Annotated in this window: 98 protein-coding genes and 1 pseudogene (2 of these 99 only partly in view); 47 read left to right on the forward strand and 52 right to left on the reverse strand. The window is 72.8% G+C overall.

The features are described 5' to 3' along the window. The 3 genes from egtC to dapB form a co-directional block, all read left to right on the forward strand. A protein-coding gene (egtC, locus tag G011_RS0101135; protein WP_019606848.1) for an ergothioneine biosynthesis protein EgtC crosses the window boundary here: on the forward strand, positions 1 to 615 show its 3' portion. 129 nt of this gene lie to the left of the window's left edge; 615 of the gene's 744 nt are visible here — the last part of the coding sequence; its start codon lies beyond the left edge, outside the window; its stop codon occupies positions 613 to 615. A gap of 65 nt (positions 616 to 680) precedes the next feature. Then, a complete protein-coding gene (egtD, locus tag G011_RS0101140) occupies positions 681 to 1,655 on the forward strand; it encodes an L-histidine N(alpha)-methyltransferase (protein WP_019606849.1) in 975 nt (324 codons plus the stop codon). 144 nt (positions 1,656 to 1,799) lie between these two features. Further along, the gene (gene dapB, locus G011_RS0101145; protein ID WP_081642907.1) at positions 1,800 to 2,543 is read left to right on the forward strand and encodes a 4-hydroxy-tetrahydrodipicolinate reductase; all 744 of its coding nucleotides are present in this window, start codon (positions 1,800 to 1,802) and stop codon (positions 2,541 to 2,543) included. Between the two features lie 175 nt (positions 2,544 to 2,718). On the opposite strand, the gene G011_RS0101150 is transcribed toward dapB, so the two are convergent. The 3 genes from G011_RS0101150 to G011_RS0101160 all read right to left on the reverse strand — a co-directional run bounded on the left by G011_RS0101150 (position 2,719) and on the right by G011_RS0101160 (position 5,350). Continuing rightward, complete coding sequence (locus tag G011_RS0101150) at positions 2,719 to 3,402, reverse strand: class I SAM-dependent methyltransferase (protein ID WP_019606851.1); 684 nt, start codon at positions 3,400 to 3,402, stop codon at positions 2,719 to 2,721. A 399-nt stretch (positions 3,403 to 3,801) separates the two neighbouring features. After that, entirely contained in the window at positions 3,802 to 4,674 is an 873-nt protein-coding gene (locus G011_RS0101155) for a 1,4-dihydroxy-2-naphthoate polyprenyltransferase (protein ID WP_026337898.1), read from the reverse strand. Between the two features lie 121 nt (positions 4,675 to 4,795). Next, positions 4,796 to 5,350, reverse strand: a complete 555-nt coding sequence (locus G011_RS0101160) for a GNAT family N-acetyltransferase (protein ID WP_019606853.1) — start codon at positions 5,348 to 5,350, stop codon at positions 4,796 to 4,798. Positions 5,351 to 5,446: 96 nt separating this feature from the next. Between G011_RS0101160 and G011_RS0101165 the strand changes: the two genes are divergently transcribed. The 9 genes from G011_RS0101165 to G011_RS0101205 all read left to right on the forward strand — a co-directional run bounded on the left by G011_RS0101165 (position 5,447) and on the right by G011_RS0101205 (position 16,374). Then, positions 5,447 to 5,827, forward strand: a complete 381-nt coding sequence (locus G011_RS0101165; protein WP_081642908.1) for a phage holin family protein — start codon at positions 5,447 to 5,449, stop codon at positions 5,825 to 5,827. A 352-nt stretch (positions 5,828 to 6,179) separates the two neighbouring features. Beyond that, entirely contained in the window at positions 6,180 to 7,151 is a 972-nt protein-coding gene (gene dapA, locus G011_RS0101170) for a 4-hydroxy-tetrahydrodipicolinate synthase (protein WP_013151699.1), read from the forward strand. Beyond that, positions 7,148 to 8,833, forward strand: coding sequence for a ribonuclease J (locus G011_RS0101175; RefSeq protein ID WP_019606855.1), 1,686 nt, complete (start codon positions 7,148 to 7,150; stop codon positions 8,831 to 8,833). Before dapA ends, G011_RS0101175 begins: the two co-directional genes overlap by 4 nt. Positions 8,834 to 9,098: 265 nt before the next feature. After that, the gene (locus G011_RS0101180) at positions 9,099 to 11,621 is read left to right on the forward strand and encodes a DNA translocase FtsK (RefSeq protein ID WP_019606856.1); all 2,523 of its coding nucleotides are present in this window, start codon (positions 9,099 to 9,101) and stop codon (positions 11,619 to 11,621) included. 233 nt (positions 11,622 to 11,854) lie between these two features. Further along, complete coding sequence (locus G011_RS0101185) at positions 11,855 to 13,093, forward strand: RodZ domain-containing protein (protein ID WP_019606857.1); 1,239 nt, start codon at positions 11,855 to 11,857, stop codon at positions 13,091 to 13,093. 172 nt (positions 13,094 to 13,265) lie between these two features. Next, complete coding sequence (gene rimO / locus G011_RS0101190; protein ID WP_019606858.1) at positions 13,266 to 14,708, forward strand: 30S ribosomal protein S12 methylthiotransferase RimO; 1,443 nt, start codon at positions 13,266 to 13,268, stop codon at positions 14,706 to 14,708. After that, a complete protein-coding gene (pgsA, locus tag G011_RS0101195; protein ID WP_019606859.1) occupies positions 14,705 to 15,310 on the forward strand; it encodes a CDP-diacylglycerol--glycerol-3-phosphate 3-phosphatidyltransferase in 606 nt (201 codons plus the stop codon). The genes rimO and pgsA overlap by 4 nt, the downstream gene beginning before the upstream one ends. Further along, entirely contained in the window at positions 15,307 to 15,858 is a 552-nt protein-coding gene (locus tag G011_RS0101200) for a CinA family protein (protein WP_019606860.1), read from the forward strand. The genes pgsA and G011_RS0101200 overlap by 4 nt, the downstream gene beginning before the upstream one ends. Positions 15,859 to 16,017: 159 nt before the next feature. Beyond that, on the forward strand, positions 16,018 to 16,374 hold the full coding sequence (locus G011_RS0101205; protein ID WP_013151706.1) for a helix-turn-helix domain-containing protein: 357 nt from the start codon (positions 16,018 to 16,020) through the stop codon (positions 16,372 to 16,374). 105 nt (positions 16,375 to 16,479) lie between these two features. On the opposite strand, the gene G011_RS0101210 is transcribed toward G011_RS0101205, so the two are convergent. The 5 genes from G011_RS0101210 to G011_RS0101230 form a co-directional block, all read right to left on the reverse strand. Continuing rightward, positions 16,480 to 16,944 (reverse strand): Rrf2 family transcriptional regulator, encoded by a 465-nt coding sequence (locus tag G011_RS0101210; protein ID WP_013151707.1) that lies wholly within the window; start codon positions 16,942 to 16,944, stop codon positions 16,480 to 16,482. Positions 16,945 to 17,181: 237 nt separating this feature from the next. After that, a complete protein-coding gene (locus tag G011_RS0101215; protein WP_019606862.1) occupies positions 17,182 to 18,654 on the reverse strand; it encodes a glycoside hydrolase family 3 protein in 1,473 nt (490 codons plus the stop codon). Positions 18,655 to 18,787: 133 nt separating this feature from the next. Beyond that, on the reverse strand, positions 18,788 to 19,756 hold the full coding sequence (locus G011_RS0101220; RefSeq protein ID WP_013151709.1) for a carbohydrate ABC transporter permease: 969 nt from the start codon (positions 19,754 to 19,756) through the stop codon (positions 18,788 to 18,790). Beyond that, entirely contained in the window at positions 19,753 to 20,748 is a 996-nt protein-coding gene (locus G011_RS0101225) for a carbohydrate ABC transporter permease (RefSeq protein WP_013151710.1), read from the reverse strand. Before G011_RS0101225 ends, G011_RS0101220 begins: the two co-directional genes overlap by 4 nt. 90 nt (positions 20,749 to 20,838) lie before the next feature. Next, entirely contained in the window at positions 20,839 to 22,116 is a 1,278-nt protein-coding gene (locus tag G011_RS0101230; protein ID WP_019606864.1) for an extracellular solute-binding protein, read from the reverse strand. A gap of 274 nt (positions 22,117 to 22,390) precedes the next feature. Here G011_RS0101230 and G011_RS0101235 point away from each other — a divergent pair, with 274 nt between their 5' ends. Then, the gene (locus tag G011_RS0101235) at positions 22,391 to 23,605 is read left to right on the forward strand and encodes an ROK family transcriptional regulator (RefSeq protein ID WP_026337899.1); all 1,215 of its coding nucleotides are present in this window, start codon (positions 22,391 to 22,393) and stop codon (positions 23,603 to 23,605) included. Between the two features lie 242 nt (positions 23,606 to 23,847). Here G011_RS0101235 and G011_RS0101240 read toward each other — a convergent pair whose 3' ends face one another. Then, the gene (locus tag G011_RS0101240) at positions 23,848 to 24,399 is read right to left on the reverse strand and encodes a GNAT family N-acetyltransferase (RefSeq protein WP_026337900.1); all 552 of its coding nucleotides are present in this window, start codon (positions 24,397 to 24,399) and stop codon (positions 23,848 to 23,850) included. A gap of 432 nt (positions 24,400 to 24,831) precedes the next feature. After that, positions 24,832 to 25,239: pseudogene (locus tag G011_RS32925) on the reverse strand (carboxymuconolactone decarboxylase family protein); the annotation flags it as partial. Between G011_RS32925 and sigJ the strand changes: the two are divergent. After that, positions 25,238 to 26,125, forward strand: a complete 888-nt coding sequence (gene sigJ, locus G011_RS0101245) for an RNA polymerase sigma factor SigJ (protein WP_013151715.1) — start codon at positions 25,238 to 25,240, stop codon at positions 26,123 to 26,125. The pseudogene G011_RS32925 and the gene sigJ overlap by 2 nt on opposite strands. Positions 26,126 to 26,231: 106 nt before the next feature. Here sigJ and G011_RS0101250 read toward each other — a convergent pair whose 3' ends face one another. Continuing rightward, a complete protein-coding gene (locus G011_RS0101250) occupies positions 26,232 to 30,764 on the reverse strand; it encodes an ATP-dependent helicase (protein ID WP_019606866.1) in 4,533 nt (1,510 codons plus the stop codon). Between the two features lie 75 nt (positions 30,765 to 30,839). Here G011_RS0101250 and G011_RS30845 point away from each other — a divergent pair, with 75 nt between their 5' ends. The 3 genes from G011_RS30845 (at position 30,840) to recX (ending at position 32,923) form a co-directional block, all read left to right on the forward strand. Next, on the forward strand, positions 30,840 to 31,034 hold the full coding sequence (locus G011_RS30845) for a DUF3046 domain-containing protein (protein WP_013151717.1): 195 nt from the start codon (positions 30,840 to 30,842) through the stop codon (positions 31,032 to 31,034). Positions 31,035 to 31,209: 175 nt separating this feature from the next. After that, positions 31,210 to 32,346, forward strand: a complete 1,137-nt coding sequence (recA, locus tag G011_RS0101260) for a recombinase RecA (protein WP_019606868.1) — start codon at positions 31,210 to 31,212, stop codon at positions 32,344 to 32,346. Continuing rightward, on the forward strand, positions 32,339 to 32,923 hold the full coding sequence (recX, locus tag G011_RS0101265) for a recombination regulator RecX (protein ID WP_013151719.1): 585 nt from the start codon (positions 32,339 to 32,341) through the stop codon (positions 32,921 to 32,923). Before recA ends, recX begins: the two co-directional genes overlap by 8 nt. A 79-nt stretch (positions 32,924 to 33,002) precedes the next feature. Here recX and G011_RS0101270 read toward each other — a convergent pair whose 3' ends face one another. From G011_RS0101270 to G011_RS0101290, 5 genes are all read right to left on the reverse strand, one after another. Then, positions 33,003 to 35,162 carry a prolyl oligopeptidase family serine peptidase gene (locus tag G011_RS0101270; protein WP_026337901.1) on the reverse strand — a complete coding sequence of 720 codons (2,160 nt, stop codon included), beginning with the start codon at positions 35,160 to 35,162 and terminating at the stop codon, positions 33,003 to 33,005. 192 nt (positions 35,163 to 35,354) lie between these two features. Beyond that, entirely contained in the window at positions 35,355 to 36,497 is a 1,143-nt protein-coding gene (locus G011_RS0101275) for an amino acid ABC transporter permease (RefSeq protein WP_019606870.1), read from the reverse strand. After that, positions 36,494 to 37,168: an amino acid ABC transporter permease gene (locus G011_RS0101280; protein ID WP_013151722.1), complete on the reverse strand. Its 675-nt coding sequence runs from the start codon at positions 37,166 to 37,168 to the stop codon at positions 36,494 to 36,496. Before G011_RS0101280 ends, G011_RS0101275 begins: the two co-directional genes overlap by 4 nt. Positions 37,169 to 37,246: 78 nt before the next feature. Continuing rightward, positions 37,247 to 38,098 (reverse strand): glutamate ABC transporter substrate-binding protein, encoded by an 852-nt coding sequence (locus tag G011_RS0101285; protein ID WP_019606871.1) that lies wholly within the window; start codon positions 38,096 to 38,098, stop codon positions 37,247 to 37,249. Positions 38,099 to 38,142: 44 nt separating this feature from the next. Then, positions 38,143 to 38,886, reverse strand: coding sequence for an amino acid ABC transporter ATP-binding protein (locus G011_RS0101290; protein WP_013151724.1), 744 nt, complete (start codon positions 38,884 to 38,886; stop codon positions 38,143 to 38,145). A 313-nt stretch (positions 38,887 to 39,199) separates the two neighbouring features. On the opposite strand from G011_RS0101290, the gene miaB reads away from it, so the two are divergent. Further along, on the forward strand, positions 39,200 to 40,666 hold the full coding sequence (miaB, locus tag G011_RS0101295) for a tRNA (N6-isopentenyl adenosine(37)-C2)-methylthiotransferase MiaB (RefSeq protein WP_026337902.1): 1,467 nt from the start codon (positions 39,200 to 39,202) through the stop codon (positions 40,664 to 40,666). Between the two features lie 118 nt (positions 40,667 to 40,784). Here miaB and G011_RS0101300 read toward each other — a convergent pair whose 3' ends face one another. The 3 genes from G011_RS0101300 to miaA all read right to left on the reverse strand — a co-directional run bounded on the left by G011_RS0101300 (position 40,785) and on the right by miaA (position 44,068). Further along, the gene (locus G011_RS0101300) at positions 40,785 to 42,050 is read right to left on the reverse strand and encodes a cytochrome P450 (RefSeq protein WP_019606874.1); all 1,266 of its coding nucleotides are present in this window, start codon (positions 42,048 to 42,050) and stop codon (positions 40,785 to 40,787) included. 17 nt (positions 42,051 to 42,067) lie between these two features. Then, positions 42,068 to 42,853 carry a TetR/AcrR family transcriptional regulator gene (locus G011_RS0101305; RefSeq protein ID WP_019606875.1) on the reverse strand — a complete coding sequence of 262 codons (786 nt, stop codon included), beginning with the start codon at positions 42,851 to 42,853 and terminating at the stop codon, positions 42,068 to 42,070. A gap of 222 nt (positions 42,854 to 43,075) precedes the next feature. After that, a complete protein-coding gene (miaA, locus tag G011_RS0101310; RefSeq protein WP_019606876.1) occupies positions 43,076 to 44,068 on the reverse strand; it encodes a tRNA (adenosine(37)-N6)-dimethylallyltransferase MiaA in 993 nt (330 codons plus the stop codon). Between the two features lie 74 nt (positions 44,069 to 44,142). Between miaA and dapF the strand changes: the two genes are divergently transcribed. After that, positions 44,143 to 44,967 carry a diaminopimelate epimerase gene (gene dapF, locus G011_RS0101315; RefSeq protein ID WP_019606877.1) on the forward strand — a complete coding sequence of 275 codons (825 nt, stop codon included), beginning with the start codon at positions 44,143 to 44,145 and terminating at the stop codon, positions 44,965 to 44,967. 98 nt (positions 44,968 to 45,065) lie between these two features. Here the strand turns inward: dapF and G011_RS0101320 are convergent, their stop codons facing one another. The 6 genes from G011_RS0101320 to aceB form a co-directional block, all read right to left on the reverse strand. Next, positions 45,066 to 46,148, reverse strand: a complete 1,083-nt coding sequence (locus G011_RS0101320) for a CU044_5270 family protein (RefSeq protein WP_019606878.1) — start codon at positions 46,146 to 46,148, stop codon at positions 45,066 to 45,068. After that, a complete protein-coding gene (locus G011_RS0101325; protein ID WP_019606879.1) occupies positions 46,115 to 46,684 on the reverse strand; it encodes an RNA polymerase sigma factor in 570 nt (189 codons plus the stop codon). Before G011_RS0101325 ends, G011_RS0101320 begins: the two co-directional genes overlap by 34 nt. 115 nt (positions 46,685 to 46,799) lie before the next feature. Further along, on the reverse strand, positions 46,800 to 48,122 hold the full coding sequence (locus G011_RS0101330) for a (Fe-S)-binding protein (protein ID WP_019606880.1): 1,323 nt from the start codon (positions 48,120 to 48,122) through the stop codon (positions 46,800 to 46,802). A gap of 27 nt (positions 48,123 to 48,149) precedes the next feature. After that, positions 48,150 to 49,349, reverse strand: coding sequence for an FAD-binding oxidoreductase (locus G011_RS0101335; RefSeq protein ID WP_019606881.1), 1,200 nt, complete (start codon positions 49,347 to 49,349; stop codon positions 48,150 to 48,152). Between the two features lie 35 nt (positions 49,350 to 49,384). After that, positions 49,385 to 50,866 (reverse strand): FAD-linked oxidase C-terminal domain-containing protein, encoded by a 1,482-nt coding sequence (locus G011_RS0101340; RefSeq protein ID WP_019606882.1) that lies wholly within the window; start codon positions 50,864 to 50,866, stop codon positions 49,385 to 49,387. Positions 50,867 to 51,013: 147 nt separating this feature from the next. Next, the gene (gene aceB, locus G011_RS0101345; RefSeq protein ID WP_019606883.1) at positions 51,014 to 52,618 is read right to left on the reverse strand and encodes a malate synthase A; all 1,605 of its coding nucleotides are present in this window, start codon (positions 52,616 to 52,618) and stop codon (positions 51,014 to 51,016) included. A 330-nt stretch (positions 52,619 to 52,948) separates the two neighbouring features. Between aceB and hflX the strand changes: the two genes are divergently transcribed. Together hflX and G011_RS0101355 are read left to right on the forward strand one after the other, a co-directional pair. Next, the gene (hflX, locus tag G011_RS0101350; RefSeq protein WP_019606884.1) at positions 52,949 to 54,487 is read left to right on the forward strand and encodes a GTPase HflX; all 1,539 of its coding nucleotides are present in this window, start codon (positions 52,949 to 52,951) and stop codon (positions 54,485 to 54,487) included. Between the two features lie 454 nt (positions 54,488 to 54,941). Next, positions 54,942 to 56,150: an amidohydrolase family protein gene (locus tag G011_RS0101355; RefSeq protein WP_019606885.1), complete on the forward strand. Its 1,209-nt coding sequence runs from the start codon at positions 54,942 to 54,944 to the stop codon at positions 56,148 to 56,150. Positions 56,151 to 56,192: 42 nt separating this feature from the next. Here G011_RS0101355 and holA read toward each other — a convergent pair whose 3' ends face one another. From holA to G011_RS0101380, 5 genes are all read right to left on the reverse strand, one after another. Beyond that, a complete protein-coding gene (gene holA, locus G011_RS0101360; protein WP_019606886.1) occupies positions 56,193 to 57,155 on the reverse strand; it encodes a DNA polymerase III subunit delta in 963 nt (320 codons plus the stop codon). A gap of 176 nt (positions 57,156 to 57,331) precedes the next feature. Next, complete coding sequence (locus G011_RS0101365; protein ID WP_019606887.1) at positions 57,332 to 59,677, reverse strand: ComEC/Rec2 family competence protein; 2,346 nt, start codon at positions 59,675 to 59,677, stop codon at positions 57,332 to 57,334. Between the two features lie 6 nt (positions 59,678 to 59,683). Then, positions 59,684 to 60,643 carry a ComEA family DNA-binding protein gene (locus tag G011_RS0101370; RefSeq protein WP_019606888.1) on the reverse strand — a complete coding sequence of 320 codons (960 nt, stop codon included), beginning with the start codon at positions 60,641 to 60,643 and terminating at the stop codon, positions 59,684 to 59,686. A 939-nt stretch (positions 60,644 to 61,582) separates the two neighbouring features. Then, positions 61,583 to 61,852 (reverse strand): 30S ribosomal protein S20, encoded by a 270-nt coding sequence (rpsT, locus tag G011_RS0101375; RefSeq protein ID WP_019606889.1) that lies wholly within the window; start codon positions 61,850 to 61,852, stop codon positions 61,583 to 61,585. A gap of 337 nt (positions 61,853 to 62,189) precedes the next feature. After that, positions 62,190 to 63,164, reverse strand: coding sequence for a hypothetical protein (locus G011_RS0101380; RefSeq protein ID WP_026337904.1), 975 nt, complete (start codon positions 63,162 to 63,164; stop codon positions 62,190 to 62,192). A 293-nt stretch (positions 63,165 to 63,457) separates the two neighbouring features. Here G011_RS0101380 and lepA point away from each other — a divergent pair, with 293 nt between their 5' ends. Beyond that, the gene (gene lepA / locus G011_RS0101385; RefSeq protein ID WP_026337905.1) at positions 63,458 to 65,299 is read left to right on the forward strand and encodes a translation elongation factor 4; all 1,842 of its coding nucleotides are present in this window, start codon (positions 63,458 to 63,460) and stop codon (positions 65,297 to 65,299) included. A gap of 94 nt (positions 65,300 to 65,393) precedes the next feature. On the opposite strand, the gene G011_RS0101390 is transcribed toward lepA, so the two are convergent. The 4 genes from G011_RS0101390 to G011_RS0101410 all read right to left on the reverse strand — a co-directional run bounded on the left by G011_RS0101390 (position 65,394) and on the right by G011_RS0101410 (position 71,443). Then, complete coding sequence (locus G011_RS0101390; protein ID WP_019606892.1) at positions 65,394 to 66,299, reverse strand: sugar ABC transporter permease; 906 nt, start codon at positions 66,297 to 66,299, stop codon at positions 65,394 to 65,396. Continuing rightward, positions 66,299 to 67,906, reverse strand: a complete 1,608-nt coding sequence (locus G011_RS0101395; RefSeq protein ID WP_019606893.1) for an ABC transporter permease subunit — start codon at positions 67,904 to 67,906, stop codon at positions 66,299 to 66,301. The genes G011_RS0101390 and G011_RS0101395 overlap by 1 nt, the downstream gene beginning before the upstream one ends. 2 nt (positions 67,907 to 67,908) lie before the next feature. Further along, positions 67,909 to 69,153: a maltose ABC transporter substrate-binding protein gene (locus G011_RS0101400; protein WP_019606894.1), complete on the reverse strand. Its 1,245-nt coding sequence runs from the start codon at positions 69,151 to 69,153 to the stop codon at positions 67,909 to 67,911. Positions 69,154 to 69,841: 688 nt separating this feature from the next. Continuing rightward, positions 69,842 to 71,443, reverse strand: coding sequence for a glycoside hydrolase family 13 protein (locus G011_RS0101410; protein ID WP_019606895.1), 1,602 nt, complete (start codon positions 71,441 to 71,443; stop codon positions 69,842 to 69,844). A gap of 96 nt (positions 71,444 to 71,539) precedes the next feature. Here G011_RS0101410 and G011_RS0101415 point away from each other — a divergent pair, with 96 nt between their 5' ends. Next, the gene (locus tag G011_RS0101415; protein WP_026337906.1) at positions 71,540 to 72,613 is read left to right on the forward strand and encodes a LacI family DNA-binding transcriptional regulator; all 1,074 of its coding nucleotides are present in this window, start codon (positions 71,540 to 71,542) and stop codon (positions 72,611 to 72,613) included. A gap of 192 nt (positions 72,614 to 72,805) precedes the next feature. Beyond that, positions 72,806 to 74,038: a radical SAM family heme chaperone HemW gene (hemW, locus tag G011_RS0101420; RefSeq protein ID WP_019606897.1), complete on the forward strand. Its 1,233-nt coding sequence runs from the start codon at positions 72,806 to 72,808 to the stop codon at positions 74,036 to 74,038. Between the two features lie 78 nt (positions 74,039 to 74,116). On the opposite strand, the gene G011_RS0101425 is transcribed toward hemW, so the two are convergent. The 3 genes from G011_RS0101425 to G011_RS0101435 all read right to left on the reverse strand — a co-directional run bounded on the left by G011_RS0101425 (position 74,117) and on the right by G011_RS0101435 (position 77,076). After that, positions 74,117 to 74,752, reverse strand: coding sequence for a DUF4870 domain-containing protein (locus G011_RS0101425; RefSeq protein WP_026337907.1), 636 nt, complete (start codon positions 74,750 to 74,752; stop codon positions 74,117 to 74,119). Positions 74,753 to 74,799: 47 nt separating this feature from the next. Continuing rightward, positions 74,800 to 75,129, reverse strand: coding sequence for a DUF4870 domain-containing protein (locus tag G011_RS0101430; protein WP_036552136.1), 330 nt, complete (start codon positions 75,127 to 75,129; stop codon positions 74,800 to 74,802). Positions 75,130 to 76,236: 1,107 nt separating this feature from the next. Continuing rightward, on the reverse strand, positions 76,237 to 77,076 hold the full coding sequence (locus G011_RS0101435) for a DUF3097 domain-containing protein (protein WP_026337909.1): 840 nt from the start codon (positions 77,074 to 77,076) through the stop codon (positions 76,237 to 76,239). A 181-nt stretch (positions 77,077 to 77,257) separates the two neighbouring features. Here G011_RS0101435 and hrcA point away from each other — a divergent pair, with 181 nt between their 5' ends. Genes hrcA through G011_RS0101450 form a run of 3 tightly spaced genes read left to right on the forward strand, consistent with a single transcriptional unit; the run spans position 77,258 to position 80,149 of the window. Then, positions 77,258 to 78,271, forward strand: a complete 1,014-nt coding sequence (gene hrcA / locus G011_RS0101440; RefSeq protein ID WP_013151753.1) for a heat-inducible transcriptional repressor HrcA — start codon at positions 77,258 to 77,260, stop codon at positions 78,269 to 78,271. Positions 78,272 to 78,275: 4 nt separating this feature from the next. Further along, positions 78,276 to 79,415 carry a molecular chaperone DnaJ gene (dnaJ, locus tag G011_RS0101445; protein ID WP_013151754.1) on the forward strand — a complete coding sequence of 380 codons (1,140 nt, stop codon included), beginning with the start codon at positions 78,276 to 78,278 and terminating at the stop codon, positions 79,413 to 79,415. Next, positions 79,412 to 80,149, forward strand: a complete 738-nt coding sequence (locus G011_RS0101450; protein ID WP_019606901.1) for a 16S rRNA (uracil(1498)-N(3))-methyltransferase — start codon at positions 79,412 to 79,414, stop codon at positions 80,147 to 80,149. The genes dnaJ and G011_RS0101450 overlap by 4 nt, the downstream gene beginning before the upstream one ends. A gap of 131 nt (positions 80,150 to 80,280) precedes the next feature. Here G011_RS0101450 and G011_RS0101455 read toward each other — a convergent pair whose 3' ends face one another. Beyond that, positions 80,281 to 81,045, reverse strand: a complete 765-nt coding sequence (locus G011_RS0101455; RefSeq protein WP_019606902.1) for a hypothetical protein — start codon at positions 81,043 to 81,045, stop codon at positions 80,281 to 80,283. Continuing rightward, complete coding sequence (locus G011_RS0101460) at positions 81,042 to 81,572, reverse strand: SigE family RNA polymerase sigma factor (protein WP_013151757.1); 531 nt, start codon at positions 81,570 to 81,572, stop codon at positions 81,042 to 81,044. Before G011_RS0101460 ends, G011_RS0101455 begins: the two co-directional genes overlap by 4 nt. Before the next feature lie 324 nt (positions 81,573 to 81,896). Here G011_RS0101460 and G011_RS0101465 point away from each other — a divergent pair, with 324 nt between their 5' ends. From G011_RS0101465 to era, 6 genes are all read left to right on the forward strand, one after another. Continuing rightward, positions 81,897 to 82,247 (forward strand): histidine triad nucleotide-binding protein, encoded by a 351-nt coding sequence (locus G011_RS0101465; protein WP_019606903.1) that lies wholly within the window; start codon positions 81,897 to 81,899, stop codon positions 82,245 to 82,247. Between the two features lie 280 nt (positions 82,248 to 82,527). Next, on the forward strand, positions 82,528 to 83,637 hold the full coding sequence (locus tag G011_RS0101470) for a PhoH family protein (protein ID WP_019606904.1): 1,110 nt from the start codon (positions 82,528 to 82,530) through the stop codon (positions 83,635 to 83,637). Positions 83,638 to 83,831: 194 nt separating this feature from the next. Beyond that, positions 83,832 to 84,320, forward strand: a complete 489-nt coding sequence (ybeY, locus tag G011_RS0101475) for an rRNA maturation RNase YbeY (protein ID WP_013151760.1) — start codon at positions 83,832 to 83,834, stop codon at positions 84,318 to 84,320. Next, positions 84,317 to 85,714, forward strand: coding sequence for a hemolysin family protein (locus G011_RS0101480; RefSeq protein WP_026337910.1), 1,398 nt, complete (start codon positions 84,317 to 84,319; stop codon positions 85,712 to 85,714). The genes ybeY and G011_RS0101480 overlap by 4 nt, the downstream gene beginning before the upstream one ends. Next, on the forward strand, positions 85,711 to 86,055 hold the full coding sequence (locus G011_RS0101485; protein ID WP_013151762.1) for a hypothetical protein: 345 nt from the start codon (positions 85,711 to 85,713) through the stop codon (positions 86,053 to 86,055). Before G011_RS0101480 ends, G011_RS0101485 begins: the two co-directional genes overlap by 4 nt. A 9-nt stretch (positions 86,056 to 86,064) precedes the next feature. Further along, a complete protein-coding gene (era, locus tag G011_RS0101490) occupies positions 86,065 to 87,033 on the forward strand; it encodes a GTPase Era (RefSeq protein ID WP_019606906.1) in 969 nt (322 codons plus the stop codon). A gap of 138 nt (positions 87,034 to 87,171) precedes the next feature. Here era and G011_RS0101495 read toward each other — a convergent pair whose 3' ends face one another. Beyond that, positions 87,172 to 87,906, reverse strand: a complete 735-nt coding sequence (locus G011_RS0101495; protein ID WP_019606907.1) for an IclR family transcriptional regulator — start codon at positions 87,904 to 87,906, stop codon at positions 87,172 to 87,174. Positions 87,907 to 88,191: 285 nt separating this feature from the next. On the opposite strand from G011_RS0101495, the gene G011_RS0101500 reads away from it, so the two are divergent. After that, positions 88,192 to 89,496: a DUF6986 family protein gene (locus tag G011_RS0101500; RefSeq protein ID WP_019606908.1), complete on the forward strand. Its 1,305-nt coding sequence runs from the start codon at positions 88,192 to 88,194 to the stop codon at positions 89,494 to 89,496. A gap of 5 nt (positions 89,497 to 89,501) precedes the next feature. Next, a complete protein-coding gene (allB, locus tag G011_RS0101505; RefSeq protein WP_019606909.1) occupies positions 89,502 to 90,851 on the forward strand; it encodes an allantoinase AllB in 1,350 nt (449 codons plus the stop codon). A gap of 60 nt (positions 90,852 to 90,911) precedes the next feature. Here allB and alc read toward each other — a convergent pair whose 3' ends face one another. The 6 genes from alc to uraD form a co-directional block, all read right to left on the reverse strand. Further along, a complete protein-coding gene (gene alc / locus G011_RS0101510; protein WP_019606910.1) occupies positions 90,912 to 92,039 on the reverse strand; it encodes an allantoicase in 1,128 nt (375 codons plus the stop codon). Between the two features lie 88 nt (positions 92,040 to 92,127). Then, entirely contained in the window at positions 92,128 to 93,054 is a 927-nt protein-coding gene (locus G011_RS0101515; protein WP_019606911.1) for a LysR family transcriptional regulator, read from the reverse strand. A 109-nt stretch (positions 93,055 to 93,163) separates the two neighbouring features. Beyond that, positions 93,164 to 94,672: a nucleobase:cation symporter-2 family protein gene (locus tag G011_RS0101520; RefSeq protein WP_019606912.1), complete on the reverse strand. Its 1,509-nt coding sequence runs from the start codon at positions 94,670 to 94,672 to the stop codon at positions 93,164 to 93,166. 497 nt (positions 94,673 to 95,169) lie between these two features. After that, on the reverse strand, positions 95,170 to 96,066 hold the full coding sequence (gene pucL / locus G011_RS0101525) for a factor-independent urate hydroxylase (protein WP_026337911.1): 897 nt from the start codon (positions 96,064 to 96,066) through the stop codon (positions 95,170 to 95,172). Between the two features lie 234 nt (positions 96,067 to 96,300). Next, positions 96,301 to 96,639, reverse strand: coding sequence for a hydroxyisourate hydrolase (uraH, locus tag G011_RS0101530; RefSeq protein ID WP_019606914.1), 339 nt, complete (start codon positions 96,637 to 96,639; stop codon positions 96,301 to 96,303). Next, the gene (uraD, locus tag G011_RS0101535; RefSeq protein WP_019606915.1) at positions 96,636 to 97,184 is read right to left on the reverse strand and encodes a 2-oxo-4-hydroxy-4-carboxy-5-ureidoimidazoline decarboxylase; all 549 of its coding nucleotides are present in this window, start codon (positions 97,182 to 97,184) and stop codon (positions 96,636 to 96,638) included. Before uraD ends, uraH begins: the two co-directional genes overlap by 4 nt. A gap of 411 nt (positions 97,185 to 97,595) precedes the next feature. Here uraD and G011_RS0101540 point away from each other — a divergent pair, with 411 nt between their 5' ends. From G011_RS0101540 to leuA, 6 genes are all read left to right on the forward strand, one after another. Then, positions 97,596 to 98,393, forward strand: coding sequence for a hydroxypyruvate isomerase family protein (locus G011_RS0101540; RefSeq protein WP_019606916.1), 798 nt, complete (start codon positions 97,596 to 97,598; stop codon positions 98,391 to 98,393). Positions 98,394 to 98,461: 68 nt separating this feature from the next. Beyond that, positions 98,462 to 99,352, forward strand: a complete 891-nt coding sequence (locus G011_RS0101545; RefSeq protein WP_019606917.1) for a 2-hydroxy-3-oxopropionate reductase — start codon at positions 98,462 to 98,464, stop codon at positions 99,350 to 99,352. A gap of 224 nt (positions 99,353 to 99,576) precedes the next feature. After that, positions 99,577 to 101,292 carry a glyoxylate carboligase gene (gcl, locus tag G011_RS0101550; protein ID WP_026337912.1) on the forward strand — a complete coding sequence of 572 codons (1,716 nt, stop codon included), beginning with the start codon at positions 99,577 to 99,579 and terminating at the stop codon, positions 101,290 to 101,292. A gap of 227 nt (positions 101,293 to 101,519) precedes the next feature. Further along, entirely contained in the window at positions 101,520 to 101,870 is a 351-nt protein-coding gene (locus G011_RS0101555) for a hypothetical protein (RefSeq protein ID WP_019606919.1), read from the forward strand. Positions 101,871 to 102,206: 336 nt separating this feature from the next. After that, positions 102,207 to 103,268, forward strand: a complete 1,062-nt coding sequence (locus G011_RS0101560; RefSeq protein ID WP_019606920.1) for an alkene reductase — start codon at positions 102,207 to 102,209, stop codon at positions 103,266 to 103,268. A 442-nt stretch (positions 103,269 to 103,710) separates the two neighbouring features. Next, positions 103,711 to 105,411 carry a 2-isopropylmalate synthase gene (gene leuA / locus G011_RS0101565; RefSeq protein ID WP_026337913.1) on the forward strand — a complete coding sequence of 567 codons (1,701 nt, stop codon included), beginning with the start codon at positions 103,711 to 103,713 and terminating at the stop codon, positions 105,409 to 105,411. Positions 105,412 to 105,478: 67 nt separating this feature from the next. On the opposite strand, the gene G011_RS0101570 is transcribed toward leuA, so the two are convergent. Both G011_RS0101570 and G011_RS0101575 read right to left on the reverse strand, forming a co-directional pair. Further along, positions 105,479 to 106,189 (reverse strand): DUF2625 domain-containing protein, encoded by a 711-nt coding sequence (locus G011_RS0101570; protein WP_019606922.1) that lies wholly within the window; start codon positions 106,187 to 106,189, stop codon positions 105,479 to 105,481. A gap of 231 nt (positions 106,190 to 106,420) precedes the next feature. Then, a complete protein-coding gene (locus G011_RS0101575; RefSeq protein ID WP_019606923.1) occupies positions 106,421 to 107,188 on the reverse strand; it encodes a CAP domain-containing protein in 768 nt (255 codons plus the stop codon). A gap of 413 nt (positions 107,189 to 107,601) precedes the next feature. On the opposite strand from G011_RS0101575, the gene recO reads away from it, so the two are divergent. The 5 genes from recO to G011_RS0101600 all read left to right on the forward strand — a co-directional run bounded on the left by recO (position 107,602) and on the right by G011_RS0101600 (position 112,390). Next, positions 107,602 to 108,333 carry a DNA repair protein RecO gene (gene recO / locus G011_RS0101580; protein WP_013151781.1) on the forward strand — a complete coding sequence of 244 codons (732 nt, stop codon included), beginning with the start codon at positions 107,602 to 107,604 and terminating at the stop codon, positions 108,331 to 108,333. Continuing rightward, a complete protein-coding gene (locus G011_RS0101585) occupies positions 108,330 to 109,151 on the forward strand; it encodes an isoprenyl transferase (protein WP_013151782.1) in 822 nt (273 codons plus the stop codon). Before recO ends, G011_RS0101585 begins: the two co-directional genes overlap by 4 nt. Next, complete coding sequence (locus tag G011_RS0101590) at positions 109,151 to 109,948, forward strand: SGNH/GDSL hydrolase family protein (protein ID WP_019606924.1); 798 nt, start codon at positions 109,151 to 109,153, stop codon at positions 109,946 to 109,948. The genes G011_RS0101585 and G011_RS0101590 overlap by 1 nt, the downstream gene beginning before the upstream one ends. 95 nt (positions 109,949 to 110,043) lie before the next feature. Beyond that, a complete protein-coding gene (locus G011_RS0101595; protein ID WP_026337915.1) occupies positions 110,044 to 110,856 on the forward strand; it encodes an SGNH/GDSL hydrolase family protein in 813 nt (270 codons plus the stop codon). Positions 110,857 to 110,986: 130 nt separating this feature from the next. Beyond that, positions 110,987 to 112,390 (forward strand): hypothetical protein, encoded by a 1,404-nt coding sequence (locus G011_RS0101600; RefSeq protein WP_026337916.1) that lies wholly within the window; start codon positions 110,987 to 110,989, stop codon positions 112,388 to 112,390. Between the two features lie 12 nt (positions 112,391 to 112,402). Here G011_RS0101600 and G011_RS0101605 read toward each other — a convergent pair whose 3' ends face one another. The 4 genes from G011_RS0101605 to G011_RS0101620 form a co-directional block, all read right to left on the reverse strand. Beyond that, positions 112,403 to 112,774: a Fur family transcriptional regulator gene (locus G011_RS0101605; RefSeq protein WP_013151786.1), complete on the reverse strand. Its 372-nt coding sequence runs from the start codon at positions 112,772 to 112,774 to the stop codon at positions 112,403 to 112,405. Next, positions 112,771 to 113,673, reverse strand: a complete 903-nt coding sequence (locus G011_RS0101610) for a metal ABC transporter permease (RefSeq protein ID WP_019606926.1) — start codon at positions 113,671 to 113,673, stop codon at positions 112,771 to 112,773. The genes G011_RS0101605 and G011_RS0101610 overlap by 4 nt, the downstream gene beginning before the upstream one ends. Beyond that, entirely contained in the window at positions 113,666 to 114,499 is an 834-nt protein-coding gene (locus tag G011_RS0101615) for a metal ABC transporter ATP-binding protein (RefSeq protein ID WP_019606927.1), read from the reverse strand. The genes G011_RS0101610 and G011_RS0101615 overlap by 8 nt, the downstream gene beginning before the upstream one ends. 72 nt (positions 114,500 to 114,571) lie before the next feature. Next, complete coding sequence (locus G011_RS0101620) at positions 114,572 to 114,943, reverse strand: DUF6703 family protein (protein ID WP_026337917.1); 372 nt, start codon at positions 114,941 to 114,943, stop codon at positions 114,572 to 114,574. A 325-nt stretch (positions 114,944 to 115,268) separates the two neighbouring features. Between G011_RS0101620 and G011_RS0101625 the strand changes: the two genes are divergently transcribed. Beyond that, a protein-coding gene (locus G011_RS0101625) for a CDP-glycerol glycerophosphotransferase family protein (protein ID WP_026337918.1) crosses the window boundary here: on the forward strand, positions 115,269 to 115,343 show its 5' end (the start). It continues 3,615 nt past the right edge of the window; the window shows 75 of its 3,690 coding nt (coding positions 1-75); its start codon is at positions 115,269 to 115,271; the stop codon falls past the right edge of the window.

Genomic DNA, 115,343 nt, shown 5'->3' on the forward strand with positions numbered 1-115,343 from the left:
GGGTTCGGGGTCGGCTGGTACCTCCCGGGGGACGGCCCCGCCGAACCGCTGCGCTACCGCCGCGCCATGCCCGTCTGGGGTGACGCCTCCTTCGCCGACGCCGCCCGCGCCATCGCCTCCGGGTGCGTGGTGGCCGCCGTGCGCGACGCCACCGTCGGGTTCGGCTCGGAGGAGTCGGGCGCCCAGCCCTTCCGCGCCGACCGGCTGCTGTTCAGCCACAACGGCGCGGTGGAGGACGACGAGGCGCTCACCGCCGCGTTCGCCACGCCCCCGCCCCGCGGCGTGCTGGACGCCCGCGCCCCCCTGGACTCCGCACCGCTGTTCGCGCACACCGTGCGACTGTGGCGCGACTCCCAGAACCTGTCCGAAACCCTGGCCACCGTGGTCCGCGAGGCCCGCAAGCACTCCGGGGGCCGCTACAACCTGCTGGCCAGCGACGGCCATACCCTCGCCGCCACCGCGGCCGGGGACACCCTGTTCACCCTGCGCGAGCCGGACGGCGGGGTCTTCCTGGCCTCCGAGCCCTTCGACGACGCCCCCGGATGGCGCGAGGTCCCCCAGGACTCGGTGGTCGCGGCCACGGGGGAGCGCACCGAGGTCCGCCCGATCGACTGACCGGCTCCGCCCATTTTTCCGACACCACCTGTCCCGGGTACATCTTCGGGGACACAGGAGGCACCATGTTCCGGATTGACCGAAACCTGACCGCCGACGACCTCGACAAGGCGTTGCGCACCGACGTCGCCGAGGGTCTGACCGCGCGGCCCAAGCGGCTCCCGCCCAAGTGGTTCTACGACGAACGCGGCAGCTCCCTGTTCGAGGAGATCACCGCCCTGCCCGAGTACTACCCCACCCGCGCCGAACGCGCGATCCTGGAGCTGCGGGCCGACGAGATCGCCGCCGCGGCGGGCGCCGAGGCGCTCATCGAGCTCGGCTCCGGATCGGGGGTCAAGACCCGCCTGCTCCTGGACGCGATGCGCCGCCAGGGCCGCCTGACCCGCTTCGTGCCCGTCGACGTCAGCGGTGACTTCCTCGACTCCTCCGCCCGCCGCGTGGCCGACGACTATCCCGGCCTGGACGTGCACGCCGTGGTCGGCGACTTCGAGGAGCACCTCGGGCTGCTGCCGGTCGGCGGGGAGGGCGGGCGCCAGTTGCTGGCCGTCCTGGGCTCCACCATCGGCAACCAGGAGCCGGGGCCGCGCGCGGCCTTCCTGCGCGACGTCCGCGGCGTCCTGCGCCCTGGGGACTCGCTGCTGCTGGGCGCGGACCTGGTCAAGGACCCCGCCCGCCTGGTCGCCGCCTACGACGACGCCCGGGGGGTCACCGCGGCCTTCAACCGCAACGTCCTCGCCGTCATCAACCACCGGCTCGGCGCCGACTTCGACCCGGACGCCTTCGACCACGTGGCGCGCTGGAACGCCGAGCGCGAGTGGATCGAGATGCGGCTGCGCTCCCGGGCCGCCCAGCGCGTGCGGATCGCCGACCTCGACCTGGAGGTCGAGTTCGCCCCCGGGGAGGAGACGCGCACCGAGGTCTCCGCCAAGTTCCGCAGGGAGGGGCTGACCGCGGAGCTGGAGGGGGCGGGGTTCGCCCTCACCCACTGGTGGACCGATCCCGCGGGGGACTTCGCGCTCACCCTGGCCGACGTCCGCTGACACCGAAGGGCCAGGTCCTGCCACGGGCGTCCGGTGGCGCTGCCCGGCCGCGTCCGTCGGCGAGGCGGCCCGGTCGGGCACGTCCGCCCACGTCGCGGGCCGGGCCGCGACGACCCGCCTCCCCGCCTCCGGTACGCTCGTGCCGTGTTCAAGGTAGGAGTTTTCGGCGCCGACGGGCGCATGGGGTCAGAGGTCGTCCGAGCGGTGCGGGGCGCCGACGACATGGAACTCGTCGCGGGGGTGGACGCCGCCAGCGACAGGGAGGCGGTGCTGGGGGCCGACTGCGTCGTCGACTTCACCCACCCCGACGCGGTGATGGACAACCTGGAGTGGCTCATCGGCCACGGGATCCACGCCGTCGTCGGCACCAGCGGGTTCGACGAGGCCAGGCTGGAGCGCGTGCGCCGGATGCAGGAGGCGAAGCCGGGGGCCAAGGTGCTCATCGCCCCCAACTTCGGCATCGCCGCCGTCCTGATGATGCACTTCGCGCGCAAGGCCGCGCCGTACTTCGACTCGACCGAGATCATCGAGCTGCACCACCCGAACAAGGCCGACGCCCCCAGCGGCACCGCCTACCGGACCGCCGAGCTGGTCGCCGAGGCCCGCCGCGGGGCCGGGACCGCGCCGATGCCCGACGCCACCACCTCCGAGATCCCCGGCGCCCGGGGCGCCGACGTGGAGGGCGTGCGGGTGCACGCGCTGCGCATCGCCGGGCTCATCGCCCACCAGGAGGTCGTGTTCGGCACCGACGGGGAGACCCTCAAGATCCGGCACGACTCGATGAACCGCGCCTCGTTCATGCCGGGCGTGCTGCTGGGCGTGCGCGGGGTGGACGGTCTCGCCGACCCCCTCACCGTGGGCCTGGACGCGCTCCTCGACCTGGACTAGCGGTCCGGCCCGAACCGTCGCCGACGGCGGGACGCGCGGTCCTGACCCGCGTTGGTCCCGCACCTGTGGCCGGCGCCGGCGCCCGAACCCCGCCACGGGTTCGAGACCACGCCGACGAGGGCGCTCTCCGGTCGCCGCACGGGGGCCGCGCGCAGCGCGCGGCCCCCGCCCCGTCTCACGCGCCGCGACGGCAGGTGAGGAACAGCTGGACCTCGGGCCGGGCGCCCTCGGGCTCGTAGGAGACGACCCGCTCGTCCTCCACGATCAGCCCGGCCTCCTCCACCACCCGGCGCAGCTCCCCGTTCGGGTAGCCCGACACCCGGACGTCCGTGCCCAGGAAGGGGATCGGGTCGTCGTCCAGGTCGGCCTCCACCATGGACAGGCACAGCAGACCGCCCGGGACCAGCGAGGCACGCACGCGGCTCAGCGCCTCGGGGATGCGGGACCTGGGCAGGCACAGCAGGGAGAAGAACGCCACGATGGCGTCGTAGGAGGACTCCGCGGGGTCCAGGTCGAGGATGTCGGCCCGGACGAACGTCGCCTCCGGCACGTTGCGGCGGGCGATCTCGACCATCCGCTCGGAGATCTCGTAGCCGGTCACCCGCGCCCCCGCCGCCACCAGCTGCCGGGCGGTGGGCACACCCGTCCCCGAGCCCAGGTCGAGCACGTGCGCGCCGGGCGGCAGCAGGTCCAGCAGCCGGCGCACCCGGTCCTCCTGGCCCTCCTTGCGGGGGAAGGCCTCGTCGTAGCGCTCGCCGATCGCGTCGAACGCCGCGGCCTGGAGGGCCGAGCGCCGCGCCCACTCCTCCGGATCCGGAACGTGGTCGAGGGGGTCGGGGGCGGTGTTCTCGCTTGGCACGGTGTCGTCTCTCCCTGCCGTGTCGTACGCGCGTGTCTGGGGTGCGCGCATCCTAACCCGTCCCCGCCGGACCGGGGCCCGGCGCCGTCTCCCGGCGCCCGGCGTGTCGTCTCAGGGTCCGTCCGCCACCGGCGGGTCCAGGACCTCCACGGGGATCTCCGGGTCCAGGCCGGTCGGCGGGGGACCCCCTCCGGCGGGTCGGTCCCGTGGTCGAGGGGGCCTCGGCCGGGTCGCCTCCGGAGCAGGCGGACGCGATCAGCGTCAGCGCGGCGGCGATGAGCGCCACCGCGGTCGTGCGGTGGCCGCCATGCCCCGGAAGGCCGGGACACGTGGGTCCCCTGGCGGCCAGGGGCGCGTCCGGATCCGCTCACGAAGGGTCGGCCGCGTGCGGCCACCGCCTCACCCCAGGAGCAGGGCGACCGAGAACAGCACGCCGAACGCCATCTGGAGCCTTCCCGTCTCACCCAGGCCCAGCACCAGGTCGCGGCCGGTCTGGCCTCCCAGCACGCGCCGCAGCGGCGGCACCGCCAGCGGCGCCGACACCAGCACCAGCGGCGTCCACCAGAACACCGGGGTCAGCGCCAGCGCCACCAGGTAGGACAGCGCGATCGCGCCCCCGTACAGGCGGCGGGTGCCGGCGTCGCCCAGCCGCACGGCCAGCGTGACCTTGCCGGTCTCGCGGTCGGTCGGGATGTCGCGCAGGTTGTTGATCACCAGCACCGAGCAGGACAGCAGGCCCACCGGCACCGACGCCACCCAGGCCTGCCAGGGCGCGGAGCCCGACTGCACGAAGACCGTGCCCACCACGGCCACGACGCCGAAGAACACGAACACCGAGACCTCGCCCAGGCCCCGGTAGCCGTAGGGGCTGCGGCCCCCCGTGTAGTACCAGGCCGCCGCGATCGCCACGGCGCCCACCAGCAGCAGCCACCACGAGGACGTGGCCACCAGCACCAGGCCCACCACCCCCGCGAACGCGAAGCTGGCCAGGGCCGCCGCCAGTACCTGCCGCGGGGCGGCCAGACCGGTCGCGGTCAGCCGGGTCGGCCCCGTCCGCGCCTCGGTGTCGGTGCCCTTGACGCCGTCGCTGTAGTCGTTGGCGAAGTTCACGCCGACCTGGAGCGCCATGGACACCACCAGGGCCAGCAGCGCCTTCCACCAGACGAACCCGTCCAGGGCGAAGGCCAGGGCCGTGCCGACCGCCACCGGAACGATCGAATTCGGAAGCGTACGGGGGCGCAGCCCCGAGACCCATTCACTGACCGTGGCCACGCTCCGGCCCTCCCCGCTCACCACCGGCGCACCCGTGCGCGCCGCGACAACCACCCCACGTTAGACCCTGTCGGCGGCGCTCCCGCCCGCGCCCCGGCTCCGGGGCGCGGGCCGGGCCCCGCTACTGGGAGATGGCCGCGTGCAGGCGCACCATCGGCAGCAGCCGCCCCATGTCGATCTCGCGGCGGGCGCCGTCCGCGCGCCAGCCCGAGGCCTCGAAGAACGACCGCAGCGCGTTGTCGGCCTCGGGCACCCACACGTGCAGGGTGGCGAAGCCGTCCTCGACCAGGTGGTCCACGCACGCGTTCACCAGGCGGCTGCCGTGCCCCTGACGCGCCCGCCCGGGGTCCACGTGCAGGGCGAACACCTCCGCGTCCTTGGCGGGCCACAGGTCCGGGTCCCCGGCGGGGCCGAACGCGGCGAAGCCCGCGACCGTGCGCACCCCCTCCACCTCGTCGGTGGCCACCACCAGCCGGTGCCGGGAGGTCGGCGGCGACTCCAGGGCCGCCGTCCACTGCTCGCGGAACCGTTCCCTGGCCTCCTCGCCGCCCAGGTCCCCGGACACCTCCTCGGGCAGCAGCGACCCGTACACCGCCCGCCACGACGCCACCTGGATGTCGACGACCGCGTCCACGTCGGCGGTACGGGCGGGACGGACGAACCGGGCACTGGACACGGGGAACTCTCCTTCGGGGGTGGGCGACACGCCTGGCGACAAGATCACCTACGCCGGAGTTTCCGGACCTTGCCACAGCATGGGAACATCTACGTTGTGAGCCTCATTATCAGAGTTATCGTGAACGCGCTCGCCCTTTGGGCGGCTGTCCTCCTGATCGACGGCATCGAAGTCACCGCGCAGGACACGGTCGGCCAGATCCTGGTCTACCTCGCCGTCGGCGCCATCTTCGGCGTGGTCAACGCGGTCATCAAACCGATCGTCAAAACGGTCGGATGCCTGTTCTACGCTCTGACCCTGGGGCTGATCGGCCTCCTGGTGAACGCGCTGCTGCTCATGCTCACCGACTGGATCTCGGGCCTGTTCGACCTGGCCTTCCACATCGACGGGTTCTGGCCCGCCTTCTGGGGCGCGATCGTCATCACCATCGTCAGCTGGCTGCTCAGCATGTTCCTGCCCGACGGCAGCGACGACTAGCCTCCTGCCACAGACCCCGTCCGCCCCGACCTGCGGGCGGACCCCGGGCCCGGCCGGATGGCACGGGCCCGGGACGGGTAGGTTCGTCTTGCCGGGACCACTCAACCTCGACCCACGAGGACGGTGGACCGGACGGGGCCCTGCCCCTCGCCCCCGACACGGGGCAGCACAGATCTTTCCCGCGACCGTCGCGCATCCGCCGGTCGCGGTGGCGCGCACGCAGCGCCGACCACCCGTGCCCGAGGCACACCCGCACGGGAGACCACAACTGTTTCGGAGTACACCGAGAGGAGGAGGGGCAACCACGGACCCCACCGCCCGAGGGCGGCGGTCCGCACGCCTTTCACACACGATGATGGACACCAAGAACCGCCCGTTCGGCAAGATGTTGACCGCGATGGTCACTCCGATGCTGGAGGACGGGGAACTCGACTACGAGGGCGCGGCCCGACTGGCCACCTACCTCGTCGACGAACAGCACAACGACGGCCTCGTCATCAGCGGCACCACCGGCGAGTCGCCCACCACCAGCGACGACGAGAAGGACCGGCTGCTCCGGACCGTCCTGGAGGCGGTCGGCGACCGCGCCACGATCGTGGCCGGGGTCGGCACCAACGACACCCGCCACAGCATCCGGCTGGCCCAGGCGGCCGAGAAGGCGGGGGCGCACGGTCTGCTGACCGTCACCCCGTACTACAACAAGCCGCCGCAGGAAGGCCTCATCCGGCACTTCACGTCGATCGCCGACTCCACCGACCTGCCGGTGATGCTCTACGACATCCCGCACCGCACCGGGACGCCGATCGCCTCCGAGACCCTGGTCCGCCTGGCCGAGCACCCGCGCATCGTCGCCAACAAGGACGCCAAGGACAACGTCGGCGCCAGCTCCTGGGTCATGGAGCGCACCGACCTGGCCTTCTACTGCGGCACCGACATCCTCAACCTGCCGCTGCTGTCCGTCGGCGCGGCCGGGTTCGTCAGCGTCGTCGGCCACATCGTGGGCGCCGACCTGTGCGACATGATCGACGCCTTCGAGAAGGGCGAGGTCGGCCAGGCCCTGGCCATCCACCGCCGCCTCACGCCGGTCTACACGGGCATGTTCCGCACCCAGGGCGTCATCACGACCAAGGCCGTCCTCAACCTGTTCGGCCTGCCCTCCGGGCCGGTCCGCACCCCGCTCGCCGACGCCTCCGCCGAGCTCCAGGCACTCCTGCGCGAGGACCTGGCCGCCGCGGGCGTCAAGGGCCCGATCGGGCTCGCCCCGCACCAGGCCGTTCCGGCCAGCGCCGTCGCCGTCGAGCGCCTCACGGAGGGATCCGTATGAGCCACCCGCATCCCGAACTGGGCTCGCCGCCGCCCCTGGGCAAGGGCGTGCTGCGCATCGTCCCGCTGGGCGGCCTCGGCGAGATCGGCCGCAACATGACGGTCTTCGAGTACGGCGGGCGCCTGCTCATCGTGGACTGCGGCGTGCTCTTCCCGGAGGAGGAGCAGCCCGGCGTCGACCTGATCCTGCCGGACTTCGACTACATCCGGGACCGGCTCGACGACATCGAGGCGGTCGTGCTCACCCACGGGCACGAGGACCACATCGGCGGCGTGCCGTTCCTGCTGCGTGAGCGGGCCGACATCCCGATCGTCGGCTCCAAGCTCACCCTGGCGCTGATCACCGCCAAGCTCGGCGAGCACCGCATCAAGCCCGAGACCGTGCTGGTGGAGGAGGGCGAGCGACACGACTTCGGCCCCTTCGACCTGGAGTTCTTCGCGGTCAACCACTCCATTCCGGACGCTCTGGCCGTGGGTATCCGCACCCCGGGCGGGTCGGTGCTGCACACCGGCGACTTCAAGATGGACCAGCTGCCGCTGGACGGGCGCCTGACCGACCTGGCCGGGTTCGCCCGGTTCGGCGACGAGGGCGTGGACCTGCTGCTGTCGGACTCCACCAACGCCGAGCAGCCCGGCTTCATCGTCAACGAGCGCAACCTGACCGAGGCCATCGACAAGGTGTTCCGGCAGTCCCAGAAGCGCATCGTGGTGGCCTGCTTCGCCTCGCACGTGCACCGCGTCCAGCAGGTCATCGACGCGGCCGTCGAGCACGGGCGCAAGATCGCCTTCGTGGGCCGCTCCATGGTCCGCAACATGAACATCGCGCGCGACCTGGGCTACCTGAGCATCCCCGGCGACACGGTCGTCGACGTCAAGCAGCTCGACCATCTGCGTCCGGACGAGGTGCTCCTGGTGTGCACGGGCTCGCAGGGCGAGCCGATGGCCGCGCTCAGCCGCATGGCCAACCGGGACCACCAGATCCGCATCGAGGAGGGCGACACCATCCTGCTCGCCTCGTCGCTGATCCCGGGCAACGAGAACTCGGTCAACCGGGTGATCAACGGCCTGACCCGCTGGGGGGCCAAGGTCGTGCACAAGGGCAACGCCCTGGTGCACGTCTCCGGTCACGCGCCCGCGGGCGAGCTGATGTACGTGCTCAACATGGTCCGCCCGCGCAACTTCATGCCCGTGCACGGCGAGTGGCGGCACATGCGCGCCCACGCCGACCTGGCCAGACTGACCGGGGTCCCGAGCGACCGGATCGTCATCGCCGAGGACGGCGTGGTCGTCGACCTGCACAAGAACCGGGCCAAGATCGTCGGCGCGGTGCAGGCCGGGTACGTGTACGTGGACGGCTCCTCGGTCGGCGACGTCACCGACGCCGCGCTCAAGGACCGCCGGGTCCTCGGCGAGGAGGGGTTCATCTCCGTCGTCGTGGCGGTGGACTCCGGCTCCGGCAAGATCCTGGGCGAGCCCGAGATCCACACGCGGGGCGCGGGCATCGGCGCCGACGCCTACGACGACGTCATCGACCGCATCCAGGACGCGCTGGACAAGGCGGCCCGGGACGGGGTCAACGACCCCCACCAGCTGCGCCAGCTCATCCGCCGCAGCGCCGGCCGCTGGGTCAACGAGACCTACCGGCGGCGGCCCATGATCATCCCCGTCCTGGTCGAGGTCTGACCGGCACCCGACGACGACGAACGGCCCGACGCCGCACCGCGGCGGTACGGGCCGTTCGCGTCGCCGGGACCGAAAACCGGTACCGGGGCGGTGGCGGGACCGAGGGCCGGGGCCGGGACGGCGGTGGGACGGGGAGCACAGCGGCGCCCGTGCGACACGCCGCGCGGGATACGGGCGCCGGGGGTGGACGCCGCAGTAGGCTGCCCGCCGTGGCGGGCCGTCCTGCCCGACCGTCCTCACGACCCCGTCCCCTGGAGGTGACCCCATGGCCACGCGCGCCTCCTCCGGCGGTTCCGGACGCAAGAAGCCCGCCGCGCGCAAGCCCGCGGCGAAGAAGCGCATGCCCGACGGGCCCATCGCCTTCGCCGTCACCATGTTCGGCCAGTTCCTGCTGGTGCTGTGGAAGCTCGTCGCGCACACCGTCGGCGGCTCCGCCCGCGCGGTCGGCCGCGGCGCGCGCGGCCTCGACCCCGACCTGCGCCGCGACGGCGCCGGGCTGGTCCTGCTGGCCGCGGGCGTCCTCATCGCCGCAGCCGTGTGGTGGAACAGCGACGGGCTGCTCCTGGAGTACACCCGCACGGTCGTGGTCGGCGCCTTCGGCACGTTCTCGCCGATCCTGCCGCTGCTGTTCCTGCCGATCGCGGTCAGGCTCATGCGCACTCCCGGCGACAGCAAGGAGGGCGACGCCGGGCGGCTGCTCATCGGCTTCAGCTCGATCATGCTGGGCCTGCTCGGCCTCATCCACATCGCCCACGGCATCCCGCAGCCCTCCGAAGGCCTGGCGGCCCTCCAGGAGGCCGGCGGGCTCATCGGCTTCGTCGCCTCGGGGCCGCTCAGCGCCGTCGTCACCCCGTGGCTGACCGGCGTCCTGCTGGCCCTGGTGCTGGTCTTCGGGATCCTCGTGGTCACCGCCACACCCATCCGGCGCATCCCCGAGCGCCTCCAGGTCCTGTTCGGCGCGCTCATGGAGCGCGACACCGGCCCCGACGCGGGCATCGGCCTTCTGGGGGCGGAGAAGAAGAAGCCCGCCAAACCGCGCGGGAGCGGGCCCAGGAAGAAGAAGGCCACGGGCACGGTCGCGGGCGACCACGAGCGCCCCTACGACAGCCCGGTGCTGCCCGACGAGCCGATCGCCCCCGCCCTCACCGACGAGGAGGAGGCCGCGCGGACCGGCGCCGAGGCCCCGGAACCGGCCGCGTCCGCGGCCGCGGCGGAGGCCGCGCCCAAGGGCAGGAAGGCCGCCCGCGCCAAGCGGGAGGTCCCCGACCCCACCCCGGCACCCGCCACCACCGAGCAGCTCACCATCCCCTCCCGCGTGGTGGAGGGCGACTACGAGCTGCCCGCGCCGACCATGCTCAAGCCCGGCAGCCCGGTCAAGCCGCGCACCAAGGCCAACGACGAGGTCGTCGAAGCCCTGTCGGGGGTGCTCACCCAGTTCAACATCGACGCCGACGTCACCGGCTTCACCCGCGGGCCGACGGTGACCCGCTACGAGATCGAACTGGGCCCCGCGGTCAAGGTCGAGAAGGTCACCGCCCTGGCCAAGAACATCTCCCTGGCGGTCAAGAGCGCGGACGTGCGCATCCAGTCGCCCATCCCCGGCAAGTCCGCCATCGGCGTGGAGATCCCCAACACCGACAAGGACCTGGTGAGCCTGGGCGACGTGCTGCGCTCGCCCGCGGCGACCTCCGACGACCACCCCATGCTGGTGGGCCTGGGCAAGGACGTCGAGGGCTCCAACGTGGTCGCGAACCTGGCCAAGATGCCGCACGTCCTGGTCGCCGGTGCCACCGGCGCGGGCAAGTCCACCTGCATCAACGGGCTCATCACCTCGCTGATGATGCGCGCCACCCCCGACGAGGTGCGGATGATCCTGGTCGACCCCAAGCGGGTCGAGCTGACCATGTACGAGGGCATCCCGCACCTGATCACCCCCATCATCACCAACCCCAAGCGGGCCGCGGAGGCACTCCAGTGGGTGGTGGGGGAGATGGACCGGCGCTACGACGACCTGGCCGCCTCCGGGTACCGGCACGTGGACGACTTCAACGCCGCCGTGCGCACCGGGGAGCTGACCGCCCCGCCCGGCAGCGAGCGCCAGTACGAGCCCTACCCCTACCTGCTGGTCATCGTGGACGAGCTGGCCGACCTGATGATGGTCGCCCCCCGCGACGTGGAGGACGCCGTCGTGCGCATCACCCAGCTGGCCCGTGCCGCCGGGATCCACCTGGTGCTGGCCACCCAGCGGCCCAGCGTCGACGTCGTCACCGGTCTGATCAAGGCCAACGTGCCCTCCCGCTTGGCCTTCGCCACCTCCAGCCTCTCCGACAGCCGCGTCATCCTCGACCAGCCCGGCGCCGAGAAGCTCGTCGGCAAGGGCGACTCGCTCTTCCTCCCCATGGGCGCGGGCAAGCCCATCCGCCTCCAGAACGCCTGGGTGTCGGAGAAGGAGATCCGGGCGATCGTCGAGCACTGCAAGAAGCAGTCCGAGCCCAGCTACCGCGAGGACGTGGCCGTCCCCGACACCAAGAAGAAGGAGATCGACGAGGACATCGGCGATGACCTCGACCTGCTCCTCCAGGCCGTCGAGCTGGTGGTCACCACCCAGTTCGGGTCCACGTCCATGCTCCAGCGCAAGCTCCGGGTGGGCTTCGCCAAGGCGGGCCGCCTGATGGACCTCATGGAGAGCCGCGACGTGGTCGGCCCCAGCGAGGGCTCCAAGGCCCGCGACGTGCTCGTCCAGCCCGACGACCTGCCCGCCGTGCTGGCCGACATCCGCGGTTCCTGAGCCGCGCCGCCGCGTCCGCGCGGCGGCGCGCGGGTGCCGACCGGCATCCGGGAAGTCGGGCTTCCGACCCCGTGTTACGGCCTTTCCTGAAACTCCACTGGCATCCCTTAAAAACAGGCATGCCCGATTTGGTGGGATCTTGGAGGCTTCATGGGGCGTGGTGACCTGCGCGAAAGCGCCCCGGGCGGCAGAGTGGTCTCTTGCAGCTACACACAGTCGCGGGGGGAGTGCGCATGGCGACGATCGGTCAGACCCTGTCCGCCGCCCGGGTCGCGGCGGGGTACACGGTCGCGGACCTCAGCATCCGTACACGCATCCGGGAACCCGTCCTCACGGCCATCGAGCAGGAGGACTTCTTCTCCTGCGGCGGGGACTTCTACGCACGCGGCCACATCCGCGGCATCTGCCGCACGCTCGGCCTGGACCCGGCGCCGCTCCTGGCCGAGTACGACCGCGAGCACGCGTCCCGCGCCATACCCGCCTTCGTCCCCCCGCAGCGCCATCCGGCGTCCGTGCCCGAGGCGGCGCGCGCGGCCGCCGCCGCGCGCGCCGAGACCCGTCCCGGGGAGGACGGGGAGGCGGTGATGGCCCACCGCTTCGGCGAGGACGACTCCGGAGTCGGCGCCCAGCGCTGGGGCCACTTCGAACGCAGGCAGTTCCTGACGCGCCAGCCCGACGAGGAGCCCCAGGAGTCCCAGGAGCGTCGGGGGCCCCGCAGGCCGCGGCGGGCCGGGTGGATCCCCGGCCCCCGCGAGACCGCGGAGGGACGCCGCCCCCGTGCCCGGGCGCCCGAGGAGTGGGACCCCGAGGGCGGGGCTCCCGAGGACGGGGCCGCCGACGCGGGCCCCGCCCGGGTCGGTTCCGCGCAGGTGGGCCCCGTGCGGAGCGGACACACCGACGGCAGGCACCGCGGCGGCGGGCCCCGGAGCGCCAGGCGCCAGGGGGGCGGGACCCGGGTCGGCAGGCACGGCCGGGGCGACCCCGTCACCCGCCCCGTGGTCGTCGCCGCCCGCCCCCGGCCCGTCGACGCCGTCCGGCGCCACTGGCCCTGGGCCGTGGTCGGGGCCATCTTCCTCCTGGCGCTCTTCGTCGGGGTCCGCACCTGGCAGGACTGGGACGCGGGCAACCCGCTGCGCTCGGCCTTCGACTCCTCCGCCACCGAGAGGACCGTCGACTCCGCCGTGGGGGCGGAGGAGGCCGCGGCGGAGCAGGGGCCCGTCGAGTTCACCGTCGAACTCGGCTCCTCCGGACGCAGCTGGGTCGAGGTCACCGGGGCCGACGGCGAGGACCTCTACGTCGGCTACCTGCTGGAGGGCGACGTCAAGGAGTACGTGACCGAGGACATGCTCAACCTGTGGGTCGGCGACGCCGGGGCGGTCAGCGTGACCGTCAACGGCGAGAGCTCCGGACCCCTCGGCCTTCCGGGCGAGGTCAAGGAGATCGTCATCGGTCCGGACGGCGTGCAGCAGTGACCGGAGCGCACCCCGGCCCGGAGCGATCCGGGCCGGGGTACGGGCGGGTGAGCCGACCAAGGTAATGTGGGGGGCTGCGGGCGGCGCCGGGCTGCGCCGTGCACTGAGCACGGCCGACCGGTCCGGGACGGCCCCCCGCGCCACCCGAAGCTCTCCCACACGCTTGGAAGCCATGTCATCGCGCCGTACTGTCTCACTCGTCACCCTGGGGTGTGCGCGTAACGAGGTCGACTCCGAAGAGCTGGCCGGGCGCCTGTCCGCTGGCGGCTGGGACCTCGTCGAGGGCGACACCGAGGCCGACGTCACCATCGTCAACACCTGCGGGTTCATCGACGCGGCCAAACAGGACTCCATCGAGACCCTCCTGGAAGCGGCGGAGAACGGCGGCAGAGTCGTCGCCGCCGGGTGCATGGCCGAGCGCTACGGCTCCGAGCTGGCCCAGGCCCTGCCCGAGGCGCAGGTCATCGGATTCGACGACTACGCGGCCATCACCGACCGTCTCGACGACGTCGTGGCCGGGCGGACCCTGGTTCCGCACGACCCCCGCGACCGGCGCACGCTGCTGCCGATCAGCCCGGCCGAGCGCGACGCCTCCCAGGCCCACGTCCCCGGCCACGCCAGCTTTGCCGAATCCGCCGGGGCCGAGGGCACCGAGCTGCCCTACCGCGCCTCCATCCCGCGCCGCCGCCTCGTCGGCGGACCGGTGGCCAACCTCAAGATCGCCTCCGGCTGCGACCGGCGCTGCACCTTCTGCGCCATCCCGACCTTCCGGGGGGCCTACCTCTCCCGCCGCCCCGACGACATCGTGCGCGAGGCCGAGTGGCTGGCCTCCGAGGGCGTGCGCGAGGTGTTCCTGGTCAGTGAGAACTCCACCTCCTACGGCAAGGACCTGGGCGACGTGCGCGCCCTGGAGAAGCTCCTGCCCCGCCTGGCCGCGGTCGAGGGCCTGGAGCGGGTCCGGGTCAGCTACCTCCAGCCCGCCGAGGTCCGCCCCGGCCTGGTGGACGTGCTCACCGGGACCCCCGGCGTGGTGCCCTACTTCGACCTGTCCTTCCAGCACGCCAGCGGCACCCTGCTGCGCCGCATGCGCCGCTTCGGAGACCGCGAGCGCTTCCTGGAGCTGCTGGACACGGTCCGCAAGCGCGCGCCCGAGGCGGGCTCGCGCTCCAACTTCATCGTGGGCTTCCCCGGTGAGACCGAGGCCGAGTTCGAGGACCTGGTCTCCTTCCTCTCCGAGGCCCGGCTGGACGCCATCGGCGTGTTCGGCTACTCCGACGAGGAGGGCACCGAGGCCTTCGGCCACGAGGGCAAGCTGCCCGACGAGGTCGTCGCCGAGCGCGTGGACCGGCTCAACCGCCTCTCCGAGGAGCTGATGACCCAGCGCGCCGAGGAGCGGATCGGTTCGGAGGTCACCGTCCTGGTGGAGACGGTGCTGGAGGACGGCGCCTACGAGGGCCGCGCCGAGCACCAGGCACCCGAGGTGGACGGCAGCACGATCCTCTACGGCGAGGACCTCGCCGTCGGCGACCTGGTGCGCGCCACCGTCATCCAGTCGGCCGGGGCCGACCTCATCGCGGAGCAGGACGACACCCACGGGGAAGCCGCGGACAGATGAGCACCCCCGACCCCGCGGCCACCCCCGCCCCCCGCGTTCCCCTGTGGAACATCGCGAACATCCTCACGATGAGCCGCCTGGTCATGGTGCCGCTCTTCGTGTGGCTCATGTTCCTGGACGGCTCGTGGTGGCGGTTCGCCGCCTTCTCCGTCTTCGTGCTGGCCGCCATCACCGACCGGGTCGACGGCGAGATCGCCCGCCGCCGCAACCTGGTCACCGACTTCGGCAAGATCGTCGACCCCATCGCCGACAAGGCGCTCACCGGCTCCGCGCTGGTGGTGCTCTCCCTCCAGGGCGACCTGTGGTGGTGGGTGACCATCGCCATCCTGGTCCGCGAATGGGGCATCACGGCGCTGCGCTTCGCGGTCCTGCGCTACGTGGTCATGCCGGCCAGCCAGGGCGGCAAACTCAAGACGGTCCTCCAGATCGTCGCGATCAGCGTCTACCTCTTCCCGCTCCAGGTGCTGCCCTTCAGTGAGGTCTTCGTCTGGTTCGCGCACGTCGTGATGGCCGCCGCGCTGGCGGTCACCCTGTGGACCGGCCTGACCTACGTGTTCGACGCCGTCCGCGCGGTGCGCGCCCGCAAGGGCCCCGCCGCGTGACGGGGGAGCAGGGCCCGCCGGACGCCGGCGGTCCGGACCCGCGTGCCGGGGCGCTGGCCGCGGCCGGGGCCGCCCACCGGGCCCTGCTCGCCGCCGGCGCCACCTGCGCCACCGCCGAGTCGCTGACCGGCGGCCTCGTCGGCGCCCACCTCACCGCGATCCCCGGCGCCTCGGGCACCTACCGGGGCGGTGTCGTGGCCTACGCCACCGACGCCAAGGACAGTGTCCTGGGCGTGCCCGCGGACCTCCTGGCCGAGCACGGCGCGGTCCACCCGGAGGTGGCCGGGCACATGGCGCTCGGCGTCCGCCGCCTGCTCGGCTCCGACTACGGAGTCGCGGTCACCGGCGTGGCCGGACCCGACCCCCAGGACGGCCAGCCCGTCGGCACGGTCTTTGTGGCCGTCGCCACGCCCGATGGAGCCACACGGGGCCGCCGTTTCCGTTTCACCGGGGACCGTGCGGGTATCCGATACCGCACGGTCGAGGGGGCGCTGCTGCTCCTGGACACCGCTGTGCGCGGGAGCATGGAAGGAAACGCCCGAAGCTGAACTTTCCGGGCTGTTCTTCCTTTCCCCACCCTTGGGAACAAAACCACCCCCGGGCGGGGTTCCCCCTCCAGCGAACAGGACGGCAAGAGGTGCCCGAATCGGGCGTGGGGCAGGTACGGTGGTGTATATGAAGGTCGCTACCGGTGGGAGGGAGCGCGAATGATGGTCCTGCTTCGTCACCTACTTGGTGACGTGCTCAGGCGGCTCCGGCAGCGCCAGGGCCGCACCCTCCGTGAGGTGTCGGCCGATGCACGTGTATCCCTCGGTTACCTGTCGGAGGTCGAGCGCGGGCAGAAGGAAGCCTCTTCCGAACTGCTCTCCTCGATCTGCGGGGCGCTGGGCGTCCCGCTCTCGCAGGTACTGAGAGAGGTCTCCGACCAGCTCGCCCTCGCCGAGCTCCAGGAGGCCGCGCTGCTGGGTGACGCGGTCACTACCGACCCCGTCTCCGCCCAGGACCTCGGCATCGACCCGGTACCGGATCGCGTTCCCCAAGTCGCCGACATGGTGGGGGTCTGACCCCTCCTCGGAACTGTCCGTCCATCGTCACCGTGACCACGACGAAGGAGCCGACCAGACGGTCGGCTCCTTCGGTGTTCACGGGACCTGCGCTCGGGGCGGCGGTCAGCGGTGGGTGTGGTTCACCCAGGCCTCGGGGTCCTCGGCCAACGAGCGCACCGTCTCGGGCAGCTCGTTGGTCACCAGGTGCTGGAGGTTGACACCCTCCAGGATCGCGCGCTCGCTGGCGCGCAGGGCGATCCACACCTGCTGGAGGCTGCGGGCCGCGCCGTCGTAGTCCACGTGCTCGGGGCGCTCCCCGCGCACGTTGGCGAGCGGTCCGTCGACCGCGCGGATGATGTCGGCCAGGGAGATCTCCCCCGCCGGACGGGCCAGCCAGTAGCCGCCGACGGGGCCGCGCTGGCTGCGTACCAGACCGGCCCGGCGTAGCTGGGTGAGGATGTTCTCGAGGAATTTTCCGGGGATGGCCTGCGCGCGTGCGAGCTGTTCGGCCGTCACCGGCCCCTCGTCGGCGACGGCGAGTTCCGCCGCCGCGCGTAGCGCGTAGTCGACCCGGGCTGAAAGGCGCATGCTGTGATTATGCCGTGTGTAAGTGGGCGAATGGGGCACCGGTCGTCGACGGGAACGCCGTCGACCGGGATGCTTCAGGCCAAGGGTACTTCTCCTACCGGGTTGCGGGGACATCGGTGACGTCCCCGCTCTCGGGGTGTCCCGCCCCAGTATGTCCGCCGCGGTGACGAGCGTCACCGGAACGCGCCGACCCGGCCGGTCCGCGACCGGCCGGGTCGGGTAGCGCGGCCGGGGCGCTCAGCTCACGCCGGGGGAGGGGGCGCCCACCGGTGCCCCCAGCAGCTCCGCCGCGCTCAGCCCGTTCACGTGCGCGGCGCCGTAGGTGCTCACGTGCGCGCCGCAGTCGGGCCGCCAGATGGGCAGCCCCATCTCCACCACCACGGCGTCGGGGTGGGAGCTGAGCAGGCGGTTGACGAGCGCCTGGGCGGACGGGTAGCGGTGCGCGTCCCGCACCACCACGACCAGGTCGCGGTCCCGGGCGCTGGCGGCCAGCCGGTCGGCGTGCGCGACGTCGGGGGAGACCCGCTCGGTGCCCGGGAACCAGGGGGACAGGCCCCAGGGGACCTCGCCCACCGCCATGCCGGAGGGGGCGTCCACCTCCACCACGTAGGGGTCCGCCAGCGGCGGCAGGTCGCCGTCCACGCGCACCGCGCGACGGGCCCCGACCAGGCCCACCCCGTCGGCGGCGGGCGCGTCCGAGTGCCGGGTCTGGGCCGCGCGGATCCAGGTCCGCAGCTCGGCGTTGCGCCCGGCGGCCTCCTCCAGGCGCTCCCCGGGCAGGCGGCCCTCCCGGACCGCGTCCACCAGCGCGGCGCGGATCAGCTCGACCTGGTCGGCGTAGACGAACCGGCCCAGGCACAGCAGGTCCACCCCGGCGGCCACCGCGCGCACGCAGGCCTCGGGGATGCCGATCCGGCCGCTGACGCCCTGCATGTCCATGGCGTCGCTGACCACGGTGCCGGTGAAGCCCAGCTCGCCGCGGAGCAGGTCGTTGAGGATGCGCGGGGTGAGCGTGGCGGGGCCGTCGCCGCCCAGGCCGGGCATCTCGATGTGCGCGGTCAGGATCGACCGGACGCCAGCCTCCACGGCCGCGCGGAAGGGCAGCAGCTCGCGGCGGCGCAGGAGGTCGGCGTCGGCCTCCACGCGCGGCAGCACGTGGTGGGAGTCCTGGGAGGTGGCGCCGTGGCCGGGGAAGTGCTTGGCGCACGCGGCCACGCCCGCCTCCTGGAGGCCGAGCACGGCGGCCGCCGCGTGCCGGGCCACCAGTTCGGGGTCGGAGCCGAAGGAGCGGGTGCCGATCACCGGGTTGTCGTCGGCGACGTTGACGTCCACCGAGGGCGCCAGGTCCAGGTTGAAGCCCAGCTCGGCCAGGCGTCCGCCCAGGGAGCGCAGGGTGGCGCGGGTCAGGCCGGGGTCGTCCACCGCGCCCAGGGCCGCGTTGCCGGGGTAGTCGCTGCCCTGCGCCTGGCCGATGCGGGTGACGTCGCCGCCCTCCTCGTCCAGGGAGATCAGCGGGGTGTCGGTGACCCCGGCCAGGGTCGCGTTGAGCGCGGTCACCTGCTCGGGGCCGTCCAGGTTGTTGTGGAACAGACAGACACCGGAGATCCCGTCCGCCAGACCCTCCAGGACCCAGCGCGGGGCTTGGTAGGACTCGAAGGGCACCAGCAGCGTGGCGTTGGCCAGACGCGCCAGGGTCGGGTCGTACGGCATGACGAACTCCGTTCGGTGAGCGAAGGGGTGCCCGTGGTCGGGCAGACGAAGGGCGGGCAAACGGGGGGAGGGCGCGCCCGGGGCGGGGCCCGCGGTGTCCGTCGCGGGACCCGCCCCGGCGGGAGGGACGCGGTCAGCCCTTGACCGCGCCCATGGTCAGGCCGGAGACCATGCGCCGCTGGACGAACAGGAAGAAGATCATCACGGGGATGGTCAGCAGGGTGGAGGCGGCCATGATCGGCCCCCACTCGGTGCCGAACCGGCCGAAGTAGTAGGACAGCGTCAGCGGCAGCGTGTAGTTGTCGGTGCTGCGGCCCAGGAACGTCAGCGCGACGATGAACTCGTTCCACGCGGTGATGAAGGCGAAGATGCTCGCCGCGACCAGGCCCGGCGCCACCAGGGGCATCAGGATGCGCCAGAAGACGGTCCAGGAGCTGGCGCCGTCGATGGCCGCGGCCTCCTCCAGCTCCTTGGGCACCGCGGCCACGAAGCCCCGCAGCATCATGATGGTGATCGGCAGGGACACGGCCGTGTACACGATGAGCAGGCCGGACAGGTTGCCGAGCAGCTCCACGCCGCTGACGTCGGACAACTGCCGGAAGTTGATGAAGATGGAGATGATCATCGCCTCCATCGGCACCATCTGGATCACCAGCAGCAGGATGATGAAGGCGGTGCGCAGCCGGAAGCGGAACCGGGCCACGGCCACGGCGGCCAGCAGCGACAGGAACGCTCCCATGGCCACGGAGGCCACGGTGAGGAACAGGCTGTTGCCCAGGAACTGCCAGAAGTTCACCCCGGGGATCAGCTGGCCGTTGAGCACCCGGTCGAAGTGCTCCAGGGTTGGCGCCGTCGGGAAGATCGTCTGGTCGCGGGTGAAGATCTCGCCCACCGGCTTGAAGGCCGTGATGACCATCCAGTACACGGGGAACACCGAGAACAGGAACACCGCGAGGCCGGCCAGGTACAGCGGCAGGCGGCGCAGCCGGCGCAGCGGGCCGCGGCGGTAGACGGGCCGGGGGCCGCTCGGGCCGCCCGTCCCGGCGCCCCCGGTGGCGCGCTCGCGGACGGCGGAGGCGGAGGTCTGGTCGATCGCGGTCATCGGGTCTCCCCCTGGCGGATCATGATGCGCAGGTAGTACGCGGTGACGGCGAGGATCATCACGGTCATGACCACCGCGATCGCCGAGCCCATGCCGTAGTTGGCCGGACTGGCGCTGAAGCCCTGCTGGTAGATGTAGTACGAGAGCAGGTAGACGTCCTTGTTCTGGAAGCTGTTCGCCAGGATGTAGAGCTGGGTGAACACGCGCAGGTCCCAGATGATCTGGAGGACCAGCAGCAGGGCGAACAGCGGGCGCAGCATCGGGAACGTGACGTTCCAGAAGGCCTTCCAGCCGCCCGCGCCGTCCATCCTCGCGGCCTCGTACAGCTCGTAGGGGATGCTCTTGAGCCCGGCGAGCACGGAGACGGCCACGAAGGGGAAGGACTGCCAGACGATCACGGTGATGAGGATCGAGAACAGCGGGAGCGGTTCGAGGAACCAGTTGTACTGCAACCATCCGCTGCCCACCAGCCAGTCCGGCATCCGGTCCAGGATGACGTTGACCAGGCCCCGCTCGGGCAGGAACAGCCAGCGGAAGACCAGGGAGGCGCTCAGCGCGGGGGTGGCCCAGGCGAGCATCATGCCCAGGGCCACGAACCCCGAGAACCACTTGGGGAGTTTGTTCAGCAGCAGTCCCACGAGGGTGCCCAGCACCATCGTGATGCCGACCATCAGCACGCAGACCACGACCGTGTTGCGCAGGATCCCCCAGAACTCGGGGTCGGTCAGCAGCGTCTGGTAGTGGGCGAAGTCGTTCCAGGCCGGGCCGGGCTGGTTGGGCAGGAGGTTGCGGGTGGTGAAGCTGGTGAGCGAGTACCACACCATCTGCACGATCGGCCACAGCAGCACGACCGCGAGGAGGATCAGGGCCGGTGCGATGAGCAGGTAAGGGGTGGGGAGCGCGAGGCGGCGGCGAGGCGCGGGCTCGGAGGCGGGGGCCTTCACGGCCTCCTCCCGCTCGCGCGCGGGCGCTGGTTCGACGGTTTGTGCCATGGTCTTCTCAATCGAGGCGTGGGCCGACCGCGGCGGGCGGGGCCGTTGGACCCCGCCCGCGCACAGCTCTACTCAGTCAGGCGGGAGGGGCTACTCGACCGGCTCGTTGAGGATCGAGGTCAGCTCCTCGTTGGCCGCAGTCAGGACCTCCTCGGCGTCGCCTCCCTGCACGATCTCCAGGACGGCGCCCGGCAGGATCTTGTTGTCCTGGTCGGCCGCGGTCCAGCGCGGGGTGGTCGGGAAGAACTGGGTGTGCTGCATCTGCTCGGCGGCAGCGGCGGTGGCGGGGTCCTCCTGGTACGTCTCGCTCTCCAGCAGGTGCGGGTAGGCCGGGAAGAAGCCCGCGACGTCGGCGTAGCCCTGGCCGCCCTCCTCGTCGCCGAGGACGGTGAGCAGCTCGAAGGCCAGGTCCGGGTGCTCGGTGGTGGTGAACACCGTCAGGGCGGAACCGCCCGCGAAGGCCGGGGCGATGCCCTCGGCGCCGGGGATGGGCGCGGCGACGATGTTCTCGATGACCGCGGGGTCCTCGGCCTGCTCCTCCATGGAGCCGATCGCCCAGCCGCCGTCGATGTACATGCCCAGCTGGCTGTTGGCCATGTCGGCCAGCGCGATGAGCTCGTTCTGGCCGACGTAGTCCTGCGGCGAGATGCCGTCGGTGGTCAGGCTGGAGTAGAACTCGATGGCCTCGACGGTGGCGGGGTCGGTGAGGGTGCCCTCCCACTCCTCGCCGTTCTGCTCCGCGATCGAGCCGCCGTTGCTCCAGATGAAGCTGGCGATGCCGTTGGTGAAGTCGGTCGGCGCGGCGAAGCCGGGGACGTCGTACTCCTCCTCGATGGCCTCGGCCACCTCGACGAGCTCGTCCCAGGTCGTCGGCGGCTCGTGGCCGATCTCCTCCAGCCAATCCGCGCGGTAGTACAGGGTGCGCACGCCCGAGAACCACGGGACGCCGTACTGGACGCCCTCGTAGGTGCCGTACTCCAGGGCGTTCTCGTCGATGCCCGCGGCGGCGTCCCAGCCGTCGACCTGCTCGGTGATGTCCATCAGGGCGCCCTGCGCGGCCCAGCCCGCGACCTGGTCGTTGCCGACCTCCAGCACGTCGGGGGCGTCACCGCCGGCGAGGGCGTTGGTGATGGCCTCCTGCGCGTCGGGCCAGGGGATGAACTCGACGTTGACGGCCACGTCCGGGTTGCTCTCCTGGAAGCGCGCCTCGACGTCCTCGAAGTACTCGACGAGGGGCTCCTGGGAGGTGCCCATGACCCAGACGGTCAGGCTGTCGGCCTCGCCGCCCCCGTCACCGGAGTCGGAGCCGCCGCACGCGGAGGCGAGCAGGACCACGGCCGTGGCCGCGGCGATCTTGGGGAACCTCATCTGTATCTCTTCTCCCTTCGCACGACGCGCCGGGGTGCGACGCCTGTGCTCGAACCGACCTGGGATGATCGTGGGAATCACCCCGCGGCTCGACGTCTTGTGGGGGTTGTGCTGGGATAGCACGTTGGCCGCCCCGCCGGAGCGGGTACCGGGAGGGCCCAGCGAGTATCGGAAGGGCCCGAAGCGGGCCTTACGAGGACGTGACCTCCTGTGAGGTTGTGAGCTAAATTAACAGGAAACTTTCCTAATAAAAACAGGGTGAGGTGTCACGGTTATGTCTCAACGTCCGGGGACTCCCCGGCTGCTACGCCAGCTCAACGACCGCGCGGCACTGGAACTGCTCCTGTCCGCGGGGCCCTTGACCAGGACACAGCTGGGAACGCGTACCGGCCTTTCCAAGGTGACCGCCTCCCAGCTGCTCGCGCGGCTGGAGGAGCGGGACCTGGTGCGCGTCGTGGGCAGCCAGGCGGGCGGGCGGGGCCCCAACGCCGCGCTGTACGCGGTGGTGCCCGAGAGCGCCTACGTCGCGGCCCTGGACGTCAGCGCGCGCCGGGTGACCGCGACGATCGCCGACATCACGGGCCGGATCGTCAGCGACGTCGCGGTCGACCCCAGCGCCTCCGACGATCCCGTCGCGCTCGTCCACACCGCGGTGATGCGACTGGCCGACACCGCGGGGGTCGCGCTGGACAGGGTCCGCGCCTGCGTCATCGGCACCCCCGGCGTCGTCGATCCCCGCACCGGCGACATCCGCTTCTCCTTCGACCTGATGTCCTGGCACGAGGGCATCCTTGAGGCCCTGCGCGCCGACCTCAAGCGCTCGGTCATGATCGAGAACGACGTGAACCTGGCCGCCCTGGCCGAGCACTCCGAGGGCGCCGCCGCGGGGGTGGCCGAGTTCGTCCTCATCTGGCTCAGCGCCAACGGCGGCGTGGGGATGTCCACCATGATCGACGGCCGCATCCACCGGGGCCGCTCGGGCGGCGCGGGCGAGATCGGCTACCTGCCCGTGCCCGGGGCGCCCATGCCCACCGACGTGGGCCTGTCCGGCGGCTACGAGTCCCTGCGCGACGGAGCGAGCCGCGAGCTCCCCCACGGGTTCCAGGCGCTGGTCAAGGCGGGGCAGGTGGTCGAGCTGGCCGCCGGGTACGGCATCGAGGGCACCGACGTCACCGAGGTGGTCGGGGCGGCCTCCGCAGCGGAGACCCCGGAGGCGGACGCCTTCCTGGACGACTTCGCCGAGCGCCTGGCCCGCGGGGTGGCCGCCGTCGCGGTGATCCTGGACCCCGGCCTGGTGGTGCTCGGCGGGGACGTGGCCCGGGCGGGCGGTGTGAAGCTGGCCGAGCGGGTCCAGGCGGCCACCGCGCGCATCGCCCCGAACGCGACCGAGGTCGCGCTGGGGAAGGTGGAGGGCAGCCCGGTGGTGCGGGGCGCGCTGCTGCACGCCCTGGAAAGGGCGCGGGAGGACGTCTTCTCCTCGACGGTCTGAATCCGGCGGGCTCCGGCCCTATGGGAGCCCTCCCATGGCGGCGGGCGCGGCTCTAACCAGCGGACGCCCGCCTCCGGCGGACGCCTGTGTCCAGCGGTCCCTCGCCGACCGCTTCCGGTCGAGCCCCGCGGTCCCTGCCGGCCGCGCCCCGGTGTTCCTCACCCGGCCGGGGCGCGGCCGCCCGGCTCCCGTGAGGGCGTCGGGCGCCCGGGCGCGGGTGCCCGGGGACGGGCGCGGAGGGCTCAGGACGGCCGGACCAGCTCCCGGACCATCACCACGCGCGGCAGCACCCGGATGCCCGCCCGCTCCTCGGCCCGCCAGACCCCCTCCAGGCCCGGGCCCCACTCCGCCCGGGGGAGCACGGAGAACCCGCGGTCCGCGTACCAGGGCCCGTTCCAGGGCAGGTCGCGGAAGGTGGTGAGGGTGAGGCGGGTGTGACCGGCGGCAGCCGCCTCGGCGCACACCGCCTCCAGCAGGGCGCCGCCGATCCCGCGCCTGCCGTGGTCGGGGTGCACGGCCAGCTGCTCCAGGTGCGGGCGCCCGTCCACGGTCACCGTCGCGGCCAGGCCGACCACGGAGCCCTTCGCCGCGGGGTTCCCGACCGGGCTTCCCACGGGGTCCTCGGCCGGGACCGCGGCCGTGTCCCCAGCGGGTTCCTCGGCCACCAGGACCCGCTCCGCGTGCGCGAGCACCTCCCGCGGGTCGTCGGGGGGCAGCACCACCCCGGCGGCGGCGAACACGGTGTCCGCCGCCAGCGACACCTCCACCACGCGCGGCTCGTCCTCCGGCCGCATCGGTCGGATCCCCGGTCGCCCCACCGGCCCCCCTCGTGTTCGTGCTCTCTCCGGTGCGGACGCCATCCTGGCCGGTTCCGGCCGCCGCGGCCAGTCGTTTTCGCGTCCTGGCCCGGTGACCGGAGGGGGCCCGGGCCCGACCGTGCCCGGGGCGGGACCTCTCACCCCGGGCGGTGCGGGGTCAGTCCCGCCACTGCTCGGCGGGCGCCACACCGGGGATGGGCCTGCCGATGAGGGCGAGGGGGCGAAGAAGCAGACCTGGCCGATCGCCATGATGAGCGTGGCGAGCGCCCTGTCCTCGTAGTGGGCGGAAGCGGCGGTGTACAGGTCGTCGCCGACGCGTTCGCCGTGCGGGTTGGCGGTGAGGACGGCCTCCAGCAGCGCCAGCGCGATCCGCTCGGCGTCGGTGAAGCAGGAGGCGTCCCGCCAGGAGGCCACGGCGGTGATGCGCTCCTCGGACTCCCCGGCCCCGCGGAGGTTGCCGGTGTGCAGGACGGTCAGGTAGGTGTTCCCGAGGATCTGGCCGGCGCGCAGCTGCACCAGGCCCACGGTGGTCCGCGGGATCGAGCCGTTCCCGGTGGCCGCGAACAGCGCCTTGCTGACCTCCCCCAGCTCGGGAACGAGCACGGCGGGGTTGGGCAGTCGGGACTGGGTCTTCTCCTGGCCGGCGGTGGTGCTCATGATGCGGTGTCCTTTCGGTTCTCCGGTCGTCACGTCGTCGTGATCACAGCCATGACGAACGGGCCGCCGAGAATGTGACCGGGCGGACGCGGTCACATTCTCGGCGGCGGGATCGTCAGTGTGACGGCACCCGAGAAGGCGACGTAGAGAGGCGATCATGGACGAGAGCGACTTCCTGGCCGAGCGGTTCGAGGAGCACCGCGTCCACCTCCGGGCGGTGGCCTACCGCATGCTCGGCTCCCTGGCCGAGGCCGACGACGCCGTCCAGGAGGCCTGGCTGCGGCTCGCCCGCTCCGACACCGACGGGATCGGCAACCTCGGCGGCTGGCTGACCACGGTCGTCGGCCGGGTCTGCCTGGACATGCTGCGCTCGCGCACGCAACGCGGCGAGACCCCCCTGGAGGCCCGTCTTCCGGACCCGATCGTGAGTGAACCGGCCACCGACCCCGAGCACGTGGCGCTGATGGCCGACTCGGTCGGGCTGGCCCTGCTGGTGGTCCTGGAATCGCTCAACCCGGCCGAACGGCTGGCCTTCGTCCTGCACGACATGTTCGGCCTGCCGTTCGAGGAGATCGCCCCGATCGTCGACCGCACCCCGGCCGCGGCCCGCAAACTCGCCAGCCGCGCCCGCGTCCGCGTCCGGGGGGCCGCCCCCGAACCCGACCCGGATCCGGTCGCCCAGCGCCGCGTCGTGGACGCCTTCCTCCGAGCCGCACGCGGCGGCGACTTCGACGCCCTGGTGGCCGTTCTCGATCCCGACGTCGTGCTGCGCATCGACGGCGGGAACGCGCTGCCCGGCGGTATGAGGGTCCTGCGGGGCCGGGAGGCGGTGGCCGGTCAGGCCGCCACCTTCCACCGCATGGCCACCCTCTCGACCAGCCGTCCCGCACTGGTCAACGGAAGGGCCGGTCTGGTCAACACCGTCGACGGCGCGCTCTTCTCGGTCATGGGATTCACCGTCACGGACGGGAGGATCACCGCGATCGAGATCCTGTCCGACCCCGAACGCCTCGACGCCGTCGACCTCGCGGATCAGGGGAGCTGATCCGGCCCGCCCCGGCACCGACGCGTCGGTGCCGGGAGCGGCGGGCGGGAGGCCGGAACCCGGACGGGCCCGTCATCCCGCCCCCGCCGGAGCGGGGCCCGGGGCCTCAGGGGCGCAGGCGCAGCCCCTTCGGGGTCACGTGGAACCCCGCCGCCACCAGCGCTGCGTCCACCGGCGTCGCGAACACCTCGGCCCCGTCGGCGCGCTCCACCGTCAGCGCCCCCGCGCGTCCGTCCCACACCGCCCCGGCCAGGGCGCGGGCCGCCCGCTCCAGCAGGGCGGGCGGCGAACCGAAGGTCAGCACCGAGCGGCCGCCCCGCCCCACGTACAGGGTCAGCCGACCCCCGTCGACGACCACCAGGGAGCCCGCCGACCGGCCCGGCCTGGCCTGGGCGTCCCCGGGCCAGGGCAGGTCCGTGCCGAACGGGTTCGCCGGGTCGGTCGCCGCCAGCACCACCGGTTCCGCCGCGCCGCCGGAAACCGCGCGCAGCCGGTCCACGGCGCCGGGCAGCGCGAACTGGGCGCCGCCCAGCCCGTCCACGAAGTAGCCGCGGCGCACCCGGCCCGACTCCTCCATCGTCCGCAGCACCCGGTACTCGTCCGGGGAGATCCGCCCGCCCTGGTAGCCGCGCACCAGCACGCCCCGGCGCTCCAGCCGCGCCTCCAACCGGGCCAGGACCCGCCTGGTGGGGTCGCCCTCCCGTTCGGGCAGGGCCCACCACCGCCCCGCGGCCGTGGGCGGTCCCGACCGGGTGGGCAGCACCGGACGCGCCAGCCGCCCCGCACGCGAGGGCGCGCGACGCGGGGCGGCCCCCGAGCCCAGCACCGCGCGCAGCGGGGCCAGGGTGTCGTTGGTGGCACAGCCCGACCACACCAGCTCCCACAGCGCCGCGACCAGCTCCGCGTCCGTCACGGCAGAGCCCCCCGACGCGCCCGCCACACGGTCGGCGACGTCGCGGAAGAACAGCGCCCCGCCCCCGCGCAGCGCCTCCAGCACCGCGTGGGCCGTGGAACCCTCCCGCGGCGGCACCGGTTCGGGCAGCAGCAGGGCCGCCTCGTCGGCCGGGGCCAGGCACACCCACCCGTCCTGCCCGGGCAGCGCGCCCGCACCGGCCCACACGACCTCGCCCGCCTGCGTCAGCTCGTCCAACCGCCGGGGCGCGTAGTCCTCCACACGGGAGGGCAGCACGAGGGTCTCCAGCGCCGACGCCGCCACCGTCGCGCCGCGCAGCGACTCCACGGCCTCGAACACCGCGTCCGGTCCGCGCCACCGCTCACCCGCGACGGCGCGCTGCCACAGCGGCGCGAACGCGGCCAGGGCGGTCTGCGCGACCGGCTCCACCTCGCTGCGCAGCCTCGCCACCGACCCGCGCCGCAGCCGCCGCAGCACGTCGGCGTCGCACCACTCGGTGCCCGTCCCGCCTGGCCGGAACCCGCCCTGGTGGACGCGCCCCAGCCGGGACAGCTCCCGCAGCACGCCCTCCACCACGTCCGCGCCGAGCCCCAGCCGCGCCGCCGCCTCCCCGGCGGAGAACGGCCCGTGCGTGCGCGCGTAGCGCGAGACCAGGTCGCGGGTCGGCGCCTCCACCGGCTCCAGGAGGGCCCCGGCGACACCGGCGGGCGGCCGCGCGCCCAGCGCGTCGCGCAGCCGCGCCGCGTCCTCCACCGCGCACCAGCGCTCGGCTCCCGCCACGGCCATCCGCACCACCCGGCCCGCGGACTCCAGCTCCTCCAGCCACTCCCGCCGGGCTCCCCGGGCCCCGGCCTCCTCCGTGGTCAGCGGCCCCACCTCGCGCAGCAGGTCGGACGCGCCCTCGGCGTCCCGGGCGCCCGAGCCGGGGGCGGTCCGCTGCAACAGCGCGCCGACCTCCTCCACCACGCGCGGGTCGAGCAGCTCCCGCAGGTCCGCCTCGCCCAACAGGTCGGCCAGCAGCGAGGCGTCCAGGGTCAGCGCCTGCGCGCGCAGCTCGGCCGCGGGGGCGTCCCCCTCGTACAGGAACGCCGCCGTGTACTCCATCATCAGCGAGCGCGCGAACGGCGACGCCGCCTCGGTGCGCGCCTCCACCACCCGTGTCCGACGGGACCGGATGCCCTCCAGCGCCTCCACCAGGGCGGGCACGTCGAACACGTCCCGCAGGCACTCGCGCACCGCCTCCAGCACGATCGGGAACGACCCGTAGCGGCCCGCCACCGACAACAGGTTGGAGGCCCGCAGCCGCTGCTGCCACAGCGGCATCCGCCGGTCCGGCCGCTGGCGGGGCAGCAGCAGGGCCCGCGCCGCGCACTCGCGGAACCGCGCGGCGAACAGCGCCGACCCGGGCAGCTCCCCGGTGACCGCCTCCTCCACCTCCTCGGGGTCCAGCGCCACCAGGTCGGCCAGCTCGCCCGGCCGGTCCCAGCCCCCGGCGTCCGGCAGCCGCAGCACGATCCCGTCGTCGCCGTGCACGACCTGCGCGTCCGCGCCGAACCGGTCCCGCAGCCGCCGGGCCAGGGCCATCGCCCACGGCGCGTGCACCCGCGCGCCCAGCGGGGAGTGCACGACCGCGCGCCAGTCGCCGACCTGGTCGCGGAAGCGCTCGACGACCACGGTCCGGTCGTCGGGCACGTGCCCGGTGGCCTCCCGCTGCTCGGAGACGTACTCCACCAGGTTGCGCGCGGCCCACGCGTCCAGCCCCGCCCCCTCGGCCAGGGCCAGCGCCTGCGCCGGCTCCGCCGCGGCCAGCTCCCGGGTCAGCGCGCCCACCGCCCGGCCCAGCTCCGCGGGCCTGCCCTGCGCGTCGGCCTTCCAGAACGGCATCCGGCCCGGCCGTCCCGGCGCGGGGGTGACCAGCACCCGGTCGGCGGTGATCGCCTCGATCCGCCACGAGGTGGACCCCAGCACGAACACGTCGCCCACCCGCGACTCGTAGACCATCTCCTCGTCCAGCTCGCCGACCCGGGTGGGCGCCCGTCCCGGCGCGGGGTCCCCGTCCCGCCCGGTCAGGTGCACCCCGTACACGCCCCGGTCGGGGATGGTGCCGCCGCTGACCACCGCCAGCCGCTGCGCGCCCGGGCGCGCGCGGAGCACGTCCGCCTCCCGGTCCCACACCAGGCGGGGGCGCAGCTCGGCGAACTCGTCCGAGGGGTAGCGGCCGGAGAGCATGTCCAGGACCGACTCCAGCACCGTGTCGGCCAGGTCGGCGAAGGGCGCGGCCCGCCGGACCAGGGCGGCCAGTTCGGACACCGGCCAGTCGTCCATGGCGGCCATCGCCACGACCTGCTGGGACAGCACGTCCAGGGGGTTGCGCGGCATCTCCAGGCGCTCGATGGCGCCCGCGCGCATCTGCCCGACCACCACGGCCGTCGCCAGCAGGTCGCCCCGGAACCGGGGGAGGAACACCCCGCGCGAGGTCTCGCCCACCTGGTGCCCCGCCCGGCCGACCCGTTGCAGGCCGCTGGCCACCGACGGCGGCGAGGCCACCTGCACCACCAGGTCGACCGCGCCCATGTCCACGCCCAGCTCCAGGCTGGAGGTGGCCACCACGCAGCGCAGCCTCCCCTGCTTCAGCTCGTCCTCGATCAGGGCCCGCTCGGCCTTGGACATCGAGCCGTGGTGGGCGCGGGCGACCACCGGCGGGCCGCCGCGGCTGTGCCCGGACTGGGCGATGACCTGGGCGGGCACCTCCTCCGGCGGCAGACGCCCGCCGTGCCGCTCGGCGTGCAGGTCGTTGACGCGGGCGCACAGCTTCTCCGCGGTGCGGCGTCCGTTGGTGAACACGATGGTGGAGCGGTGGGCCTCCACGAGGTCCAGGACCCGCCGCTCCACGTGCGGCCACAGGGACCCGCCGCCGTCCGCGCCCCGGGCGTCCCCGCCGCCCTCCGCGCCGCCTGAGGGCCGGGCCGGCTCCGGGACGCCGGGCTCCTCCATGTCGGGGACGGGCACCACCACGCGCAGGTCCATGCCGGGGGAGCCGGGCGGGGCCACGACGTCCGCGCCGCCCAGGAACCGCGCCACCAGGTCGGGCGGGCGCACGGTCGCGGACAGGCCGATCCGCTGCGCCGGGCGGTCCAGCAGGGCGTCCAGCCGCTCCAGGCTCAGCGCCAGGTGCGCGCCGCGTTTGCTCCCCGCGAGCGCGTGCACCTCGTCGACGATGACCGTCTCCACCCCGGCCAGCCCCTCCCTGGCCCGCGAGGTGAGCACCAGGAACAGCGACTCGGGCGTGGTGATGAGCACGTCCGGCGGCCGGGTGGCGAGCCTGCGCCGCTCGGCGGCGGGGGTGTCGCCGGTGCGCACCCCCACGGTGACCGGGGACAGCGCGTGCCCCCCGGCCTCGGCGGCGGCCGCGATCCCGGCCAGGGGGACGCGCAGGTTGCGCTCCACGTCCGCCGCGAGGGCCTTGAGCGGGGACACGTACAGCACCCGGCAGCGGCGGGCGCGGTCCTCGGGGACGGGGGCCGAGGACAGCCGGTCCAGCGACCACAGGAAGGCCGACAGGGTCTTGCCCGAGCCGGTCGGGGCCACCACCAGGGTGTTCCTCCCGCGCTGGACCGACTCCCAGGCACCGGTCTGGGCGGGGGTGGGGCCCGCGGGAAAGGCCCGGTCGAACCAGGCCCTGGTGGCGGGTCCGAAGCGTTCGAGGGGACGGGGCGCACGGCTCATGCCGCCAGTCTGCCCGCGGGCGGCGACAAAGGGGAGGGGGCGCGGCGGACGCCGCGATCACCGATACTGGGCCCGATGAGACTCACGGTTTTCTGGCACAACATGCACGAGCAGTTCGGCGAGGCCTACGCGCAGAGTGTGGCCCGCGACCACGTCCTGGAGGGGCTCGGGTCCCGCACGGTCGAGCAGGCGCTCGCCGACGGGGTGGCGGCCAAGGAGGTGTGGCGCGCCGTGTGCGACGCCTTCGACCTGCCCGCCTCCAGACGCTGATCCGGCGACGGACCTCCCGCGAGGTCGCATCCGTTTCGTACGCCACATCGAACACAGGTTCGGGTAGGGTGGGTTATCCACAGGCGGACGTGGGACGTCGCGATTGTCGTAGCGACCGCGTAGCGTCGTGCTCACCATGAAGAAAAAGGCATCCACCCAACAACAGGGGTATCCCGTGGCATCTGGAGACCGAGACAAGGCTCTCGAAACAGCGCTCGCCCAGATCGAGCGGCAGTTCGGCAAGGGCTCCATCATGCGCCTGGGCGACGACGACCGCCCGCCGGTGGAGTCGATCCCCACCGGGGCGATCGCGCTCGACGTGGCGCTCGGCATCGGAGGCCTGCCCCGGGGCCGCGTCGTGGAGATCTACGGCCCCGAGTCCAGCGGTAAGACCACCGTCGCCCTGCACGCGGTGGCCAGCGCCCAGCGGATGGGCGGCATCGCGGCCTTCGTCGACGCCGAGCACGCGCTCGACCCCGAGTACGCCAAGAAGATCGGCGTCAACACCGACGACCTGCTGCTCTCGCAGCCGGACACCGGTGAGCAGGCGCTGGAGATCGTCGACATGCTCATCCGCTCCGGCGCGGTCTCCATCATCGTCATCGACTCCGTGGCGGCCCTGGTGCCCCGCGCGGAGATCGAGGGCGAGATGGGCGACAGCCACGTCGGACTCCAGGCCCGCCTGATGTCCCAGGCGCTGCGCAAGATCGCCGGTGCGCTCCACCAGACCAACACCACCGCGATCTTCATCAACCAGCTGCGCGAGAAGGTCGGCGTCATGTTCGGCTCGCCCGAGACGACGACCGGCGGCAAGGCGCTCAAGTTCTACGCCTCGGTGCGCCTGGACGTGCGCCGCATCGAGACGCTCAAGGACGGCACCGACGCGGTCGGCAACCGCACCCGCGTCAAGGTCGTCAAGAACAAGGTCGCGCCGCCCTTCAAGCAGGCCGAGTTCGACATCCTCTACGGGGTGGGCGTCTCGCGCGAGGGCAGCCTCATCGACTTGGGCGTGGAGCACGGGATCGTCCGCAAGTCGGGCGCCTGGTACACCTACGAGGGCACCCAGCTGGGCCAGGGCAAGGAGAACGCGCGCAACTTCCTGCGCGAGAACGCCGACATGGCCAACGAGGTCGAGAAGAAGATCAAGGAGAAGCTGGGCGTGCCCGTCAAGGGCGACGACAGCGCCTCCGGCCCGGCCGCCGAACCGGCCAAGGCCGCCGCGGACGCGGCTGCGGACCCGGCCGCCGCGGCCAAGGCACCCGCCAAGCGCGCCGCGGCCAGGACCCCCAAGGCGCCCGCGGCTGATGCGTGAGGGGAGCCGGTCCCCGGACCGGCACCACCCCGAGGACGACGGCCCCTCCCCGGGCGGGGCGGCCCCGCCCGGGAAGGACCCCGAGGCCGAGGCCCGCGCCCTGGTCCTGCGGATGCTCACCCACTCCCCGCGCACCCGCGCCCAGCTGGAGCGGGCGCTGCACCGCCGGGAGTACGAGGAGGAGGTCGTCACCTCGGTCCTGGACACGTTCGGCGAGGCCGGACTGATCGACGACGCCGCCTTCTCCCAGGCCTGGGTGTCCTCCCGCCACCACGGCAGACGGCTCTCCCGCCGCGCCCTGGCCCAGGAGCTGCGCACCCGCGGCGTGGAGGAGGACACCGTCCGGGAGGCCGTCGGCGAACTCAGCGACCAGGACGAGGAGGAGGCCGCCCGCGACCTGGCGCGCCGCCGCCTGGCCGCCACCCGGGGCAGGGACGAGGAGACGCGGATCCGCCGCGCCCTGGGTTTTCTGGCCCGCAAGGGCTACTCGGCGGGCCTGTCCTACCGGGTGGTCCGCGAGGAACTCGAACGCGAGGGCGTGGAGGCCGAACTCCACGCCCCCGACCCCGACTTCTGAACCGTTGCCGCCGACAGCGGTCGGGCCGGTGGTGCCCTCCACCGGGACCGCCCGCCCCGTCCGCTCCGTTTCCGGAGGGTCAGTCGCCGGCGGCAGTCGGACCGGCGGCGGCCTCCGCGGGACTCGGGGGCCCGCCGTCCCGCCCGGCGTCCCGCGCGAGCGCGTCGGCGGTGTCCTCCGCGCTCGGGGCGTCCCCGGTGTCACCGGACTCCCCGGCGGCCTCCGCGCCGGGCGCCCGGGAGCCCTCCGCGGCCGGTTCCGCGCCGTCCCCGACGGCCCCGGTCTCCGGCGGAGCGGTCACCAGCTCCAGCGGCGCCACGTCGGCCTCGAACCCGAACACCCGCGCGTAGAAGGCCAGCTCCGTCTCCAGGGAGCGGATCCGCGCCTCCTGCCCGGTGAACCCGTGTCCCTCGCCCTCGAACTCCACCAGCGCGTACGGCGCCCCGCGCCGCCCCAGCGCCGTCGCCATCGCCGTGGCCTGGTCCGGGGTCACGACCCTGTCCTCCAGGCCCTGCACCAGCAGCACCGGCACGTCGATCTCCCCGGCGCGGTTGACCGGAGAGCGCTCCCGGTACCGCTCCACGAACCCCGGCAGCGTCCCCACCAGGGAGTCCAGGAACCGCGACTCGAAGTCGTGCGTGGTCTGGCTGAACCCCAGCAGGTCGGTGACCCCGAAGAGGGACACCCCGCACGCGAACGTGTCCCCGGTCAGCGCCATCAGCGCCGTGTACCCGCCCGCGCTCGGACCGCGGATCGCCAACCTGCGGGGATCGGCCACCCCCTGTTCCACCAGGGCCCGGGCCGCGGCCACGCAGTCCTCCACGTCCACCACGCCCCACTCCTTGTGCAGGCGCTTGCGGTACGAGCGCCCGTACCCCGTGGAGCCGCCGTAGTTGACGTCCACCACACCGATCCCCCGGCTGGTGAAGTAGGCCTTGGCCAGGTCGAACTCCAGCGTGCTGACCGACACCGGGCCGCCGTGCGCCCACACCACGTACGGCGCGGGGCCGTTCGCGGGCGCGTCCGGATGGGTCGGCGGGTACACGTTCGCGTACACCGGCGCACCGTAGCGGCCCGGCAGCGTCTCCTGGCGGGGGACGGGCAGGTAGGCGGTGTCCGGCAGCTCCTCGGCGGCCCGGCGCAGCACCTCCACACCACCCGAGACCGGATCCAGTCGCACCAGGCACGGCGGCTCGGTCGGCGAGGAGGCCACCGCCACCACGGTGCGTCCGTCGGTGTCCAGCATCGACCACGTGGTCAGGCCGGTCGCCACCGGCGTCAGGTCCAGGGTGTCGGGGTCGTACACGCTCGGGGTCAGGTCGGCGTGCCCGTGCAGCGCCACCACCCGGCCCGAGTCCAGCACGCAGAACGACCGGTTGCCCAGACGGCCGGGGGAGGCGTGGAACTCCTCCTCGGCCGGGTACAGCGCCAGCGCCTGCCCGGTCATCCCCGCCTGGTACAGGTTCCACCAGCCCGGCCAGTCCGAGGCCACGTACAGCGTCGCGTCGTCGGCCCAGGTCGGGGAGACCACCGACTCGTCCACACCGCCCTTGAGGGTGTACTCGCCGGTCAGCCCGGTCTCTCCCAGGGCGCCCACCCGCAGTTCGCTGCCGTCCCAGGGCATCCTGGGGTGGTTCCACCGCACGTAGGCCAGGTGGGAGCCGTCCGGAGACGGGGTGGGGGAGGCGTAGAAGTCCGCCCCCGAGACCAGTTCGCGCACCGCGGAGGGGTCCTGCGCGCCCCGGCCCGACAGCGGCACCGACACGATCGAGCGGCGGACCGCCCCCTCCTCGTGCCTCTCGCGCACGCACAGCACGGCGCGCCCGTCCGCGCTCAGCGCGGGGTCGGCGTAGCGTGAGGCGCCGTCGTCGGGGGTGAGCGGCACCGGCTCCGAGGAGCCGCGTTCCAGCAGGTAGAGGCGCTGGTCGGAGGACTGGGAGAACACCACGCCCATGCGGGTGATGGCCTTGTCGTCGCGGCGCGGCACCGGCAGGTAGGCGCGCCCGCCGTACTCGTGCACCCGGGTCCCCGCGCTCCAGGGCGCTGGCAGCAGGTCGGTCACCGTTCCGTCGGCGTCGCGCCGCATGAGGGTGGTCCGCCCCTCCTCTGGGCGCCCCTCCTCCCACCAGACCTCCGCGCCCGCGACGGACGGGAACGCCATCCGCCGCACTCCTCGGGCGACGTCACCGGCGCTGATGGGCGATGGCCAGGAGCCGTGGCGGCTCGACAGTTCAGACATGTCCACCCAGGATGGGTCGTGGGTTCGATGCGATGACATGTCGACCTTAGTCCTCGTTCGCCCGCTTGTGCAGTCCCGAAGGACCCTCCGCGCGGCGTCCCCGGAACCGCCCCGCGCGGGGCCGCGACGACGACGGCCCCGTACGCGCCGAGGGGCGCGCACGGGGCCGTACCGGCCGTGGGGAAGGAGGGGTCAGTCCTTCCGGTCCGCCTTGCCGTCCGTGTCGTCGCCGTCGTCGGACTTCGCCGGGCGGGACCCGTCCAGCGCGTCGGGCAGCGGCTCCTGCACGGTGGGCTCCACCGCCACGGACCCGGCGGGGCCCTCGGCCTCGGCGCTGCCGCCTCCGGTGCCGCCCCCGGGCGCGGCCACGGGCTGGGCCGGGATGTCCCCGCCGCCGGTGGGCTTGGCGGAGGGCCGACCGCGGCGGGCGTTGCGCCGCTCCAGCCAGATCGCGACCCGGCTCAGCGAGAGGTTGATGGCGATGTAGATGGCCGCGCAGATGATCGCGGCCGGGATCACGTTGCCCTCGCGCGTGGCCAGCAGGGTGAAGCTGCGCAGCATCTCGGGGAAGGCGATGATGTAGCCCAGCGCGGAGTCCTTGAGCAGGACCACGAGCTGCGCCACGATCGCGGGCATCATCGCGGTGATCGCCTGCGGGATGAGGATCATCCGCATGTTCTGGCCCCGGGTCATCCCGATGGCCTGCGCGGCCTCGGACTGGCCCTTGGGCACCGCGAGGACGCCCGCGCGGAAGACCTCCGCCAGCACGGAGCCGTTGTACAGGGTCAGGCCCGTGACGACGGCGGCCAGCGCCGAGACCTGGAAGGTGCCCGCGGGGATGTCGAACACCTGGTAGGCCACGATGGGCAGCGCCATCGTGAAGAAGATCAGCATCAGCAGCGGGATGCCGCGGAAGAACTCCACGACGGCCCCGGCCGGAACGCGGATCCACCACTTGTCGGACAGGCGGCCGATGCCGAACACCAGGCCGAAGAGGATGGCCAGGACCGAGGCGGTCAGCGCCGCGGTCAGCGTGTTCTGCAGGCCCGGGACGACGTAGTCGGTCCAGGTGGCGGGCTGCAGGAACGGCGCCCACTTGTCCGAGGCCCACTCGCCCGCGGGGTTGACCGCCCAGGTCGCCGGGTCGCCCAGCGGCCCCCAGGTGAGCGGGTTGAACAGCGAGAACCCGGTGTCGCGCAGGGTGCCGTTGAACCCCAGGTACAGGACGGCCAGGCCGATCAGGGCCAGGAACACCGTGACGACCGTGTAGAGGGCGTTGCGCCTGCGGGCCTTGGGGCCGGGCGCGTCGAAGAGGACGGAGCTCTGCGCGCTCATCGGACCACCGCCACGCGCTTGGAGAGCCAGCCGAAGAAGTAGCCGGTCGGCAGGGTCAGGATCAGGAAGCCGATCGCGAAGCCGACGAAGGTCGGCAGGACCGGAGCGATGCCCTGGTCGAACATGAGCTTCATCTCCCTGGACGCCTCCTGAACGCCCAGCCCCGCGACGGAGGCGACGGTCGTGTTCTTGATCAGCGCGATGAGCACGCTGCCCAGCGGGCCGACGACGGTGCGCAGCGCCTGCGGGATGACGATCATCCGCAGGTTCTGGGTGAAGGTCAGGCCCAGTGAGCGGGCCGCCTCCACCTGGCCGAGGGGGATCGTGTTGATCCCCGCGCGCAGCGACTCCGAGACGAAGCAGGCGGTGTAGCCGGACAGGCCGATGACGGCCCACCAGAACACGTCCCACGCGACGCTGTCGGCCAGGGCGATCCCCAGGGCGCTGTTCAGGCCCAGGCCGCAGAAGAGCAGGACCAGGGTCAGGGGCGTGCTGCGGATGCCCTCGACGTAGGCGGTGGCCAGACCGCGCAGGAGCGGGACGGGGGAGACCCGCATGGCCGTGAGCAGGACGCCCAGGACGAAGGAGAAGAGGGCGCTGAGGAGGGTGAGCCGGACGGTCCATGAGAAACCGTCGACAACCCTGTCGATATTGCTGAGAAAGGCTTCCATGGGTCCCAGCTGGTCAAGGGCCGGGCGGCGGGGCCGGAGTCGGCCCCGCCGCGGGGCGCACGGTCGGGGAAGGGGTGCCTACTGGCAGGCGTCGACCTCGGGAGCGGTCTCCTCGTAGGCGAAGTCGGTCTCACCGAAGGCGGTCTCCAGGGCCTCGACCGCGTAGCCCTCGTCCCACATCTTCTGGATGGCGGCGTTGACCTCCTCGCACCGCTCCGTGGAGCCGGCGGGCAGGCCCACGCCGTAGCGCTCCTCACCGAAGGGGTTGTTGACCACGCGGTAGGTGCCCGGGTCCTGCGCGGCGAAGCCCGCGAGGATGGTGTTGTCGGTGGTCACCGCGTCGACGGTGCCGTTGCCCAGCAGGGACAGGCACTCGGAGTAGTTGCCCGCCTCGCGCAGCTCGGCGTCGATGCCCATGTCGTCGACGATGTTGTTGGCCGAGCGGGAGCCGGAGGCCGAGCACAGGACCTTGCCCGCCAGGTCCTCGGGGCCCTGGATGTCCTCGTTGTCGGCCTGGACCAGGATGTCCTGCTGGGCGACGTAGTACGGTCCGGCGAAGTTGACGACCTGGCGGCGCTCGTCGGTGATCGAGTAGGTGGCGATCACCATGTCGACGGTGCCCTGCTGGAGGAAGGACTCGCGGTTGGCGGAGGCGGCCTCGGTCCACTCGATCTGCTCGGGCTCGTAGCCGAGCTCACCGGCGATGTAGGTGGCCACGTCCACGTCGAAGCCGACGGGGGCGTCGCCGTCCAGCAGGCCCAGGCCGGGCTGGTCGTACTTGACGCCGATGGTGATGGTGTCGCCGCCACCCTCGCCGCCGCCGCCCTCGCCACCGCTGCCGCCGCCGACGTCGGCGGTGCCACAGGCGCTGAGGGCGAAGGCCAGGGCCGCGGTGCCGCCCAGGATGGTGCTGATGCGACGGACTCGCATGTGGGGTACCTCTTCCTTGCTTCGTGCGAAGAACGCGGGGAAACCTAGTGGGTCAGGATCTTGGACAGGAAGTCCTGGGCGCGCTCGGACCGGGGGTTGGTGAAGAACTCGTCGGGGGTGTTCTCCTCCACGATCTGTCCGTCGGCCATGAAGACGACCCGGTTGGCCGCGCGGCGCGCGAAGCCCATCTCGTGGGTGACCACGACCATCGTCATGCCCTCGGAGGCGAGGTCGGTCATGACGTCGAGGACCTCCTGGACCATCTCCGGGTCCAGTGCCGAGGTCGGCTCGTCGAAGAGGATCACCTTGGGGTTCATCGCCAGGGCGCGGGCGATCGCCACGCGCTGCTGCTGACCCCCGGAGAGCTGCGCCGGGTACTTGTTGGCCTGGTTGCCGATCCGGACGCGCTCCAGCAGTTCCATGCCCCGGGCGTCGGCCTCGGCCTTGTTCATGCGCAGGACCTTGGTGGGGCCCAGGGTCACGTTCTGGAGCACGGTCTTGTGGGCGAACAGGTTGAACGACTGGAAGACCATGCCCACGTCGCTGCGGAGCCGGGCCAGGCCGCGGCCCTCCGCGGGCAGCGGCTGTCCGTCCAGCGTGATGGTGCCGGCGTCGATCGTCTCCAGGCGGTTGATCGTGCGGCACAGCGTCGACTTGCCGGAACCGGACGGCCCGATGACGACTACCACCTCGCCGGAGTTAACCGTCAGATCGATGTCGCGGAGCACGTGCAGGTCGCCGAAGTGCTTGTTGACGTTCTCCAGCACGACGAGAGGAGTTGAGGTCATGTTCGGAACCTAATGGGTCCATGTTGCCGTGTCATCACGAAATCGCCGTCCGTCTGCGGAGTAGCAGACTTGTTACGGCGTGATCGGCGAAACTGTTATGGGTTTGGACGGTTAAGTGACCGTTTGTCGCTCCCTGTTGTGGTTCCGTTCTCCAGCGTCTCACATCGGCCACTTCCGGACGCGCTCCGCCTCCCCGTCCGCCGCGGGGTCCCGGGGAAAGCTCCAGGTGGGGGTGGTGAGCCCCTTCCGCGGTCTCCGCGCGGTCCACGGCACCGGATAGCCTGGTCCCGTGAGCCAGAGTCGTACCTACCAAGTGCGGACCTACGGCTGCCAGATGAACGTCCACGACTCCGAGCGCCTCTCCGGTCTGCTGGAGGACGCTGGGTACGCGCGCGCAGCCGAGGACACCACCGCAGACATCGTCGTCTTCAACACCTGTGCGGTCCGGGAGAACGCCGACAACCGCCTGTACGGCAACCTCGGGCACCTGCGCCCGGTCAAGGACGCCAACCCGGGGATGCAGATCGCCGTCGGGGGCTGCCTGGCGCAGAAGGACCGCGGCGAGATCGTGCGCCGAGCGCCCTGGGTCGACGTCGTGTTCGGCACCCACAACATCGGCTCCCTGCCCGCCCTGCTGGAGCGCTCCCGCGTCCAGCGGGAGGCGCAGGTGGAGATCGCCGAGTCCCTGGAGCACTTCCCCTCCACACTGCCCAGCCGCCGCGAGTCCGCGTACGCGGCGTGGGTGTCGGTCTCCGTGGGCTGCAACAACACCTGCACCTTCTGCATCGTGCCCGCGCTGCGCGGCAAGGAGCAGGACCGCCGCCCCGGCGACGTGCTCGCCGAGGTGCGCGCCCTGGTCGACGAGGGCGTCAGCGAGATCACCCTGCTCGGCCAGAACGTCAATGCCTACGGCAGCGGCTTCGGCGACCGGCAGGCCTTCTCCAAGCTGCTGCGCGCCTGCGGCGAGATCGAGGGACTGGAGCGGGTGCGCTTCACCTCCCCGCACCCGCGCGACTTCACCGATGACGTCATCGAGGCCATGGCCGAGACCCCCAACGTCATGCCGCAGCTGCACATGCCGCTCCAGTCGGGGTCGAGCCGGGTCCTCAAGGCCATGCGCCGCTCCTACCGCCAGGAGCGCTTCCTGGGCATCGTGGAGAAGGTGCGCGCCGCCATGCCGCACGCCGCGATCACCACCGACATCATCGTGGGCTTCCCCGGCGAGACCGAGGAGGACTTCCAGGAGACGCTGCACGTGGTCCGCGAGGCGCGGTTCTCGATGGCGTTCACCTTCCAGTACTCCAAGCGCCCCGGGACCCCGGCCGCGACCATGGAGGACCAGGTTCCGCCTGAGGTGGTCAAGGACCGCTACCAGCGCCTGGTCGACCTCCAGGACCAGATCTCCTGGGAGGAGAACCAGAAGCTGGTCGGCCGCGAGGTCGAGCTGCTGGTCGCCGAGGGCGAGGGCAGGAAGGACGGCGAGCACCGCCGCCTGTCCGGCCGCGCCCCCGACAACCGCCTCGTGCACTTCGCGGTCGGTGACGGCGACGACCCGCGCCCCGGCGACACGGTGACCGTGGAGGTCACCTACGCCGCCCCGCACCACCTGGTGGCCGACTCCGGCGTGCGCGCCCTGCGGCGCACCCGCGCGGGCGACGCCTGGGCGGCCCGCAACGGCCAGCCGGTCCAGGAGAGCAAGCCGCAGGTTCTCCTGGGCATGCCCCGGATCGGTGTTCCGGCCGAGGAGCCCGCCCCGGCGGGCGGCTGCTGCGAGATCTGACCCCGCGAAGCGGTCGCGGCCCCCGGCGCCTTCGCGCCGGGGGCCGCTGCTTTCCGCGCGGATCCCGCCGGTGGCGGATCCGCGCGGACCGGGACGGGACGGCCGTGCGGGCGCGGCCTCAGAGCCGGACCGGCAGGCTGTCCAACCGCATCGCGCCCGGAACCCTCCCGGGCAGGGGCTCACGACCGGGGACCAGGGACAGGCCGGGGTAGGCGGTCAGCAGGGAACCGACCGCCACCTCGCCCTCCTGGCGGGCCAGGGCCGCGCCCAGGCAGTAGTGGATGCCGTGGCCGAACCCCACGTGCGCCTCGCCGGGGCTGCCCTGGTGGCGGGTGATGTCGAACCGGTGCGGGTCCGGGTGGACCCTCGGGTCGCGGTTGGCGCCCGCCAGGACCGCGATCGCCCGCTCGCCCGCGGCCAGGCGGCCGCACCTGAGTTCGACGTCCTCGGCCGCGTACCTCGCCTTGGAGATCACGGCGGTGCCCCCGTAGCGGAGCATCTCGTGTACGGCGGAGGGCAGCAGCCCGGGGTCGTGCCGCAGGATCTCCCACTGGACCGGGTGGTCGAGCAGGGCCCGCACCCCGTTGCCCAGCAGGTGCGCGGTGGTCTCGTGCCCGGCGATGACGAGGGTGAACACCAAGGTGATCAGCTCGCTCTCGCTCAAGCGCCCGCCGTCCTCGTCGCGTGCCCTGACCAGGGCGCCGAGCAGGTCCTCGCTCGGCCGGGCCCGGCGCTCGGCGAGCATCCCCTCGATGTGGCCGATCATCTCGCCGAGCGCGTCGTTCATCAGCTCGGGCCTGGTGGGGTCGAACCTGGACAGCTGGTCGCTCCACGCCCGCCAGGTCCCGCGGTCCTCCTCCGGAACGCCGACCAGGTCGCAGATGACCGCGATCGGCAGCGGGTAGGAGAAGTGCGGCATGAGGTCCACGACCCCGTCCCCGTCGGCGAGGTCGGGCAGCCGCGCGAGCAGGCCGTCGGTGACGCGCTGGACCGCGGGCCGCAGCTCGTTGACCCGGCGCACGGTGAAGGTGCGCGAGACCAGCTTGCGCAGCCGCGTGTGGTCGCCGCCGTCCTTGTCCAGGAGGGACTCGGTCAGGTAGGTGATCAGGTCGGGGCGGATGCCCAGCCCCCTGAGCGCGTCGGAGCGGGTGGCCTGGGCCCGCCCGCCCGACACGTTCGCGGGGTCCAGCACGAAGCGCCGGTCACTGAGGATGGTCCGCACGTCCTCGTCGTCGACGAAGAGGACGGCCTTCTGGGTGTCCACGAACAGGGCCGGCGCCGAGCCGCCCGCAGCCCGGACCCGGTCGATCACGGAGTGGGGGTCGGCGGTGAACTCGGGGGAGCGCAGGTCGATCAGTTCGTCGGACGGGGTCGCGGCTGTCATGGGCCCTCCTCTGGGGCTCAGGTGGAGCGTGTCGTCTGTTTCTGCCGGGTGATCTCCTCGTGCAGGCGCTGGTCCAGCGCGGAGAAGAGCGCCAGGGCCCTGTCCCGGGCCCGACGGGTGTCCTCCGGGGAGGCGTCCTGTTCCAGGAGCAGTCGGATGCTCCGGGCCATGAGCTCGGCGCGCGTGCCGTGGTCGGGCACGTGCATGCCCTGGCTCTCCAGCACCGGGGGCGTGACCAGGTGGCCCATGACCAGGGAGTTGTAGGCGTACAGCTGCTCGTCGGGGGCGCGGTCGGTGTTCAGCAGGCCGTGTTCGCGCAGGATGTCCCAGTAGGTCCGCAGCGCCCTCTGCCGCTCCCGGACGGTGTCGCCGACCAGGGAGGCCGCGTTCCGGGAGAGGTTGCCCAGGGACTCGGTGCCGTTGGAGAACAGCGCGCGGATGGTCGGCGAGTCCAGGTGGAACAGGTAGAGGGCGCGGGCGACCTCGCTGGGCCGGACGTTCTCGGGTGAGGCGTGCATGGAGTCCAGGATCCGGCGCAGCACGCCGAGCTGCGCCCGCATGACCACCGTGAGGAGAAGCGCCTCCTTGGTGGAGAAGTGCAGGTAGACGGTCCCCTTGCCGATCTTGGCCCGCCGGGCGACGTCCTCGATGGTGATCTTGCGGTGCCCCCAGGCGACCATCAGCTCCTCCGCCGCGTCCAGGATGCGGTCGGCGCGCAGTTCGCGCTCGCTGGCGGTCGGGGATGTGGATGGGGCCACGGTGTACTCCTGCGAGTCGAGGGCGTGCGAGGTGTCGCTGACCACGCGTGTTGACGCCGATGACCATATCTCCACCTCCCTTCCCCTGACTGTGTGACCAGTTTTGAAATCTGGTCACACAGTCAAAGTAGGTCACCGAGGAGGCCGGGGCAAGGGTTTTCGGGAGGGAAAGCGGGAGCGGGCCGTGGCAGACGGGCGGCCGGGCCCTTCGCGGGCCCGGCCGTCAGGTGTGGGCGGGTGTGCGGCGGAGGCGGATCCACCGCGGGGTCAGCGCGCGGAGCGGGGCACCCAGGTCGACACGTCCACCAGCGCCTCGCCCGGCTCCTCCGAGGTTCCCGACAGCGCCCGCTCAACCTGGGCCAGAGCGCGTTCCACCAGGTCGGGGGAGTCGTAGGGGAGCCAGCGCACCCGCGGGTCGCGCCGGAACCACGACTCCTGGCGGCGGGCGAACCGGCGGGTGGCCTGGGCGGTGTCGGCCTTGGCCTCCTCCTCGGACAGAGCGCCGTCCAGCTGGGCGAGCGCCTGCGCGTAACCGAGCGCGCGCGAGGCAGTCCGGCCCTCGCGCAGCCCGAGCTTGTCCAGCTCGCGGACCTCCTCCAGCAGGCCCTGCTCCCACATGCGGTCCACACGGGTGCCGATGCGCTCGTCCAGCTCGGGGCGCGGAGCGGTCAGGCCGATCTGCGTGCACGGGTAGAAGGAGGTGTGGTCGGGCAGGTTCGCGGTGAACGGCTCCCCGGTCAGCTCGATGACCTCCAGGGCGCGCACGATCCGCCGCCCGTTGCCCGGCAGGATGGCACGGGCCGCCGCGGGGTCGGCCTCGGCCAGACGGGCGTGCAGGACGCCCGGGCCGACGTCGCCGAGCTCCGCCTCCAGGCGCGAGCGGACCGCGGGGTCGGTGCCGGGGAAGTTCAGGTGGTCCAGGACCGAGCGCACGTACAGACCCGAACCGCCGACCAGGACGGGAAGGACGTCGCGGTCGGCGCACTGCTCGACGCGGTCGCGGGCCATGTCCTGGTAGCTGGCCACGTCCGCGGGCTCGCTGACCTCCCACACGTCGAGCAGGTGGTGGGGCACCCCGCGTCTCTCGGCGTCGGTGAGCTTGGCGGTCCCGATGTCCATGCCGCGGTAGAGCTGCATGGAGTCGGCGTTGATCACCTCGCCCCGGCGTCCCGTGCGCTCCTCCAGCCGCAGGGCCACCTCGACGGCCAGGTCCGACTTGCCCACAGCGGTCGGGCCGACGACCGCGATCACCTTGATCATCCCTCCAGCGTAGTCAGCCCCGGGCCCGGCCCGACCGCGGAGCGGGACGGGGGAGGTGGTCGTGCGCGCCTAGGATGGTCGGCATGCGATTCGCCAAGGGCCACGGAACAGAGAACGACTTCGTGATCCTCCCCGACCCCGACGGGGAGCTCGACCTCACGGAGGAGGCCGTCCGCCTGCTGTGCGACCGCCGGGCCGGGATCGGCGCGGACGGCGTCCTGCGGGTGGTGCGCACGCGCGCCCTCGGCGAGGCCCTCGCCCCGGCCGCCCGCACGGCCGAGCGCTCCGAGTGGTTCATGGACTACCGCAACGCCGACGGGAGCATCGCCGAGATGTGCGGCAACGGTGTGCGGGTCTTCGCCCGCTACCTGCTGCACGCCGGGCTCGTCGAGGGCGACCGCTTCGAGGTGGGCACCCGCGACGGCGCCAAGGAGGTCCAGGTGGAGGCCGACGGCGGCATCACCATAGACATGGGCCGGGTGGAGATGCAGGGGACCTCCTCCGCCAAGCTCGCCCGGCAGGTGGTGCACGGTGAGCAGATCTCCGTGGGCAACCCGCACCTGGCCTGCGAGGTGACCGTGCCGGTCGCCGAGGTGGACCTGAGCGAGCTGCCGGTGCTGGACGTGGAGGCCTTCCCCGCCGGGGCGAACGTCGAGGTGTACCGCGAGGTGGCTCCGGGTGTGCTGGAGATGCGCGTGTACGAGCGCGGTTCCGGGGAGACCCGCTCCTGCGGGACCGGGATCGTCGCCGCCGCTGCCGCAGCCACGCCCCGCGGGGAGGGCGCGACCTGGAGGGTGCGGGTCCTGGGGGGCGAGTGCACCGTCTTCCTGGACGCGGACGGCGCGAGGCTGAGCGGCCCGGCCGTCATCGTGGCCGAGGGCGAGACAAGCCTGATCTGACCCCGCGCCGGCCCGCGCCGCCGCTGGACGCCCCATGGCGGCGCGCCCGCGGGGGCGGGCCCCGCGGGCGCACGGCCACGCCCCCCGGGCGTCCGGGCTCAGTCGCCGGGGCGCGCGCCGACCTCCTCCACCCAGCCGGACCAGACGAAGGACCGGTAGGCCGTGGTCACCGGTGGTTCCAGGCCGTGCCGGGCCAGGGAGCCCTCGCCGCCGCGCTCCTCCAGCACGGTGGTGTCGCGGTAGAGCAGGTCACCGGTGTCAGGCGCGAACAGGTAGCGGTGGCGCTCCACCTGCCCGGCCTCCTCGACCCGCACCTGGAACAGCTCGCCCTCCCGGGCCAGGGGGTCGTGTGTGCTCCCCGCGTACTCGACGCCGGGGAGCCCGGCCAGGACACCCAGCAGGGCCGCCTCCTCGGCCCCGTCGAGGGGACGGCTCTCGTAGAGGCGGTTCAGCGCGTTGACGAGGGCGGCGTCGTCGGGGGACTCCTCCCCGCTCCAGTCCGCCAGGACATCGGTCATGGCCCCCGGCTCGGTGGGCAGTTCCCCGGGGAACAGCAGCCCCGGTTCCAGCCTCTCCTCCACGTCCTCCGCCTGCCGGTTGAGGAACTCACGGTGCTCCTCCGCGTCGCCGGTGGTGTCCTCGGCCCCGCCCGGCACGGTGATCTCGCGGGTGTCGCCCCCGGGGCCCTGCCAGTGCTGCCACTCGTAGGGGATGAACCCCGCGCTGCGCAGGTCCCCGTCGCCTGGCTCCTCACCGGCGTAGCTGGTGACGGTGAGCAGTTCCACACCGGAGGAGGCGACGTAGGCGACGTCGCCCTCCCCCGGGGCGTCGCCGCCGGTCCGGGCAGTCCCGGCGAGGGCGGCCAGCCGCTCCGCGCCGGGCTCGGGGTCGGAACCGACGACCTCCAGGGGGGTGGGCGGCGCGGCGTAGGCGGTGGGTACGCCGACGGCTCCCCCGGATCCGGTGCCCAGCAGGACTACCGAGGCGGTGGCGGCGGCTGTGAGGGCGGCGGCGCCCGCCAGGACCGGGGGACGACGCAACAGGGGGCGCCGCGCGGGGGCGCGGTCCATCAGGGCCAGGGCCCTGGCACGTGCGCGCTGGCGGTCGGCGGCGCCGACCGCCTCCCCGGCGCGCGGGTCGGTGTCGTTCAGGATCGTGCGAAGCGCTGTGACGTCGTCCACGGCGCGTCCTCTCTGTCCTCGGCGGGGTGCGTGGTCTCGTCCATGAGCGCCTGGAGGCGCCTGCGGGCGCGGTGCAGCCGTCCGCGCGCGGTCACGGGCGAGCAGCCCACCACGCGCGCGGCCTCGCGGCTGCTCAGGCCCTCCCAGGTCACGAGCATCACGAGTTCGCGATCGGTGTCGGAGAGCCGGGCCAGGGCGCTCAGCGCCCACTGGCGGCGCACGACGCGTTCGGCGTCGTCCTGGGAAGCGCCCCAGACCTCCTCCGGAGGAGCGGGGACCTCGCCGCGCCTCCTGACCTCGCGCAGCTTGGCGAGGGTGATGCGTCGGGCGCAGGCGTACAGCCAGGGCAGTTCCCGGCCCTCGGGCACCCCCGCGCGCCGACGCCAGGCGACCGCGAAGGCCTCCGAGGCGACGTCGTCGGCCAGGTCGGGTCCGACCCGGCGGCGGGCGTAGTCGTACACGGCGTCGTAGTGCCGCTCGAACAGCGCGTCGAAGTCCCCGTGGTCGGGCGGGTCGCCGTTGTGGTCGCGTACCATCGGCAGCTCCTCTCTCCTCCCTCTTGTGTCGGCGCAGCGGCCGTTGTTCGGCGGGAGGACGGGAAAACCCCCGCGGTGCACGTGATGTGCGCCACAGGGATGGGGCTGCGGGAGCTCAGCGGCGTCCCAGCAACCGCGCCACGGTCAGCCCCCGCAGGGAGGCGTCCAGCACCCGGGCGGTGTGGGTCACCGCCACCGGAGAACCCGCGCGGTCCATGGCGGAGGCTATCTGGAGAGAGCATCCCGGGTTCCCCGACACCAGGACGTCGGCGCCGGTGGAGGCCACGTCCCGCCCCTTGCGGTCGCCGAGCTCGCGGGCGGCCCCGGGCTTGAGCAGGTTGTACACCCCCGCCGAGCCGCAGCAGATCTCGCCGTTGGGCAGGTCGGACACGCGCAGCTCCGGAATCCCCGCGAGCAGGGCCCGGGGCGGTCGGGTGACGCCCTGGCCGTGGGAGAGGTGGCACGCGTCGTGGTAGGCCACGTGCAGGGGGAGGGGGTGGCGCTCGGCCCGCGGCCCCAGCTCCACCAGGAACTCGGTGAGGTCCGCGACCCGCTCGGCCTGGGCCCGCCCCCGGCGCACCCAGGCCGGGTCCGCGCCCGCCTCGGCCAGGGTGCGGTCGAAGTGCTTCATGCTGGACCCGCACCCGGCCGAGTTGACCACGATCCGGTCCACCCGCTCGCGTTCGAACACCTCGATCAGGCTCCGGGCGAGGTCGGCCGACTCCTCCATCCGCCCGGCGTGCCCGGACAGGGCCCCGCAGCAGCCCTGGGCGCGGGGGATCACCACGTCGCAGCCCTCCAGAGCCAGCACCCGCGCGGTCGCGGTGTTGACCTCGGGGAAGAACGCCCCCTGCACGCAGCCCACCAGCATGCCCACCCGGGCCCGCGCCCGCCCCACCGAGGGCACCAGCTCCGGCAGCGCGGGAGGGGGAGAGGACAGCGGCGGCGAGATGCGCTCCATGGTGGCCAGGGCGGGGGAGAGCCGCTCCAGCAGCCCCGTGCGCCGCACCAGCGAGGAGACGCCGCTGGCCTGGTAGGCGCGCAGCGGTCCGCGCAGCAGCCCCAGCCTGCGCCGGTACGGGAACAGCGCGAAGATCGCCCCGCGCAGCGCCCGCTCGCCCGCGGGCCGCTCGTGCTCCCTCTCCACCCGGTGCCGGGTGGTGTCGATGAGCGCGTCGTAGGCCACCCCCGACGGGCAGGCGGACACGCACGCCAGGCAGCCCAGGCAGTTGTCGAAGTGCCCGACCGCGGTCTCGGTCAGCACGTCCTCGGTGTGCGTCTGCGCCATCAGGTGGATCCGCCCGCGCGGCGAGTCCATCTCCTGGCCCCACAGCACGTGGGTGGGACAGGTGGGCAGGCAGAAACCGCAGTGGACGCAGTCGTTGAGCAGGTCGGAGAACAGCCGGTCGCGCTCGTCCGCGGTCGTCGGGTCGGTCACGGGCCCTCCCAGGGTGTTCGCACGTGTTCAGATGCCGCCCGCGAAGCGCCCGGGGGCCAGGCGGTGCGCTGGGTCGAGGGAGTCCTTGACCGCCCGCATCAGCGGGAGTCCGGGCACCTCGCCCCACAGGTCCACACCGGCGGCGTGGACGTGCGGTTCCGCGCGCAGCAGGGTCATCGTCCAGCCGGGCACCGAACGCACGCCGTCGAGCACGGCCGCCACCTCGGCTGCGCCGGTGTCCGGTGGGAAGGACGCGTACAGCGCCCCCGCCCGGGCCGAGCCGGTGACGCCCGCGCCGGACAGCTCGTGCACCCGCGCCGCGGCCCGGACGCTCTCGGCGGGCGGCACCGACACCAGGGCGAGCGTGCCCTCGGCCGGCAGCACGCCCCAGCCCTCGGGCAGGGCGTCGGCCACGTCGGGCTCCGCGCCGGTGGCCGCGGCGATCTCGGCCGTCCGCGCTTCGAGGCCGTCCGGGGTGCCCTCCAGCACCACCCGCAGGCTCGCCGAGGGCCAGTCCAGTTCGACCGCCGCGGGCGTCGCCGTGCACCCGCGCAGCGCCGTCAGCAGGCGCTCGGCGTGCTCCGCGTGGGACGCCGGGAGCGTCAGCACGCGCAGGGCCCGGGGGAGCGGGTGCAGGCGGAAGGCCACCGAGGCGATCACGCCCAGGGTGCCCAGGCCGCCGGTGTGCAGCTTGGCCAGGTCGTACCCGGCCACGTTCTTGACCACCCGGCCCCCGCTGCGCGCCACCACGCCGTCGGCGCGCACCACCGTCATCCCGATGACCAGGTCGCGCAGCGCCCCGGTGAGCAGGCGGCGCGGACCGCTCACGCCCGTGGCCACCATCCCGCCCACGGTGCCGCCCACGCGCACGGGGTCCGCCGACAGCCGCTGCCCGGCGGCGGCCAGCACGTCGTACAGCTCGGCCACGCGGGTTCCCGCGCCCACCTCCACCACCAGGTCGCCCGCGATGTGTTCGGTCCACGACAGGTCGGCGGTGTCCACGAGCAGGTCCAGGCCGCGCGGGAGACCGCCCCAGTCCAGGGCCGTGCCCCCGCCGCGCGCGACGACGGTCAGCCCCTCCCGGGCGGCGGACGCCATGACCCGGGCCAGGCCCCGGGTGTCGGCGGGACGAGCCACGCGCGCGGGGATCAGGCCGCCCACCGCGTCGGCGTCGGTCCCCTCCCGCAGGGCCCCGTCCCGGGCGTTCGGCCCCTCGACGAGCGTCACGCGTTCTCCCCCCGTGTTCGTGGTCCGTCCGCGCCTCAGAACTGCTCGGCCCTTCCCGCCTCCACCAGCGGGTGCACCCCCGTGCGCACCCCGGGCTGCTCGCCGCACAGGCGCGGGGTGGGCAGCAGCTTGCCCGGGTTGGCGATCCCGTCCGGGTCCAGGGCCCGGCGGAACAGGTCGAAGGTGGCCAGGTCGTCGGGGCCGTACATGCGCGGCATCTTGCACGCCTTGTCCACGCCCACCCCGTGCTCGCCGGTGATGGAGCCGCCGTGCTCGATGCACAGGTCGAGGATGGCGCCGGAGACCTCCTCGGCCCGCTCCGCCGCGCCCGGCTCGGCGTCGTCGAAGAGCACGAGCGGGTGCAGGTTGCCGTCCCCGGCGTGGAAGACGTTGGCGACGCGGATGCCCGAGGCGGCCGACAGTTCGGTGATGCGCCGCAGCACCTCGGGCAGGGCCGTGCGCGGGACGACGCCGTCCTGGACGATGTAGGCGGGGCTGATCCGGCCGACGGCGGCGAAGGCCGACTTGCGGCCCTTCCAGATCCGGGCGCGTTCGTCGGCGTCGCTGGCGGTGCGGGTCTCGAAGGCGCCCGCCTCCGCGCACAGCCGGACGACCTCCGCGAGCTGGGCCTCGACCTCCGCGGCGGGCCCGTCCAGCTCCACGACCAGCACGGCCGCGGCGCCCGCGGGGTAGTCGCAGGCCACGGCCCTCTCGGCGGCCTCGATGGCCAGCGCGTCCATCATCTCCACGGCCGAGGGCAGCACCCCGGCGGAGATGATGGAGCTGACCGCACGGCCTCCCGCGTCCATCGAGGCGAACGCCGACAGCAGGGTGACGGTGCGTTCCGGCGACCGGGTGAGGCCGACGGTGATCCGGGTGGCCACGCCCAGGGTGCCCTCGGAGCCGACGAAGGCCCCGACGAGGTCGTAGCCGTGCGCGCCGGGGTTCTTGCCGCCCAGGCTCACCTGCTCGCCGGAGGGGGTGACGATGTCCAGGCCGCGCACGTGGTTGACGGTGAACCCGTACTTGAGGCAGTGGGCGCCGCCGGAGTTCTCGGCGACGTTGCCGCCCACGGAGCACACCTGCTGGCTGGAGGGGTCGGGCGCGTAGTAGTAGCCGTGGGGCGCGGCGGCGCGGGTGACGTCCAGGTTGGCCACACCGGGTTCGACGACCGCGCACTCGTTCTCGACGTCGATCTCCAGGACGCGGCGCATGCGCGAGGTGACCAGCAGGACGCCCTCGGTGTGGGGGAGCGCTCCCGCGGACAGACCGGTGCCCGCGCCGCGCGGGACGAAGGGCACGCCGTTCTCGGCGCACAGGCGCACGACGGCGGCGACCTGGTCGGCGGTGGTGGGCAGCACCACGACGCCGGGAAGGGCGCGGTGGTGGGGCAGCCCGTCGCTCTCGTAGGTGCGGCGCTGGGCGGCGTCGGTGAGGACGCCGTCCTCGCCGCAGATCCGGCGCAGCCGCGGGACGAGCCCGGCCACGGCCGCCTGCGCCGTATCGGTCTCGGACATGGGCGCCTCCCGGTTCCACCTGCGCGGACACGGACGGTCCCGTCCGCTGGCGGACGCGACCTCGCAAGGTGAACGTACGACTGCACCCCTCGCCTAGGCAAGGGGTGCAGTGGAAGTTGCCTTCCGTCTTATGAAATCAACACCGGGCTACGGCATGCGCTCGTAGGCGGGCAGCGTCAGGAAGTCGACGTACTCGTCGGCCAGGGCCACCTCGGTGAACAGCTCGCCGGCCTGCTGGTACAGGTCCTCGTCGAAGTCCGCGCCCAGCTGCTCGCGGATGGCGGCGAGCTCCTCGTCGATGATCCCCCGGACCAGGTCGGCGGTGACCTTGGGGCCGTTGTCGAGCGTGATGTCGTTGTGCAGCCACTGCCAGACCTGGGAGCGGGAGATCTCGGCGGTCGCGGCGTCCTCCATGAGGTTGTGGATGGCCACCGCGCCGTTGCCGCCCATCCACGTCGCCAGGTACTGCAGGGCGACGTTGACGTTGCCGCGCAGGCCCGCGAGGGTGACGCCGCCCGGGGTCCTGTCCACGGCCAGCAGGTCCTCGGCCGAGACCTCGACCTCGGGGCGCTGCTTGTCGATCTGGTGGGGGCGCTCGCCCAGGACGCCGTCGAAGACCTCCATGGCCACCGGGACCAGACCCGGGTGGGCGACCCAGGAGCCGTCGAAGCCGTCGCCGGACTCGCGGGACTTGTCGTCGCGGACCTTGGCGAAGGCGGTCCTGTTGACCTCCTCGTCCCTGCGGGAGGGGATGAAGGCCGCCATGCCGCCGATGGCGTGGGCGCCGCGCTTGTGGCAGGTCTTGACCAGCAGTTCGGTGTAGGCGCGCATCATCGGCGCGGTCATCGTGACGGCGTTGCGCTCGGGCAGCAGGAACCTGCGGCCGCGGGTGCGGTGCGTCTTGATGATGCTGAACAGGTAGTCCCAGCGGCCCGCGTTGAGGCCCGCGGAGTGCTCGCGCAGTTCGTAGAGGATCTCCTCCATCTCGAACGCGGCCGGGATGGTCTCGATGAGGCAGGTCGCGCGGATGGTGCCGCGCGGGATGCCCAGGCGCTCCTGGGCCAGGACGAAGACGTCATTCCACAGGCGCGCCTCGAGGTGGCTCTGCATCTTGGGCAGGTAGAAGTAGGGCCCCCTGCCCTTGTCGATCTGGCGCTGGGCGCAGTGGAAGAAGTAGAGGGCGAAGTCCAGCAGGCCGCCGCTGACGCGCTGGCCGTCCACGAGGACGTGCTTCTCGTCCAGGTGCCAGCCGCGCGGGCGCACGACGACGGTGGCGAGCTCGCCGTCCTCCTTCAGGGCGTAGGCCTTGCCCTGGGGGGAGGTGAAGTCGATGGTGCGGTCGAGGGCGTCGCGCAGGTTGAGCTGGCCCCCGATCATGTTCTCCCACAGCGGGGTGTTGGCGTCCTCGAAGTCGGCCAGCCACACCTTGGCGCCGGAGTTGAGCGCGTTGATGGTCATCTTGCGGTCGGTGGGACCGGTGATCTCCACGCGGCGGTCCGTGATGCCCGGGGCGGGAGGGGCGACCCGCCAGCTGTCGTCCTCACGGATGTGCTTGGTCTCGGGGAGGAAGTCGAGGTCGGCCCCGGCCGAGATCTGCTCCTGCCTGGCCACCCGGGCTGCGAGGAGCTCCTGGCGGCGCGCCTCGAAGACGCGGTGCAGCTCGGCGACGAGGGCGAGGGCGTCCTCGGTGAGGATCTCGTCGAACCGTTCGTGGAGGGGGCCGGTGATCTCGACCCCGTGTGTGGCGCCCATGGAAAACCTTCCGCAATACGAAATAAGCTTTTGGTATGTGGAAAACGAAGCTACCGTCCGGTTCGCGGACGGTCAACGTCGCGCGTGTCTCACTGACCGGGGAGTTTCCCTGGTTGGGAAGGTCGCAAAAACTTCTCCCGCGACTTCGGCGCCCGTCGTCGGGACGGACACGGGATCCGGCCCCGATCCCGTGGAGTGTCGTGCCCGCCGTGCCCTGCGATAATTCAGGTGCCCTCGCGAAGGTGAGATGCCACCATCGACAGGGCGCCCGCCACCGCCCGGTCGCGGGAAGAATCGCGGCGGCGGCCACGTTGACCCACCTGGAGGGATATGAATACAGCTGACACCCACGGAAGCGTCCACGACGGCCACGAGGCCGAGGACGCGTTCCGCGAGGCGATCACCGTCGGGGACGGGGTCGACGCACACGACGCGTCCCGCGAGGCCAAGGCCACCGGCGGTGACCGCTACGACGACCCGGACAACGCCCCCGACCAGGGCGAGATGGAACTCGCCGAGCGCCACGCGCTGCGCCGGGTTCCGGGACTGTCCACCGAACTCACCGACGTCACCGAGGTCGAGTACCGCTCCCTGAGGCTGGAGCGCGTCATCCTCATCGGCGTGTGGACCAGCGGCTCACAGGCCGACGCGGACAACTCGCTCACCGAGCTCGCCGCCCTGTCCGAGACCGCGGGCGCGCTCGTGCTGGAGGGGGTCACCCAGCGCCGGTCCAAGCCGGACCCCGCCACCTATGTCGGCAAGGGCAAGGCCGCCGAGCTGCGCGACATCGTGGAGGCCACCGGAGCCGACACCGTGATCTGCGACGGGGAACTCACCCCCGGCCAGCTGCGCCAGCTGGAGGACGTGGTCAAGGTCAAGGTGATCGACCGCACGGCCCTGATCCTGGACATCTTCGCCCAGCACGCGCGCAGCAGCGAGGGCAAGGCCCAGGTCGAACTCGCCCAGCTCAGCTACCTGCTGCCGCGACTGCGCGGCTGGGGTGACGCCCTGTCCCGTCAGGCGGGCGGCTCCGGCGGCGGTGGCGCGGGCGGCGGCGTGGGCCTGCGCGGCCCGGGTGAGACCAAGATCGAGACCGACCGCCGGCGCATCAACGACAAGATGGCCAAGCTGCGCCGCCAGCTCGCCCACATGCGCACCGCCCGCGACGTCAAGCGCGACGTCCGGCGCACCCGCTCGGTGCCGTCCGTGGCCATCGCCGGGTACACCAACGCGGGCAAGTCGAGCCTGCTCAACCGGCTGACCGGCGCCGGGGTCCTGGTCGAGAACGCCCTGTTCGCCACCCTGGACCCGACCGTGCGCCAGGCCCGCACGCCCGACGGCCGCGGATTCACGCTCAGCGACACCGTCGGCTTCGTCCGGCATCTGCCGCACCAGCTCGTGGAGGCCTTCCGCTCCACCCTGGAGGAGGTCGCCGACTCCGACCTGGTCCTGCACGTGGTCGACGGGTCCCACCCCGACCCCGAGAGCCAGATCAGCGCGGTCCGGCACGTCTTCGCCGACATCGACGCCGGCGACGTACCCGAGCTCATCGTGGTCAACAAGGTGGACGCCGCCGACCCCGACGTGCTCAAGGCGCTGCGCACCCGCTACCCGGACATGGTCGAGGTGTCGGCCCGTACCGGCGAGGGCGTTCCCGCGCTGGTGGAGGCGGTCGCCGCGGCGCTGCCCGAGCTGGCGCACGAGGTGCGGGCGCTCGTCCCGTACTCGCGGGGCGACCTCATCGCCCGGATCCACGAGGAGGGGCGCATCCTCAGCGAGGAGCACACCGCGGAGGGCACGGCGATCCACGCCTTCGTGCCGGCCCTGCTCGCGGGCAGACTCGACGAGTACACGCCCAGCACGGCCTGAGGCACGCGCGGTCCGCCGCGCACGGCCGGGGCGCTCCCCACGGGGCGCCCCGGCCTCGCCGTGTCCGGGGGCGGGTCCCGACGGCGCACGAACGCGCCCCGGTGAGGCGGGTACACGCGAACACCCAGCTCACCCGAAGTCACCGGTGGCACCGATCACCCGGTGTGCCCGTGTCCTTTGTTGGGAGAGCGTCCTATTAGTCCTCCCGGGGAGGTGTACACGGAGTCCGCGGATGGACTACGGTTTTGGAGCACTGGCCGACAGTGGCCGCTGTCCCGCGACAGCCGACCCCTCTGCCACTGTCACGGCACCGCGGCGGCCGCAGGCCGCTCCCCGCTCCCCACCGGCTCTGTCGGACCGCTCCAGATACGAGGTCGCCATGTCCGCCCGTGTATCCCACGACCGTGTCCCGCAGCCGCACCGGCGGACCTGACCGGCGAGGGCGGACGACCCCATGACGGCGGTACTCCTCAGCAACATCGGCCGGCTGTGGACCGGGAGCGAGCTGATCACCAAGGCCGCGCTCCTGATGGACGACGACCGGGTGGCCTGGGTCGGGCCCGCCGCCGAGCTCCCCCAGAGCGTCCCGGGCGTGGTGGACGACCTCACCGACGTCGACGACGTCGTCAACATCGGCGGCGGCATGATCACCCCGGGGCTGATCGACGCCCACTGCCACCCGGTGTACGCGGGGGACCGCTACGCCGAGGTCAACATGTGGGCCAAGGGCGCCTCCAAGGGGGACATCTTCGCGGCCGGGGGCGGTGTCTCCACCACCGTCACCATCACCCGGGGTACCGATCCCTGGACCCTGTGCAACGCGGTCCGCGAACGGCTCCGGCACTGGGTGCTGACCGGCACCACCACCGTGGAGGCCAAGACCGGCTACCACCTGACCAGGGACGGCGAACTGGCCGACGTGCGCCTGCTGCGCTCCCTGGAGGAGGAGCCGGGCATGCCGCGCCTGCACGTCACCTTCTTCCCCGCGCACGGGGTGCCGCCCGAGTTCTTCGGCAGACCCAGGGAGTACGCGGCCACCGCCGCCTCCTGGCTCGGCGACGCCGCGCTGGCCGGTGCCGACGGGGTGGACGTGTACTGCGACAACCAGCAGTTCACCACCGAGGACGCCCGCATGCTGCTGGGGGTGGGCCAGTCCGCGGGGCTGCGCACCACCCTGCACGCCTGCTCGCGCCCCCGACACGGCGCCGTGCGCATGGCCGCCGAGATGGGCTGCTCCTCGGTGGACCTGCTGCACGAGACCGACGAGCAGGACGTCCTGGCGCTGGCCGCCACCCGCACACCGGTGGTGGCCTGCCCGACGACCTCGCTGCACGAGCGCCGCACCCCGCCGGTGCGGTCGCTGCTCGACCACGGCGTGCCCATCGGGCTGGGCACCGACCACAACCCCGGCCAGTCGGGCACGATGTCGATGCCGCTGGTGATCTCGCTGGCCATCTCCATGTTCGAGATGACCGTGCAGGAGGCCCTGTACGCCGCCACGGTGGGCAGCGCGCGCGCCCTGGGCCTGACCGACCGGGGCGTGCTCGCGCCCGGCAGCCTGGCCGACCTCGTCCAGTGGGACGCCGACCACGAGGGCGCCTTCGCCTGGTCGATGGGCCTCAACACCCTGCGGGTGTGGCAGGGCGGCAGGACCATTCGCTGAGGCGTCGCCGCCGACACCCGAAGCGGCCCTCCGCGCCTGCCGCTAACGCGTGCCGCGGGCCCGGGCGATCTCGATGACGGCCCGCTCCAGCGCGTACTCGGGGTCGCGTCCGGCGCCCTTGATGAGGGCGTCGGTCTCGGCGACCACCGCCATGGCCCGGGTGACCCCCGCCGGGCTCCACCCCCGCGCCTGCTGACGCAGGGTCCGCAGCTTCCACGGCGGGACCTTGGCGCGCTTGGCCAGGTCCGCCTCGGACATGCCGCGCGGCGGCTGGGCGGCCACGGCGATGCCGCGCACCGCACCGGCCAGCGCGCTGTTGATGAGCACCGGGGCGGTACCCACCGCCAGCGACCAGCGCAACTGCTCCAGCGCCTCGGGCAGGCGCCCCTCCACGGCGCGGTCGGCCACGGTGAACCCCGAGGTCTCCGCCCTGCCGGAGTGGTACCTGGCCACCGCCGCGGCGTCCACCCGGCCCTCGGTGTCGGCGATCAGCTGGGTGCAGGCCGCCGCGATCTCGCGCAGCTCACTGCCGACCGCGTCCACCAGCGCCTGCGCGGCGTCGGCGGTGATCTGGCGCCCCGCCTGGGAGAACTCGCCCTTGACGAAGGCCACCCGCTCGGCGGGCTTGCTCGGCCCCTTGCAGTCCACACGGTGGGCGCCCGCCTTGACCGCGGCCTGGAGCAGGGCCTTGCCCTTGTTGCCGCCCGCGTGGGTGAGCACGAGGTTGACGTCGTCGGCCGGGTCCCCGAGGTAGTCGGTGACGGTCGCCGCCAGGTCCTTGGTCAGGTCCTGGGACGAGCGCAGCACCACCACCCGCCGGTCGCCGAACAGCGAGGGCGAGGTCACCTCGACGAGTGTGGACATCCCCACCTGGGCGGGCACCAGGTCGTGGACGTCCACGCCGGGATCGGCCTCGCGGACCGCCGCGACGACGGAGGCGACGGCCCGGTCGACGAGGAGTTCCTCGTCCCCGACGATGATGGTGAGCAGGGCGGGTGCAGGCATACACAGAGGATGCCACGCCCCACCGACCAGCCGTGCGCCCGTCGCGCGGTCGGCGGACGCGCTACCGCCCCCTCGCCCGCACCGCCCGTGACCGGTGAGCCCCGTACCCGGCGCCTCCCGTGGCCCCACCCCCACCGTGCTGTCCTCCGCCGCGCTGCTTTCCACGGCGCCGCCTCCTACCGTGCGGGGTCGGGCCCGCGCACCACGGCCTGCCCGGGCCCGGAACCGCCGCCGTCCAACACGGCCACGTCCCCGTCCCGGTCGGTGCGCAGGTTCACCTGCGCCACCCGTTCCAGGATGTTCCACGTGAACGGCGCCGGATGCCCGTAGGTGTTGTCCGCGCCCACCGAGGTCACCGACACCACCGGGTCGGTGGCCTCCAGGAAGGCCGGTTCCTGGCTCCCCGCCCCGTGGTGGGGCACGGCCAGCACGGTCACCCGCAACAGGTCGGCGTCCGGTCCCTCCAGCAGCCTTCTCTGCGCCTCCTCCTCGATGTCGCCGGTCAGCAGCACCGTCAGCGCCGTCCCGTCCGCCCGGACCACCACCGAGGAGTCGTTCACCGAACCCGTGAAGCCGGGCTCGGGCCACAGCACGCGCAGCAGCCACGGCCCCACCCGCAGCCGCTGACCCCGCGCCGCCTCCAACAACCGCACCCCGGCCCCGGCCAGCAGCCGCCCCGTGGCGCTCTCCCCGAACCCCGGCGGCGCCAGAGCGGCCCCCACGCTCCGATGCCGCAGCACCCCGGGCGTTCCGTCCACGTGGTCGGCGTGGTCGTGGCTCAGGATCAGCAGCGCGACCTCGCGCACCCCCAGCCGCCCCAGGCAGTCGTCCACCCGGTCCGGGTCCTCGCCGGTGTCGGCGACCACCGCCGAGCCCGGGCCCGCCGACAGCACGAACGCGGTGCCCTGGCCCACGTCGCACGCCACCAGGGCCCACCCCGGGGGCGGCCATCCGCCCGGCACGCACCGCGCGGCCAGGGCCAGCAGCAGCACGGCCGCCACCACGGCGGCCACGACACGGCGCAACGGCCCGTGCGTGAACACCAGCGCCGCCAGCACGACGGCCAGGACCAGCCCTCCCACCAGGTCCGACCGCCACGCCAGTGCGCCGTGCGGTACCCGCGCGCCCGCACCGGCCACCGCCGCGATCCACGACACCCCCAGCCCGGGCAGGTGCGCGGCCACCGCCGCCGCCCCCGGCCACACCACCGCCAGGGCCGCCACCGCCGTCCCCGCCACCGTCACCGCCGCGACCACCGGAGCGGCCAGTACGTTGGCCGGAACCGCGATCCACGACAGCTCGCCCGAGAGCAGGACCAGCACGGGCGAGACCGCCACCTGCGCGGCCAGGGCCACCGCCAACGCCTCCGCCACCGGACGCGGCAGACGTGCCGACCACGCCCGCGTCCACGGCGGCACCAGCAGCAGGATCCCCGCGGTCGCCAGCACCGACAGCGCGAACCCGAAGGAGGCGGCCAGCCCCGGCGCGACGAACAGCACCCCGACCACCGTGACGGCCAGCGCGCCGAGCCCCGCGTGGGCGCGCCCCGTGGCCAGCGCCAGCAGACCCAGCGACCCCATGAACGCCGCGCGCACCACGCTCGGCTCCGGGCGGCACACCAGGACGAACACCCAGATCACCGCCGCGCCGCCCGCCACCGAGCACCACGGGGGCGCCCGCAGCAGCCGGGTGAGCGCCAGCACGAAGCCGGTCAGCACCGCCAGGTTGGCTCCCGAGACGGTCAGCAGGTGCGTCATCCCGGTCTCCCGGAAGTCCTCGGCGGTCTCCGGCGGCACCCCGGACGCGTCGCCGACGATCAGCGCGGGAAGGAGCCCGGCCTCGGGCTGGGACAGTCCCGAGGAGGCCTCCCGCAGCCGCTCCCGCACCAGACCGGCGAAGCTCTGCAGACCGCCGGGCCGCCCCACCTCCTCCGGCGGTCCGCGCACCAGGACCAGGGCGGCGGTGAGGGGATCGTCCTCCGTGCCGAGGAAGACGCCCCGCGCCCGGAAGCTCTGCCCGGGCAGCAGTTCGCGCCAGTCCTCCTCCGAGGCCAGGACCACCACCGGCGCCACGGACACCCGCTCGGTCCCCCCGGACCGCACCCACGCGGTACGGGCGTCGATCACCCAGTCCGCCCTGCCCGGCCGGGGAGTCCCCGACCGCGGGCGCGGATCGGACGTCACCACCGCCTCGAACTCCGCCTCGCGCCCCTGCTCCGCCGCCTCCCCGGCCGCGCTCCGCTCCACCCGGTGCACCTGCACACCGGCCACCGCCGCCACCGTGGCCACACAGGCCAGCGACGCCGCGGCGGTGAGCGCTACCGCCTCCAGCGGCGGACGCGCCGCCGCCAGGAGCACCACCGCCGCACCGGCCCCCGCGACCCCGGCCAGGGACCAGGCGGCCCACGGCGGGACGGAGAGCGCCGCCAGCGCGGCCAGCCAGGCCGTCGCCGCGGGCGCCAGCAGGCGCAGGTCGGGCGGCTCGTCCAGCCCGTAGGCGTCCGTCCCCAGCCATGTCGTCACCGCCGCTCACCCCACCGTCACGTGGGGTTGGAGGTCGGCGAGGATCTTGTCGCCGATCCGGTCCACGTTGAGCAGGTCGTCGACGCTCCGGAAGGGGCCGTGCTCCTCGCGGTAGGAGACGATGTTGTCGGCGATCACCGCGCCGATCCCGGGCAGGGTCTCCAGCAGGGCCCGGTCCGCCCGGTTGATGTCCACCAGCCCTCCGGTCCCCTGGGAACCGCTTCCGGTGACGCCCGCGCCCGCGGGCACGGGGACGCCCACCAGGACCTGTTCACCGTCCACCAGCGGACGGGCCAGGTTGAGCAGGTCGAGGTCGGCGTCGGGCAGCGCGCCACCGGCCTCCTCCACGGCGTCGGCCACCCGCGACCCCGACGGGAGCGTGTACAGCCCGGGGTCGGACACCTCACCGCCCACGTGCACCACGAGGTCGTCCTTCGGCACCGCGTCCCCGGCCGCTCCGGCGTCCGCGTCCCCGGCCTGCGCCCCCGCCTCCAGCGCGGGGGACTGAGCGCCGTCGCCCTCCGCCGCGGGTACGGGCGCGGGCGCGGCACGGGTGACCATCTCGGGTGCGGGCACCGTGGTCGGCCGGTGGTACAGCGTCAGCACCAGCACGACGGCCAGGGCGCCCAGCACGGCCAGGACGATCACCGCCCGCCGGGACAGCGCCGCCCGTGGCGGCCATCGCAGGGCCAGCCGTTCCAGGAGCGAGCCGGACGGCTCGGGGTCGAACTCCGCGTACCCCGACGGCGGGCGTTCCGGGCGCCGGTGCCGCCCTTCTGCCGGGTCGGGCCACGGCTCCGGACCGGGTGCGCCCTCCGACGCGCCGGCACGACGGGAGGACAGGGCGGTCCCGAGGCCCGGGTCCTCCCCGGTGTCCCGCTCGACGGGCCCTGCGGTCCTTGCACCCCGGTTCTCCCAGGAGGGCCGCGGTGCGGGCACGGCCGCCTTCCCGTTCCGGTTCGCCATGGAGGGCCGTGGTGCGGTCGCCGTGGCCTTCCCGTTCCGGTTCCCTTCCGAGGTCCATGGGCCGGGCAAGGCCGCCTGTCCGGTCCGGTGCTCTCCCGGGGGCCGCGGGCCGGGTACCGCCGCCTCTCCAGTCCGGCTCTCCTCGGACGGACCCCGCACGGCCGGAGAGCTGCTCGGGGAGGAACGAGGGGGAGCTGTCACGCCGAGCAGGTCGTCGGGGTGGCGCTCGGGCCAGGCCTTCGAGGGCACGGGACCCGTGCCGGGAGCGGGCTGCGTGTCCGGAGGCCGATGGGTATCGGCCCCGGCGCTTCCCGGGGTCCGACGCCCGCCAGCCGGACCCGGGGCGGGCCTGGCCGGGAACCGGCCTTCTTCCCCGGGGACGGTCGTCCCCGGGGAGTCCGGCCTGGCCCGCCTCCGGCCCGGGCGGTCACCGGAGGCGTTCCCGCCCCGCTGCCCCGGGCTCGGAGACCAGGTCACGGCGCCCTCGTGGGCGTCCGGCCGCTGAGGGCCGGTGGCCGGACCTCGGCGGGGCGCGGCCTCGGAGCGGCCCGTGCCCTCCGAGCGGTACGGGGCGTGCGTCCCGGCCACCGCGTACGGCGCGCTCGGGATCGCCGGAACGCCACGGGGAGGCGGCGCGGGCTGCGCGTGTGAGCGGGGGATACGCGCGCGCAGGCGCCGGGCGGCCGGTGAGGCGTCCAGGGTGAGCGCGCGGAGTCGGTCCTGCTGGTCGGTCGAGGGGGAGTGGCGCCCGTTGCGGCGCTGAACAGTCATAAGACCACGTTAGGAAGCCGGAAACGCTGTGTCAGCAGCCGATTCCAAGCTGTGGACAACTCCCGTCCGGGCCTCCTCGACCTGCGCGGACGGCGGTGGGCGGCATCGCCCGGCGTACGAAAAAACCCGGCCCGGTGCGTGCGCACCGGGCCGGGTCGAGCCTCAGTCTCAGGCGGACTGCAGGGAGTGCAGACGCTTGGCGATCGCGCTCTTGCGGTTCGCGGCCTGGTTCTGGTGGATGACGCCCTTGCTGGTGGCCTTGTCCAGCGCGCGAGCGGCGGCGCGCTGGGCGACGGCGGCCTTCTCGACGTCCCCGGCCTCGGCAGCCTCACGGAACTTGCGGACGGCCGTCTTCAGCGAGGAGCGCACCGCCTGGTTGCGGACACGAGCCTTCTCGTTCTGCCGAATGCGCTTCTTCTGCGACTTGATGTTCGCCATGCGAAAACGTGCTCCAGTTGATCTTGGTCATCGCGCCGACCGGACCAGGCGGCCCGACCCGCGGGCAGCCGTTCCGCGAGGGGCCGGCGTGGGCGCCGACGCAGGGTGTGTGAGTCCACAGGGCCCGAGGCCAATGTGGAAGTCCGAGACACGGACTTCCAGTATGCCTCACACGGGGTACCGCTCAGGCACCACCTGCCCCCACGGAACCCCGTGACGATGTCGGGAGGACGTTTCCGGGGGCTCTTCCACGCACCGTGGCGGTCCCGTGCGGCATGCGCGCGGAGCGGCGGCGACGACTCCACCGCCCCGTCCACGGGTCTTCGGCGAACGCCGCTCAGGACAGCAGCCACCCCTCCGTGTAGGCCGTCACGTCCTCCTCGGTCGCCTCGTCCCCCAGGTAGAAGGCCACCCCCAGGGTCATCCCCTCCGGCGGATCGGCCTCGGTCACGCCCAGCCGGACGGCCTCCAGCGCGGTCGCCAACGACTCGTCCGCCTCCTCCGGCGCCCACCCGCCACCGCCGTACGTGGGCAGCCCGAACCGCACCGCCACGCCCTCACGCGCGCGCAGGGCGGTCACCGCCTCCGTCACCTGCCGCACCATGAACCCGCCGTACAGCGCGTCGCCGGGCATTCCCGCCCCCACGCCCGGCAGCACGACCTCGTCGGCGTGCTCGGTCGCCCGGTCCAGGTAGCCCTTGGACCAGTACCTCTCCTCGCGCTCCATGACGAAGGAGGGCACCCGACCGCCCGGCACCAGCTCCACGTGGTGGGCCTGCACCGACAACACGGGTTCCTCGCCCAGCTCCTCGCGCACCATCGACATGAGCGTGGGGATCGACGGGTCGTTGACGGTCACCGGGCGGATCTCCAGGTGCACGCCCGCGAACCCGTCCGCGGACACCTCGGCGACCGCCGGGGCGAGCGCCGCGCGGGCCTGTTCGTCGAGCCGGTCCCGCAGCAGCGAGGACCCCCTCTCCACGTGCCGCAGCCACGCCAGCGCGCGCACGCCGGGGTACTCCCGCTCCAGCCAGGACAGCAGGGAACCGGTGTCCTGCACCCGCTCGACCGCGCCCTCGGCGTCGATCTCGCCCGCGTACACGTACACCGTGTCCACCCCGCCGGTGTCGAGCACCCGCGCCAGGGGACCGGTGTCCTCCCAGGAGCCCACCCAGGCCGCGTCGGAGCCCCGGGAGACCGCCCACGGCGCCGGTTCACCCGAGAACTGGAAGGCCAGCAGGGCCCCCGCGCCAGCCACCACGACCGCGATCGCGGCCACACCCGCCAGCAACCGTGTCAACAGCCACTTCAACCGCCCGCTCCTCCCACGTCCCCGACCGCGGGCGCTCCCCGCCCGCCGCCGCCCTCAACGGCGGCGGCGCGCGCCCGGTGCCTGCCGGTACGGCCCGTTCCCGGTCCCGGGTCACATAATCTGGACACCAGACCCGCGCCCGCGCCCCATACTGCCGCACGGGCCGCTGCCGTCACCGAGAGAGGGCACCCGGCCGCCGTGGGATGATGGACGACGCCGTCGGCCTCCGCCGCGGCGGGGCGACACCGCCGCGAGGCGCACACGACCCGGACCCGACCTGTGAACGGAGCACGGTGGCACAGCCGAACTGGACCGATCCCGCGCTGATCCGCAACTTCTGCATCATCGCGCACATCGACCATGGCAAGTCGACGCTGGCCGACCGGATGCTCCAGATCACCGGTGTCGTCGAGGACCGCCAGATGCGCGCCCAGTACCTGGACCGCATGGACATCGAACGCGAGCGCGGCATCACCATCAAGTCGCAGGCGGTGCGCATCCCCTTCACCGCCGTCGACGACAAGACCTACACGCTCGACCTCATCGACACCCCCGGGCACGTCGACTTCACCTACGAGGTCTCGCGCTCCCTGGCCGCCTGCGAGGGCGCCGTCCTGCTGGTGGACGCCGCGCAGGGCATCGAGGCGCAGACCCTGGCCAACCTGTACATGGCCCTGGAGAACGACCTCACCATCATCCCGGTGCTCAACAAGATCGACCTCCCGGCCGCGCAGCCGGAGAAGTACGCCGAGGAGCTGGCCGGGATCATCGGCTGCGAGCCCTCCGACGTGCTCAGGGTCAGCGCCAAGACGGGCGAGGGCGTCGAGGAGCTCCTCAACGAGATCGTCAACCAGATCCCGCAGCCCGTCGGCGACGCCGACGCCCCGGCCCGCGCGATGATCTTCGACTCGGTGTACGACACCTACCGCGGCGTGGTCACCTACGTCCGGGTCATCGACGGCAAGCTCAGCCCGCGCGAGCGCATCCAGATGATGTCCACCCGCGCCTCGCACGAGATCCTGGAGATCGGCGTCAGCTCGCCCGAGCCCACCAAGTGCGACGGGCTGGGGGTGGGAGAGGTCGGCTACATCATCACCGGCGTCAAGGACGTGCGCCAGTCCAAGGTCGGTGACACCATCACCGCCCTCAACCGGCCCGCGACCGAGATGCTGTCCGGGTACCGCGAGCCCAAGCCCATGGTGTTCTCGGGCCTGTACCCGATCGAGGGCACCGACTACCCGGTGCTGCGCGACGCCCTGGAGAAGCTCCAGCTCAACGACGCCGCCCTGGTCTTCGAACCGGAGACCTCCGCCGCCCTGGGCTTCGGCTTCCGCTGCGGCTTCCTGGGCCTGCTGCACCTGGAGATCACCAGGGCCCGCCTGGAGCGCGAGTTCAACCTCGACCTCATCTCCACCGCGCCCAACGTCATCTACCGGGTGGACATGGAGGACGGCACCGAGCACGTGGTGACCAACCCCAGCGAGTTCCCCGCCGGGAAGATCGACTCCATCTACGAGCCGATGGTCAAGGCCACCGTGCTCAGCCCCGCCGACCACATCGGCCAGATCATGGAGCTGTGCCAGGAGCGGCGCGGCGACCTCCAGGGCATGGACTACCTGTCCGAGGACCGCGTGGAGATGCGCTACACGCTGCCCCTGGCCGAGATCGTCTTCGACTTCTTCGACCACCTCAAGTCCCGCACCAAGGGCTACGCGTCACTGGACTACGAGCCCACCGGGGAGAAGGCCTCCGACCTGGTCAAGGTGGACATCCTGCTCCAGGGAGAGGCCGTCGACGCCTTCTCCGCCATCGTGCACAAGGACAAGGCCTACGCCTACGGCGTGGAGATGACCAAGAAGCTGCGCGAGCTCATCCCCCGGCAGCAGTTCGAGGTGCCCATCCAGGCCGCCATCGGCGCCCGGGTGATCGCCCGCGAGAACATCCGCGCCATCCGCAAGGACGTGCTCTCCAAGTGCTACGGCGGCGACATCAGCCGTAAGCGCAAGCTGCTGGAGAAGCAGAAGGAGGGCAAGAAGCGGATGAAGATGGTCGGCCGGGTCGAGGTGCCCCAGGAGGCCTTCATCTCCGCGCTGTCCACCGACACCGGCGGCTCCGACGACAAGAAGAAGAAGTAGTAGCAGCCCCGCCCTCACGTGCTCGCACGCAGGGGAAGCGGAAGGGGGCGCCCCGAGCCGGGGCGCCCCCTTCCGCGTTCTCCTCGGTACCGCCTCAGCCCTTGACCGCTCCCGCGGTCAGGCCCTCGGTGATGTAGCGCTGGAGGAACCAGAACACCGCCAGGGTGGGCAGGGACAGCATGATGGCGCCCACCGCGAACATCCCGAAGTTCGCGTTGCGCTGCGAGGCCACCAGCTGGTACAGCCCCAGGCCCAGCGTCTTGGCGTCGGTGTCGCGCAGGAACACGCTCGCCATCAGGAACTCGTTGATGGTGGAGATGAACACCAGCAGGCCCACGATCGCCAGCACCGGCGTGACCAGCGGCAGCATGATCCGGAAGAACACCTGCGCGTGCGAGGCTCCGTCCATCTGCGCCGACTCGTCCAGCTCCTTCGGCACGGTGTCGAAGAAGCCCTTCATCAGCCACGTGTTGATGCTCAGCGCGCCGCCCAGGTAGACCAGCAGCAGCCCCCACCGGGTGTCGAAGCCGATCGCCGGGTAGTACTCGCCGATCGTGGAGAACATCAGGTAGATCGCCACGATCGCCAGGAACTGCGGGAACATCTGGATCACCAGCAGCCCGATCAGCCCCACCCGGCGGCCCCGGAAGCGCATGCGGCTGAACGCGTACGCGGCCAGCGCCGACAGCAGCACCGTCACGGCGGCGTTGGTGAAGGCGAAGAACAGCGAGTTCGCGTACCAGGTGGTGAACGGCGTGTTGCTGAACAGGTCGACGGCGTTGTCCAGACTGGCCCCGGTCGGCCACAGCTGCGCGCTGGACAGCGTGCCCAGCGGGTTGAGCGCCGCCGACACCACGAACAGCACCGGGAAGAGCGCGAACGCCACGACCACCAGCATCACCACGTGGCGCCAGCCGTACCTGCGGACCCACAGGCCCAGACGGACTCCGGTACCGCGCCGGTGGGGGGCGCGTACCGCGTCCGGGGTTGCGACCGCCATCAGTCCACCTCCTTGAGGGCCTTGCTCCTGCTGAGGCTGACCACCGACATCACCGACACGATCAGGAAGATCATCACCGACAACGCCGCCGCGTACCCGTACTGGGCGGTGGCCTCGTTGAAGGCGAGACGGTAGGTGTAGGTGATGAGCAGGTCCGTGGCCCCGGCCGTCGGGCTCTCCGGGGAGAAGGGGCCGCCCTGGGTGATCAGCCACACCGCGTTGAAGTTGTTGAAGTTGAACGCGAACGTCGAGACCAGGATCGGCGTCATCGCCACCATCAGGAGCGGCAGGGTGACGTTGCGGAAGGCCTGCCAGGGGCCCGCGCCGTCGATCTGTGCCGCCTGGCCCAGCTCGCGCGGAACGGCCTGGAGGGCTCCCGTGGCCACCAGGAACATGTACGGGTAGCCCAGCCAGACGTTGGCCAGGATCACCGCCGCCCGGGCCGACCACGCGTCGCCCAGCCAGTCCACCTCCAGGCCGAGCACCCGGTTGAACAGGCCGAAGTCGGTGTTGAACATGTCCCGCCACAGCAGGAACATCGCCAGCGAGCTCATCGCGTACGGCAGGACCACCAGGATCCGGTACACGACCCTGCCGCGCAGCCTGGGCACGTGCAGGGTGAGCGCGATCGCCAGACCCACCACGAACACCAGGAAGGTGACGGAGGCGGCGAAGGCGATGTTCCACACCAGGATGCTGAAGAACGACGACGCGAAGGTCGGGTTGAACAGGAAGCGGGCGAAGTTGTCGAAGCCCACGCCGACCTGCCAGCCCTGGGCGAGCCGCTCCCCGTCCTCGTTGTAGAACGCGCCGCGCTCGTTGTCCGCGTGGTAGACGATCCCGGTCTCGGCGTCGGTGACGCAGTCGCACCCGGCGTCGTAGGCACGGGTCGCGGTCCCCTCGAAGGCGGTGGACAGGCCGCTGGAGCGGATGCCCGTGCCGCTGCCGGTGGGCACCGCGAACGCCTGGAGCTCGTCGCTGCGCGCGTTGACCTGGGTGGGGGACAGGATCGTGTACCCGAAGGCCTCGGTGACCTTGCCCGAGGGCTCCACGGTCGCGCCGTCGAGCTCGGTGAGCCCCTCCTCGGTTCCGGCGTAGGCCCGGCCCTCGGGGTCGGTGAGCAGGAAGACCAGCTCACCGGTCTCGGGCGAGCCGGTGACCGCCACGGTCAGGGTGTACTCCTCGGCCCCGTCCGGGCTGCTCACCGAGTAGGCCTCGATGGAGGCGATGGCCTGTTCCTTGTCGCCCCGGTGGCCGTCGCTGAGGTTGGTCACCGAGGTGCTCATCGTGTAGAGCACCGGCAGGATCTGGAAGGTGAGCAGGAACAGCACGCCCGGGACCAGGTACTTGACCGGGACGGCGCGCTTGGACAGGTAGACCCAGTAGACGAGGCCGACCACGGCCACGACCAGGCCGATGCCCCACCAGTTGCCCGCCACGTACAGGGGCAGCACCGCCCACACGCCCAGGGCGGTGAACAGGCCCAGCAGGGCGATCTTGACGAGCTGCCCGGCCAGTGAACCGTTCCCGGCGAACCGGCCGCCCGGCAGGGGCGTGCGGGCGGGCGCCCCCGGTGAGGGAGCGCCCGCTGTCTTCTTGGACGCCACCGCTACTCGCCGATCTGCGAGGCGATCGTTTCGTGGGCGGCCTCCATGGCCTCGCGCACGTCCTCACCGGCGATGACGGCGGCCTGGGCGATGCCCAGCGGCTCCCACGTCTCGCCCATCTCCGGGATGGAGGGCATCGGCATGCCCTCGGCCCCGGCCTCGGAGATCGCGGCGATGGTGGGGTCGTCGGCCGAGACGCTCTCCAGGGCCTCGGTCTGCACCGGCATGCGGGGGTCGGCCTCGTAGAGGCTGAGGACGAAGTCGGTGTCGGTGACGTAGTTGGTCACGAACTCCTGGGCCAGGGCGCTGTTGGCGCTGCCCTCGGTGACGAAGAACGCCTGGTAGCCGATGTAGGGGCTGGCGGGCTCCTCGCCCTCGAAGCCGGGGATGGGGCTGATCTCGTAGTTGACGCCCGCCTCGTTGGCGTCGGCGACGTTCCACGGGCCCGCGACGAAGAAGGGGGCCTCGCCCTCGTAGAACAGGGAGGCGTCGTTCTCCAGGGTGATGGAGCGGCGCAGCACGCCCTCCCCGGCCTCGCCGTACTCGGCGACCTTCTCCATGGCCGCGATGGACTCGTCGGTGCCCACGCCCAGGTCGGTCGGGTCCCAGTTGCCCTCCTCGTCCTGGCCGAAGAGGTAGCCGCCCGCGGAGGTGAACAGGGCGTTCATCCGGTAGGGGTCGCCCTCCTGGCCCACGGCCATGGACAGGACCTCGCTGGTCTCACCGGAGTCCTTGAGCTCGGTGCCGACCTCGACCATCTCCTCGAAGGTCGCGGGGGCGGCCGGCGCCAGGTCGGTGTTGCGCATGAGGAAGATGTTCTCCTGGGAGTAGGGAACACCGAAGAGCTGGCCGTCGTAGTTGAGGGCCTGCAACGAGGTCTCGTCCAGGCCGGAGGCGCGGTCCTGGGGCAGCTCGATGGGCTGGACGGCGCCGTTGCGCACGAGGTTGCCCGTCCAGTCGTGGGCGCCGATGAAGACGTCGGGGGCGTTTCCGGCCTGGTGGGCGTTGAGCACGTCGCCCTGGATGTCGCCGAAGGTCAGGCCCTGGACCTCGACCTCGATGCCGTTGGCCTCGGCGAACTCCTGGGCGGCCGCCTTGATGGCGTCGGCGCGCTCGGGGTCGGACCAGATGACGAGGCTGCCCTCGGCGGCGGCCTCCCCGCCCTCGTCGCCGCCGCCACTGCACGCGGTCGCCATCAGTGCGATCGCGGCGATGCCCGTGACCGCTCGTGCGCTGCGGAATCTCATGCTGTCTTCCTTCCGGGAGGCCGTGCTGAGGAGGGTCGCGCATGCGTTCCGGCCGTCGAGGGCATGCGTGGTGATGTGACGCTAGCAATAACTTGCAAGCTTTGAAAGAGTTTGCGGATCTCCCGCATAAAGATGTGGAAACGCCACGGAAACGGGCGCGTGACATCGTGCTCTGGGTAGCGGTGCGGTGACCGTTCGCTGATAGATCCTGTGATGGGCAGCGATTTCGTAACACCATTGAACACGCCACCGCGGACCACTCGAACCCGGTTCGGGTCCGGCCCGCCACAGAGTGCTGGCGGGGGAGCCTCCTGTGGAGGCGCGCCGCAGGCGGTCAGGGGTGGAGCGTGTCGGTGACGGCGTCCAGGCATCCGTAGGGCGTGGGCTTGGTGGTGCGCCGCAGGGGGTGGGCCTTCAAGGCGACCTCGGCCTGGCACCGGTAAAGCGCGCGGGTTCCACGCCAGCCCCTGGGGAGCGGGCGGTCGTGGTGGGCACGGGCGACAACGGTCAGTGCTGGGAGGCGGGGGTCGGCTGGGAGCACGTTCGCCCAGCGAGCTTGCCGAAGGAGATCCCCGCGCCAGCAGGACGGTGCTGACCGGCACCGGCCCGCACCGCGTGCGGTGCCGGACCCCGTGTCCGGCACCGCACGCGCGGGCTCAGTCGCTCAGCCCTTCAGCCGCGCAGCCCTTCAGCCGCGCAGCCACACCGCCGTCTCGGCGGGCAGCGTCAGGGTGCCTCCGGCGGGCGCGCCGACCGGACCGCTGGCCACGAGCACCTCGCCGTCGGCCGCCAGCTCCACGGCCTCCCCGGTGAGGTTCACCGCGACGCGCACACCCGGCTCGCGCTCGAAGTACAGCACGCCGCCGGGCGCGTCCAGCCAGGCCATCGAGCCGTCGCCGAGCGCGTCCAGCTCCCGGCGCAGGCGCAGCGCCTTCGTGTACAGCTCCAGCGTGGAGCCCTCCACCCCGCGCTGGGCGGCGCGCGACAGGGCGCCCCAGCCCTCGGGCATCGGCAGCCACGGAACGCTGCCCTCGGGGCCGAACCCGTACGGCGCCTGGTCGCCGCCCCACGGCAGCGGCACCCGGCAGCCGTCCCGGCCGCGGTCGGTGCGGCCCGAACGCTCCCAGGTCGGGTCCTGCAGCGAGTCCTCGGGCAGGTCGGTGACCTCGGGCAGTCCCAGCTCCTCGCCCTGGTACAGGTACACCGAACCCGGCAGGCCCAGCATCAGCAGCGTCGCCGCGCGCGCACGGCGCAGCCCCTGCTCACCGCCGCCGAAGCGGGTCACGTGGCGGGTCACGTCGTGGTTGGACAGCACCCACGTGGTGGTCGCGCCCACCGCGGTGTTGGCGGCCAGGGACACGTCGATGACCTCGCGCAGGCGCCCGGCGTCCCACGGCGCGGTCAGGTACTCGAAGTTGAACGCCTGGTGCAGTTCGTCCGGGCGCAGGTAGCGGGCCACCCGCTGGGCGTCCTCCACCCACGCCTCGGCCACCAGGGCGCGGTCGCCCGGGTACTCGGCGGCGATCCGCGCCCAGCGGCGGTAGATCTCGTGCACGCCGTCCTGGTCGAAGTAGGGCAGCGAGGTGCTGCCGTCGAGCATGTCGGCCTTGGCGTCCTCGGCGATGTCGGGCATCGCCGGGTCCTTGACCATGCCGTGCGCGACGTCGATGCGGAACCCGTCCACGCCCCGGTCCAGCCAGAAGCGCAGCACGTCGTCGAACTCGTCGTGCACCTCCTGGTTGGTCCAGTCGAAGTCGGGCTGCTCGGGGTCGAACAGGTGCAGGTACCACTGCTCGGGGGTGCCGTCGGGCCGCTTGAGGCGGGTCCAGGCCGGGCCGCCGAAGATCGACTTCCAGTTGTTCGGCGGCTCCTCCCCGTCGGGTCCCCTGCCGTCCCGGAAGACGTACCGCGAGCGGGCGTGCTCGCCCGGCTCGGCGGCCGCGGCCTCCTTGAACCACCGGTGGGCGGAGGAGGAGTGGTTGGGCACCACGTCGATGATCAGGCGGATGCCCATCCCGTGGGCGGTCTCCAGGAGGGCGTCGAAGTCCTCCAGGGTCCCGAAACGGGGATCGACGTCGCGGTAGTCGGCGACGTCGTAACCGCCGTCGGCGAGGGGGGAGACGTAGAACGGCGTCAGCCAGATCGCGTCCACGCCGAGTTCGGCCAGGTGGGGGAGGCGCTCGCGGATACCGGCGAGGTCGCCCTCACCGTCACCGTTGGAGTCGGCGAAGCTGCGGACGTAGATCTGGTAGATCGCCGCGTCACGCCACCAGTGCGACTGAGGCTCCATCAGCGGGGGTCCTTCCCTGTGACGAGTGCAATTTCTTGCGCAAGATTACCGCCAATTTTCGGCCGTGTGACGACGATCTCGACTAGAGTTGCGCCCATGGGTCCACGACTTGCCGACATCGCGCGGCACGCAGGCGTCAGCGAGGCCACCGTCTCGCGGGTGCTCAACGACAAGCCGGGCGTCGGCAGCGACACCCGCAAGGCCGTCCTGACGGCGCTGGACGTCCTCGGCTACGAGCGCCCCGCCCGGCTGCGGCAGCGCTCCGCCGGACTGGTCGGCATGGTCATACCCGAACTGGAGAACCCCGTCTTCCCGATGTTCGCCCAGGCGGCCGAGGGGGCGCTCGCCCAGCGCGGGTACACGCCGGTGCTGTGCACCCAGACCCCCGGCGGGATAACGGAGGACGAGTACGTGGAGCTGCTGCTGGAGCGCAACGTCTCCGGCATCCTCTTCGTCTCCGGGCGCCACGCCGACACCACCGCCCCCCACGAGCGCTATCACGCCCTGGTCTCGCGCAGACTCCCGATCGTGCTGGTCAACGGGTACGCCGACGCCATCCCCGCCGCCTTCATCTCCTGCGACGACCGGGAGGCCGGGCACCTGGCCGTCAACCACCTGGTCGCCCTCGGCCACACCCGCATCGGGTTCACCAGCGGCCCCGAGCGCTACGTTCCGGTCCGCCGCAAGCTCGACGGGTACCACCGGGCCCTGGCGCAGCACGGCCTGGACGGCGAGGACCTCGTGGAGCTGTCGCTGTTCGGCGTGGAGGGCGGCCACGCCGCCGCCACCCGGCTGATCGAACGCGGCGTCACCGCGATGGTCTGCGGCTCGGACATGATGGCCCTGGGCGCCATCCGGGCCGCCCGCCAGCGCGGCCTGAGCGTCCCCCGGGACTTCTCGGTGGTCGGCTTCGACGACTCCCAGCTCATCGCCTTCACCGACCCCCCGCTGACCACCGTCCGGCAGCCGGTCAACGCCATGGCGCTGGCCGCCGTGCGCGCCCTGTGCGACGAGATCGCCGGACACCCCGTCTCCCACACCGAGTACGTCTTCGACCCCGAGCTGGTCGTCCGCGGCTCCACCGCCATCGCCCCCACCAGGAACCCCGCCCCCCTCACCCGGGTCGACGCCGCCCCCGCGCACGCCCGGGCGGAGCGCCCCCGGGTCTGACCGGGCCGTCCTCCCCACAGCCCTCCCCGCCTGATCCCCACACCCCGCGTCCCGTCCCGATCTCCCGATCCCTGCTCCCCGATCCCGTAACCCCCCGCTTCCCCGCCTCCGATCCCGCACCGCCGTACCCGAGCCCCCGCGTGCCCGACGCGGGGGACCAGGGCACACCGGCCGGTCGGCGACACTGGAGGTATGCCTTCCGTTGCCCTCGACGGCGATCCCGTACCGAGCACCGGCGAACTGCCCGGGCCGTCCCTCGCCGAACTCGGCGGGCGGCCCCTCGGGTTCTACGTCCACGTGCCCTTCTGCGTCACCCGCTGCGGTTACTGCGACTTCAACACCTACACGGCCGAGGAACTGGTCTCCCGCGACGGCACCGCCACCGCCTCCCGCGAGACCTACGCCGACCAGGCGATCGCGGAGGTCGCGCTGGCCGACCGGGTCCTGACGGGGGAGCGCCCGCCGGTCAGCACGCTGTTCGTCGGCGGAGGTACGCCCACCCTGCTGTCGGCCGAGGACCTGGGCCGCGTCGTCACCGCCGTGCGCGAGCGCTTCGGGTTCACGCCCGACGCCGAGCTGACCACCGAGGCCAACCCCGAGACGGTCACCCCCGACTACCTCGCGCGGCTGCGCGAGGCCGGGTTCACCCGTGTGTCCTTCGGTATGCAGAGCGCCCGCGAGCACGTGCTGCGGGTGCTGGAGCGCGGCCACACGCCCGGACGCCCCGAGCAGTGCGTGGAGTGGGCGCGGCGGGCAGGGTTCGAGCACGTCAACCTCGACCTGATCTACGGCACTCCCGGGGAGGGCGACGAGGACTGGCGGGCCTCCCTGGAGGCCGCGGTCTCCGCCGGACCCGACCACGTCTCGGCCTACTCCCTCATCGTCGAGGAGGGCACCCGCCTGGCCGCCCGCGTGCGCCGGGGCGAACTCGCCGAGCCCGACGACGACACGATGGCCGACCGCTACCTCATGGCCGAGGAGGTCCTCACCGCGGCCGGGTTCAGCGCCTACGAGGTGTCCAACTGGGCGCGCACCGAGCAGGGCCGCAGCAGGCACAACCTCCTGTACTGGACCGGCGGCCACTGGTGGGGCGTGGGCCCGGGCGCGCACAGCCACGTGGGCGGCACCCGCTGGTGGAACGTCAAGCACCCGGCCGCCTACGCCGCCCGCCTGGCCGCCGGGCACAGCCCGGGCCTGGCCCGCGAGGTGCTCACCGAGGAGGAGCGCCGCTTCGAACGCGTCCTGCTGGAACTGCGTGTGGAGGGCGGGTGCCCGCTGGACCTGCTCGAACCGCACGGCCGCGACGCGGCCAAGCGGGCCGTCGCCGAGGGCCTGCTGGACGCGGACGCCCACGAGGAGGGCCGCGCGGCCCTCACCCTGCGCGGGCGCCTGCTCGCCGACGCCGTGGTGCGCGACCTCACCTGAGCCCCTCCGGCCGGGGCCGGACACGGCGAGGGGGCCCGGCCGACGGCCGGGCCCCCTCGCGTCCGCCGAAGCGCCGGACTACTTGATCCAGCTGACGTTGAACGGGTAGCGGTACCACTCGCCCCGGTTGGCGGCCACACCGCCGATGATGCCGAGGGCGACGGCCGCGATCCAGCAGATGAACCAGGTCAGGAACCCGATGATGACGATCATCAGGACGCTGGAGATCAGGTAGCCGATCAGGATCAGGAGCTGGAAGTTCAGCGCCTGCGCGGCCTGGTTGCGGACGAACGGCGACTCGTCCTTCTTGACGAAGAAGATGATCAGCGGCACGAGCCAGCCGATGACGCCGCCGCCCACGTGGGCGAACATCGCCATCTGGCGCTCGTCCGGACTGGGCTGGCCGGTCGTGGCCGAGGAGGGGCCGTAGGCGCCGTGCGGGGGCTGGCCGTAACCGCCCTGCTGGTAGTGGGACTGGTAGCCGCCGGTCTGCTCGTACCCGGGCTGGCCGGGGTAGCCACCGGGCTGGCCCGGATATCCGCCGGACTGCTCCTGGTACCCGGGCTGGCCGGGCGGGAGCGGATAGCCGCCCTGCTGGTAGCCGGGCTGGCCACCGGTGGGGTAACCGTGCTGGGAGGGGTAACCGCCGGAGTCCTGGCCGGGCTGCTGGCCCTGGCCGTAGGGGCCCTCGGGAGGGTTGCTGGGATAGGACATGTTGGGTTCCTTCGTGCGGATGCGCTCGGACTGCGTGCGGGAGCGGATCACTTCAACAGGCGGATGCTCACCGGGTAGCGGTACCACGTCCCCTTGTTGGCGCCGTTGGCGCCCAGGACGCCGAACACGATAGCGACGACCCAGATCAGGGCGACCAGGAGGGATCCGATCCAGGACAGCTCTGGGAAGAAGATACCCAGGCCGATGAAGGCCACCCACGCGAAGAGGTAGGGGATCAGCAGGGTGAGCTGGAAGTTGGCCGCCTCGGCCGCGTGGTGGCGGACGAACGGCGACTGGTTGCGCTTGGCGAAGTAGATGGCCAGCGGCGGGATCCAGCCCAGGCAGGCGACCACGAAGCCCGACAGGTGGGCGAGCATGGCCACGAGCGTGCTGTTGTCGCCGCCCGGCGCGCCCTGCTGGGGCTGGCCCGGAACGCCCGGCTGCCCGTACGCCGCGGGCGCGCCCGGGTAGGGCTGCTGCTGGCTCGGAGTGGGCTGGCCGTAGACCCCCTGCTGGGGCTGTTGGGGCTGGCCGTAGGGCTGCTGACCGTACTCGGGCTGCGGGGCGTAGCCGGGCTGGGCGCCGGAGGGCTGCGCTCCCGGTGCCTGGGCGTAGCCCTGCTGTCCCTGGTCGGGCTGCGGTGCGTACGGGGACTGGGCGCCGGAGGGCTGACCGTAGGCGGGCTGCGCCCCCGGGGTCTGGCCGTAGGCCGTCTGCTGCCCGTAGCCGGGCTGCTCGGGGGTGCCTTCCGGCGGTGCGAAACCGGGCTGCTGCTGTCCGGCCGGGGGCTGGCCGTACTCGCCCTGCTGGGGCTGGGCGTAGGGCTGCTGACCGTATTCGGGTTGCGGGGCGTAGCCGGGCTGGGCTCCCGAGGCCTGGCCGTAGCCCTGCTGCCCCTGCTCGAACTGCGGGGCGTACGGCGACTGCGCGCCCGAGGGCTGACCGTAGGCGGGCTGGCCCTGACCGGGCTGGGGCGCGTACGGCGACGGGGCGCCGGGGGGCGGTGCGAAGTCGGGCTGCGCCCCCGGGGCCTGGCCGTAGCCCTGGTAGCCCTGCCCGGGCTGCGGGGCGTACGGGGACTGCGCGCCGGAGGGCTGGCCGTAGGCGGGCTGCGCGCCCGAGGGCTGCTGGCCGTGGTCCTGGTCGGGCTGCGGAGCGTAGGGCGGCTGCGCCCCGGACGGCTGTCCGTAGGCGGGCTGCTGGCCGGCTTCCGGCTGCGGGGGCCGCTGTCCGTACTCCTGCTGACCGTCCTGCCCGTGCTCCTGCTGCTGTCCCCGGTGGGGATCCTCCGGGGGCGGGGGGTTCGTCGGGGTCTGGCTCATGCTCTTCCTTGGCTCCGCTGATGAGAGGGAGGTTCTGTACTACCGTGCTGTACCGACGACCGCGCGGGCCGGAGGCGGGCGGCCTCGGCACCGGACACGGGGACCGGCGCCTCGCCCAGGTCAAATCCTAGGTCCTACCGCTCCTCCCGCGCGCAGCGCTCGCTAGGGAGCGTCCGGGTGCGGCCCGGTGACGAAGTCGATCAGTTCCTCCACCCGGCCGAGCAGAGCCGGCTCCAGATCAGCATAGGTACGGACCGACCCCAGGATCCGGCGCCACGCCTCTCCCGTCTCCATCCGCCAGCCCAGGGCGCTCACGACCCCCTCCTTCCAGGGGACGCCGCGCGGCACCTCGGGCCATGCCCCGATCCCCACGGAACCCGGCCGCACCGCCTGCCAGACGTCGACGTAGGGGTGCCCGGCCACCAGCACGTGCTCGCCGCGCACCCGCTCGGCGATCCGCGTCTCCTTGGATCCCGGTACCAGGTGATCCACCAGGACGCCCAGCCTCCTGCCGGGCCCGGGTGAGAACTCCGCCACGATCGAGGGCAGGTCGTCGACCCCCTCCAGGAACTCGACGGCCACCCCCTCCACGCGCAGGTCGTGGCCCCAGACCTTCTCCACCAGCTCGGCGTCGTGGACGCCCTCCACGTAGATCCGGCTCTCCCGGGCCGTGCGCGCCCGCGCGCCCGGTACCGCCACCGACCCGGAGGCGCTGCGCAGCGGCCCCCGTGGAGCGGTGGAGGGGCGCACGAGGGTCACCGGCTCGCCGTCGACCAGGAACGCGGCGGGGGCGAGGTCGAACACGCGGCGGCGGCCGTGCCGGTCCTCCAACGTGACGGTGGCCTTGTCCCAGGCCATCACCGCCCCGCAGAACGCCTCCTCGGCGTCCTCCACGACCAGTTCCCTCTCCAGGGGCACCTCGCGGACCGCCTTCTTCTTCGGGCGGCGCCAGTCCCCGGCGAGCACGTCGCGGCCGTAACGGCCGGTTCCCTTGGTAGCCACGGTCGTGCAGTCTACTGGTGGCGCGCGCCGGCGCCCCGTCGGCCGCGGCGCGTGCCGCGTTCCCGGCGGGAGCAGGGGTGACACGGCCGCGCCGCGGCTTCACCACCCGCGGGTAACCGTCAGGGTTTGCGGCCGGGCATAGACTTAGCACTGAGGACCATGGAGTGCCAGGAGGTGGCGAGTGCTGGATGAGCGCAAGCTCGCGGTCCTGCGTGCCGTCGTCGAGGACTTCGTCAACACCAACGAGCCCGTGGGTTCCAAGGCCCTGGCCGACCGGCACCGGCTCGGAGTCTCCCCGGCGACCATCCGCAACGACATGGTCGCCCTCGAGGAGGACGGCTACATCGCGCAGCCGCACACCAGTGCCGGACGCGTTCCCACGGACAAGGGGTACCGGCTCTTCGTCGACCGGCTCTCCTCGGTCAAACCGCTCTCCAGCGCGGAGCGGCGCGCCATCGAGTCATTCCTCACCGGCGCCGTGGACCTCGACGAGATCGTCGCCCGGACCGTGCGGCTCCTCGCGCAGCTCACCCGCCAGGTCGCGATCGTCCAGTACCCGTCGCTGACCCGCTCGTCGGTGCAGCACGTGGAACTGGTCCCCCTCGGGGGGCAGCGGATCATGATGGTCGTGATCACCAACACGGGCCGGGTCGAGCAGCGCGTCATCGACGGCCTGGGAGAGGTCCACGAGGCCGCCGTCAACGACCTGCGCGCGATGTTGAACCGGGCCATCGCCGGACGCCACCTCGGCGACGTGCCCGACGCGGTGGAGGACCTGCCTCCGCAGGTGGCGCCCGAACACCGCCAGATGGCGGTGTCGGTCCTCTCCGTCCTGCTGGAGAGCCTCGTCGAGCGGCACGAGGAGAAGATCGTCCTCGCGGGGACGGCCAACCTCGCCGCCGTCGACTTCGCCGCCAGCCTCAGGGACGTCCTGGAGGCACTGGAAGAGAACATGGTCCTCATCCGTTTGCTGGGAGAGGCCAAGGACCCGTCGATGCTCACGGTGCGCATCGGCGCGGAGAACTTCCACGAGGGCCTGAGGTCCACCTCCATCGTGTCGGCGGACTACGGTGTGGGAAACCAGTCGCTCGCCAAGATCGGTGTGGTGGGACCCACCCGGATGGACTATCCGGGGACGATGGGAGCAGTACGCGCCGTGGCTCGCTATGTCGGACAGATTTTGGCAGGACAGTAACCCAGTGGCCAGAGACTATTACCAGGTTCTCGGAGTGCGTCGCGACGCGTCCAAGGACGAGATCAAGAAGGCCTACCGGCGGCTCGCGCGCGAACTCCACCCGGACATCAATCCGGACCCCGCAACCCAGGAGCGCTTCAAGGAGGTGACCCAGGCCTACGAGGTCCTCTCCGACGAGAACAAGCGCCGGATGTTCGACATGGGCCAGGACCCCTACGCGCCCGGCGGCGGCGGGGCCGGGGGCTTCGGCGGCGCGGGCGGGTTCGCCTTCGACGACATCATGAACGCCTTCTTCGGCGGCGGCCAGCCCGGCGGGCGCGGCCCCCGGGAGCGGGTCCGCCGCGGGCGCAGCATCAAGATCCGCGTCGAACTCGACCTGGTGGAGACCGCGTTCGGGGTCAGCAAGGAGATCACCTTCCCCACCGCCATCCTGTGCGAGACCTGCCAGGGCGAGGGGACGGCGGCCGGTTCGCACCGCACCACCTGTGAGATGTGCCACGGACAGGGCGAGGTCTCCCAGGTCACGCGGTCCTTCCTCGGCCAGGTCATGACCTCCCGCCCCTGCCCCCAGTGCTCGGGCCAGGGCTCGGTCATCACCAACCCCTGCGGCGACTGCGCGGGCGAGGGCCGGGTGCGCGAGAAGGTCACCCGCACCGTCAAGATCCCCGCGGGCGTCGACGACGGCACCCGCATCCAGCTCGCCGGGGAGGGTGAGGTCGGCCCCAACGGCGGACCGCGCGGCGACATCATCCTGGAGATCATCCAGCGCCCGCACCCCACCTTCGAACGCCGCGGCGACGACCTGCACTGCACGGTGACCGTCCCCATGACGGCCGCCGCGCTGGGCGCCTCCTTCGCCTTCGACACCCTCGACGGCACCGAGAACATCGACCTGCGCCCGGGCACCAACTCCGGCCACGTCATCACCCTCCCCAACAAGGGCGTCAGCCACCTCGACGGCGGCGGCCGGGGCGACCTGCGCATCCGCGTCGACGTGGAGACCCCGAGCAGGCTGGACGAGGAGCAGGAGGCCCTCCTGCGCAAGTTCGCCGAACTGCGCGGCGAGGACCAGACCCCGGGACGCTTCAGCCCCGGACACGGCGGGTTCTTCTCCAAGATCCGCGACGCCTTCGGCGCCAAGTGACACCGCCGGTCTTCCTGGTCGAAGCCGCCGACCTGGCGGCCGACCGGGTGACGGTGGACGGCGCCGAGGGCCGCCACGCCGCCGTGGTGCGCCGCATCCGGGAGGGCGAGACCGTCGACCTCTCCGACGGACGCGGTCTGCGCGCCCGCTGCACGGTGACCGCCGTGGGCAGGGACCACATCGTCTGCGCGGTGGTGGACCGCCGGGAGGAACCGGCGCCCCGCCCCCGCCTGACCGTGGTCCAGGCACTGCCCAAGGGCGACCGGGGCGAACTGGCCGTGGAGATGATGACCGAGGCCGGGGCGGACGCGGTCGTGCCCTGGGCGGCGGAGCGCTGCGTCACCCGCTGGAAGGGCGACCGCGCCGCCAAGGCGCTGGCCAAGTGGCGTGCGACCGCCCGCGAGGCGGCCAAGCAGGCCCGGCGTGCGCGGCTGCCCGAGGTGGCCGACCTCGCCGACCGCACCGCCGTGGTCGAACTGCTGGCGGGGGCGGACCTGGGCGTCGTGCTGCACGAGGACGGCGCCAGCCGCCTGTCACAGCTGGAACTGCCTGTCGGACAGGACGCCGGCGTCGTCGTGGTGGTCGGTCCCGAGGGCGGCTTCTCCGACGCCGAGCTGGAGGCGTTCGACGCCGCGGGCGCGGTCCGGGCGCTGCTGGGACCGAGCGTGCTGCGCACCTCCACCGCCGGGGTCGCCGCCCTGTCGGTGCTCCAGGCCCGCACCGGCCGCTGGTAGGGCGCACGGCCCGACGCTGAACACACGAGAGGCGCCCGGACGTGTCCGGGCGCCTCTCGTGTGTCCAGCGGATGACTCCTGCGCGGACCGGCCCCGACGTGTACGGGGACGGGCCCTCCGTGGGGGGTGTGTCAGCTGCTGGGAGCCGTCTTGGCGCCGTTGTCGCCTCCGGTGGTGCCGGTGCCGCCGGTGCCGGTTCCGTCGCCTCCGGTCCCGCCGCCCTCGCCGCCGGTGCCGTCGCCGCCGGAGGGCTCCTCACCACCGGTCCCGCCGCCGCTGTCACCGCCGCCCTCCTCACCGGTGGACCCGTCGCCGGTGCCGCTGCTCGGCTCGTCGCTGGGCTCGCACTCCTCCTCGGAGGCGGCCTTCTCGCCCTTCTCCTCCTCGGAGCTGGACGGGGTCGGGGAGGCGGGCTCCTCGGGCGTCGGACAGGTGGTGGCGGCCGTGACGCCCTCCTCGGAGGGAGCGGGCTCCTCCTCGTCGTCCTCCGGGGTGGGGGAGGAGGCCGGGTCGCGCGGCGGCTCCTCCTCCTGCTGGGTGGTGCCGTCCACGGAGCCGGTGGAGGGGTCGGGAGCGATCACACCGCCGCCCTCGCCCTCCTCCTCGGCGGGCGCGCCCTCGCGGTCGGCGCCCGCGGGGACGATCTCCAGCACGTGGTCGCGGACCTGGGGGCTGGAGATGGCCACGGACCCGGCGATCAGGGCGGCTCCCGCCACCGCCACCGCCGGACGTAGCCAGGGCATACCGAACCAGGCCGAACCGCGACTGCGCTCGGTGCGCTCACGGATCAGGTTCAACGCCTCGGGAGAGGTCGTGACCGTGTCGGCCTCGGCCTTGAGCAGGTGGCGCAGCTGCTCCTCGAACGGATCGTTCGTGGGGTTCGTGGGGCTGGTCATGTCGTTTGCTCCAGAACAGAGCGGAGCGCGGAGATACCGCGGGACGTGTGGCTCTTCACCGCACCCCGGCTGATCCCCATGGCGTCCGCGATCTGTGCCTCGGACAGGTCGCCGTAGTACCGGAGCACGATGGCCTCTCGCTGACGGGTGGGTAGTTTGCGCAGGGCACGGATGACGGCTTCGCGCTCCAACAGGCTCAGCGCGCCGTGTTCCGCGCTGGGGGCGTCGGGCAGGGCCTTGGGCGCGTGCTTCTCCACGACCGCCCTGTGGCGGAGTACGGACCGGGCCTTGTTCACCACGGCCTGGCGCAGGTAGGACAGGGCCTTGTTCGGGTCGCGCAGGCGGCGCCACGCTCCGTGCATGGCGACGAACGAGTCCTGGACGACCTCTTCCGCGGTCGCGTGGTCGCGGACCAGCAGGGCGGCGAGCCGAACGAGCGGACGGTAGTGCTCCCGGTAGAGCTCCGTCACGGCGTGGTCGGCGTCCCACTCCACCGAGAGCGGTGCCGTGGTGGCACCGGCCACCATGGTTTCTGTCGTCACATCAGTTCGACGCACACCCTTGTCGCGGGGTTTACGAAAGGGCATACCTCTTCTTTTCCAGGTAGACGTGCGTTTCAATCCGAACACGCGGGAATATGGCCGGGGCCGGACGGAGCCGACGACCTGACGCGCACGGGTGGAAAGCCTATCGCGCCCGGGGCGCCGGGCGTCGCCGAATCCGCTCGCCCACAGCGCCTCCCAAGCCCTCCGCCGTGGGCCCGCCCGACGGCGACCTGCGGCATCATGGTCCCGGACGAACCCGATACGGCGGCCCTTTCGGCGGTCGCGCGGACGTAAAAAAGGTGAGCGATGGCCCAGGACGACTGTCTTTTCTGCAAGATCGTGAAGGGGGAGGTGCCCGCCGAGATCGTGCGCGAGAGCGAGCGCGCGGTCGCCTTCCGCGACATCAACCCCCAGGCGCCCACGCACGTGCTGGTCATCCCGCGCGAGCACCACCCCAACGCCGCCGAGGCCGCGGCGGCGGACACCGGCCTGCTCGACGAGATCGTCCGGGTGGCGCACGAGGTGGCCGTGGACGAGGGCGTCACCGACCAGGGCTACCGGCTGGTGTTCAACACCGGCAGCGGCGCCGGGCAGACGGTCTTCCACCTCCACGGGCACCTGCTCGGCGGCCGCGGACTCAACTGGCCCCCCGGGTAGGAGGCGCCCGACCGGTCCCGCGCGCGGACGCCGACGCCCCGACCCCGTCCCTCCCGCACGTTGTCCACAGGCGGAAATAACGGATCGAGTCGGGCGGAGGCGCCTTGGTAGACTCGTCGCTGTGGGCTTCGAGGGTTCGGTGTGACCATGGGGAACACCGGCGCGCAAGCTCCGACCGGGCGCCGTCCGCGGCGCCGGGACCGTCCACCAGGTGCGCCTCCCGCAGGGGTCGGGCAGGCGCCCGACCGAAGGGTAGGGACAGCGGCCGCACGGCCTCATCATGTCCGAGACAACGCACACGCACCCGCCACGGGACACCCAGGTCAAGGTCGTGGTGCCCGACGAGCACACGATGGTCAGCCTGCTGGGCTCCAGGGACGAACTCCTCAGGGCGTTGGAGCGGGCCTTCGACAGCGACATCCACGTGCGCGGCAACGAGTTCACCATCAGCGGCTCCCCGGAGGAGACCGCCGTCGTGGTCCGCCTCGTCGAGGAGCTGATCGAACTCGCCAAGAGCGGCACCCACGTCACCCCCGACACCATAGAACGCATGGTCCACATGCTGCGCTCGCCCGGCGCCGAGCGCCCCGCGGACGTGCTGACCACCAACATCCTGTCCAACCGCGGCAAGACCATCCGTCCCAAGACGCTCAACCAGAAGCGCTACGTCGACACCATCGACCAGCGCACGGTGGTGTTCGGCATCGGCCCCGCCGGTACCGGCAAGACGTACCTGGCCATGGCCAAGGCGGTCAAGGCGCTCCAGGACAAGGAAGTCAACCGGATCATCCTCACCCGCCCCGCGGTGGAGGCCGGTGAGCGGCTGGGCTTCCTGCCCGGCACCCTCTACGACAAGATCGACCCCTACCTGCGCCCGCTCTACGACGCCCTGCACGACATGCTCGACCCCGACTCCATCCCCAAGCTCATGGCGGCGGGGACCATCGAGGTCGCGCCGCTGGCGTACATGCGCGGCCGTACCCTGAACGACTCCTTCATCATCCTGGACGAGGCCCAGAACACCTCGCCCGAGCAGATGAAGATGTTCCTCACCAGGCTCGGGTTCGGCTCCAAGATCGTGGTCACCGGTGACGTGACCCAGGTCGACCTGCCCGGCGGGCAGACCAGCGGTCTGCGCACCATCGAGTCCATCCTGAGTGACATCGACGACATCGCCTTCTGCCGCCTGAGCAGTGAGGACGTCGTCCGGCACAAGCTGGTGGGCAAGATCGTGGACGCCTACGGGCGTTACGACGCCGCCCAGGGCGACGCCCGGGACGGCAGGGGGTCCGCCGGGGGCGGCCGCCCCCGGCGCGGGTCCGCGCGCCGTGTCGCCCCCGACACCCCGGCGGAGCCGGGGAGCGTCGGTGACGGGGAACAGGCAGACTGAGACAGGGGTGTTCCGCCGAGGGCCTTCGGACCCGAGACGGCCCGAGGAACACGACCCCACGGCGTCCGAACCGGTGGGCCCGCCACAGGCGGGTCCACCGGTTCGGTTGCCGAGGGCGCGCCGGACCGGCGCGCCGCACCACCGGCCGGGCACTCCGCCCGGCCCCGCGATCCCTAGGTAAGGCAGACGCAACCATGAGTATCGACGTCGCCAACGAGTCCGGCGTCACCACCGTGGACGAGGAGAGGCTCTCCCGTCTGGCCCGTCACGTGCTCGACGCCATGCGCGTCCATCCGCTGGCCGAGCTGTCCGTCGTGCTCGTGGACGAGGAGCCGATGGCCGACCTGCACGTGCGGTGGATGGACGAGCCGGGCCCCACCGACGTGCTCTCCTTCCCGATGGACGAACTGCGCCCCGGCGGCCCCGGCCGCACGAGCGAGCCGGGCGTCCTGGGGGACGTGATCATCTGTCCGCAGGTCGCCGAGCGCCAGGCGGAGAAGGCCGGGCACGGCACCGAGGCGGAGATCGACCTGCTGTGCACGCACGGCATCCTGCACCTGCTGGGCTACGACCACGCCGAGCCCGAGGAGCACAAGGAGATGTTCGGTCTCCAGGGAGAGATCCTCGCGGCCTGGCGCGAGCGCGAGGCGGCCGGGGCCGAAGGGGATGAGAGCGCCCGATGACTCCGTCGGCCTGGCCTGACATCGCCCCGTTGACCACCGGTGAGCCCGTGGAGTGGATCAGCGCGTTCGCGGTGGCCCTGGTGCTGACCGCCGTCGCGGGCTTCCTGGTGGCCGCGGAGGTCGCCGTCACCCGTGTGATGTCGGTGGGCCTGCCCGAGGCGAGTTCCGGTGAGCGCGTGGCCAAGTCCGGGCGCCGCTGGGAGCGGGTGTCGGCGGACCCCACCCGCCACCTCAACGTGCTGCTGTTCCTGCGCGTGGTGTGCGAGGTGTGCGCGGTGCTGGCCGCCGCCGTGGGCATGGTGTTCCTGCTGGGGCTCGGCTGGCCCGCACTCGGGTTGACCGCCGCGGCGATGGTCGTGGTGGAGTCGGTGCTGATCGCGATCGCGCCGCGCATCCTCGGCCGCCAGTTCTCCGGGGCCTTCGCGCGCGCCAGCGCGGCGGTGGTCTACCCGGTCCAGGTCGTGGTGGGCCCCATCGCCCAGCTGTTCGTGGGGGCCGGCCGCGCGCTCACCCCGCGCGCCAAGGGCGACCGCGAGGGCCCCTTCAGCACCGAGGTGGAGCTGCGCCAGCTCGTGGACCTGGCCGAGCGGGGGGAGGTCATCGACCCCGAGGAGAGCCAGATGATCCACTCGGTGTTCAAGCTCGACGACACGCCCGTGCGCGAGGTGATGGTGCCCCGCCCCGACATCGTGTTCACCAGCCGTGGGGCCGACGCCGACGCCGTGCTGACCCTGGCGCTGGCCAGCGGGTACTCGCGCATCCCGGTGACGGGTGAGGACGAGGACGACGTGGTCGGCATCGTCTACCTCAAGGACCTGGTGTACCAGCTGCGCGACCGCTGGGCGGCGGCCGCGGGCACCGACGACGAGGTGCCGCTCACCGCGGGCGACGTGATGCGCCAGGCGAACTACGTCCCCGACACCAAACCCATCGACGAGCTGCTGCGCGAGATGCAGCAGCAGCGCAACCACGTCGCGGTGGCCATCGACGAGTACGGCGGCACGGCGGGCCTGGTGACCCTGGAGGACATCGTGGAGGAGATCGTCGGTGAGATCACCGACGAGTACGACCACGAGATCCCGCCGGTGGACTGGCTCGACGCGGACCGGGTGCGGGTGACCGCCCGCCTGCCGCTGGGCGAGCTGGACGAGCTGTTCCCGGACCGGGACCTGGACGTGGCGGACGTGGAGACCGTCGGCGGACTCGTGGCGTTCGTCCTGGGCCGGGTGCCCGTGGGAGGGGACCGGGCCGAATACGCTGGTCTCCGACTGACCCTCGAGGGCAAGAGCAGCCGCCGGAGCCGGATGACCACGGTCCTGGTGGAGCGCCTGCCCGCCGACGCCGAAGGGGCGCCGGAGGAGGACAACGACGACGTGAGGAGCACGGAGCAGTGACGGAGACGACGGGGCTCGGCCCCGAGGACGGCAAGCTCATCACGCTCGCGCGGGCCTCCCGGGCCCGCAACGCGGCGGCGGAGGGCGCGGCGGTGCGCGACGAGACCGGGCGCACGTACGTGGCCACGACGGTGTCGCTGCCCTCGCTCCGGCTGTCCGCGCTCCAGGCGGCCGTGGCCGCGGCGGTCTCCGGTGAGGCCACCGCGCTGGAGGCCGCCGTGGTGGTCACCGAGGCCGCGGAGCTGACCGAGGACGACCGCGCGGTGGCGGAAGACCTGAAGACCCAGGTGGTGGTGATCGCGGCCCCCGACGGGGTGCCCGCGAGCATCACCCGGAGCTGAGAAGGACCCATGAACGAGCTCGACCTGGAGAAGCTGCGCGTACCGCTGGAGATGCCCTCCCACCCCGAGGGCTTCCGCAGCGGTTTCGCGTGCTTCGTGGGCCGCCCCAACGTGGGCAAGTCCACCCTGATGAACGCGCTGGTCGGGCAGAAGGTGGCGATCACCAGCAACCGGCCCCAGACCACGCGGCGCACGGTGCGCGGGATCGTGCACCGGCCCGACGCGCAGCTGATCATCGTGGACACGCCCGGCCTGCACAAGCCGCGCACCCTGCTGGGTGAGCGGTTGGACTCGCTGGTGCGGTCCACCCTGGTCGAGGTGGACGTGATCGCGTTCTGCCTGCCCGCCAACGAGCCGATCGGGCGGGGCGACACCTACATCGCCAAGGAGCTGGCGGAGCAGACCAACACCCCCGTGGTCGCCCTGGTCACCAAGACCGACCTGGTGGACCGGGACGCCGTGGGCCGTCACCTGATGGCGGTGAACGAGCTGGGCGACTGGGCCGACATCGTCCCGGTCTCGGCCCAGGGGGGCTTCCAGCTGGAGACCGTCACCGACGTGCTGTGCTCGCACCTGCCGGAGGGGCCGCCGCTGTACCCGGACGGCGACCTCACCGACGAGCCGGACGAGATGCTGGTGGCGGAGCTGGTGCGCGAGGCGGCCCTGGAGGGTGTGCGCGACGAGCTGCCGCACTCCATCGCGGTGGTCGTGGACGAGATGTACGAGCGCGAGAACACCCGTCCGGGCAAGGAGCTGGTGGACATCTACGCGTCGCTGTACGTGGAGCGCTCCAGCCAGAAGGCGATCGTGATCGGGTCCAAGGGCTCGCGCCTGCGCGACGTGGGTTCGCGGGCCCGCAAGCAGATCGAGGCCCTGTTGGGCCGACGGGTGTTCCTGGACCTGCGGGTGCGGGTGGCCAAGGACTGGCAGCGCGATCCCAAGCAGCTGCGCAAGCTGGGCTTCGACCAGCCCACCTGACGGGCTGACCTCGGGGGCCGCCGGTGCCGTGCGCGGGCCCCGACACGCGGTCGCCTCGCGGGGTGCGGGCGCCGCCGCCGGCTGTGGGCACGGGAGCGCGGCGAACAGGCCGGGCCGGGGCGACCCCGGCCCGGTTCGTCATGTCTGGTTGTTGAGGTCGGTGGCCAACAGGGTGGCGCAGCGCCGCACGATGGGGGCGGCGCGGTCCACGAACTCCCAGCTCACCCGGGCCTCGGGGCCCGACACCGACACGGCCATGCCCGAGGGCGCGCCCGCGACGGGGACCGCCACGCAGCGCACGCCGACCTCCTGCTCGCCGTCGTCCACGGCGAAGCCCTGTGAGCGGACCCGGCGCAGCTCGGCGAGGAAGGCGTCGGGGTCGGTGATGGTGCGGTCGGTGGCGGCGGGCATGCCGGTGCGGCGGACCGTGGCCAGCACCTCCTCGTCGTCGAGCTGGGACAGCAGCGCCTTGCCCACGCCCGCCGAGTGCGGCAGCACGCGGCGCCCCACCTCGGTGAACATGCGCATGGAGTGCTGTGAGGGCACCTGCGCGACGTAGACGACCTTGTCGCCGTCGAGCATGGCGAGGTTGGCGGTCTCGCCCAGGTCCTCCACCAGCTGCGCCAGGTGCGGGCGGGCCCAGGTGCCCAGCATCTGCGAGGCCTTGTCGCCCAGACCGATCAGCCGGGGCCCCAGCGCGTAGCGGCGGGAGGGCAGCTGGCGCACGTAACCGTTGCCGACCAGGGTGCGGATGATGCGGTGGATGGTCGGCAGGGGGAGCCCCGAGGAGTCGGCCAGCTGGCTCAACGAGGTCTCGCCGCCCGCCTCGGCCATGATCTCCAGCAGTGAGAAGGCGCGGTCGAGGGACTGCACGCCGCCGGAGCGTCCGCGTTTGCCCTGTTCGTCAGGGTGGAGAGAGGTCTGTGGGGCTGACAAGGATCGTGCTCCCATGCTGAGGGCCGTGGGTTCGGGGTCCTGCCTCCGCGCGGGGAGGACGGTTTCCGGCTCACTGTCTTCTATAGCACGTGCAACGGCGGTGTTCCGGTGGTCCGGGAACCTGCGCCCCGGGATCTTGGACACCCCGGTCTCCCTTGTTATTCCGGATAGCAAAAGTTAATATCCACGATAGGAAAAACTAGCCTGGGAGGGGACATACACGTGCAACAGGACCGGTCCGAGAACCGCCGCAGGGAACCCGATCTCGGCCTGGACGTGCTCACCGCCGGACTGAACGCCCGCCTGGCCGACGCCGACGCCCGGCTCGTCCGCGACTACCCGGGCTCCTCCGGCGCACGCCAGCCGGTGCACACCGTCTACGTTCCGGCGGACCGCGTCCGGGCCGGACTGGTCCGGGAGTGGGGCGAGGCGGCCCTGCGCAGTCTGGACGAGTACGCGCCCGACGCCGCGGCCCTGGCCGCCGCCACCGGCGTGGACGAGGACGCCGTGGCCGAGGTCCTGCCCCGCCTGCGCGACAAGCTCGTCCGCGAGCCGGTCGAGGACCTGCGCGTGGACCTGGAGGACGGCTACGGCGACCGCGGCGACGCGCAGGAGGACGGCGACACCGTCGCCGCCGCCCGCGCCCTGTGCTCCGACATGGAAGCCGGACAGGCACCGCCCGTCCTGGGCGTGCGGATGAAGGGCATGGAGGCCGCCGGGCGCGCCCGCGGCGCCCGCAGCCTCGCGCTGTTCCTGCACACCCTCCTGGAGGAGCGGGGCGGGCTGCCGGACGGGCTCGCGCTCACCCTGCCCAAGATCACCTCCGTGGAGCAGGTCGAGGCGATGGTCTGGCTCACCGAGGAGCTGGAGCGGCGCCTGGAGCTGCCCGAGGGGCGGCTGCGCTTCGAGTTGCAGATCGAGACCCCGCAGTCGGTCCTGCTCCCCGACGGCACGGTGGCCGTCGCCCGCATGATCGGCGCCGGACAGGGCCGGGTCAGCGCACTGCACTACGGCACCTACGACTACAGCGCCGCCTGCGGGATCACCGCCGCCTACCAGAGCATGGCCCACCCGGTCGCCGACCACGCCAAGGCCGTCATGCAGGTGGCCGCCGCCGGAACGGGGGTGTGGCTCTCCGACGGCTCCACCAACGTGCTGCCCGTGGGCTCGGCCGAGGAGGTGCACGCCGCCTGGCGCCTGCACGCCTCACTGGTCCGCCGCTCCCTGGAGCGCGGCTTCTACCAGGGCTGGGACCTGCACCCGCACCAGCTGCCCACCCGCTACCTGGCCACCTACGTCTTCTACCGCGAGGCCTTCGCGCCCGCCGCCGCGCGCCTGCGCGCCTACCTCGGCGCCGTCGCCGGGGGCGTGCTGGACGAGCCCGCCACCGCCCAGGCGTTGGCCGCAGCCCTGGTGAGCGGGGTACGCTGCGGGGCGCTGGACGAGGCCGAGGTGGCCGACGCCGCCGGAACCGACACCCGCACACTCGTCGGCCTGGCCAGCCGGCGGGTGGGACAGGAGCAGTGAAACCGATGACCCAGCACGATCTCGCCGTCCGCGCCCGCCGCGCCCTCACCCCCGAGGGGGAGAGGCCCGTCACCGTCGGGGTGCGCGACGGGCGTGTGGTCCACGTCCTGGAGGGGGAGTCCGCGCCGCTCATCGCCCGCCGCGAGATCACCCTGGCCGAGGACGAGGTGCTGCTGCCGGGCCTGGTCGACACCCACGTGCACGTCAACGAGCCCGGGCGCACCGAGTGGGAGGGCTTCGCCACCGCCACGCGGGCCGCCGCCCTGGGCGGGATCACGACCCTGGTGGACATGCCGCTCAACAGCGTGCCGCCGACCACCACCGTCGCCGGGCTCGACGCCAAGCAGGCCGCCGCCGAGGGCAAGCTCGCCGTGGACGTGGGCTTCTGGGGCGGGGCGGTCCCCGAGAACAGCCGCTCCGGCGCCACCAAGGAGCTCGCCGCGCTCTGGGAGCGCGGGGTGTTCGGGTTCAAGGCGTTCCTGTCCCCGTCGGGGGTGGAGGAGTTCGGCCACCTGTCCCCGGAGGAGCTGTACTCGGCCGCGGAGGCGATCGGGGAGTTCGGCGGACGGCTCATCGTGCACGCCGAGGACCCCGGCGTCCTGGACGGGGCGCCGCCCGCGGCCGGGCGCGACTACGCCTCCTTCCTGGCCTCGCGGCCCGACACCGCCGAGAACGAGGCGATCGCCCGGGTGATCGACGTGGCCAGGGCCACCGGCACCCACGCGCACGTGCTGCACCTGTCCAGTGCCTCCGCCCTGCCGCTGATCGCCCGGGCCAGGGCCGAGGGCGTGCCGCTGACGGTGGAGACCTGCCCGCACTACCTCACCCTGGAGGCCGAGGGCGTGCCCGCGGGGGCCACCCAGTACAAGTGCTGCCCGCCCATCCGGGACGCGGCCAACCGCGACCTGTTGTGGCGCGCGCTGGCCGACGGGCTGATCGACTGCGTGGTCAGCGACCACTCGCCCAGCACCCCCGACCTCAAGGACCTGGACACCGGCGACTTCGGCACCGCGTGGGGCGGGGTGTCCGGCCTCCAGGTGGGCTTCTCCGCGGTGTGGACCGAGGCCCGCCGCCGCGGTGGATCCCTGGCGGACGTGGTGCGGTGGATGTCGTCCGGGCCCGCCCGGGTGGCCGGACTGCGAGGCAAGGGCGCCATCGCCGAGGGCGCCGACGCCGACTTCGCCGTGGTCGCCCCGGAGGAGTCCTTCCGGGTGGACGTGCGCGCGCTGGAGCACCGTAACCCGGTGAGCCCCTACGACGGGGCCGAACTGCTCGGGCGGGTGCGCCGCACCGTCCTGCGCGGTCGGGACGTGGGGCCCGGGGACAGGGCCGGGCGGATGCTCGTCCGCGGGTAGGAACGGCGACGGGCCGCCGCCGGGGTGTTCCCGGCGGCGGCCCGGTCGTTCGCGCGGGGGTCAGCCCCGCAGCTCGCTCCAGCGGTCGCGGAGGTGGTCGGCCCCGGCCCCGGTCAGGGAGCCGAAGACGTTGAGGCGCGCGATGCCGCCGTCGGGGTACACGTCGGTGCGCACGTGGGTGGCGGTGACCGGGGTGTCCAGGACGAAACGGTGGGCGCTGTCGGGCTCCAGCCGGGTGCGGGGGACGATCTCGAACCACGCGTCGGGGGCGTCGGAGTGCGCGTCGCGGCCCAGGACCGCCACCCAGCCCGCCGCGTTGCCCTTGAGGTAGGCGGTGTCCAGCTCCAGGGCGCGGACGGTGGCCTGGGCGGTGAGGCGGAAGCGCACCCAGTCGTGCTCGGTGTCGCGGCGGCGCCGGTTCTCCCAGCCGTCGTCCATCTTCTGCGAGCGGCCGGGGGCGATGATGTTGTCCGGCGAGGAGTAGAAGCGGTCCGAGGCGTCCTCGACCATGCCGCCGTTGACCAGGGCGGCCACGTCGAAGCCGCCCAGGGCGGTGAGCCAGTCGGGGTCGGGCACGGGCTCTCCGTACACGCGCAGGCGGGCCACGCCGCCGTCGGGGAACTGCTTGAGGCGCAGGTGGGTCCACCGGCGCCGGGCCTCCACCTCGAAGGCGTTGGCGGCGTGCCCGTACACGAAGGCGCGGGGGACGATCTCGGTCCACTCCGCCTTGAGCAGCTCGTCCGTGGTGGGGGTGCCCTCCAGGTGGACGGCCTCGACGCTGACCTCGCGGGGGTGGTTGCCCCGGAAGTGCGCGGTGTCCACCACCACGCCGCGCACCAGTCCGGGCAGGCCGAGGCGGACCAGGGCCCAGTCGTGGTCGTCGGCCGCGGGGTGGGGCTGGTCGCCGCTCACGCCGCGGCGCCTGCGGGTCTCCCAGCCGTCCATCACCTTGCCCTTGTGCCCGAAGGCGTGCGGGTCGAACACGGCCGGTCCGGGCAGCAGCAGGTTCTCGCGCTGGGCGAAGAACTCGTCGTTGGCCGCCACGACCCCGGCGCCCAGGCGCCGGTCGGCCAGGTCGACCAGGGCCGAGAAGTCGAGGTCGGTGTCCCGGTAGTCGGCGTAGGGGTCGCCGCCCGCGTAGGGCCGGGCGTTGTAGGCACGTGGATCGGTGGGCTGGACCCCGCTCATGTTTCTCCCGAAAAAGTGGACGTGTCGGACATGTCCAGAGTCCCAAGAGAAAACGATTACTTCCAGCGAAAGTTTCTGATCACTCTGTTCAGGTGAACTGAACAGAAGGGCCGCCCAGGTCCGCGGCGGTGTCGGCCAGGGCGCGCAGCACCACCGCGACCTGGGGGCGCCCGCCCGCCCCGGAGCGCACGGCGGAGACCACGTGGCGGCGGGGCTGATCGGAGCGCAGCACCCGCAGGCTGACCCCGGGGGTGTCGTCCGCGGCGGCCAGCCGGGGGACCAGCGCGACGCCCATGCCCGCCGCCACCATGTCCAGGATGGCCCTCCAGTCGGAGGCCACGTGCGCCTGCTCGGGGACGAACCCCGCCTGCGCGCACGAGGCGACGGTGATGTCGCGCCAGGGCCCCGAGGCCCCGTAGATCCACGGCTCCTCGGCCAGGTCGCGCAGGCGCAGGGCGCGGGCGTCGGCCAGGCGGTGGTGGGCGGGCAGGGCCGCGTCCAGGGGGTCGGTGAGCAGCTCGCGCCGGTCGTAGCGGCCGTCGTGTCCGGTGGGGGCCTGGGCGGCCAGGGACAGGCCGACGTCGATCTCGCCCGCCGACAACAGTTCGTAGACCTCGGCCGCCTCGGCCTGGTGCACCCGCGTGGTCAGGCCGGGGTGGGCGCGCCGCAGGGCGCCCAGCGCGGGCACCACGAGGCTGGGGATGGCGGTGGCGAAGGAGCCCACCCGCACGTGCCCGGCCTCGCCCCGGGCGAAGCCCTCCAGTTCGGCCTCGGCCCGCTCCAGCTGGGCCAGGACGATGTCGGTGTGGCGCAGCAGGGCGTGCGCGGCGTCGGTGAGGCGGACCCGCCGCCCGTGCGCCTCCAGCAGGGCGACCCCCACCTGCTGGGAGAGGGAGGACAGCTGCTGGGACACGGCGGAGGGGGTCATGCACAGGGCCTCCGCCGTGGCCCGGACGGTCCCGAACTCCTCCAGGGCGCGCAGGACGCGGAGTTTGCGAAGATCCCAGTCGGTCACCCTGTCAAGAATACCATTCAGCCGCCCTGAACGGAACGCCGGTGCCCGCGGGGGTTCCGCGGACACCGGCTCCGGGGGGCGGGAGGCGCGGCCCCCGCCCCGTCGGCGGTCACGCCCGGGGCTTGTCCAGGGGCTCGGTGCCCCCGTCGCGGTAGGCCTCCCGGGCCTGGTCGGTGTACTTGGCCTCCCCGGGGCCGGCGCTGCCGATCTCCTCGGCGTCGATCTCGGCCGGGGCGGCGGAGCTCCCGCGTCCGATCACGTTGAAGCACACGTTGAGCACGATCGCCACGACGGCCGCGCCGATGATGCCCGAGTGCGCGACCAGCTCCACCGACTCGGGCAGGAACGCGTAGAAGGTCGGGTAGGCCAGCGGGATGACCGCCACGCCCACGGAGGCGGCCACCAGCACGAGGTTGAGGTTGTTGGTGAAGTCCACCTTGGCCAGGGTCTTGACGCCGCTGGCGGCCACGCTGCCGAACAGCACCAGGCCCGCGCCGCCGAGCACGGGCGTGGGGATGGCCGCCATGGCGCCGCCCAGCACCGGGAACATCCCCAGCGCGACGAGGATGCCCGCGCCGGTGGCCACCACGTAGCGGCTGCGCACCTTGGTCAGGGCCAGCAGTCCGATGTTCTGCGCGAAGGAGCTGGTGGGGGTGGCGCTGAAGATCGGCCCGATGATCGACCCGCTCACGTCGGCGCGCAGGCCCGCCGAGATGCGCTTGGCGTCCACCTTCGAGCCGGTGATCTCCCCGACCGCGATGATGTGCGAGGCCCCCTCGGTCAGGACCACGAGCATGATGACGCACATGGTGACGACCGCGGCGACCTCGAACCGGGGTGCGCCGAAGTAGAACAGCGAGGTCGGGTCGAACACGATGTCGGCCTCGCCCACCCGGCTGAAGTCGGCCATGCCCAGGGGGACGGCGGCCAGGGTGCCCACGACCAGGCCCAGGAGGATGGACAGCCGCCCCCAGATGCCGGGGAGGACCCGGGAGCCGAGCACGATCACCCCGAGGGTGAGTCCGGCCAGTCCGAGGTTGGCCAGGGGAGCGGCCGGGACCGCGGAGCCGTCCTCCAGGGTGCGGGCGCCGCCGTCCATGATCCACCGCGCCGCCACCGGCATGAGGCTGACGCCGATGACGGTGATGATGGTGCCCGTGACGATCGGGGGGAAGAAGCGGATCAGCTGCCCGAAGAACGGCGTCAGCGCCAGGGCGAAGACCCCGGCGGCGAGCGAGGCGCCGAAGGCCACGGGCAGGTTCTCGCCGTCCTGCCCCGCGGCCAGGGAGGTGATGGCGCTGACGGGGACGAAGGAGCAGGCCACCACGATCGGCATCTGCGCGCCGACGCGCCGGTGGCCCACGGTCTGCATGAGGGTGGCGAACCCCGCCACGAGGAGCGCGCCGCTGACGAGGATGCCCATGGCGGCAGGGTCGTTCGCGAGCCCGGCGGCGGCGCCGATGACGAGGGCCGGCGCCACCGCGCCGGCGTACATGGTGAGGATGTGCTGGAGCCCGTAGACCAGGAGCAGCCGCGCGGGCAGCTTCTCGTCCTCGGGGCGGGGGGAGGAGGCGGCGTTCGTTGTGGCCGAGTCCTTCGCGGACGGACTGTTCGACATGGCCAGTTTCCAGCCTTTGCGATCGGCGGCCACCCCGGAGGGGGCCGAACTCTCGGGCACGGGGCCCGGTGGTGTCGCACCGGCCCGGCACCTCCGTCAGGGGGTGCCGGGGCCGGGGGAGGGCCCGCCGCGGCGGGCCAGGGCCCGTGGCACGGCTGTGCGCGCGGGTCACGGGAGTGTCGGTGCGCGTGCCCGGCGGGAAGCCGGGGCCGCGGACGGGACCGCGAGGAGAGGGCGGTCCCGCCCGCGGGGCACCTGCCGGAGCGCTCACCGGGGAGCGCCCGGACACGGGGCGGGGCGGGGGCAGGGCCTTCTCCGTCAGGAGGCGCCGGGGGCTGCCGCCCCGAGGCGCCGTCCAGGGACTGTTTTCCGAACCCGCCTCAGCTTGTGGGGGTGGTCCGGGCGCCCACGGGGTTCTGGAGGTGCCGGAGGCGGGTTCCCGTATCGAAGGGCGCCCGAACACGGACCGAAGCGAAGCGGAGGTCCGGGAACACCGCCTAGACGAAGCCGGGGACGGTCTTCCAGGCGTCGCCGGGCTCGGGGGCGTCGTCGCGCTCCACGGTGGCCTCGATCTTGCCGTAGGGGCGGTCGGCGGCGAAGAAGACCTCGTTCGGGTTGTCCAGGCCGAACGGGGACAGGTCCACCAGGAAGTGGTGGTTGTTGGGCATGGAGAAGCGGATCTCGGCGATCTCCGGGTGCGCCTCCAGGACGGCCCTGCCCATCTCGTAGAGGGTCTGCTGCAGCGCCAGGCTGTGGGTCCGGGCGAAGGCGTCCAGGCACAGGGCGCGGACCGAGGAGTAGGCCTTGTCGAAGTCGTGCTCCACGCCCACGTAGCGCCAGCGGGCGGTGACGTCGGTGGCCAGGATCCGGTCGGTGGTCTCGGGCAGCGTCGTGTACTTGGTCTTGGGGTAGCCGTGGAACTCCGAGCCGGTGGACTTGAGCACGGACAGGCCCTCGAACCCGGAGACCACCCACTCCCGGTCGCCCGTCTTGGTGACGACGGTGGTGCGGGTCTCGGCGCCCTTGCGCGAGAACGCGTGGTCGTGCGGGCCGGAGGAGGTCTGGATCCGCTCCCAGGAGTACTCCTGCACCTCCTGCCGGGCCCCGTGCACGTACTCGTGCTCGTCCACGAAGTGGCGGGCCAGACGCAGGGCGAAGTCCTCGACGGCGCCGACGCCGCCCCACTCGCGGGCCTTGGCGTAGACGGTGTTCTTCTGGGTGTCGGTCGGCAGACAGGTGCTGTTGTCGCCGAGGGTGTGCACCGTCTCCAGCTCTCCGCGCAGCTGGGAGGTGACGTTGACGTCCTTGATCCGGTGGACGTCGGTGTCGCGGTTGACGTGGACGAGGCGGACCTCGGCCTTGCCGTACTGGTTGTCTCCGAGTCGGATGCCCATCAGGGTGAACTCCATCCGTGTGATGCGTGAAGTCGTCATCGTTCGCGCCGTGGCGCAAGTGCTACGAGGGAGGACCGCTGTGGTCGTGCGGAAGGACCTGTCGCGCACTCGAAGATTCAGGTTTGCCCTGGCCGGCGAGGATCTCCTGCCCGCCGCTCCCTTCCCGGTCGGCCGTGCCGCCGCGGTGGTCTGTGTGGGTGGTGCCCAGGGGGAGGGCGCGTGGCGCCCGCCCGGCTAGGAGCCCCGGTAGGTCGAGTAGGCGAACGGGCTCAGCAGCAGCGGGACGTGGTAGTGGGCGTCCTCGTCGGCGAGGTCGAACACGATGGCGACCTCGGGGTAGAAGCCGCGCTGGCCGGTGGCCCCGAAGTAGGCGGCGGTGTCGAAGACGATCCGGTGGAAGCCCGCGGGGAGCCGGTCGGGGCCCAGGTCGGGCACGCGTCCGTCGTCGTCGGTGCGCCCCTCGGCGACCGTCCGCCAGGCGCCGGGGCCGTCGGCGGCCTCCAGCCGCACGGGCACGCCGCGGGCGGGGCTGCCCAGGGCGGCGTCCAGGACGTGGGTGGTGACGTGGCTCATGCGTCCTCCAGGAGTTTGACGAGGCGGAGCCCGGCGATCCGCCTCAGCTCCCCGCCGACCACGGCCAGTTCGGTGTCGCGGTCGTTGGACAGGCGCGCGACCAGGTCGGCGAGGAGTTCGCGGCTGGAGCGCCCGCTCGCGCAGACGAGGTAGATCTGCCCGAATCTGTCCTCGTACTCGCGCTGGGCGTGGGCGAAGATCCGCTGGACGCGCACGGAGGCGTCGTCGGTGTCGGAGGCGAAGGCGGACTGCTCCCCGCGCGACCAGGCGGCCTCGGTGCCGGCGCCCTCGGCCTTCTCCCCGATGCGGGGGTGGCGGGCCAGCGCGGAGGCGACCTCGTCGGCGGTGACGGCGCGGGCGTGCCCGTCGGCCGAGGCCAGCAGGGCCGCGCGGTCGGAGAAGGGCGCCTCGGACGCGACGGCCGCGACCCAGCGGTCCACGTCCAGGCACTGCGCGAGCGCGGCGCGCAGCTCCTGTTCGGGCAGGGCGTTCAGGCGGGCCAGGCCGGGGTCGGGCCCGCTCTCCGGCTCCTCCGGGGTGCTCATGTGGTCTCCCGTGACTTGGCGCGAACCCCGGGTCCCCGTCCGTGGGACGGCGTACCGCCGCAGCCCCCGCCAAGAATTTTCGTAGTGCAGATAGCTAATTCCGTATTACGGATTGGAGGGACTCTAGTTGATGCGAGTGTGACCTTGTCAACACTCGCAAGGGGAGATCTGCGAAAAATAACCCGATCTGTGCCCGAGTACAAAGAAGGTCTGACCTTCTCGCCGTCACACAGAGTTCGCGGCGGGTTTCGGGGGGTTCGCGGGGTCGGTGCGCCCAGAGTGGCGTCCGGGGTGTGGGAGGGCCGGGTCCCGGAGTGGTTGACAAGCGGGGGTGCCCCGGCACACACTTCAATCATTCCTTAAAGCGAAAACTACTTTCCACATTATGGAAGTAGATGCTGGAGGCAAGGTATGAGCCACACCCTGGGGTACACGGTGAACTGCTCGCTGCTGTTCACCGAGCTCCCCCTCAACGACCGCCCCCGGGCGGCGCGGGAGGCGGGCTTCGACGCCGTCGAGTTCTGGTGGCCGTTCGAGAGCCCGACCCCGCCCGAGGACGAGATCGACGCCTTCGTCTCCGCCCTCGACCGGGCGGGGGTCCGTCTCAGCGGCCTCAACTTCTTCGCGGGCCAGCTGCCCGGACCCGACCGGGGCGTGCTCTCGCACCCCTCGCGCAGCGCCGAGTTCCGCGCCAACATCGACGTCGTGGTGCGCATCGCCGAACGCACGGGCGCCACGGGCTTCAACGCCCTCTACGGCCTGCGCCAACCGGGGGTGGACCCCGGTGAACAGGACCGGACCGCCCTGGAGAACACCGTCGCGGCGGCCGAGGCCGTGGCGGCGGTCGGCGGCACCGTCCTCATCGAGCCCATCAGCGGGGCCGAGAGCTACCCCCTGACCACGGCCGCGGACGGGCTCGCGTTCGTCGCCCGGGCCCGGGAGGCGGGCGCGGACAACGTCGCCCTCCTGGCGGACCTGTACCACCTCGCCGTCAACGGCGACGACTTCGCCGCCGCGGTCCGCGACCACGCCGCCGAGTTCGGACACATCCAGATCGCCGACACCCCCGGGCGCGGCGAGCCCGGCACCGGACGGCTGCCCATCGAGGAACTGCTCACCGCCGCCCAGACCGGGGGCTACCGGGGGCTCGTCGGTCTGGAGTACAAGCCGACCGTGCCCAGCGCCCAGAGCTTCGGCTGGCTCAACTGACCCCCGGCCGCGCACCACGCCACCAGCAGCACAGCACCAGCAGCACACCAGTCACGAAGGGGGCCCTCGTGCCCGTCAGGAAGATCGCCTTCATCGGCCTGGGGATCATGGGTCTGCCCATGGCCGTCAACCTCGTCCGCGCCGGGTACACCGTGACCGGCCACAACCGCAGCCCCGAGCGCGTCGACGCGCTGGTCGCCGAGGGCGGCCTGCGCGGGGGCAGCGTCGCCGGGGCCGTCGCCGACGCCGACGCCGTCATCACCATGGTCCCGGACTCCCCGGACGTGGAGGAGCTCATGTTCGGCCGGGGCGGCGTCTTCGAGAGCGTCAAGCCCGGCACCCTGGTCATCGACATGAGCACCATCCGCCCGGACGTGTCCCGCGCGGTGGCCGAGGCCGGGGCCGAGCGCGGCCTGCGCGTCCTGGACGCCCCCGTCAGCGGCGGCGAGGCGGGCGCGATCGAGGCCAAGCTCTCCATCATGGTCGGCGGCGCCGAGGAGGACTTCGAGGCGGCCCGGCCGCTCTTCGACGTCCTGGGCACCACCCCGGTCCTGGTCGGACCGAACGGCTCAGGCCAGACCGTCAAGGCCGCCAACCAGCTCATCGTCGCGGGCAACATCCAGCTCCTGGCCGAGGCCCTGGTCTTCCTGGAGGCGCACGGGGTGGACACCGAGTCCGGCCTGGAGGTCCTGGGCGGCGGGCTCGCGGGCAGCACCGTGCTCCAGCGCAAGGGCGCCGCCATGCGCAAGCGCGACTTCACCCCGGGCTTCCGGATCGCGCTGCACGACAAGGACATGCGCATCGTCACCGACTCCGCGCGCGCCGCCGGGGTCGCGATCCCGCTGGGCTCCCAGGTCGCGCAGTACGTCGGCGCGCTCAAGCACCAGGGCCACGGCGGTCTCGACCACTCCGCGCTGCTGAAGATCGTCGAGCAGCTCTCCGACCGCTCCGAGAAGTAGCGGACCGGACCTTCGAAGGCCAGGGTCCGCACCCGGCCCCGCGCCGTCCCTCCCCGGTGTTGGCCGCACCGGTGGACACGGCCCGCGCGCCGTCCGGACCCACCCGCGGGCTCGCCCGCACACCAGCAGCACCACGGCACCACCCCTAGCACACGGCGTCATCACCACACGGCGTCACCACCACACAGCCACCAGCACCCCTAGCACTGAAGGGTTCGCTTCCCATGCCACAGATGCCCGCGATGAACGCGGTCGTGGAGGTCCTCAAGGACGAGGGCGTCGACACGGCCTTCGGCTGCCCCGGCGCGGCCATCCTGCCCCTCTACAAGGCGATGGAACAGGTCGGCGGCATCGAGCACCTGACCGTCCGCCACGAGGAGGGCGCCACCCACATGGCCGACGGCTGGTCCCGGACCACCGGCAAGGTCGGCGTGGCCATCGGCACCTCCGGCCCCGCCGGAACCAACATGATCACCGGCCTGTACACGGCCATCGCGGACTCGGTCCCGATCGTGTGCATCACCGGCCAGCAGCGCACCGACCTGCTGGACAAGGAGGGCTTCCAGGCGGTCGACATCGTCGAGATCGCCAAGCCCGTCACCAAGTGGGCCGTCCAGATCAAGGAGGCCGCCACCGCGCCCTGGATCTTCCGCGAGGCGTTCCGGATCGCCCGGGAGGGGCGCCCCGGCCCCGTCCTGGTGGACATCCCCGTGGACGTCGCCCAGCAGCTGATCGACTACGACCCCGCCATCGACGCCCCGCTCAAGGTCAACGCCGTCGAGCCGCACCAGCCCCGGGTGGAGCGCGCGCTGGACATGCTGCTGGAGGCCGAGCGCCCCCTGATCCTGGCCGGAGGCGGCGTGATCACCGCCGAGGCCTCCGACGACCTGCGCGCGCTGGCCGAGCACCTCCAGGTCCCGGTGCAGGTCACCCTCATGGGCAAGGGCTCCTTCGACGAGGACTCGCCGCTGTACTCGGGCATGACCGGCGTGCAGACCTCCCAGCGCTACGGCAACGCCTCCTTCCTGGAGTCGGACCTGGTCCTGGCGGTGGGCGCGCGCTTCGCCGACCGCCACACCGGGCAGATCGACGTCTACCGGGGCGAGCGCAGATTCATCCACGTCGACATCGAGGCCACCCAGATCGGACGGGTCTTCGAACCCGACCTGGGCGTGGTCTCCGACGCGCGGCTGTTCCTGCGTGAGCTGCTCGCCGCCGCGCGCGCCCGCGGCGCCAAGGCCCAGGTGCGGCCCTGGATCGACCGGGTCGCCGAGCTCAAGGCCACCCTGACCCGCCGCGAGGACTTCGACACGGTCCCGGTCAAGGCGCCGCGCGTCTACAAGGAGATCAACGAGGTCTTCGGCGAGGACACCTACTTCGTCACCGCGATCGGCCTGTACCAGATCTGGGGAGGCCAGCACCAGAAGGCGTACAAGCCGCGCCACTACCAGATCTGCGGCCAGGCGGGCCCACTCGGCTGGGAGATCCCCGCCGCCATCGGCGTCAAGAAGGCGCTCAAGCACACCGAGCCGGACGCGGAGGTCGTCGGGATCGTCGGCGACTACGGGTTCCAGTACATGGTCGAGGAACTGGCCGTGGCCGCCCAGTACGACGTGCCCTACGTCATCATCATGCTCAACAACGAGTACCTGGGCCTGATCCGCCAGGCCTCGATCCCGTTCGACATGAACTACCAGGTGGACATCCACTACGACGAGTACGGCACCGACAACGTCAAGCTCATGGAGGCCTACGGGTGCTCCGGGCGCCGCGTCGTGGAGCCCGGGGAGATCCGCGAGTCCCTGGAGTGGGCCCGCAAGCAGGCCCAGGCCACGTCGCGGCCGGTGCTCGTGGAGATCATGATCGAGCGCGAGGCCAACACGCCGCACGGGCCCGCGATCGACGCGGTCCGCGAGTTCGAGCCGGTTCCGGGGGTCTGACGGCGGGTGTGCCCCGTGCGGAACGCCTGCCACAGCGGACCAAACGGGGCACACCGGACACAGGTGAACCTGCCGTTACAGGGTTGTGTCCGGAGTGTTTCGCGACGTGCGTTTTCTCCGGCCCGCACCTGCGCAAACGTGGACTCACCTTGACGACGGATCCGCCGTGCCAGGGAGCGGGAGAACGCAACGGAGCCGTCGTCGGCACTCTCGGAAGTTGGAAAAGCATGTCCCCCCACGCGCGTTTCCTCTCTGCGGTCGCCGTCGCGGCCGTCGCGCTCGCCTCCTCCGCCTGTTCCTCCCAGAACGGCTCCGAGGAGGAGTTCCAGGAACTCCTGGCGGAGAGCGGTCTGCCCGGTGACGAACTCAGGATCACGGCACCGGACTCCGAAGGGTTCTGGTGGGCCACCTACGAGGCCACGGACGACTGCCAGCTCCAGTTCAAGTGGAACGGCACCGACCCGGTGCTGATCTACGGGGCCCAGACGGACGGCTACCTGGAACTGGCCCCGGACGAGACCTACGTGGAGTCCTTCGGCCAGGGCAAGGTCCAGCAGGCCTGCCAGGGGGAGTTCTGACCGCTCCCGGCCCCGGGCGCGCCGCCCGGGGCCGGGGCCTTCTCCGCCCGCGTCAGCCCCCGCCCCTCGGCCCCCGCCCGTGTGTCCACGGCGGATACGGCGATCTCCGGGGCGCCCCCGTTCTGCCCGCCGTCCCGGTGGAGCGCGTGGTCCGGCGCAGCCGGGTGTACCGGGACCGACACCCGCGGTGACCCGCCCACCCGGGCCGGGACGGCGGCGCGGGTGCGTGACCTGGCCAAGTGCGTACCCGGTCGACGGCCCCGCGGCGGTTCCTCCTAACGTGAGTGCGTTCCCGAGGGCATGACCCCTCTCGACCCGCACACCACGGAGCCCGCCTTGAGCGACCTGTTCGATCCCGTCCGGATCGGCCGCCTGCACCTGCCCAACCGCCTGTTCATGGCCCCGATGACGCGCTCGCGCTGCCGCGGGGGCGTGCCCGGCGACCTCGCCGTCGAGTACTACGCCCAGCGCGCCTCGGCCGGGTTGATCATCACCGAGGGCATCCAGCCCAGCGTCCGAGGCCAGGGCTACACCGACACCCCGGGGCTGCACAGCGAGGAGCAGGTCGCGGCGTGGCGGCGCGTCACCGACGCCGTGCACGAGCGCGGCGGGCACATCTTCGCCCAGCTCATGCACGCGGGCCGGGTCGGACACCCCAGCCTCTACCCCGACGGCGGCCTGCCCGTCGGCCCTTCCCCCATCGCCTCGGGCGCGTCCATGTACGACGGCAGGCAGAAGCTCGCGCACCCGGTGCCGCGTGAGATGACCGCCGCCGACATCGACCAGACCCTCGCCGACCACGCCGCGGCCGCGCGCAACGCGATCGCCGCCGGTTTCGACGGGGTGGAGCTGCACGGCGGCAACAGCTATCTCATCGAGCAGTTCCTCTCCGACGGCAGCAACCGGCGCACCGACGGGTACGGCGGCAGCGCCGCCAACCGCGCCCGCTTCGCCCTGGAGGTGGTGGACGCGGTCGTCGAGGCAGTCGGCGCCGACCGCACCGGCCTGCGCGTCTCCCCGGCCAGCAGGCTCAACGGCATCAGCCAGAGCGACCCCCTGGAGCAGTACCTCGCGCTCCTGGACGGGCTGCGCGGCCGTCCCGAACTGGCCTACCTGCACCTGACGGAGTCGGCCTCGGCCGAGTACACCGACGCGCTGCGCAAGGAGTGGCCGGGGACCTTCGTCCTCAACCCCGCCTCCGGCACCGACACCGGGCCCGCCACCGCGGCCCTGGCCGAGGAGCGGGCGGACGCCGTGGCGATGGCCTCGGCCTGGATCGCCAACCCCGACCTGCCCGCCAGGATCAGGACCGGCGCTCCCGTCGCGGCCCCGGACCGGGCCACCTACTACGGCGGGGACCACCGCGGCTACACCGACTACCCGGCCCTGGACGCCTGACGCGAAATCCCGTCGACGGGACCGGCCCGGCCGCCGGCGCGCGGTGACCGCGCTGCCGGCGGCGGCCCCGGGTGTTGGCCGCACCCCGGGCCCCGTCGACGGGATCTGGAACAACCCCCCTAGCACTGAAGGGTTCACCGAAAATGTTACAGACACCCCGCCGGTCTCTTGAGGTCGAGGTACCGGTAAGGGGGTGAATCCCGCCGTGCGCGCCCTCCGTGAGGAGGATCCCCAGGTCATGTGACGCCCGTCCCAACATATGGACACCGGGTACCAGTTCCGGTGGGCCGTCTGCTAGCGTGGGGGCCGTTATGCTGCGCGAGCTGCTTCTCCTTAGCGGCCGCGGCGGGGGTCGTTAAAAGGTCGGCTCCCTCGCCGCGGGACTTCGGCTTGTCCTGGTCGACCATGACCAAGCGCCAGATCCACCCGAGGAGCCACCGAGATGGTGCCGCAGCAAAAGCCCAGCCCCATGCCCTTCCACCGCTACAAGCCCTTCGCGCCGGTGGACCTGCCCGACCGCACCTGGCCCTCCAAGAGCATCACCGAGGCCCCGCGCTGGCTGTCCACGGACCTGCGCGACGGCAACCAGGCGCTGATCGAGCCGATGGACCCCGCCCGCAAGCGCGAGATGTTCGAGCTGCTGGTGCGGATGGGCTACAAGGAGATCGAGGTGGGTTTCCCGGCCGCCAGCCAGACCGACTTCGACTTCGTCCGGTCCCTGATCGAGGGCGACGCGATCCCCGACGACGTGCAGATCTCGGTGCTGACCCAGGCCCGTGAGGACCTCATCGAGCGCACCGTGCAGAGCCTGGTCGGGGCGAAGCGCGCCACCGTGCACCTGTACAACGCCACCGCGCCCACCTTCCGCCGCGTCGTCTTCCGCGTGGACCGCGAGGCCTGCAAGGACATCGCCGTCCAGGGCACCCGGCACGTCATGCGCTTCGCCGAGCAGTACCTGGGCGAGACCGAGTACTTCGGCTACGAGTACTCGCCCGAGATCTTCATCGACACCGAGCTGGACTTCGCCCTGAAGGTCTGCGAGGCCGTCATGGACGTCTGGCAGCCCGGCCCGGGCCGCGAGATCATCCTCAACCTGCCCGCGACCGTCGAGCGCTCCACGCCCAACGTCTACGCCGACCAGATCGAGTGGATGAGCCGCAGCCTGTCCCGGCGCGAGCACGTGGTCGTCTCGGTGCACCCGCACAACGACCGCGGCACCGGCGTGGCCTCGGCCGAACTGGCCGTCATGGCCGGGGCCGACCGCGTCGAGGGCTGCCTGTTCGGGCACGGCGAGCGCACCGGCAACGTCTGCCTGGTCACCCTGGGCATGAACCTGTTCAGCCAGGGCGTGGACCCCCGGATCGACTTCTCCGACATCGACGAGATCCGCCGCACCGTCGAGCACTGCACCCAGCTGCCGGTCGCCCCGCGCCACCCCTACGGCGGCGACCTGGTCTACACCGCCTTCTCCGGCTCCCACCAGGACGCCATCAAGAAGGGCTTCGTCGCCCAGCAGGAGGCCGCCGACGCCGCGGGGACCCCGGTGGAGGAGTACGTCTGGGACGTGCCCTACCTGCCCATCGACCCCAAGGACGTGGGCCGCAACTACGAGGCCGTCATCCGGGTCAACAGCCAGTCCGGCAAGGGCGGCGTCTCCTACATCATGCAGCGCGACCACTCGCTGGACCTGCCGCGCCGCCTCCAGATCGAGTTCTCCCAGGTCATCCAGAAGTTCACCGACGCCGAGGGAGGTGAGTTCGCCGCCGGGCGCATCTGGGAGATCTTCTCGCAGACCTACCTGGCCGAGGGCGGACCGGTCGCGGTGCTGGCGCACCGCTCCACCACCGACAGCGACGGCACCTACCGGATCGAGGCCGACGCCCGGGTCAACGGCGAGATCCGCGAGCTGACCGGCACCGGCAACGGCCCCATCTCCGCGTTCTGCGACGCCCTGACCGACGTCGACGTCAAGGTCCGCGTCATGGACTACGTGGAGCACTCCATGGGCGGGGACGGCGACGCCCGCGCCGCCGCCTACGTGGAGGCCGAGATCGACGGCCGCGTGGTGTGGGGCGTGGGCATCCACAGCAGCATCACCACGGCCTCGCTCAAGGCGCTGTGCAGCGCCATCGCGCGCGTCTGACGCGCGCACGCCCGCGGACGTGCGGGGCCGCGACCGCCGGTCGCGGTCCCGGCCCGTCTCCCGGCCGCTAGAGCAGGCCGAACGGGCCGGGGTCGGGCAGGCCCAGGGTGGCGCACGACTCCCGGTGCGCGCCGGTCAGCTCGCCCAGCGCGACCGGCCTGCGCGAGGTCGCGGCCATGTCCTGGCGCGCCTCGGACGTCCAGGGGAAGGGGTGCAGCGACAACCCCCGCGTCAGGTCCAGCGCCTCGGCCTCCTCGCGCCAGCCCGGCCAGCGCAGGGCGCGGTAGAAGTCCTCCAGGTGGCCGTCCAGCAGCCACAGCATCCAGCCGGAGTAGGCCGTCTCCAGGGGTTCCCACTCCAGGGAGTCGGGCGCGAAGTAGACCATCTCCCCGGGCCTGCCGGGATAGTCCCCGCCCTCGGCCGCGGGCCCGTTGAGGGCGAACACCCCGCCCAGAACGTCGTGGGCGACCACCAGCCGCGGCGGCGGGCCGTACACCACCGCCGCGCTCAGGTCGTTGACCTCGCCCAGACCGGGCAGCTCCGCCCCGCCGCCGCCGTGCACGCGCAGCCACCCGCCGTCGAGGAGCAGGCCGCCGGACTCCAGCGCCATCGCGCCCAAAAAAGAGCGCGCGGTCACCTGGAGGCGGTGCAGGCACGTGCGGCCGCGCTCGGGGTCGACGGGCAGGGCGCGCACGGCGGCCCCGCCCCGCTCCAGGCGTTCGGACAGCAGCGGCCAGGCGGGTTCGTCCACCTCGACCAGTTCACTCAGCTCGCGCACAGGGCCACCTCCCGTCGGGCCGCGAGGGGTCGCGACGGCGGTCCACACTACCGGTCGGCGCCGACGCGTTCGCCGAGGCCTCCGGGAGGGCGAACGGGGCGGCACGCCCTTCGAGCCGCGGACCGCGCGCGTGCGCCCGGTCTCCACCGCGGTCCGGCCGGGCTCCGCTCGCACACGCGGGGCCGCCCTCCCCCTCCCGGGAAGGGCGGCCCGACGCGCGTGGGCTGGGGGCTACTCCCAGCCGAACATCTGGGTCCAGGCGTTGCCGGACTCGCCGACGCCGATCGCGACCAGGTCGCAGTTGAGGATGTTCCTGCGGTGCCCGTCGCTGTTCATCCAGGCGTCCATCACCTGCTGGGGGCTGGTCTGCCCCTTGGCGACGTTCTCCGCGCCCCAGGCGTCGTAGCCGTGGCGGTCGGCCCGGTCCCCGGGGCCCTCGCCCTCGGGGCTCTCGTGGCTCATGTAGTCGCGCCGGTTCATGTCCTCGCTGTGCTCCTGGGCGGCGGCGGTCAGCCGTGAGTCCACCCGCAGCGGGCCGCAGCCGGCGTCCGCGCGCTGGGCGTTGACCAGTGTCACGACCTGCTCGGTCGCTCCGCCGGCGGGGGCGTCCGAACCGCTGTCGCCGCCACCGCCGCCGCTGTCGCCGCCGCCGTCACCGCCGCCCGAGCCCCCGCCGCCGGACTCCGAGCCGCCACCGCCGCCAGCGCCGCCGGTGTCCTCGTCCCCGCTGTCCTCGGGAACGGAGGAGGCCTGCGCGCTCTGCGGCTCGACGCCCTCCCCGGAGGGCGCGGGCTCGCGCTGAGGCGTCGCGGTGGGCGAGGCGAAGAAGTCGGCGTCCTCGGAGGCCTCGGGCACGAGCGAGTCGTCGGTGACCGCGGTGCCGAGCCCTCCCTCCTGCGCCTGGCCGTCCGCCGTGTTCTGGAAGGGGTTGAGGCCGGACTCCGCGCCGGTGAACAGCAGAGCGCCCGCCACGACCAGGCCGACGGGGACCGCGGCCATGGGTACCGCGAGCGGTATCGAGCGCAGTCCGCGCCCGGCACGGCGGTGTCGGTCGGCGCTCTTCCTGCGTCTGCCTCGGCGACCACGCGCCATAGGGCCCTCCTCGGGAAGTGGGACGTCGGGGCACGGGCGCGACGGGGCGCCGCTCGCGCGGGGTCCGCGCTCAGGCCGGCCCTCGCCCGTGCCCCGCGGGTCTCGGGTGAACCCGTGTCGGGGAGCGCGCGGGATGCGCGCGGCTGCTCCGGGAGAGTGCCGCGGGGGAAGGGCGGCGGGCCCGACGCGGAGCGCCTAGCGCGTGAGAGTAGAGCAAATGTCGCAAAAAGGGAAACCAAACTGTAATAAAGCTGGTCATAGAGGGGTTTCGTGCTCCACCGTCCGCGTGGACGGTCCGTGGTATCCGCGACAATGGGGATGTGAGTCTCTACCGCGACGAGGGTGTCGTCCTGCGCAACCAGAAGCTGGGCGAGGCCGACCGCATCATCACCCTCCTGACCCGGCGCACCGGCCTGGTCCGCGCCGTCGGCAAGGGGGTGCGCCGCACCAGGTCCCGCTTCGGCGCCCGCCTGGAGCCGTGCACCCACGTCGACCTCCAGCTGCACGCGGGCCGCACGCTGGACGTGATCACCCAGGCCGAGACCGTGCGCGCCTACGGCGAGGCGGTGGTGTCGGACTACTCCCGCTACACCGCCGCCACCGCGATGCTGGAGACCGCCGAGAAGGTCGTCTCGGTCGAGAAGGACCCGGCGCTGCGCCAGTTCCTCCTGCTCATCGGCGCGCTGCGTACCCTGGGTGAGGGAAGTCACGACTCCCGGCTGGTCCTGGACGCCTACCTGCTGCGCTCGCTCGCCGTCGCCGGGTACGCGCCCTCGCTGGCCGAGTGCGCCCGCTGCGGCAGCCGGGGGGAGCACCGCGCGTTCGCGGTCCACGCCGGAGGTATGGTCTGCACGGTGTGCCGTCCCCACGGCTCCGTGCACCCGTCCCCGGACACGCTCCGACTCATGTCGGCACTGCTCGGAGGGGACTGGGAGAGCGCGGACGCCAGCGAGGACAGGCAGCGCTCCGAGTGCAGCGGGCTGGTCGCGGCCTACCTACAGTGGCACCTGGAAAACGGAATCCGATCACTGCGCCATGTGGAGCGTTCTTGAGTCTGTTCAGCTTCGACACCGGTAAACGGCGGGAGTACGCCGCGCCCGTTCCGCACCCCAGCGGCGCGCGTCCCCCCGAGCTCCCCGCCCAGCTGGTGCCCCGGCACGTGGCCGTGGTCATGGACGGCAACGGCCGTTGGGCCAAGGAGCGCGGGCTGGCGCGCACCGAGGGGCACAAGGCCGGTGAGTCCTCGCTCTTCGACGTGATCGAGGGCGCCCTGGAGATGGGCGTGGCCAACCTGTCCGCCTACGCCTTCTCCACCGAGAACTGGAAGCGCTCGCCCGACGAGGTGCGCTTCCTCATGGGCTTCAACCGCGACACCATCCGCAGGCGCCGCGACGAGCTGCACGCGCGGGGGGTCCGCGTCAAGTGGGCCGGGCGCGCGGGGCGGCTGTGGAAGAGCGTCATCCGCGAACTCCAGGACGCGGAGGAGATGACCAGGGACAACACCGCGCTCACCCTCCAGTTCTGCGTGAACTACGGCGGGCAGGCCGAGATCGTCGACGCCGCGCGCGAGCTGGCCCGCAGGGCGGCGGCGGGTCTGCTCTCCCCGGAGAAGATCACCGAGGACACCCTCGCCCAGCACCTCTACGCCCCCGACGTGCCGCCCGTGGACCTGTTCGTGCGCTCCTCCGGCGAGCAGCGCACGTCCAACTTCCTCCTCTGGCAGTCCGCCTACGCCGAGTTCGTCTTCCTGGACACGCTCTGGCCCGACTTCGACCGCCGCGACCTGTGGCGGGCCTGTGAGATCTACGCGAGCCGGGACCGCCGCTACGGCGGTGCCGTGCCCAACCCCGTGTCGGAGGAGAAGAAGTGATGGCAGGTTCGGACGGTCCGCTGCTCAGGCCGGGCATGTCGCTCGTCTCGGTGGGCGACAGCTTCACCGAGGGTGTGGGCGACCCCTACCCGGAGCCGGGCGCGGGCTTCCGCGGCTGGGCCGACCGGCTGGCCGAGCACCTGGCCGACGACTTGGGCGAGGTCCTGTACGCGAACCTGGCGGTGCGCGGCAAGCTCATGCGCCAGATCGTCACCGACCAGCTCCCGCCCGTCCTGGCGATGGCCCCGGACCTGGTCACCCTGAGCGCGGGCGGCAACGACCTGCTGCGCCCGGGCGGGGACCCCGAGCGGATGGCCAGGATCCTGGACCACACGGTGGGCCGCCTGCGCGCCGCGGGGAGCCAGGTCGTGCTCTTCACCGGCGTCAACATCACCACGGGTTACATGCGCGGCACCATCGGCCTGTTCGCGCGCTACTACATGCACGTGCGCGCCGTCGCCGACAAGCACGGCTGCCTCCTGGTGGACCAGTGGCCGATGAGGGTGCTCACCGACCCCCGTGCCTGGGACGAGGACCGGCTGCACATGTCCCCCGAGGGGCACCGCCGCCTGGCGCTGCGCGTGGCCGAGGTACTGGGCGTGCCGGTGACGGAGCGCTGGGACGAGCCGTGGCCGCACAGCGAGCCGGTCGGCTGGGCCCGCGCGCGCCGGGAGGACCTGACCTGGGTCAGGGAGTCGCTCGGCCCGTGGATCGGCCGCCGTCTGACGGGGCGCTCCTCCGGCGACACGGTCACGGCCAAGCGCCCGGAGCTGACCCGGATCACCAAGGACCGCTGACCGCCGCCGACCCGGTGTGAGGTGGCTCCCAAAACGCCGGAAACGATCAACCTACTGTCGCGTAACCCTGGCGCGGAGTTGGATGATCGGGCATTATGAGCGGTTTTGGGACGAACTTGGTGCACCAGGACATCCTGTCCTACGTCGCCCTCGGTGACAGCTTCACCGAGGGCATGAGCGACCCCTACCCGGACGGCGGCGGCGCGCCCGACGGCCGCTACCGGGGATGGGCCGACCGTCTGGCCGAACACCTGGCCGACCACGTCGCGGAGGTGCGCTACGCCAACCTCGCGGTGCGCGGCAAGCTCATCGGCCAGATCGCCGAGGAACAGGTCCCCCGGGCGGTGGAGCTCTCGCCGGACCTGATCACGCTGTGCGCGGGCGGCAACGACATCATCCGCCCCGGCAGCGACCCCGACGCCGTGGCCGTGGCCTTCGCCGCGGCGGTGGAGGAGCTCAGCCGGACCGGCGCGCGCATCGTGGTCTTCACCGGGTTCGACACCAACTGGCAGCCCGTGATGCGCCACATGCGCGGCCGGATCGCCACGTACAACATGCACCTGCGGGCCATCGCCGACCGCTACGGCTGCGACGTGGTGGACGTGTGGAGCATGCGGGTCCTGGACGACGCCCGCGCCTGGAGCTGGGACCGCCTGCACCTGTCCCCGGAGGGCCACCGCCGCATGGCGCTGCGCGTGGCCGAGGTGCTCGGGGTGCCCGTGGAGGGCGACTGGAGGCAGCCGTGGCCGCCCGCCGACCCCCGCGACTGGCGCTCCGCCCGCCAGGAGGACCTGCACTGGGCGCGCGAGTTCCTGGTGCCGTGGATCGGCCGCCGCCTCACCGGTCGCTCCTCGGGGGACAACGTCAGCCCCAAACGCCCCAGCCTGGACCCGCTGCGCCGGGACTGACGCCCCGCGGGGCGCCGCGCGCACGACGCGTCGGGGCTCCGGGCGTGGACCCGCCGGGGCAGACAGCCCCGGCCGGGCAGGGATAGTGTTCCGCTCGACGGAGCCCACCGGTCCACAGCGGGGAACCCCCATGCCCGACGAGTCCGCACGGCGGCGCGAGTCCGCACGAGTCCTCAGGACGACACTGCGGAGACTGCGTTGGGAGCGCCTGAAGTTCCGACTGCGGCTCATAGGGCCGCTGCGGTACTACGAGTTCTTCGAGAGCCTCGGGACGGTCGAGGCCCGTTCGGACGAGTCCTACCTGCTGGTGATGGCCTCCCACCCGGGGAACGGGCGGACCCCGCTCCTGCTGACGCCGGGCTACCACTGCCGCTTCGGGCAGTTCGTCAGGGGGACACGGGAGGTCAGGTACGCCGAGATCACCCTGACGGTCGACGACGCGGGCAGGCCCCGGCTGCGCTCGGTCGGCCGCACCCACCCCGGCGACCGGGCCGGATGGCGCGCGATGGTCCGCGACATCCGGGCCCTGTGGAGTACCCGGGGGAGCGGCGCCGCCCACGAGGAGGACACCTTCGAGGCGGCCGTGCGCCGCTACCACGCGCGCTGGCCCTCGCCCCGGCGCGGATCGGGGGCCTCGGCGCGCTCCGGGTCCTCCGAGCCGGGGGAGGGCAACGCCGACGGGAGGTCAGCCGACGGCGCAGCCCGTACCCCGCGGGTGAGCGCCCCCGGCACCGCGCCCCCGCCCTCTTCCGCCCCGCTCGGCGCCGAGGCGTTCACCGCCGCCGTGGTGTGGGGTTCGGAGCGGCCAGCCGACCGCGACTGGCACGTTCGCGCCGTGGTGCGAGACGGGGCCGGGCAGACGTCGGTGGCCCGAGCCTGGGGCGGGGCCCGCCGGAAGCCCGACCTGGTGTGGTTCCAGGACAGGGGGGCGCCCAGACCGATCACGGTGCGCCATGTGCGGCGCGTGCTCGAGTGGGCTTCGCCCTGGGCCGCGGAGCCCGACCTGGTCCCGAACCTGTCCGGTCCGGCGGGCGGCAGACCGGTCTCCCGGCCGTCGGACCCCTCGCCGGAGGAGGGTCCGCTGACCGGTCGGGCGGCTCCCGCCCCCGCGAGCGGCCCGGACGCCGAGCCGCCGGCGCCCGTTCCCGGGAGCGGACCGGATATCGGGGCGAGGGCAACCGTTCCCGAGGACGCCACCGAGGCGGAGCGGGCGGTTCCCGACACCGCGGGCGGCCCGGCCGCCGACGCCCCGCCCTCCGGCGCGGTGCGGCGGGTGTGGGTGCGCCTCAGATACCGGGACGCCGACACCGCGCTCATCTACGTGGACGGCGTCGAGTTGGGTACCCTGTGGCGCGGCGGCGGGTACGGGTGGGAACTGCTGGTGGACGGCTCCGAGCCGGACTACTTCGTGCCCCTGGAGTCCGCCTTCGACCGGACCGACCTCGGCGAGGCCCTGCCCGAGCTGCTGGCCGAGCACTTCGGTGAACCGGTCACCGTGTTCTCGGTCATCACCGAACGGGCCCACCGGCCGTGACGGCCGTCCTGTCTAGGAGCAGTTGGCGCAGGTCCCGAAGACCTCCACGGTGTGCGTCACACCGGTGAAGCCGTACCGGGCGCCCATCTCGGCGGCCCACTTCTCCACCGTGGGCCCCTCGATCTCCACCGCGGTCGCGCACACCCGGCACACGATGTGGTGGTGGTGGCTCTCGGTGCCGCACGCCCGGTAGACGGCCTCGCCCTCGTCGGTGCGCAGCACGTCCACCTCACCGGAGTCGCTCAGCGCCTGGAGCGCCCGGTAGACGGTGGTCAGGCCGATCTTGGAACCGTCGGCGCGCAGGTCCGCGTACAGGTCCTGGGCGCTGCGGAAACCGTCGGAACCGGTCAGCGCCTGGCGGACCGCCTCGCGTCGTGTACTCATGGTCTCACCTTCCCCCGCTCAGTCTGGGGCATCGTACCGGTCGAACTCCCACCGGCGGGATCGGAGACCGCCGCGGAGCGGCGCCCCGAGGTGCGGCGCAGCACGCCGCCGACCGCCACGGCCACGCCGAAGACGGCCAGGGCCAGCAGCACGATCGTCGCGCCGGGGGAGAGTTCGGCGTAGAAGGACGTGGTCAGGCCGCCCACCGAGGACAGCAGTCCGATCAGCACGGCCAGGAGCATCGTCACCCGGAAGCTCTTGGTGAGCTGCTGTGCGGCGGCGACCGGGACGATCATCAGCGCGCTCACCATGAGCACGCCCACCACGCGCATCGCGATCACCACCGTCAGCGCGGCGGTCACGGCCAGCAGCACGCTCAGGAAGCGCACCGGCAGCCCGTGGGCCCGCGCCACCTCCTCGTCCTGGCACAGCACGAACAGCTCGCGGCCGAACACCGCCACCACCGCGATCACCCCGGCGGCGAGCACGCCCACCACCCACAGGTCGGACTCCTCCACCGTGCTCACCGAGCCGAACAGGTAGGAGACCAGCGTGGCGTTGCTCGCCCCGGGCGTGAGCCCGATGAGCAGCACGCCACCGGCGATGCCGCCGTAGAACAGCAGCGCCAGGGCCACGTCCCCGCTGGTGCGGGCGCGCACCCGCACCAGCTCGATGAGGACGGCGCCCAGCGTGGCCACCACGGCCGCGGTGAGCACCGGAGAGGTGCTGGTGAGCAGGCCCAGGGCCACCCCGGTCAGGGCGACGTGGCCGATCCCGTCGCCCAGCAGGGCCAGGCGCCGCTGGACGAGGTAGGTGCCGATGATCGGGGTGACCAGGCCGACGAGCACCGCCGCGACCAGCGCGCGCCGCATGAACTCGTAGTGGAGCAGCTCAGTCACGGCCGGGTACCTCGAGTCGGATCATCTCCGCGGCCGTGGTGCCCGCGGAGTCGGGAGCGTTGGGGTCGGGGTGGGGGTGCTGGTGCTCGTGTCCGGGCCGCGCGCACTCGCCGGTGGGCGCGGGCGCGGCGCCGTCGTGCACCACGCGGCCCGACTCCAGCACCACGGCCCGCTCGATCACGTTCTCCAGCGGGCCCAGTTCGTGCAGGACCAGGACCACGGTCGCGCCGCGCTCGCGCAGGCGGGTGATGGTCCCGGCCAGCGCGCGCTGGTTCTCGGCGTCCACACCGGCCATGGGCTCGTCCATGACGAAGGTGTCGGGCCGACCGGCCAGGGCGCGGGCGATGAGCACGCGCTGCTGCTGGCCGCCGGAGAGCTCGCGCACCGCGTCGCGGCCCCGGTCGGCCAGCCCGACGGTCTCCAGGGCCTCGTCCACGGCCGCGCGGTCGGCACGGGTGGGCAGGGACAGGCGACGGCGCGAGGCGACCTGCCCGGAGGCGACGATCTCGCGGACGGTGGCGGGGACGGCGCCCCCGGCGGTGAGCCGCTGGGGCACGTAGCCGATCCGGCGCCAGGCGCGGAACCTACGCAGTGGGACGCCGTGCACCAGGACCTCGCCGGAGGTCAGGGGCACGATGCCCAGCATCGAGCGCATCAGGGTGGACTTGCCGGAGCCGTTGGGGCCCAGGACGGCCATCGTCTGGCCCGCGGGCACGTCGAGGCTCACACCGTCGAGCACGGGGACGCCGTCGTAGGCGACGCGCGCGTCGACGGCCTGGAAGGCGGGCGGCGCGTCGCCCGCGACGGCCTTGAACTGGTCAGACACCGTTCCATTATCACGAAAACGAAAATGATTGTCAAAATATGGCGGATTCGTGATCTTTTCGGTGTCGTCCTGTCAGTAACCCAGGATCCGCGCCACCGCCAGCACCAGCACGACCACCACCATGAGCACCCGCGCGGCCCGCGGCTGGCCGCCGAGGGAGGGCCAGGTCAGGAACGCCAGCCACGCCACGAACGCGGCGACCAGCAGCAGGCACGCCGCGCCGACCGGGCCGGGCGCCACCAGCCCCGCGATGAACAGTGCGCCCACCACCAGCGGCGCCAACCACCGGGGGCCCTGGTGCAGCCACACGAGCGGCACCGCGCTGCGCTCCTCCACCGCCCTGCGCAGTCCGCCCGTCCTCCTCGCGCGGGGGGAGCCCCCCTCGCGCCGGGGTCGGTCCTGGTCTGGACGCCGCTTCTCGTCACCGTGTTCGGGAGGGGCCATGCTGTCCGTGTCCGCTTCTGGTCCGTGCCGCCGCCGGACAGGCCCGCGCGGGGGCGCGCCCATCCCGAAAAGGTGGGCGGTGGGGCCACCGGGCCTGTGATACTTGTGTCCTGAACCCTAGTGCAGGACCCCGGTCCGCCGCCGGGCGCCGGTGCGGCTGCGCCGAACACCCCCTCCCGTCTTCCGCGCGGCGCACAGCCATCGGTACCGTGTTGACTCTGAGTCACAAAATCCACACCCGCAGTCGTCAGTCGTCTGATGCACGCGGCCAGCGCGCCCAGTCGCCCGCGCGGCCCGTCGAACCCTCCGGAGGGTGTCAACTTCCGTGCCTGAAGCCACTGTCATCGTGACGTTCGACGTCACCGAGCCCCACCTGCAGCACTGCCTCGACTCCCTGGCC

Origin of the sequence: Nocardiopsis sp. CNS-639, from assembly GCF_000381685.1 — a bacterium.
Taxonomy (GTDB): Bacteria; Actinomycetota; Actinomycetes; order Streptosporangiales; family Streptosporangiaceae; genus Nocardiopsis; species Nocardiopsis dassonvillei.

Bases quoted from the DNA above. Each gene is read 5' to 3' on its own strand.
- G011_RS0101290 (WP_013151724.1), bottom strand. From the start codon at position 38,886: ATGACCTCAACTCCTCTCGTCGTGCTGGAGAACGTCAACAAGCACTTC.
- G011_RS0101555 (WP_019606919.1), top strand. From the start codon at position 101,520: ATGTCCCCCCACGCGCGTTTCCTCTCTGCGGTCGCCGTCGCGGCCGTC.
- G011_RS30845 (WP_013151717.1), top strand. From the start codon at position 30,840: ATGAGACTCACGGTTTTCTGGCACAACATGCACGAGCAGTTCGGCGAG.
- G011_RS0101250 (WP_019606866.1), bottom strand. From the start codon at position 30,764: ATGAGCCGTGCGCCCCGTCCCCTCGAACGCTTCGGACCCGCCACCAGG.
- leuA (WP_026337913.1), top strand. From the start codon at position 103,711: ATGGTGCCGCAGCAAAAGCCCAGCCCCATGCCCTTCCACCGCTACAAG.
- pgsA (WP_019606859.1), top strand. From the start codon at position 14,705: ATGAGCACCCCCGACCCCGCGGCCACCCCCGCCCCCCGCGTTCCCCTG.
- G011_RS0101540 (WP_019606916.1), top strand. From the start codon at position 97,596: ATGAGCCACACCCTGGGGTACACGGTGAACTGCTCGCTGCTGTTCACC.
- hemW (WP_019606897.1), top strand. From the start codon at position 72,806: ATGCCTTCCGTTGCCCTCGACGGCGATCCCGTACCGAGCACCGGCGAA.
- G011_RS0101415 (WP_026337906.1), top strand. From the start codon at position 71,540: ATGGGTCCACGACTTGCCGACATCGCGCGGCACGCAGGCGTCAGCGAG.
- G011_RS0101425 (WP_026337907.1), bottom strand. From the start codon at position 74,752: ATGTCCTATCCCAGCAACCCTCCCGAGGGCCCCTACGGCCAGGGCCAG.
- G011_RS0101340 (WP_019606882.1), bottom strand. From the start codon at position 50,866: ATGTCCGAGACCGATACGGCGCAGGCGGCCGTGGCCGGGCTCGTCCCG.
- sigJ (WP_013151715.1), top strand. From the start codon at position 25,238: ATGGACGAGAGCGACTTCCTGGCCGAGCGGTTCGAGGAGCACCGCGTC.
- G011_RS0101280 (WP_013151722.1), bottom strand. From the start codon at position 37,168: ATGGAAGCCTTTCTCAGCAATATCGACAGGGTTGTCGACGGTTTCTCA.
- allB (WP_019606909.1), top strand. From the start codon at position 89,502: ATGACCCAGCACGATCTCGCCGTCCGCGCCCGCCGCGCCCTCACCCCC.
- G011_RS0101185 (WP_019606857.1), top strand. From the start codon at position 11,855: ATGGCGACGATCGGTCAGACCCTGTCCGCCGCCCGGGTCGCGGCGGGG.
- G011_RS0101430 (WP_036552136.1), bottom strand. From the start codon at position 75,129: ATGCTCGCCCACCTGTCGGGCTTCGTGGTCGCCTGCCTGGGCTGGATC.
- G011_RS0101460 (WP_013151757.1), bottom strand. From the start codon at position 81,572: ATGGTGGCCGGTGCCACCACGGCACCGCTCTCGGTGGAGTGGGACGCC.
- era (WP_019606906.1), top strand. From the start codon at position 86,065: ATGAACGAGCTCGACCTGGAGAAGCTGCGCGTACCGCTGGAGATGCCC.
- G011_RS0101180 (WP_019606856.1), top strand. From the start codon at position 9,099: ATGGCCACGCGCGCCTCCTCCGGCGGTTCCGGACGCAAGAAGCCCGCC.
- G011_RS0101240 (WP_026337900.1), bottom strand. From the start codon at position 24,399: ATGCGGCCGGAGGACGAGCCGCGCGTGGTGGAGGTGTCGCTGGCGGCG.
- ybeY (WP_013151760.1), top strand. From the start codon at position 83,832: ATGAGTATCGACGTCGCCAACGAGTCCGGCGTCACCACCGTGGACGAG.
- G011_RS0101230 (WP_019606864.1), bottom strand. From the start codon at position 22,116: ATGAGGTTCCCCAAGATCGCCGCGGCCACGGCCGTGGTCCTGCTCGCC.
- uraH (WP_019606914.1), bottom strand. From the start codon at position 96,639: ATGAGCCACGTCACCACCCACGTCCTGGACGCCGCCCTGGGCAGCCCC.
- G011_RS0101205 (WP_013151706.1), top strand. From the start codon at position 16,018: ATGATGGTCCTGCTTCGTCACCTACTTGGTGACGTGCTCAGGCGGCTC.
- G011_RS0101520 (WP_019606912.1), bottom strand. From the start codon at position 94,672: ATGTCGAACAGTCCGTCCGCGAAGGACTCGGCCACAACGAACGCCGCC.
- G011_RS0101215 (WP_019606862.1), bottom strand. From the start codon at position 18,654: ATGCCGTACGACCCGACCCTGGCGCGTCTGGCCAACGCCACGCTGCTG.
- G011_RS0101220 (WP_013151709.1), bottom strand. From the start codon at position 19,756: ATGACCGCGATCGACCAGACCTCCGCCTCCGCCGTCCGCGAGCGCGCC.
- G011_RS0101235 (WP_026337899.1), top strand. From the start codon at position 22,391: ATGTCTCAACGTCCGGGGACTCCCCGGCTGCTACGCCAGCTCAACGAC.
- G011_RS0101355 (WP_019606885.1), top strand. From the start codon at position 54,942: ATGACGGCGGTACTCCTCAGCAACATCGGCCGGCTGTGGACCGGGAGC.
- G011_RS0101480 (WP_026337910.1), top strand. From the start codon at position 84,317: ATGACTCCGTCGGCCTGGCCTGACATCGCCCCGTTGACCACCGGTGAG.
- miaA (WP_019606876.1), bottom strand. From the start codon at position 44,068: ATGATCAAGGTGATCGCGGTCGTCGGCCCGACCGCTGTGGGCAAGTCG.
- egtD (WP_019606849.1), top strand. From the start codon at position 681: ATGTTCCGGATTGACCGAAACCTGACCGCCGACGACCTCGACAAGGCG.
- G011_RS0101470 (WP_019606904.1), top strand. From the start codon at position 82,528: ATGTCCGAGACAACGCACACGCACCCGCCACGGGACACCCAGGTCAAG.
- G011_RS0101605 (WP_013151786.1), bottom strand. From the start codon at position 112,774: ATGAGTACACGACGCGAGGCGGTCCGCCAGGCGCTGACCGGTTCCGAC.
- rpsT (WP_019606889.1), bottom strand. From the start codon at position 61,852: ATGGCGAACATCAAGTCGCAGAAGAAGCGCATTCGGCAGAACGAGAAG.
- G011_RS0101175 (WP_019606855.1), top strand. From the start codon at position 7,148: ATGAGCCACCCGCATCCCGAACTGGGCTCGCCGCCGCCCCTGGGCAAG.
- G011_RS0101275 (WP_019606870.1), bottom strand. From the start codon at position 36,497: ATGAGCGCGCAGAGCTCCGTCCTCTTCGACGCGCCCGGCCCCAAGGCC.
- gcl (WP_026337912.1), top strand. From the start codon at position 99,577: ATGCCACAGATGCCCGCGATGAACGCGGTCGTGGAGGTCCTCAAGGAC.
- G011_RS0101210 (WP_013151707.1), bottom strand. From the start codon at position 16,944: ATGCGCCTTTCAGCCCGGGTCGACTACGCGCTACGCGCGGCGGCGGAA.
- rimO (WP_019606858.1), top strand. From the start codon at position 13,266: ATGTCATCGCGCCGTACTGTCTCACTCGTCACCCTGGGGTGTGCGCGT.
- pucL (WP_026337911.1), bottom strand. From the start codon at position 96,066: ATGGGCATCCGACTCGGAGACAACCAGTACGGCAAGGCCGAGGTCCGC.
- dapF (WP_019606877.1), top strand. From the start codon at position 44,143: ATGGTCGGCATGCGATTCGCCAAGGGCCACGGAACAGAGAACGACTTC.
- holA (WP_019606886.1), bottom strand. From the start codon at position 57,155: ATGCCTGCACCCGCCCTGCTCACCATCATCGTCGGGGACGAGGAACTC.
- G011_RS0101370 (WP_019606888.1), bottom strand. From the start codon at position 60,643: ATGGCGAACCGGAACGGGAAGGCGGCCGTGCCCGCACCGCGGCCCTCC.
- G011_RS0101595 (WP_026337915.1), top strand. From the start codon at position 110,044: ATGAGCGGTTTTGGGACGAACTTGGTGCACCAGGACATCCTGTCCTAC.
- hflX (WP_019606884.1), top strand. From the start codon at position 52,949: ATGAATACAGCTGACACCCACGGAAGCGTCCACGACGGCCACGAGGCC.
- G011_RS0101300 (WP_019606874.1), bottom strand. From the start codon at position 42,050: ATGACAGCCGCGACCCCGTCCGACGAACTGATCGACCTGCGCTCCCCC.
- dapA (WP_013151699.1), top strand. From the start codon at position 6,180: ATGATGGACACCAAGAACCGCCCGTTCGGCAAGATGTTGACCGCGATG.
- G011_RS0101400 (WP_019606894.1), bottom strand. From the start codon at position 69,153: ATGAGATTCCGCAGCGCACGAGCGGTCACGGGCATCGCCGCGATCGCA.
- G011_RS0101455 (WP_019606902.1), bottom strand. From the start codon at position 81,045: ATGACCAGCCCCACGAACCCCACGAACGATCCGTTCGAGGAGCAGCTG.
- uraD (WP_019606915.1), bottom strand. From the start codon at position 97,184: ATGAGCACCCCGGAGGAGCCGGAGAGCGGGCCCGACCCCGGCCTGGCC.
- aceB (WP_019606883.1), bottom strand. From the start codon at position 52,618: ATGGGCGCCACACACGGGGTCGAGATCACCGGCCCCCTCCACGAACGG.
- recX (WP_013151719.1), top strand. From the start codon at position 32,339: ATGCGTGAGGGGAGCCGGTCCCCGGACCGGCACCACCCCGAGGACGAC.
- G011_RS0101390 (WP_019606892.1), bottom strand. From the start codon at position 66,299: ATGGCGGTCGCAACCCCGGACGCGGTACGCGCCCCCCACCGGCGCGGT.
- G011_RS0101225 (WP_013151710.1), bottom strand. From the start codon at position 20,748: ATGGCACAAACCGTCGAACCAGCGCCCGCGCGCGAGCGGGAGGAGGCC.
- G011_RS0101270 (WP_026337901.1), bottom strand. From the start codon at position 35,162: ATGTCTGAACTGTCGAGCCGCCACGGCTCCTGGCCATCGCCCATCAGC.
- G011_RS0101575 (WP_019606923.1), bottom strand. From the start codon at position 107,188: ATGGCCGCGGTCCCCGTCGGCCTGGTCGTGGCGGGCGCTCTGCTGTTC.
- G011_RS0101600 (WP_026337916.1), top strand. From the start codon at position 110,987: ATGCCCGACGAGTCCGCACGGCGGCGCGAGTCCGCACGAGTCCTCAGG.
- G011_RS0101325 (WP_019606879.1), bottom strand. From the start codon at position 46,684: ATGGTACGCGACCACAACGGCGACCCGCCCGACCACGGGGACTTCGAC.
- G011_RS0101285 (WP_019606871.1), bottom strand. From the start codon at position 38,098: ATGCGAGTCCGTCGCATCAGCACCATCCTGGGCGGCACCGCGGCCCTG.
- G011_RS0101590 (WP_019606924.1), top strand. From the start codon at position 109,151: ATGGCAGGTTCGGACGGTCCGCTGCTCAGGCCGGGCATGTCGCTCGTC.
- G011_RS0101620 (WP_026337917.1), bottom strand. From the start codon at position 114,943: ATGGCCCCTCCCGAACACGGTGACGAGAAGCGGCGTCCAGACCAGGAC.
- alc (WP_019606910.1), bottom strand. From the start codon at position 92,039: ATGAGCGGGGTCCAGCCCACCGATCCACGTGCCTACAACGCCCGGCCC.
- G011_RS0101465 (WP_019606903.1), top strand. From the start codon at position 81,897: ATGGCCCAGGACGACTGTCTTTTCTGCAAGATCGTGAAGGGGGAGGTG.
- G011_RS0101410 (WP_019606895.1), bottom strand. From the start codon at position 71,443: ATGGAGCCTCAGTCGCACTGGTGGCGTGACGCGGCGATCTACCAGATC.